Origin of the sequence: Gemmobacter nectariphilus DSM 15620 (assembly GCF_000429765.1) — a bacterium.
Lineage (GTDB): Bacteria > Pseudomonadota > Alphaproteobacteria > Rhodobacterales > Rhodobacteraceae > Wagnerdoeblera > Wagnerdoeblera nectariphila.
Genome location: NZ_AUCM01000008.1, coordinates 56,505 through 165,788, shown reverse-complemented (window position 1 = coordinate 165,788; position 109,284 = coordinate 56,505). Strand labels below are relative to the sequence as shown.

Below are 109,284 nucleotides of genomic sequence, written 5' to 3'. Positions count from 1 at the left end.
CGCCAGCAGGCCGTGAACAGCGCAACGCCCTCGTCAAGCTCGGCCCACATGTCGGCTGCCGTGCGCCCTGGCGGCGGCGTGTGCAGCCACCGGACGCCGCTGTTGCACAGGCGGGTGCAGGGCGGATGCGCCACGACCAGCAAATCCCAGCCGCCCGCCAGATGGTCGCGCACGTCGCCACGAATGTGGCGGTTGCTGCCGTCCTCTGCGGGCAGCAGGTCGCAGGACCATGCGTCGTGTCCGCGCGCGGCAAACGCCCGGCGCATCACGCCGCTGGTCTCGCAGCCGATCAGGACGCGCAGCGCCCGCGCCTCTGGGGCGGTGGGCCAGTGGGCGTCAAGCATTGGCAGTCCCCGCCGGAAGGTGACAGTAACGGACGCCAACCAAGGTATGTCCGCATTCGCCGCAAAACTTGTAGCGCCCTTGAGAAATCACTGTGTGGTATCCGCCATGGTTGGCTGGACACCCGCCGCCAAGCTGTCTGCGAAGTTCTGCGATCTCGTCCGCCGCAGCTTTCGGGACAGGCTGCCAGCAGCCATCATCTCCTATGGCTTCCATGCTGCCGCTTGGCGTCATGCGAATGTCAGCCATCGCGCACCCCCGGCATCTGGTCCCAGGTGCGACCGTCCAGCAGGCGGCCGGCGGCGCGCTTGCCGATGCGCTTCATCATGTTGAGCTTGTCGCCATGAAAGCCTTGACCTCCAGCAAGGTTCAGCCATCGCTTTCGATACCGGTCGCCAGCTTTCGGCACGTTCCGCCAATCTGGATCGTCTCGGTCGCGGTCATAGACCGATTCCCACTCCCCCCACTGCTTGAAGAAGAACGGCACCCCAGCCGCGACGCATTGATCGCGCAGGGACCGCGCCCAGTCCGGGTGCATGGGGCGCGCGCCGGGGCCGCTTTCGCCGCCGACGATCACCCAGTCGAGGCTGGGGCTTTCGCGCCCGCATTCGTTGTCACCGCTCACGCCGCAGCCACCCTTGCACCATGCGCCACAGGCAATCCCCGGGTCGACGGCGCGCAGATCGACCGGCCCAAGCAGCGGCTCGGCCGACAGAAAACGCACCGCCGCCGGGGTGGCGAGCAGATGCGGGATGCGCAGATCGGCGCTGGCCTGGTCGCTGATGCTGGTGCCGATCCAGATATTGCGAGGCGGCAGGATTTCGCTGTTGAACGGGTGGTAGCCAAGAAGGCCGCCGCCGATTGGCGGTTGCAGTGACTTTCCGGCGCGGCGCGTGGTCAGGTAGGACGCCATGCGCTCCGGCCGCTTGGTCAGCACCTGGAATGTGTGCTGCGGACAATCCGCCATGATGGCGAACACCTGGTCAATCCATTCATCCGGCACCGCCTCGTGGAACAGATCGCCGTGCGCGCAGACGAAAATCATGCGCGGGCGCGTCCAGCGCAGCGGCTGGTCGAGCCACTGTTCGTTGAAGCGCACCTCCCCCGTCCATTTCGGGCGGCCGCCTGACACGCGGGTCAGCCCGGCCCGGCTGGGATGGTTGCGCAGCCGAGTGCCGGCCAGCTGCATGGCATAGCAGTTGGTGCAGCCGGCATCCACGATGCTGCACCCGGTGATCGGGTTCCAGGTGGCGTCGGTCCATTCGATATGCGTGGTGTCAGCCATGGCGGCGCGCCTTCATTGATGGGGGATCGGTCGGCATTCGGAAGCCCGACAGGCGCGTCTCGATTCTATGCCTGAGTTCGGCAGCTCCCTCGGTGATCGGATCGCTGGGGCTGGTGGTATAGGCCCGCCAGAAGCTCCAGCGGCTCTCGTGGTCGCGTCCGATACCGGCCGCTGACTCCAGATCACCAATTGTCACGCAGGCGCAGCGCTCTATCGTCATCACCGCCCCTCCGTGCAGTGACACGCCGCCAGCCGCAGGCCGGTCACCGGCAGGGTGGCATCATCGCGGATGATCCGCCGGGGCTGGCCGCAGTGGGGGCAGGTCCGCGCCGGCCGGACAAGGGCCAGCGCGGTCAGGTGGATGGCCCAAGGGGCGGGGATCTGGGTGGTCATGGGGGGAAACTCCTAAGCTGGCGCTTGGGATGCTGGCCCGGCGCGGGGCGGGGCCAGTCACCGAAGGGTCAGAACGGGATTTCTTCATCGTCCATGTCGAGCGTCGCCTCGATCAAGCTGACACGCTCAACCTCAATCTTGCGGTGACAGGCGATGGCTTGAAGGACGTAGAAGTTGACGCCAGGGTTTTGTTTGGCCAGCCGGTCGGCCTCGCGCTCAGCGTCCATGCGGGTGGCGTGGATCGCGTTCGTGGGGCCGGCGCCCTTGACCATCCAGAAGGGGCGGGGGGCGGCCATGTCAGGCCATCCCCAGCGCGGCTCTGTACATGTCGAGGATCGCGTCTTCCTCGGCCACGTCCTCGGGCTTGCGCTTGCGCAGGGCGATGACCTTGCGCATGACCTTGGTGTCGTAGCCGCGCCCCTTGGCCTCGGCGAACAGATCCTTTTCCTGCTCGGCAATGTCCTTCTTCTCGGCCGCCAGCTGTTCGGCGCGTTCGATGAACTGGCGCAGCTCGTCCGCGGTCACCGCGTAGGCGTCAGCATTCTGCTTGGCGAAGTCGGGATCGTGCTTCATCGGCGGGGTTCCCCTGACTTGGTCGAGGGCTTTTTTGAAATCCTCCATCGGAACCGGAACGGTCATCGTGCCGTCACCGAGACCGATGGAGATCAGCGGCGCGGCGCTCACGGCTGCGGCCCGAGCTCGGCGTAGAGCCGCAGGCCCTCGGCGATCAGGATGGCCCAGCCCATGGCGCCGCCGATCAGCCACAGGCCGGTGGCGAGCTCGTGCAGCACGTCGTCGCGCAGGCGGCGGCGGTTGAGGCGTTCGAAGATGGTCATGCGGCACCGCCGGGCTGGCGGGTGGGCTGCACGGCGCCCGTGGCAAGCATGTGGCGCACGGCCATGGCGGTGCGGCCGCGGGCCTGGGCGATAATGACCAGGGTTTCGCCGGGGGCGGGGATCGGGCCTGCAGGGCGCAGGGGGCGCAGGCGCACCACCTGGGCGGGGCCGCGCTGTTGGTCTGGGTGGTGCATGGGGGCCTCCATCGGGTTGCGATGGAGGCAATTGTTATCCTGTGGCTAATTTTCCGTCAAACGAAATAATTATCCAACAGCGAATTTTCTTGCGGATGCCGATTCCCTAACGCCGCTCAAGGGGCCATTGAAGATCGAGCTGAACGCCGATGGTGGGGGCATCTGCAGTGCCGCCGACCAGCTTGGCCGGCACCTTGGCGCCGTCGGAGCCGATGCCGATATAGTCGGCGTCGGCCCAGAATTCCTCGGCGTCCGCGCGTGGAAGGTAGCCGACGTGGCGGTCGTCAATATCGACAGCAACGGCGTTCGGGTCGTGGTGGTTGTAGGGTTCGCGCCGCAGCACCGCATAAAGGCGGGCCCGGTTCTGGCTGGCGATGTTTTCCAGGACGTCCTGTCGCCGCGAAGTTCCGGCGACCATCTGGTCGAATGTGCCGGTTCCGCGCAGTGGCACCGCGCCAGACATGGTTGGTGTCGATGGTGCTGTCGGGCGGATTCCCGTGCCTGCTGATTGCCTGGGCCTTAGGTATGGGTCCTCGGGCTTGATGGCCGGCAGGACCAGCACGGCGATCAGGGCGAATACCGAAAACAGCAGGCCAAGGACGAACCAGCCCCCGAAACTGCGCCCCTTTGATGAGGCGGCGATGCCGGTCACGGCCGCAAATGCCAACAGGATAAGGATAAATTCCATGCTTCCCTCGCGCTCAAATCCGGCGCGGGGATTATCCGATGTGGCTGGTCATTGCGGTTCCACGCAGCACGCCCAGCACGACACCGAGGATCGAGGCGTCCAGCCCGTCCGTCCCGCGCACGGTGGCATCGTGGCCAATGATCCATGGCGCTGCAAGTCTGCCGATGGTTGTGCGGGCGGTTCCTGCGTCGGAAAGAATCTGCGCGATCACAAGGCCATTTGCAGGGATGGCCCCATGATCGAATTTCTGTTCATAGATGATCAGGTCGCGGTCCAGCACGCCAAAGGTCGGCTGGTGACCGCGCGCGATCAGCACCGTCGGGTTTTTGGCGTCGGGGAACAGCGCACGCACTGCTGTGCGCAAGTGCGCCGTTTGGCCAGTTGGCGGGTGGAATGCGGTCAACTGGGGCTCGGAAAAGCCCTGCGGTTCCGGCTCGTCGGTTTCCGCGCCGCCGATCAGCTCGGATGCAGGTATCCCGGTGTATTCCGATATGCGGCGCCAGACGTCCACCGACCCCGGCTTGGAGCCATTCACAAGGTTTGACACATAGGGGCGCGACAGCCCCAGTTCGTCGGCCATGCGCGCGGCGCGTCCGCGTTCGGCGCTGACCCAGTCTCGCAATGCCTGGCTCATGGCGCGAGTGGTGCCACGCCGCAACGCGGCAGTCGATTGCCTGACGGCAAACTGTTAGCTCTCCGATAATTATCTCTTGACCGAAAATAGTTAGCCATGCGATTAACAACGCCATGGATCTCAGGCAACACATCGACCAAAGCGGCGAGCGGCAGGCAGTCTGGGCTGACCGGATCGGGATCAGCCGTGCCTATCTGTCCGATCTGCTGGCCAGAAAGAAGCTGCCCAGCCTGCGGCTGGCGGCGCGGATCGAGCGGCTGACCGGCAACGCCGTCGGCGCATCCAGCTGGGTGCCGGATGATGGCGCGCCTGTCACAGATGAGACGGAGAGTGCGGTGTGATGCGGTGTCCTGTGTCATGCGTCAGGTCTCGCACATGCGAGGTGCGCGCCCAAGGAAACAAGGTTTCCGGTCGCAACCGTGGGGTGCGTCATGGCTGATGCGATCATCATTCGCGCTTTCATGGCCGGGCTGATCGAGCGGGCGGGCGGCGTCGATGCTGCTGCCGCCGTGATCGGCGCGCGGCTTGGGGCCGACGTGTCCAAGGGCAGCGTCTCAAAGCGCCAGTCCGGGCAGCTGGACTGGCCGCTGGTCGAGATCATGGCGCTGGAGGATGCGGTCGGAGATCCCTGTGTGCGGCGCTGGCTGGCCCGGTCGCTGCCCGAGGTCGCGCAATCGCAGACCCTGATGCAGGCCGTTGCCGATGTCGCGCGCGAGCATGGCGAGGCGGTCGCGGCCGTGATGGATTTCGCCAGCGGCAAGGGCAGTCAGGACCGCGCGCGCAAGGAAGTTGCCGATGCGCAGGCAGCCATCACGACGCTCGCCGCCCGGATGGAGGCGCCGCAATGAGCGCCCACCCTGACCGTTCCGAACACTGGCAGGCGCTATGGGCGCAGGCGCTGGAGTTCGAGCCCGATGCGGGCCAGGCCGTCATGTTGCTGGCCGAGGTCGCGGCCCTGGGCTGCGCCGTCAATGATTTCCACCCGGGCAACGTGCAACAGCATCTGGGCGAGATGTTCGACCAGCTGCACAATGCGATCTACGCCCCGCATCTGGCGGTGTCGCAATGATGCCCGCACCCCACGCCTCGGCCTGCGCTGTCACTGCTCGCGCGGGCCTCGCCTCCCCCCGGCCCATCGTGGCCGGGGGGCTTTTCCCGAACACCACGGCCGCCGATTTTGCCACCACTCAAGGGGCGGCCGACATGGCGGGGGGCGCGCCTGCCCCCCGCAGATCTTCGGCGCTTGCGGAGGCGTCGAAGGCCGGGGTTGCTGCTGTGGATGACCTCCCTCGTTGGCAGCGGCGCCCCGGCACCTCCCTGTTGGACCTCCCCCGGGGCGCATGCCTCGGGGGCTTTTTCAGCGATTTTCAGTTCACACCCCCGCTTGAGCTGCCGGTCGTCGGCGGCGATACAAAGGGTGATGCCGTTACCGAATGGCGGTCAATGGAAGCGGCTACAAAGCGGGATGCGTCAGTAACGCGGTTTGAGGATCACCAGAAGCCCGTCAACCCTCTGACAGCCGGGAAAGACCGGCACCCGAATTCCCCCATCCCCTGCGGGGGCCAGGGGCGCCATTGCCCCGCCGCACCGGGCGTTCCCGGCAAAAGTGAAAGGCCTGTTGTTCTCGCCCGCCGGATCGGCAGCCCCCGTCGGGTAAGCCGCCGCGCCACCCCCGGCGCGGCGGCCTTTGCCGGAGGCGTCCATGGCTGAGGTGGTCAAGCTGCATGTCGATGCGGCCGAGGCGGCGCGGTTGCGCGCCCTGTGGGCCAATGTTGTCAGGGCCGAGGGGGCACCGTCGCTGCCGCCAGATGCAGGCACGGTTCCCGAAATCGAGGCTGATCTGCAGGCGCTGAAGCTTGTGCTGATGCCTGAGACGGCCATGGAGCCGATCCTTGCCAAGGTGTCCGAGAGCTTTGGCGTGCCCGTCCGCGTGATGCTGGGCGCCAGGCGCCAGCGCGAGGTTGTCAACGCCCGCTGGGCGGCAATCTGGCTGGGCCGCAAGGCTGGCCTGACGCTGGAACAGATCGGCCGCGCGATGCGGATGGACCATACCAGCGTCATCCACGCCCTGAAAAAGGTGCAAAACCTGATGGAGGCCGCCAATGCCTGACAAGCGCATCCCGGCCGCCCGCATCCGCGCCGTCTGGCTGGATGAGACGATCACCACCGCCGAGGCCGCGCGCCTGCTGGGCATGACGCGGCATAACCTGTGGCGGCGCGTCCGTCTGCTGGGTCTGCCGCCGCGCCCGCCGGGCCGCAAGTTGCAGCCGATCGACGATGCGCAGCTGGCGCGGCTTTGGGCGGCAAACGTGCGCGCCGACGATCTGGCGCGGCTGTTCGGCATGGGCTGGCTGCACATCGGTCGGCGTGCCGCCCGCCTTGGCCTGCCGCGCCGCAGGCCGGGCCAGCCGGTCATCCAGCTGTCAGAATATCTGGTGCGCGAGGGGCTGACCCGCGCCGCCGCCGAAACCCGCGCCGCGATGCGCTCGGCCGAGATGGTCGATCGCGTGATGCCGCGCCCCCAACAGGTGCCCGCATGAGCGATATCGTCACCCCAACCTGCTGGTATGCCGGGTTCACTCGTCGGTGGCATGCGGGCGACAGTGCCCCGTGGCTTGCGCGCAGCGGGGACCGGGTGGATGGCCACGGCGCGCGCATGGCGGTGCTGGCGCTGCATTTCTGGGGCGATGGCGCCAGCCGCGAGCTGCTGGCGGCCTGCATCACCCATGACCTGGGCGAGATCGTGACCGGCGACATGCCGCTGGGCGCCAAGGCCAACCCGGTGCTGCGCGGGGCGCTGGCGGCCGCCGAGGGCGCCGCGCTGGATGGTATGGGGATGCGCGTCGAGGTTTCCGGCGCCGACTGGCGCCGCCTGAAGTTCCTCGACCGCCTCGATGCCTGGCTCTGGGCGCAGCACCACGCGCCACAGCTGATGGAGCGTGAGGATTGGGCACTGGCCCGCCTTGACCTGCTGACGCAGGCCGATGCGCTGGGGGTGGTGCTATGACCCGCGCCGCCGCATCCGCGCGCGGGCTGTTCCGCGCCACCGGCAAGGCCGCGCATCCGGTGCTGACCGGCATCGCCGATGGGGTTGGCGTCTATGACGATGCGCCCGCGCGCGAGACGGATGATTTCTACCCGACCCCGCCCGAGCCCACCCGCGCCTTGCTGGCGGCCGAGCGGGCGCGGCTGCGCGATTTCGGCACGGTCTGGGAACCGGCGGCCGGCGATGGCGCCATGGTGCGCGAGATGCAGGCGGTGGGGCTGACCGTCGCCGCCTCGGATCTGGTCGATCGGGGCTGCGGGGCGGTGATCCGCTCGTTCTATCACTACGGCCGGGCCGAGGCGCCCGCCCGCGCGCTGGTGACCAATCCACCGTTCAAGGAGTGCAACACCGGCGACTGGATTCGGCACGCCATGGGGGTTCTGGCGCTGGACTATATGGCGCTGCTGCTGCCGATGGGCTGGCCCGCCGCTGCCAGCCGCGCGGGGCTGTGGGCCGAATTCACCCCGGCGCGCATGTATCTGATGCGCTGGCGGGTCGATTTCACGGGCAAGGGCGCGCCGCCGATGGTCAATGCCTGGTTCGTCTGGGACCGGGCGCATGAGGGGCCGTGTCATATGCTGATGATGGACAAGGCCGATGCCCGGCAAGGGCAGCTGTTTGGGGGTGGGGCATGCGAACGATAACGTGTTCATTCTGCGGCAAAAGTCAGCATGAGGTTCGAGTGATGCTCGCCGGGCCTGTCAATGTAGCGATTTGCTCGGACTGTGTGATCGCGGCATGTGATCAGACCGTCGACTATGCGCGAAGGTCGAAGCCGGTCGGTCGGGATGTGGTTTTCTCCGAAAAGATCGACGTGCGCGGATTGCCAGATCATTTGCTCGCCGTGATCGGTCGGGCGTCGATCGCTCTGACTTTGGCGCAGGAACGTTTCCCAGCGCCGAACTACTCGCTGCTCAAAGTGGCAGAGGAAGCGGGGGAGTTCATCAAAGCGGCGGTGCACTACGGCGAAAATCGTGGGTCGTGGGAGGATGTGGAAGCTGAGGCCGTGCAAGCCATAGCGATGATCCTGCGCGTGCTGGATGAAGGTGACGGCGTCAATCGAATTGCGCCGCCACGGGATCGGAGATCGGACGCATGACCGCGGCCCGCTTGAAACCCGTTCCAAACGATCTGCCGGTCTATCCGGTGGCGCGCGGCGTGCGCCTTGACGGGCACAGTTTCGTCAAGTGGCAGCACCTACGCTGGCTGTCGTCGCGGTCCTTCCGACTGTGCAGCTGGGAAGTGCAGGGCATGGCGCGGGCGCTGTTCGACCTGTGCCAGCTGGAAAGCCCGGTCGGCACGCTGCCCGATGACGATGCCGAACTGGCGCAGATGCTGCGGGTCGATGTGCGCCGCATGGCCGAGCTGCGCCGCATGGAGTTCGGGCCGCTGCGCAACTGGCGGCCCTGCCTGGCCGATGGCGAGGTGCGCCTGATGCACGATGTGGTGCTGGCGCAGGTGCAGGACGCGCTGGAACGGCGCGAGATCCACGAACTTTCGAAAGAGGACAAGGCCACCTATCAGCGCCTCAAGCGGCTGCGCGAGGCCCTGCGCGGGATGGGCCTGTCCGATGACGTGCTGTCGGATGATCGCCTGATCGGCCGGATGGACGATTGGCTCAAGCAGGCCTGCAAGGGCAACCGCAAGGCAAACCACTATGAGGCCGCGCTGATGCATGCCGTCGCGCAAGGCTGGTGCGAGGGTCCGATGCGCAGGCGGTGAACCTGTCGAAATCTGTTCCGGAACAGTTCCATTCTGTTCCGGAACAGTCGCGAACAGTTCGGAACTGTTCTGCGTAGAAGAGAGAAGAAAAGAGAAGAGAAGAAAAGACTTACGGAATGAAACGGAAGTGCTGCGCGAAGTGGCGAACCGGGTCAGGCTGAGAAAAGGGGCTGGGGACGATGGATAAGGCAGGAACCGATACGACCGATGCAGCAGGGCGCGATGCGGTGCGAGAGCTGTTCGTGCAGCGCCTCGCGACCAGCGGCCTGCAGCGCGGAAAGGGCGCCAACGGCAAGCAGATGACCGAGGCCGAACATGACGCGCTGATGCAGCGGCTGGTCGCGCACCTTGCGTATCTCACGCGTCCCTCGCTCATGCAGCTGGCCGAGGATGTCTTGCAGGCGGCTGGCGGACCCAAGCGCAACATCTGGCCGTCCGAAGTGATGATCCGTCAGATGGCTGCCGGCAAAGAGGCAAGGCCGCCGGCAATCCCGGATATTGCCCGGAGCTGGCTTGCATCGGTCGCCGGGCCTCGGGCCCAGGCTTCGGGCTATCTGGTCCAGCTGTATCGCCATCTCATCAAGCACCCGCGCCCGGTCCTCGCCTACGATCTGACGCTTTGCCAGCAGCAAGCCGCCGAGGATCGTCGGACCCGCGAGCGGGTATTGGAGCGGATCGAGCTTGGCACCGCCTCTGACGCTGACCGGACCTGGCTGCGGCGACTGGTCGATGATGAGGCGGCTGCCCGGGAAATCGTGGCCCGAGGTGAACAGGCCCGCGCCGCCCGCGCTGAAGCCGCCGCGCAAGGGGATGCCGCATGATGCCCGCCCATCGCTCGTTCCTCGCCCTCTCGATCGGGGATACCGTCACACTGGGCAGCGCCAAGGGCGCCATCGTCACGCCCGGACCGTCGCGCTGGTATGCCCTGCGCGTGACGCCCCAGCGCGAGGATCAGGCCGAGGCGTGGCTGCGCCTGCGCGGGGTCTATGCGTTCCACCCGGTCCAGATGCGGCGCGTCACCCGCCACGGCAAGGCGCGCGACTATGCCCGCCGCTATCTGCCTGGCTATGTCTTCGCCCGGTTCCGCGGCGATCCCGTGCGCCATGCCGTGCTGACCTGTCCATTCATCACCGGCGCCCTGTGTCGGTCGGACGGTCAGTGGGGCGTGCTGGATCCTGACCGCCTGCGGCAAATCCATGCCATGCGTCAGCTTGATGCAAAGGGCGAGGCGGCCCGCAAGGTCAAGGCCGCGCAGCGCCGGGCGGCCGCGCTGGCCCGGCCGGGAGAGGCTGCCCTGTTCACTGGCGGCGCCTTTGCCGGTGCGCGCTGCGAGGTGGTCGAGCTGAATGCCGATGGCGGGGCGACCGTGCGGATGAGCCTCTTTGGCGGCGAGGTTCTGGTGAGTGCGCAGGCCGCTGATCTGGTGGGGCTGCGCAAACAGGCTTGACAGCCGCGAATCACCCCGCCTATGGTCTGAACCCATCAGACCTATGCCGGCAAGCCCGCCCTGTATCAGGGCCTTGCGCCCCGGTTGGTGGTCGGCGGGGATGGGTTACACGCCTGTCCGACACGCCTTCAATGTGCCCTGAGCGATCCGCTCGGGGCTTTTGCTTTTCCAGAGGGTCAGGTGCGCATCAGGCGACTGAAGGACGGTGGCCATCGGCCCGCGCCCATGGCGAAGTATCTGGGCGGCGAGGCCGAGAACGATCGGCGCCGCGCAGCACTGAACCCGATCCGCGCGCTCTATCACACACAGCGCTGGCGCGAGCTGCGCTGGCAGGTTCTGCTGGAGGCGCACTTCCGGTGCGCGCGCTGCGGGCGCGGGCATCCGACCTTGACGCCGGCCTGTGATGCCTTGGCGCCTCTGGGTCGGCTGTCGAGCGTGAAGGGAAAGGCGCCCGATCACGTCGCCGACCACATCACGCCGCATCGGGGCAGCGAGGCGCTGTTCTGGGATCGGTCGAACCTGCAGTGCCTGTGCGCGGCCTGCCACAATGGCGCGAAGCAGCGCGCAGAGCAGCGGGACCGGCCGGTGCCGGGCGACCCGGGCCGCTGACCGCCGCGCCGGCGCCGGGTGTGGCGCCGCCGCCACAGGGCGGCCGAGGGGGGGAGGGGGGGTCGATCCTCCAGCCGCCCCCGGCCCAGGAACCGGCGCTCTCCCTCATCTGGAGATTTTTTTCTTGGACGACGTGATTTTCGACCTGTTCGGGAACCCGGTTCGCGCTGGCAAGGGCAAGCGTGGGCGACCGGCGTTTGAGGTGACAGAGAGAAATCGCAATAAAGTCAAGCTGTTGCTGGCGCAGGGGAAGTCAAATCAGATCATCGCTGACGCCATTGGGTGTTCGCTCGCAACGCTGAAGCGCCATTTTAGAGCCGTGCTTGAGGAACGGGAAAAAGCCCGGGCTCAGATGGATGCCGAGCAGATGATGATGGTGTGGGAACAAGCCGCCAAGGGCAACGTCGGCGCCATGCGTCTGTTCGTGCAGCTGATGGATCGCAGCGACCGGATGGAGGTCGAACGCCAGCTAGCCCAGCAGGTCAGGGGCGAGAAGGTCGGCAAGAAGGAAGAGCGGGCCCTGGCGGCGAAGGATGCCGAGGCCGAACTGATGGCGGAACTGCAACTGGAGGCGCGTGGCGATGTCCGCCATTGACAAGTTTCCGCGGTTCGCCTGCCCGGACTGGTGGGGCAAGCTGCAACGCGGGGAAACCCCGATTGCCGACATCCCGCTGAACGAGGACAAGGCACGGCGGGCGCTGGCGTTCTTCAACCGGCTGCGCTTGCCGGACGTGCCGGGAAATCCGGCGATGGCCACAGCCTGCGGCGAATGGTTTCGCGATATCCTGGTCGCGTTCTTTGCCAGCGAGGATCCCGAGACATGGCAGCCCATCGTCTGGGAACTGCTGTGTATGGTGCCGAAGAAGAACAGCAAGTCGACCTATGCAGCGGGGCTGGGGCTGACCGCGCTGTTCATGGAAGAGGCGCCGAACCGGCAGATGCTGCTGGTCGGCCCCAGCCAAAACATCAGCCAGCGCTGCTTTGACCAGGCGCAGGGCATGGTGCGTCTGGACCCGATGCTGCGCGATGCCTTTCAGGTGCAGGACCATCTGAAATCCATCACCCGCCGCAAGACGGGCACGGCGCTGGACGTGAAGACCTTCGACACCAGCATCGTGACCGGGGAAATCCCGGTTCTGACGATCATCGACGAGGTGCATGAGCTGGGCAAGAAGGCCAAGGCGCAGGCCGTCATGCAGCAGATCAGGGGCGGCGGGATCACCAAGCAGCGCGGCAAGCTGCTGATGATCACCACCCAAAGCGACGAACCCCCGGCCGGGGTCTGGCGCACCGAGCTGGACAAGGCGCGCAAGATCCGCGACGGGCGCGGCGGGCCAGCCCCGATCATGCTGCCGGTGCTGTATGAATTCCCGGCCGAGCAACAGCGCAATCAGGATTACTGGCGCGACCGGCGCAACTGGCGGCTGGTGCTGCCGAACCTGGGCCTGTCGATCGACGAACAGGCGCTGGTCGATGACTATGAAAACAATGGCCGTGTCAACCGGCACGCCGAGCAAATCTGGGCCAGCCAGCATCTGAACATCGAGATCGGCGTCGGCCTGTCGGCGGGCTGGATCGGGGCGCAGTATTGGGATGCTGCGGCCGAGGCCGGCCTGACGCTGGATGCCCTGATCGCGCGCAGTGAGGTCGCCGTGATGGGGATCGACGGCGGCGGTCTTGACGATCTGTTCGGCGTCTCGGTGATCGGTCGCTGTGCCGAGACCGGCCACTGGCTGCATTGGGCGCGCGCCTGGGCGCACCCTGACGTTCTGGAAGAACGCAAGGAAATCGCCCCGCGTCTGCAGGGTTTCGAGCAGGATGGCGATCTGGTGCTGCTGGATGATCAGGACGTCAGCGGCGATGTGAACGGGGTGGCCGAGATTGCCGCCCGGCTGATCGCGGCCGAGCTGCTGCCCGAGGAAAACGCCATCGGCGTGGACACCACCAACCTGGCCGCGATCCAGCACGCCCTTTTCGGGGTGGGCGTGACCTATGAGCAGCTGGTGACCATCGGGCAGGATTGGCGCCTGTCGCCCGCCTGGTGGGGCATGGAGCGGATGCTGAAGCAGAAGACCTTCCGGCATTGCGGGCAACCGATGATGGCCTGGACCGTGGGCAATGCCAAACCCGAGGTGAAGGGGTCCGCCATGCGGATCACCAAGGAAGTGGCCGGCAAGGCCAAGATCGACCCGCTGGTCGCAACCGCCAACAGCGTGATGCTGATGATGCGCGACCCGGTGGCGGCCAAACCCGCCAAGTTCGTTTACACGGGGATGTAGCCCATGGGCCTGATGGATTTCCTGCGCCCTGCCATTCGGCAGGATCAGACGGCTGCGCGGGCCGAGCCGCCGGTGACGGCTGCCGCCGCATCGGTCCAGAGCGAAGGTCAGTGGAAGGGGCTGGTCGGCGTCGGCAGCGTGTCCAAGGCGGGCGTGCGGGTGACCGAAGGCGCGGCACTGTCGATCCCGGCCACCTTGCAGGCGCTGCGGGTGCTGGCCGGGGTCTTTGCGATGACGCCGCTGCACCTGTATCTGCGCACGCCGTCCGGGCGCCAGCTGGCCTCGGGCGATCCGGTCGAGGAGCTGTTGGCACGGCGCCCGAATGCGCATCAGACGCCGTTCGATTTCTTCGAGCTGCTGATGACCGACCTGCTGCTGACAGGGAATTTCTATGCCTATGTCAGCCGCGACCGGGCCGCGCGGCCGGTGGCGCTGACCCGGCTGAAATCCGGTTCTGTGCTGGTGTCGGAGTATTTCGACCGGGCCGAGGGGCAGGTGCTGTTCTATGACGCCACGCTGCCCGATGGCACGCGCGAGCGGTTCGCGGCCCGCGACATCTGGCATGTGCGCGGCATGAGCCGGGATGGCCTGCTGGGGCTGAACCCGGTGGCCTATGCCCGCGATGCGCTGGGGGGTGCCATTGCCACCGCCGATCATGCGGCGCGGTTCTGGAACAAGGGCGGGCGGCCCAGCACGGTGCTGACCAGCAAGCACACGATCGGCCCTGACGACAAGCGCCGCATGCGGCAGGACTGGAACGCCCAGCACGCTGGCGCCGATGCCGATCTTGTCGCGGTGCTGGATCAGGAATTGTCGGTGCAGTTCCTGAACCACGACATGCGGCAGTCGCAGTTCGTGGAAACCCGGCAGTTTCAGGTGGTGGACCTGGCCCGCATCTGGGGCGTGCCACCGCATCTGATCTTCGATCTGTCGCGGTCGACCAACAACAACATCGAACACCAGTCGCTGGAGTTCGTGATCTATCACCTTGGCCCGCACTATGCCCGGGTGGCACAGGCGGCGACCCGGCAGTTCGCGGGCGACGGCCAGTATTTCGAACACCTGACCGATGCGCTGGTGCGCGGCGATCTGAAGAGCCGGATGGAGGCCTATTGGCTGCAACGCCAGATGGGAATCGTCAACGCCAACGAGCTGCGCCGGCGCGAGAACGAACAGGACATTCCGGGCGCGGCAGGCACCGAATACTGGCGCCCCGGCAACATGGGTCTGGCTGGTGCGCCGGCCCCCGCGCCTGACACCCAATCCCAGACCCAGCCGGAGACCACCAATGCGAAATGACCTGTCCGCGCTGGTCGCGGCAATCCGCGCGCACCCCTGGGCAATCGTGCCCGAGTATCTGCAGGCGATCGAGGCCATCGCGGCGCGCGCGCTGGATGCCGATGTGCTGGCCCGGATCGCAAGCGATGCCCACCACCAGACCATCGGCGCCAGCTGGTCGGCGCTGGCCGCTGTCGGCGCACCGCTGGATGGTGCAGCCAATGCCACCCAGCGCGATGGCGCCGCCATCATCCCCATGCTGGGGCCGATCTTCCCGCGGTCCAGCATGATCAGCGCCAGCAGCGACGGCACGTCGCTGGCCACCATGATGCGCGATCTGCGGGTGGCCAATGCCAGCGAACAGGTCGATCGCATCGTGCTGCTGGTCGACAGCCCCGGCGGGATCGTGTCGGGCCTTGGCGAGGCTGCCGATGAAATCGCCGCCTCGGCCAAGCCGGTGACGGCCTTTGTCACGGGATCCTGCGCAAGTGCCGCCTATTGGCTGTCCAGTCAGGCGCGCGAGATCGTCATGGACCGATCCGCCTATGCCGGGTCGCTGGGCGTCGTTGCGACCGTCACCCGGCAAGAGGCGGTCGGGCAGGACGGCCGGCGGGCCTATGAGATCGTCAGCAGCGGCGCACCTTTGAAGCGCGCGGACCCCGGCACCGAAGAGGGGCGCGCGGCGCTGCAGGCCGATGTCGACGCGGCCGAGGCGGTGTTCTTCGCCGATGTGGCGCGCGGGCGCCGGGTCAGCCTGGAGACGATCCGCAGCGATTTCGGACAGGGCGGCATGCTGTCGGCAGACCGCGCCGTCAAGGTCGGCATGGCCGACCGCATCGGCACGCTGGAGAGCGTGCTGGCCACAGGTTCCCGGCGCACCGGGGCAAGACCGGGGGGCCGCCGTGCGCTGGCGGCTGCCGAAGTTGAAACGCGGCGTCGGGCCGCAAACTGGAGCTGACGATGGATCGCATCGCACAACTGAAGGCCCGCCGCGCGGGCATCATCGACAAGATGGAGGCCATGGTGGCCGCCGTGCCCGAGGGCGACGACATGACCGCCGAGCAGCTGGCGAGCTTCGAGGCGCTGAAGGCAGAGGACGACAAGGTCGCGGCCGAGCTTGCCCGCGCCGAAGATCTGGAACGCCGCAAGGCCGCCGCCGCACGTCCTGCCGCGCCGCTGCCCGGTGCGACCCCGCGCGGGGCCGGCGCCCCCGCGCAGCCCGCCGAAAAGGGCCTGACCTTTGCCCGTGCGGTGCGCACGTTGGCGGCGGCCGGTGGCAATGTGTATCTGGCCTCGCAGATCGCCGAGGCCAATGGCGACAGCGGCCTGTTCGCCAGCCAGAACATGGGGTCTGGCCCGGCGGGCGGGTATCTGGTGCCCGAGGATGTCTCGGCCGAGATCATCGAGCTGCTGCGCCCGGCATCGGTCATCATGTCGCTGAACCCGGTGACCGTTCCGATGCCCAATGCGAACCTGACCATGAACCGTCAGGCGACGGGGTCGTCGGCCAGCTATATCGGGGAGCAGCAGGATGTGCCGGCCACCGATATGCAATTCGGCCAGGTGAAGCTGTCGGCCAAGAAGCTGGCCTCGCTGATCCCGATTTCGAACGATCTGCTGCGCGCCTCGGGCGTGGCGGTCGACCGGCTGGTGCGCGACGACATCGTCGCCTCGATCGGAATCCGCACCGATCTGGCCTTCCTGCGCGGGGCCGGGTCGGACTATTCGCCGAAGGGGTTGCGCTACCAGCTGCTGGGCACCGTCTATGAAACCAGCCACATCCTGACCATGACGGCCACCCCGGACCTCGCCAAGGTGACCAACGATCTGGCGCGGATGGAACTGGCGATCCTGAATGCCGATGTGCCGATGATCCGCCCCGGCTGGGTCATGGCGCCGCGCACCGCGCTGTTTCTGCAGAACCTGCGCGACGGCAACGGCAACTTCGCCTTTCCGGAAATGGCGAATGGGATGCTGCGCAACAAGCCGTTCCGCATCACGACGCAGGTCCCGATCAATCTGGGCGGCGGCACCGAATCGGAGCTGTATCTGGCCGATTTCGCGCAGGTGGTCGTCGGCGAGCACATGGGCATCGAGATCGCGATGTCGACCGAGGCCGCCTACAAGGACGCCGCCGGAAACATGCAGGCCGCGTTCAGCCGCGATGAAACCGTGATGCGCGCCATCGTGCAGCACGACATCGGCATGCGGCATCTGGCCGCGCTGGCGGTTCTGACCGGCGTCACCTGGGCGCCTGGCGCCTGAGCCTGACGGGCCGGGGTCAGCCCGGCCCGCACCATCCCACTTCGCTTGGCCCGTGCGGCCTTTGGAGATCCAGACATGACCACGCAAATCCGCGCCATCGGCGATCTGATCGCCGCTCGCCGCGCCAGTGCCAATGCCGCCGCGACGGCCGGCAGCACGGGCGACAATACCGAAGTCGTCGGCGTCATCCTTGACCGCGCTGCCATGGGCTGGCCGCAGTCCTGTCAGGTGGTGATCCCGTTCACCGCCACGCTGGCCGCCTCGGCCACGCTGACCATCGCCTGGGATATCGACACGGGCGACGCGTCGAACCTTTCCGGGTCCGAAGTGCTGGAAGCGGCAACGGCGGTCACCGTGGCCACCGGCCCGAGCGGCGGCGGCACCGTGACCGGGGAGCTGACGGCCAATGTCAGCCTGGCCGGGGCGGGGCGCTATCTGCGCCTGAACTTCACGCCGAACCTGTCGGCGGCCAACACCGATACCGCCGCGCTGTCGTCGGTGATCGTCTTTGGCGGCATGGACCGCCTGCCGCAATGAGGCTGGTTCGTTTCGTTCGCCCGCATCGCCTGTGGAATCGCGGCGAGGTGGCGGGGTTTTCCGACCAGGAGGTTGACCGGCTTGTCGCCGCGCGGCTGGCCGTTCCGCTGGACGCCGAAGCCGGCGACGGCACGGGCGCCCCGGCGATCGAGCTGACGGAGCCGACGGCGCCGACGGAGCCGACGGAGCCCACCGAACCGACGGCGCCCACCGAACCGACGGAGGCCTCGGAGCCGACGGAGATCGCGCCCAAGGCGAAAGGGGCAAAGTCCTGACATGTCCGTCCCGGTGCTTGTCACCCCGGCCACCGCAGAGGTGGTCGGGGTTTCTGACCTGAAGGCCTTTCTGCGCGTCGACCATGGAGATGAGGATGGGCTGATCGGCGCGCTTGCCGATGCGGCGACTGCCTGGCTGGATGGCTGGGGCGGTGTGCTGGGCCGGGCGATCATGCCCCAGACATGGCGGCAGGATTTCGAAGGGCCGGGCCCGCATGTGCTGGCCATGCCGGATGTCGTGACGGTCGCCGCGACGGTCGACGATGTCGCGGTCGATGTGATCATCGAGGCAATAGGCGCCGGAGCGGCCGTCACGGCCGAGGGCGTCACTGGCACCTTGCGGGTCACCTATACCTGCCAGATGCCGCCAGAGCGGCTGCCTGCCGCGCAGGCTGCGGTCAAGATGCTGGTCGCGCACTGGTATATGAACCGCGAGACGGTCGTCACAGGAACGATTGCCACGGATGTGCCGATGACCGTCGGTGCGCTGGTCGCGGCATTGCGCTGGAGGTTCGTATGATCGGGGCGGGCAGCCTGCGCGATCGCATCACCGTCCAGCGCGCTGTCGAGGGCGACGATGGCTATGGCAACAAGGTTGTCGGCTGGGCAGATCATCTGACCCTGTGGGCGAATGTTCGTGAGACGACGGGCAAGGAGCGGGTCGATGCGGGCCGCGTCGAGGCGAGCCGCACCGCGACAATCCGCATTCGCGCATCGTCTGCCAGCCGCGAGATCAGCGAAAAACACCGGCTCATCGCGCGCGGCAAGATCTGGAACATTCGCAGCATCGCCGAGGTCGGCAACGATCGCGCGATGCTGGATATCCTGTGCGAAACCGGGGTGGCGGCATGAGCGTTGAGGGTGCTGACCGCGTCATGCGCAAGCTGTCGCAGCTGCCTGACCGGATCAAGAAGAACGTCGATGCCTCGATCCGCCAAAGCGGCAATGAGCTGGTGCGCACCTCGAAGGTGCTGATCCCGGTCGGCGGCGATGTTCATGGCGACGGGCATGAGCGCGACAAGATCACCGCGACGCAGAATCCCGATGGGTCGGTTCTGGTGGACTTCGGCCCGAAATCGAAGGTGATCGAGGGCGAGCGGGGGCCGCGCCCGTTCGTCAATCCAGCGCTGTCTGTCTTGCGAAAGAAACACAAGGCGCGTGCGAGGCGGGCAGTCAACAAGGCAGTGAAGGAACTGTTCAATGGCTGAGATGGCAACGATCAAGATCGTCATGCCGCGCTGGCGGCGCGCTGTCGCGTGGGTGTGGATCAGAGGGCTGGTCATGGCCGAGATGATCGTCCCGGGGTCGGTTGATGAAGACCGCGCAACGTCTCGGATCGCTCGTTTCCTGTGCGTGGTGCGCTTCGATGCCTGACGACCCGTCGCTTGCGCTGCAGAAGTCCGTCATCGCCACCTTGCGGGCCGATGCTGGCGTGTCGGCAGTGGTCGGCGTCAGGGTTTACGATGAGCCACCGCAGAATGTGGAATTTCCCTATGTGCGCCTGGGCCAGATTGATCTGGCGCCTCTGCGCATGTCCGGCACCTGTGTGGATGCCGATATCCTGTTTTCCGTCGAAGCGCATTCCCGCCCGGCCTCTGGCCGTGTCGAGGCCACGCGGATCGCTGATGCGGTTCGCGCCGCGCTGGACGACGCGGCCCTGACCGTAGCGGGGCATGTATGCGAGTGGTGCCAGTATACCGCCCAGTCCGTCACCCGCGCAGCTGACGGGCGCAGCTATGTCGCCGTGATCGCGTTTCAGGCAGCGCTGTCGGCAGCCTGACCAACTTTCCCCACCCTGGGATAGCCCGAGCATCGGCCCGTGGGCGGGGCCATTTCCAATGGAGTTTCCACCATGGCAAAGAAGAAAGGTCGGCTGCTGCTGATCAAGATTGGCGATGGCGCGACCCCGACCGAGGCGTTCACCACGCTGTGCGGTCTGCGGTCGAAGACGCTGACGATCAACAACTCGGAGATCGACGTGACGACGGCCGATTGCGCCGACCCCGGCGGCGCCTTGTGGACCGAGGTTCTGGGCGGCACCAAGCGGGTTTCCGTTTCGGGCAACGGCTACTTCAAGGATGAGGCGTCCGAGGCCCGGATGAACACCGTCGCCATGAGTGCCGACCCGATTGCCAACTTTCAGGTGATCGTGCCGGATTTTGGCACGTTCGCCGGGGCGTTCCTTCTGAGTTCGGCGGAATACGGCGGCGAGCAAGAAGACGGCGTGACCTATTCGCTGTCGCTTGCATCCTCGGGCACCGTGACCTTCACGGCGGCCTGACATGGCGATCTCCGGGACGGGTGCCTATGAGGAAATCGTCGGCGGGCAGCGGCGGCGGCTGTTGCTGACCAATCACGAAATCCAGCGGTTTGAACTGCAATATGCCCCTTTTGGCATCTTCGAGCTGTATGACCAGTTGTTCGGCCGCGCCTCGCCGCCCCAGGTGCGGCACGTCCGCGATCTGATCGCGCTTGGTCTGGTCGGCGGCGGCATGTCCGATCGAGCTGCAGATGATCTGATTTCAAGCCTGCCGCCGTCTGACAATGTGGCGCTGCGGGGAATTGCGCAGCGCCTGATGGGCGTGACGTTCTTCCCGGATGTGCTGGCTGCGCCGCCAAAAAAAGGCGGGGCTGGATCGCGCGTGGCAAGCCGCGCGGTTCAGCCCCGACCCACTACGGAGCCCGAGATCGCGTTGCCAACATCTGCGGCGTGATGGGTCTTTTGCCGTCACAGGTCTGGTCGATGACGCCGGCAGATATCGACGTGCTGACCCGTGGCTGGAACGCGGCCCATGCTGCCAGCGGTGGCCCGGGGGCCGATGCCCCGAGCGATGCGGAATATGAGGCGCTGGTCGCCCGCTTTGGCTGAGGAACAGGATGGCCGACGAAAATCTTGAGCGCATCACGATCCTGCTGCAGGCGAAGGATCGTGATTTCGCGCGCGCAATGGACCGCAACAACAAGCTGATCGCCAGGCTGACGCGCGATGCGGAAAAGGGCACCACCACCATGGCGCGCCGGGTGCAGGCGAACTTTTCCGACATGACGGTCTCGGTCAGGAATTTCGCGATTGGCTTTGCGGGCGGCATTGCCGGTGGGCTGGTGACCGGCGCGATATCGAATCTGACCAGTGGTCTGACCCGCACCGTCAAATCCATCGCCACCATTGGCGATGAGGCGAAACGGGCAGGCATGGGGTTGGAGGCGTTTCAGGAATGGTCGGCCGTGGCCGACCGCACCCGCGTCGGCATGGATGCGCTGGTGGACGGGTTCAAGGAACTGAGCCTGCGCGCCGACGAATTCATCGTGACGGGCATGGGATCGGCCGCCGAGTCCTTCAAGCGGCTGGGCTATTCCGCAGCCGACCTGAAGGTCAAGTTGCAGGACCCCAGCGCGCTGATGCTGGAACTGATCGACCGTCTGCAGCAGCTCGACACGGCGGCGCGCATCCGCGTTGCTGACGAGCTGTTCGGCGGGACCGGGGGTGAGCAGTTCGTTCAGCTGATCGACCGCGGCGCGGAAGGCATTCAGAAGATCATCAACGAGGCGCACGCAACTGGCGCGGTGCTGGACGAGCAGCTGATCCGCAAGGCGCAGGACATTGACGAGCGGTTCACCGCCATGACCCAGAAGTTCACCGCCTGGGGCAAGGCGGTGGCGGTGGCGTTGGCCGATCTGCCCTTTGATATGGTCGAAACCCGCCTGCGGGAAATCTTCCCGGATGAGGCGTTTGGCCGCGCGGTGCTTGGAGATGAGATCTTCGATCGGCTGATCGACCTGCGCAAGCTGACCGATGATCAGGCGGAATCGGCCGAGCGCCTGGCGCAGATGCACCGTCAGATGGGCGAAGAAGGCCGCGCTGCTGCCAGTGCGATTCTGATGTCCATGAACGAGCTGCCGAGCCAGGAGTTTGCGGCGATCCGGGGCGAGCTGGCCGGCATTGCCGAAGAGATGCGCCAGCTTGCGGCAGAGCTGGATACCGGCGCCATCAAGGGTGATGAATTCCAAAAGCGCATGGGGCAGGCCGAGGCACGGGCCAGTGCGCTGTTCGCAGCCCTGAGGGACGACAGCGGCATCACGCTGTCCAATGCCATCTCGGCCGTCGGGCGGCTGGGCACGGCCATCGCCAATGCCCTCGGGCTGGCGCGCAGCCTCAAGGCGACCTTGCCGGGCGGTGTGGCCAAGGATGTGCCTGGCTATCTCGACAGCCTCGACCAGTCGCCCAGCCCATTTGTCCCGAACCCGAACGCCCCGAAAACACGTCCGCGCGCAGCCCCGAATGAGCTGGGGTTCGACATCGTTGATACAGGGCGCGGTGGCAGCGGCGAAAAGAAGGCAAGCGCCAAGGATATCCTTGAACTTGCCGAAGCGGAAATCGCGATCCTCGAGCGCAAGATCGAGGTGATGGGGCGCGAGGATGCGGTGACCGCCGAGCTGGAGGCCAAGTATCGTCTGCTGGATGCGGCAAAACAGCGTGGAATCGACCTTGACCAGCGGTCGGCCGAGACGGGAAAGACGCTGCGCGAGGAAATCGACGAACAGGCGGCGGCTATCGGCAGGCTGACGGTCGAGGCTGATCGCTACGCCGAGCGTGCGCGCTTCATGGACGATATCACCGGGGACCTGAGGGATGGATTGCTTGATGCGATCGTTGCCGGTGAAGATTTCAAGGGGGTTCTGGCCGGGGTAGCCAAGGCGCTGGCCAAGGCAGCGCTGGAGGCTGCGTTGTTCAATACTGGGCCATTTTCGTCGGGTGGCGGTGGTGGCGGGCTGTTGGGTGGCCTCTTCGGCGGTCTCCTTGGAAAGCGCGCTGCCGGTGGACCCGTCGTTTCTGGCCAGCCCTATCAGATCAACGAAAATACGCCGAATTCAGAGATCTTCGTGCCGTCCCGTTCGGGCGGCGTCCTGAATGTCGCGCAGGCGCGAGACGCCTTGCGTGGTGGTGCGCAACCCGTCGCGATCACCGTCTACTCCGACCCGTCGGTCGTGGTGCGTGCGGCCGAAGGCGCAGCCGTGCGGGTGGTGCAGCGCGCCGCCCCAGAGATCATGTCCGGCGCGGTGGACGCCACCTATGCCCGCGCCCGCGAGGTGCCCCTGCCATGAGGATCGTCGCCTGGCCCCCGGTGGGGATCGTGTCTGCAGCGCCGTGGGTCGAGCGGCCCGTGGTGCGGTCCGAGGGGCTGTTGTCTGGTGCGCGTGCTGTCGCCTCTGCCGGTCCGGCGCGACGGGTGGCGCAGCTGTCGGTGTCGTCGCTCGCGCTGGGGCGCAGCGGCGCGGGCTACATGGCCCAGCTGTGGCGCGAGCTGGATGGCGGGATCAACCTCGTGCGCCTCGACGTCGTGTCGACCAACTGGGTGCTGGACCGGCATGCAGGCTATGCGGCCCACGGCACCGCTCCGATGGGCTGGACAACGGACGGCACGACACCGATGGACTGGACGACGGACGGCACGACGCCCATGGCCTGGTTCACCGGACCGGTGCGGTCGGGCGGTTCCGGGACCGATGCGCAGGGCTATCCGACCATCAGCCTGACCGGCCTGCCGCCCAACACCCTGATTGTGCGGCCCGACGATGTGCTGCGCAGCTTTGTCCTCGATGGCGGCGATTTCGTCTCGGCGGGCACGGCGCGGGCGGTGACTGTGGCGACAAGCGATGCCACAGGGGCAGTGACGATCCGGCTGGATGCCGCGCTGCCTGCGGGCGTGATCAGCCTGCACGATGCCGAAAGCGTCGTCTTCGAGGTGACGGGCATCACGCCCGGGGCGCAGGGCGTGGGCGCTGACTGGCAGTATCAGGTGAACCTGCGCGAGGTGCTGGCGCATGAGCGCGTGGGCGCGACGGAGTGGAATCCGTGGTGATGGCGCGCGGGGTCGACCCCGCCATGACTGCCGCGCTGGCGGCCGGCGGGTATCACGCGGCGGTGCTGGTGTTTGTGGATTGGCCTGGCGATCCGGTGCGCGTGCATTCGGGGATCGGCACGCTGGCCTGGGGTGGCCACGACTGGATCGGGATCGGCGTGCATGGAATGGGCGGCAGATTGACCCTGCCGGGTGAGCGCAGCGGGATCGCCGCCACCGAAGGGCAGGCCGTGCTGGGCGGGCTGCCCGACGATATCGACGCGATCCTTGCGACTGACGCGCGCGAGGCTGCAGTGCAGGCCTGGGCCGGGATCACGACGGAGCGGGCGGGCAACGTGCTGGTCTGCCCGCCGGTCCACGTCTGGGCGGGCTATATCGACGGGCTGTCGGACAGTGAGGACGGCACCGACGCCAAGGGAAATATCCTGCGCCGGATCATCGCGCCGCTGGTGTCGCGGCAATCGCAACGGCTGTCGCCGTCCGCCTATCACACGGACGAGGATCAGCAGGCCGAATTTCCCGGCGACACGGCCGGCCGCTGGCTGCGCGCGGCGCGCACGCGGATGCAGGCGGAAGTCGTGAAGTTCTGATGATCGAGGACATCGTGGCCGAGGTCATGGCCCGCCCCTTTGAATGGGGCGAGGCCGATTGCTGCACGGCCGCCTGCGACGTGCATCTGCGCCTAACCGGCATCGACCCGATGGCAAGCTATCGCGGCGCCTATCACGGCCCGCGCGGTGCGCTGCGGCTGATCCGGGCCGAGGGCGGCTTGCCGGCCATGGCGGCGCGGATGGCCGAGGCGCACGGGATGCGCCCGTGCGGCTGGCACCCCGGCGCGCTGGGGTTGGCGCAGGTTCGGCGACAGATGGCGCTGGTGATCGGGCTGGATCAGCCCGGCTGGTGGGCGGGCAAAACGGCTGGCGGTTATGCGCCGGTGAGAGAGGTGGTGGCGGCATGGCGACTCTTGTAGCGACGACGGTTGCCGGATGGCTTGGCGGCGCCGGGATCGGCGCCGGGTTCGCCTTCGGGGCCGTCACTTGGGCCACGGTCTACGCCCAGATCGGCACCTCGATCCTGTTTGCCGCCATCTCGCGCCAGCTGGCCAAGCGCGGCGGGGCGGCTGGCGAGTCGCAAATCGAACTGGACCAGCCTGCCAGCGTGATCGTCAAGCGGCACGCCTATGGCCGGTCGCGGATCGAGGGCACGCCGGCCGCCGTGATCGTGCGCGACGGGGTGGCCTATTGCGTCTGGATCCTCAATAGCCGCCCCAGCGACAGTATCGAGACGGTGGAATTCGACAATCGCGCGCTGACGCTGACCGGCGATCTCTACGATTTTGCGACTGGGGCAACGGCGACGGACACCACGTTCGCCGGTCACGTCACCCTGTGGGCAGGGCTGGGCGACCAGACCACCATCCCCGATCTGATCCTGTCCGAGGTCGGCGACCCGCTGGCCACCGATGACGCGGATTTCTGGGACACCGACGCGTGGCGGGGCCGCACGGTCCTGTGGGCCCGGATTGTCAAGGGCAAAGCGTCGAGCGCCGGCCAGCGGTGGCAGCGGATGCCCCCAGCGCTGCGCGTCACCGGCAAATGGACGCCGGTCTGGGATCCGCGCGATCCGGCACAGGATGCGGATGATCCGTCCACCTGGGCGTGGTCGGACAATCAAGCCCTGTGCCTGATTGACGCGCTGCGCCACAACCCGGTGGCGCAACTGCCGGTGCATCTGCTGCACCTGCCAAGCCTTTTGCGGCAGGCCGACGTTGCGGATCAGGCCGTGCCCCTGAAGGCAGGCGGGACCGAGCCGCGCTATCGCGTCGGCGGGCGGATCGTCTATTCGCCCAGCGTCGAGCTGTATCAGGCGCTGAGCCCGCTGGACGTCGCCGGGGGTGGCGGTCTGGTGCAGATCGGCGGAATGATCGGCTACCAGCCGGGCGAATACCTCGCCCCCAGCGCGACGATTGACGACGTGCTGCGCGAGGCGCCGCTGAGCTTCACGGCCCTGCAGCGCGGCCGCGATCTGCCGCGCGCGATCCGGGCGATCTATCCCAACCCGGGCGCCGCCTGGGAGGATGCGAGCCTGATCCCGATCGAGGTGCCGGGCGGCGGCGGCTGGACCGGGGGCGACGACCGGGTCGAGGATTTCGCGCTGGAGCTGGTGCCCTATCCGCGTCAGGCCAACCGGCTGGCGCAGATCAGGGCGCGCCAGCTGGGCTGCCAGCGGCGCATCGGCGGCGTGCTGTTCCCGGAGCACCTCGATCTGGTGGCCGGGGCCAATGTCACGCTGACCCGCCCGCGCGAGACGGACCCGCGCGCCGGAGTCTACCAGATCACGGCCATCGCGCCTGGGCACTGGCTGTCTGCGTCTGACGGCGTGCCCTTCCGCCTGCCGTTCGAGGCGCGCGAGATTGCCGCCAGCGTCTACGCCTGGAACCCAGAGACCGACGAGCAGGACGTGCCCGAGGAAACCGTGACGCAACCCGATCTGGCCTTGGCGCCGCCCAGCGATCTGATGGCGATGCCGACGGTCGCCGATCTGCTTCCGGCCATCGAATTCGATTTCCTGCCCAGCCAGACCTCATCGGTCACCGGCTACACCTGGGAGTGGCGTCTGACCGGCGCCGACTGGCTGGCCGGCGGGGTGATCGCGGCTGACGTGCCGCTGGTCGCGGGCCGGGTGCGCGGCCGCCTGATCGGCGCAAAAGGCGGCGACAGTCACGATCTGCGCGTCAAGGCCAGCGGCTCCGCCCGCGAAAGCGAGTGGGTCACGGTCAGCGGCATCTGGGCGACCGCCTCATCGACCGTGGACGCCGGGGTATACTGATGACCTGGAACCTGCGTTTCCGGCTGCGCCGGCGCGTCACCGGCACCGATGAGCCGCCGGCCGATCACCTGCACGGCGAGCTGGCCGCGTCCGAGCCCGGGCACGCGTTTTATTACGGCCACGGCGCCGGTGTTGGGGATCTGGCCAGCGCCAGCCACCTGCTGTTTCGCAGCGATGGCGCCCGGCTGTGGCATGGCCATATCGGCGCGGACGATGGGTCGACCGTGTTCAAGGGGGATGGATCAGCACTGACGGGCGTTGCCGCCGCATCGGTCGCCTGGGCCAATGTCACCGGCAAGCCGACGACGCTCGCAGGCTATGGCATCACTGATGGGGTGACGACCGGCGACAGTCGCCTGAGCGATGCGCGCGAGTGGACGGCCGCCACGATCACGCAGGCCGAGGCCGAGGCGGGCAGCGCTACGACGCGCCGGGCCTGGACGGCGCAGCGCGTCCGGCAGGCGATTGTCGCATGGTGGGCCGGATCGGCTGACAAGACAAAGCTGGACGGAATTGCCGCAGGCGCCACGGTCGGCGCGACCTGGGGCAGCAATCTGGCCAGCATCCCTGCCAGCATCGACGCCATCGACGGGCTGACCCCTGCGGCCGATCGGCTGGCCTATTACACGGGCGCCAGCACCGCCGCGCTTGCCACGCTGACGCCTGCCGCCCGCGCCCTGCTGGACGATACCGACGCGGCTGCCATGCGCGCGACGCTTGGTCTGGGCAGCGCCGCGACCACGGCCGCCAGCGCCTATGCCACGGCGGCGCAGGGCGCCAAGGCGGACAGCGCCCTGCAGCCGGTCACACTGGCCACGCCGACGGGCGTCACGCTGGTCGCTGCCGACGACGGCTGGATCGGGTCGATCGACGTCACGGTCAGTTTCACGGCTGACCCGAATATCTGGGCGCTGGCTGTCGAATACCGCGTCGACGGCGGGGCATGGGTCGCGCTGGGTCTGGTGACGCCTGCCAGCCCGGTGGCTCGCATTGCCCCGGTGACTGCCGGGCGCAGCTATCAGGCGCGGGCGCGCGCTCAATCTGGCCCATCCGTCAGCGGGTGGGCGACCTCATCGGCGCTGACTGCGCCAGCAATCACACGCACAATCCACGGAGGCAGCGCATGACCGCCCCAACATTTGCCAGAACCCCGACATTGGTCGCCGGGAAGCCGACGGCCAACAACACCGCAGACGTCGCCGCGATCAATGCGCTGTCGCAGGCGCTGACCGATCTGATCGTCGCTGGCGATGCGGCGGAAGCTTCCGCACGGGCTGAGAATGTGGCGGCATTAACCGCGCAGATCGTCGCCGAGGCTGCAGCGCGCGGCGTTGATGTGGCCGCGCTGACGGGACAGATCGCGGATGAGGCCGCCGCGCGCGGTGCAGGCGATGCGTCGTTGCTGGCTGTCGTCACGGCGCTTGAGGCGGCGATCAACGCCTCGTTGTCCGCCATCGCCGGGCAGATCTCGGCCGAACAGGCGGCCCGCATCGCTGGTGACGCGTCGGCCGGGGCCCAGCTTGCTGCAGAGACTGACGCGCGCAATGCCGCACTATCGGCCGAGGCCGCCGCGCGCATCGCAGGGGACGCCGCAACCGCCGCACTGGTGGCCGACGAAGCCGAGGCCCGGATCGCTGGGCTGGCCGCCGAGGCACACGCCCGCGCGCTTGGGCTGACCGAGGAGGCCCGCGCCCGCGAAATCGCCCTGTCCGCAGAGGCACAGGTCAGGGAGCGGTCGTTGCGCGCAGTCGCGCGCACGCGCCCCGAGTGGCTGGATGGATTCGGCGGCGCATCGACGGGCCAAGGGCTCGACATGCCGCCGGCGCCTGGCGTGGTGGTGGTGGATGCAGATATCGGCGCATGCGTCGAGATCACCGGCGCCGGCACGCTAGCCCCGCGCGATGCGGTGGCCATCGAACCGGGCCGCCTTTACCGCGTGTCTTTCACCCTGCGCCGCACCGTCGATTCTGGCGACCCGCTGGGTGATGCCGTGGTCGTGGCCGTGCGCTGGCTAGATGCGTCCCGCAATGGCCTGGCATCGGTCAGTGCGCGCAGCATTGTCGATACCATCGACCTGACCGCCGCCCTTGGCGTCGTGCGCCGGGAAAATACCGTCTCGCAGACGTTTGACGCCGACATCGTGCCGCCGTCCGGGGCGCTCTATGCCAGGCCAGAGGTCATCATCTATGGCGCCGACGCCGTGACCCGCGTGGCGGTGGTCGAGATGGTCGAGCTGCCGCCCACCACGATTGTCAACACCACCATCAGCGATCCCGGCGCATGGGCGCCCATCATTTCCGGAGGCTCGGCATGAGCGTGATCGAAGCAACCATCAGGCTCAAGCAGCGCCTGGCCGGCGGCGGCGCCGTTGGCGGCGCCCCTGCTGCGCTGGCCACCAGCGAGCTGTTTTACAATCACGTCGACCATTCGGTCTGGGTCGGGCGTGGCGACAATGGCTCTGGCGTCGCGACCAGCATTGAGCCGCTGGTGCGCGCGGCAGAGCCAACGGTGTTCCGGTTGGTCGACTATCTGCACCCGGCCGACCTGGCTCTGGCCTATGCTGGCGTCACGGCTACGCAAGATCAGACCCGCGTGACGCAGGCGGTGCAGACGTTCCACGATGCGGCCATGGCGTATTTCACCGGGGCCCCTGGGCGCCGCGTCCAGACCGTCTATCCTGCCGCCGCGCTGGCCCTGAACGGCGAAATGTTCAGCGAGGCGTTCGCGACCGCGCTCTGGAATCTCGGGCCCGGCTACAACGATTCGCTCTGGATTTTCGACTGGAACGGGGTGCGGTGGTGCGCCAAGTCCTGGATTGCGCGGTCCAGCGTGCGCAGCAGCGGGCTGTATGCCGCGCGCGGGATTGCCTACGCGGTGCCGCAGTGCATGTTCCGATGGGAACAAAACGCGCTGCGCACCCTTGGTCCCATCATGCACGGCCGGGTGTTTTTCGAGGGCGAGGGCAACCCCGCCACTGACCCGATCGGGATGAAGATCCGGGCTGCCAATACCTTCCTCATCGACGCGCCCTTCATTCGCGACCTGCGGAACTATGGCCTGATCATGGAGGCGTCGCAGAACGGCACGGTCGTTGCCCCGGATGTGGTCAACTGCGGCTACCAGCCGACCGAATTTGGCGGTGCAGGGTTCTTGCCGTCCGATGTGACATTCACGAACGTCGGCAACGTCGTGACGGCCAGTCAGCCGGTGTTCGAGAGCGGCCACGCCGGGCTCGGCTTCTTCCTCGGCAATGCCGGGCCGCGCAGCACGCAGCTCTACACCGCGCACTATAGCGCGATTGCCAGCGTGGACGGCCCGAGCCAGATCACCCTGGCAACCACGCCGTTCAGGAACGTCACGGATACGACGGGCAGCTTCGAGGCAGTCGCCGCCAGCACCACGGCTGGCAGCACGACCGTTATCTTGTCGCGGTCGGTCAGCACCAGCCTGGTCGGGCGATACGCCTATCTGGCTGGCTGTGGCCAAACCGAGATTGCCGACGACAATGTTGGCGCCCTGTTCGCGGTGGTGACGGCGCACAGCGGCAACCAGATCACGCTGGCCCACGCGCCACGGCTGACGCGGTCGAATATCCCGATCACCTTTGGCGTGCCCCTCGCGATGGTGCGCGCCGCCGAAAACTACTCGGTCGGAGCGCGGAACAACGACATCACCATCGTCAACGCGCGCCTCGCGCACAACACCACGCCGTCTGACGGTATCTCGCCGGTCGCGATCATCCAGCACACGAGCGAAGTTTCCTTTCTGGGTGGGTCGAAATTCCACGGCGCCAGCAGCCGCAGGAAAAACAACTTCGGCTCGGGCTTCGCGAACATCCTGATGGATGGCGCGACCCTGGTCAGGGGTCTGGAAATCTCGATGACCCATGGCGGGTTTTCCTCGAGATTTGGCAACATCATCCAGACCGGCGGTTTCATCGAGTCGCATCTTGGCGGCGCGCAGGTCATCTTCCCCGAATCCAACGTGACGGCCACGTTTTACGACGACACGATTGCCAACCCCCGCGCGGCCCGGACGAAATCCGGGTTCGTTCGAACGGATGGCCGGGTGCCGGGTGCCGTTGCGGTGCGGCTGGGGCCGAATGCGGCCCCCGGGCGGATCGTGGCCGCCAACAGCATCGACATCGCGCTGCGCGGGGTTGGTGACGGGGCCGAGGATGACGACACCCCGCCCGACCTGTTGACCGGAGCCCTGTCCCAGAAGGGCGATTTTTCGACCGATCTGGACGATGTGCTGGTGCGCGGCGATCTGTTTGCTGGGGCATATGGCAGCACGCTGGCGCAGGCAGCGGCGGCCGCGACGGCGGGCTGGGTGCCGCGCAACAATGCGGTGTATGTGATCGAGGGCCTGCCCTATCGCGGCAGCACCGGCGCCACCGACTTTCCGTCCACGCCCGGCCTTGTCTGGCGCGGCTACAAGACCAACGCAATCACGCTGGCCGCACCTGCCATCACGCTGGGCAGCGGGCAGCGGATCAGCTGGCAGACCTCTGGCGATGTCGAGCAGGCCTATCTGCTGGCAAATGCCACGCAGATCGACGCGGTCGTCGGCGGCGCCAACGCACTGCGCGTGACCTCTGGTGGTGTGCAGGTAACAGGTCTGATGACCGGAACCGCCGTCACGCAATCGACGGTGGACACCACCGCCAACCGCCTGCTGCGGGTCGGCGCCTCGCCGCTGCAGCTGTCGGCCAGCCCGGCGCTGCGCGTCACGGTCGGCGGCACGGCGAATGCGCGCACGCTGACCAGCGGGGCGGGGCTGACCAGTATCCCGGTTGGTCTGCAGCTGCGGTTCCGGGCGCCGGCGGTCAACACCGGGGCCGCAACGATCAATCTGGACGGTCTGGGCGCGCAGCCCTGCGTCACGGTCACCGGCGCGGCGCTGCCGGCGGGCTATATCCGCACCGACAGGGACACTGTGGCTCTGTGGGACGGCACCAACTGGGTTCTCGGCCGCGAGATCGAGACGGGCAGCAACGCCAATGGCGCGTACACCCGCTTTGCCAACGGGCTGCAAATCTGTCGGCAGACAATCTCTGCCGGGTCTGGAATCGCGGTCGGGTACGGGACGCTCGCCGACCCCTACGCGACAGTGGCATTCAACTGGACGTTCCCGGCAGCATTTGCCGCCGCGCCCGAGTTTACAGGAAGCGCCGGGTTTGACGGCGCCACGCTCAACAACCGCATGTTCTCGCTGACGCACCGGGCGACGTCTACTACCAGTGCGACCGGAATCAACGCTGTCAGGCTGAGCAGCTCATCTGTGGACGTCTCTGTCACCGCGCGCGTCACTGCCGTGGGCAACTGGTATTGAGGACCGACATGCATATCACCCTGTCCCCCATCCGCTCTGATGCGGCGCTGAGCCTGCACCGCGCGGGCGACGTGCTGACGATCAACGGCGCGGTGCTGGATCTGTCCGCCATCCCCGAGGGCGCCACCCTGCCAGCCGGGGCCGTGGCCTGCGACTGGATCGCCGGGCCGATCAGCCGCTCGGGCGGCGCGCTGCATCTGACGCTGTTGTTGCCGCACGGGGCCATCCCCGATCCGGCCCCGCCCGAGGCGCGGGCCGTGACGCATCCGGCGCCGCTGGCCCTTACCGGAGACGGACCCGTCACGCTGCCCTGCTGGGCGCCCGAGGAACCGGCTATTCAGGAGGCCGCCGAATGAGCATCGCCATCGACCTGTCGCAACTGATCACCGCCGAGGCCAAGGCCGCCGAGGCCGCCGCCGCACGGCGCGCGGCCGTCAAGGCGCGCCGCGACGTGGCCATCGCATCGGGCATCACCGTCGGCGGCGTCACCGTGGCGACCGACGATCAAAGCCAGTCCCGCGTGATGGGCGCGGCTGTCGCGGCGATGCTGGACCCCGGCTATTCGGTCCAGTGGAAAACGGCGAGCGGGTTCGTCACCCTGAGCGCGCCGCAGGTGATCGGGCTGGCCACGGCGATCCGCGCCCATGTCCAGGCGTGTTTCGACCGCGAGGCGGCGTTGCTGGCCGCCCTCGATGCGGGCGAGGCCGTCGATATCGAGACCGGCTGGCCGTGACCTGACGCACACGGACCATCTGACGACCACGACCCCGCTGCGGCGGGCTTTTTACTGCGCTGGAGACGACATGGATTCGATGCGACCGCCCCCGCCGGGGGTAATGGAGACCCTCCTGCTGTATGCCGGCATCGCGGCGGCATGGATCGGCGGCGAAAGCGGGCGGGTGCTGATCGCCTCTGGCGCCGGTGGGCTGGCCCGGTGGATCGGATCGGAGCGCAAGCGCATCCGTGACGGCGTGGTTGCGGTGATCGGCGGGGCCATCTCTGGCACCTACCTGTGGCCCATCGTGCTGTGGGCGCTCCGCATGGAACACACGCCCGACAGCATCGCCATGGCGGCATTCGTCGCGGGAACCATCGGTATGAGCCTTACCAAGGTCGCGGGCGCTCTGGTCGAAACCAAGATCCGGGGGGCCGAGAAATGAGCGATCGGCACTGCGCCCTGCGCCGGGTGCTGAAGGAAGAGCTGAAAACCTGGGCGTTCGTCGCCTTGGTCATCGCTGCATATGGCGGCCTGCGCTACTGCGCCGCCCCCGTCTAACAGCCGTCTAACATAGGAGCCGCGCCATGACCGCAGTGGCATTGATCGTGGGCCACAACGCCCGCGCGCAGGGGGCTGTCCGCGTGACGGACGGCCGATCCGAATACGACTGGTGCGGCGATCTGGCCGCCGCGATCCGCGACCACGCGCCGGGGATGTATACCGTCATCCGGCGCCAGTCGCACCCAAGCGGCTACGCGAGCGAGATCCGCAACGCCTACCAGCACGCCGACGCCCTCGGGGTCTCGGCCACGGTCGAGCTGCACTTCAACGGGGGCCCGGCGACGGCGACCGGGACCGAGACGCTGACCAGCGGCACCAAGGGCTCGCTGCGGCTGGCCGGGCTGATCCAGCCCGCGATGGTCGGGGCGCTGGGGCTGCGCGACCGGGGTATCGTCACGCGCGGGCGGGCAGATCGAGGCGGCGCAAGCCTTTGGTCTGGCCGCGCCCCTGCCGTGCTGATCGAGCCGTATTTCGGCAGCCGCGAAGCCGACTGCCAAGCCGCCGACCGCCACTATGCCGCGCTGACCGGCGCGATACACCGGGCCTGTCTGGCCTTCATCAACGGAGCTTGACCATGCTCGGACCCATTTCCCGCATCCTCGCCCGCTGGGTCGCCTCGGCGCTTGTGACCTACGGGCTACTGGTCGCGCCAGATGCTGCAGCGATTGAGCCTGACCTGATCGTCCTGATCGGCGGCGCGCTGGGGGCTATCACCGAGGCGGGCTATGCCCTCGCCAAGCGCAATGGCTGGGCGACCTGATGGGCCTGCTTGAAGCCATCGGCGCCGCGCTGCTGGCGATCATTGCGGCGTTTTTCGTCGGCCGCCGCAAGGGCGCGCAGGCCGTGCAGCAACAGGCCAAGGAGGCCGACCATGACCGTGCAACCCAGATCGAGGATGCGGCCGACCGTGCCCGCGCTGCTGGCGGCGGCGATGCTGTTGACCGGCTGTCTCGCGCCGGGCGGCTCCGCCGAGACTGAACGGACGATCTGCCGCGAGCTGCGCGCCGACCTGCCGACATATTCGCGGCGCGACACGCCCGAGACGCTGGCGGCCGGGGCGCGGTTCGTCGAGGTATTCGCGGCGGTCTGTGGCGGGTGAGGGATTCACAGCCGATTCGCCGGGTGCTATGATCTAGCCTCGGCGAGGTTTGGGCGGCCATACAGCCCAAGGCGGCCACAGGGATACTGTGGCAGCTGGATCGGCAGCTAAACGGCGAGGGCCGCGCATCGCGCGGAGGTGGGCCGACCGATCAACCGCTTTCTGGCGGTGCATCGAAAGTCCAGCCCTGAAACATGGGTGCGGGTGCAACTCCCGCAGATGCACCACCTGAGCGCGGCGCCTTCTCAAGAGGCTTGATGTGGATGACAAACGCCCACACCGCTCTCAACATGTCCGACCGGGCCAGCGCGGGTTGATCGCCGCGCCTCTGCCGGGCCTGCGGGTCCGGCCCACATACAAAGTGTTCCTCAGTTCATTGAACCGGACGAAAAGCGAACATGTTTCGCAGGTGGCGTCCACGGTTCAACACAAAGCGTCCATATGGCGCAGAATCCGCTAGTTGTGATGGTGGCTCTTTCTTCACATCGAAGATGTCAGCGGTTCAAATCCGTTATCGCCCACCATTATCGCATTGAAAAGCCTCGGAGCAATCCGGGGCTTTTCTGCTTTTGCAAAGTGTCCCAGCGTTTGTTGAACCCGCTGGCCCGCCCGAACCTTGGCGAGATCCAGCAGTTCTGTCCGATGATCCGGGGCGAATCTGCCAGGTGATCGGCGTGTTGCCGGGGGGTCGGATCCCGGGCAGCCCGGGGCATCGGGAACCATCGCACCGGCAGACTGATGCCCTGCACGGCGACGTCGCGCGGGCCGCAGCTGCATCGAATTCACGCTGCTCGGAGGCTGAAGGCGGGTCCTGGGATGAACACGGCCCTGACACGCGCTGGCCAAGGCGCTGGCTGCGCCTTGGCTATCGTCAGGCTGATGGCGCCGCTCTGCGGGCGAGGTCGATGACCAGACGGGCGGTGGCTTCGGCGCCCCCCATGTCCAGCGCCAGCGGTTGCGGCTGCGGGCGGTCCAGCGCGCGGGCGATGGTCGCGGCCAGCCCTTCGGGGGTCAGCGCGGATTCCGGGATCACATCGGCGCGGCCAAGGGCGGCCAGCCGTTCGGCGCGCTGGGTCTGTTCGGTCTCGCCCCCGCTGGCAAAGGGCACCAGCACCGCATGGCAGCCGCCGCGCAAGATGTCGCACACGGTATTATAGCCTGCCTGCGAGACCGACACCCGCGCCCCGCCCAAGAGGCTGGCGAAATCGGGGCGGAATCGCTCCAGCACGATACCCGGACGCTGCAGGGCGGCCAGGGCGTCGAAATCGGCCTGCGGCAGGTTCGGCCCGGCAATCAGGCACCAGCGCAGCGCCGGATCCATCCGATGCGCGGCCCCCATCGCGGCGCGGGTCAGATCGGCCCCCACCGCACCGCCACCCGCCGAGGCGATCACGTCGAACCGCTCGGCCGCGGGTCCCGGCGCGGGCGGTGCGACCAGCCCGGTATAGGTGATGCGGTCCGCGATGGCGGCGGCCAGGGGAAAGGTCTCGTCCAGCCGGGCAAAGCGCGGATCGCCGTGCACCAGCACCCGGTCGAACCAGCGCTGCACCAGATCGACGGTTTCCTCGTTCCGGCCGGGCTTGCTGCTTTCCTGCAAGATGTCGCGCAGCGAAGACAGCACCACGGGGCGCGGCTGGCGGGCATGGGCGGCCGTCAGCAGCGGCAAGAGTTCAAAGCGAACCTGACGGCGGCCAAAGGGATAGGCCTCGATCAGCAGCGCATCGGGGGCAAGGCGGTCGAATGTGTCCAGCAGCAGGTCGCGGCGGCGGTCGCGGAAGGCATCATCCACCGGATTGCCATCGGCATCGACCAGCGCGGCGAACCCCTCGGCGCCGACTGCCATCGGGGGCAGGGCGACATGGCCGACACCGGGGGGCGGAAAGCCCGCAACGGGCATGCCGCCAGTGACCAGCGTCACCTTGGCCCCCGCGCTGGCAAGGGCCTGGGCAATGCGGCTGGCGCGGGCCAGATGGCCGATGCCCAGAAGGTGCTGGACATAGAACATCACGCGCACCGGCCGGGTCATGTGCGGCCCCACGAGGCGCGGAACAGCCGGTCCAGATCGCGGATGCTGTTGGAAAAGCTGAAATCACGGCGTACCTTGGTTTCGACGGCGGCGCCCAGCCGTGCGCGCAGCGCCGGATCGCGCATCGCCCGGTCCAGCGCCGCCGCCAGCGCAGGCACATCGTCGGGCGGCACCAGCAGGCCGGTTTCATCGTCGGTGAACAGCTCGGGGATGCCCGAGACCGTGGTGGACACGCAAGCCAGCCTCTGGCTTGCGGCCTCGACGAGCACATTGGGCAGGCCGTCGCGATCGCCATCGTCGGTGATCCGGCAGGCAAGGGCGAACAGGTCCGAGTCGCGATAGGCGGCCAGAACGTCCTTTTGATCGCGCGCGCCCAGCCAGTCGATGCGCCCGGCAATGCCCAGATCATCGGCCAGCGCCCGCAGCGGGGCCAGTTCTGCCCCGCCGCCGATATGGGTAAAGCGCCAGTGCAGATCGGCCGGCAGCGAGGCGAGCGCGCGCAACAGCACGTCATAGCCCTTTTTCGGCACCGCGCGGCCCACGCTGATCAGCCGCACGGGATCGGCCGGATCATGCCCGTCACGCGGGGGGCGGGTGCCGGTGAAGGGGCCAAAGCGCGTCAGGTCCAGCCCGTGATAGCTAAGATGCACCTTGGCCGGATCGGGGGACAGGCCTTGCAGGTAGTCAAACCCGGTGCGGGTGCAGGTCACCGCCCAATCCACCGCCGCCAGCTTGCCGGCCAGCTCGCCCGGGGACGAGGTCCAGATATCCTTGGCATGGGCCGAGACGGTCCAGGGAATGCCGGTGATCTGGCTGGCATAGGCTGCGACCGAGGCCGGGGTATGCAGGAAATGCGCATGCAGCCAGATGCCGCCCTTGGGCCATTCTGCGGCCAGCACCAGGGCCTGGCCAAAGCGGCGGGCCCGGTTGGCGGTGAAATCGCGGCGAAGATCGCCGAGGAACGTGCGCAGCGCGCGCCAAAAGCCGGGCCGCACCAGCCCCCGCGCCAGGGCGCGCAGCACCCGGGCCGGTTCATCCCCAAGGTATTCGGGCAGATACAGCACAGGGGCGCGGATTTCGTCATGCACGGGATGGCGTCGCGTGTCGGTCGGATGGCGCATCGAGACGATGACGACGCGATAGCCGGCCCGTTCCAGCCCCAGGATTTCCTGCGCGATGAAGGTTTCCGACAGGCGCGGATAGCCCTTGAGCAAGATGACAAGCGTAGGATCGGTCATGGGGCGGCGTCACCCGGCCCGTGCGGCGGTGACGCTGCGCCCGGTATCGAGCCAGCCGCCGACGATGCGCGAGATATTGTCCAGCCCGTCCAGCGCCGGGTTGCACCCGCTTGCGGACGGGGGCGGGGCGTCGACAAGGCGGCGCAGCGCCAGGGCCATGCGCTGCGGATCGGCAGCCTCATCGGGCATGAGCATCGCCGCAAGGCCCAGCTCGCTGGCGCGGCGGGCGCGGATCAGCTGCTCCTCGCGCGGGGTGGTGCGGGGCACCATCAGCGCGGGCTTGTCGAAGGACAGAATCTCGCACCAGGTGTTGTAGCCGCCCATGCAGACCACCGCCTCGGCCCCGGCGACCAGAGATTCCATATGGTTGTTGAACTCGATCATGCTGACCTGCGGCAGATGGCGCGCGCTTTCGGCCAGGCGCTGGCGCTGATCGGCCGGCATGTAGGGGCCAAGCACGATGAAGGCCGGCAGCGCGATGCCCGGATCGGCGCGATAGGCGGCGATCACCGCTTCGACCAGCGCGGCACCGTCGCCGCCGCCGCCCGGCGTGACCAGCAGGTATTTCGGCGGGGTGGCCGGCAGCGGCCCTTCGCTGCGGCTGGTCTGGCGCGGCAGGAAGCCGACATATTCCATCTTGTCGCGCAGACTTTGCGGCACGACAAAGCCGGTCAGCGGGTCGTGAAAATCGCGCGGGCCATAGACCCAGATATTGTCGAAATGGCGGTTGATCTTGTCGATCATGCCGACCTTGGCCCATTCCGCGGCCAGCAGGGCGGGCGAATCCATCACCTCGCGCAGGCCCAGCACCAGCCGTGTGCCCTGCGTGCGCAGCCAGGTCAGGGTATCTTCGACCTCGCCATGCAGGCCCATGGGCTCCTTGTCGACGATGAAGATGTCGGGGCGGAAACTTTCGGCCGTATGGCGGATGATCGAGCGGCGCATCTTCAGCGTATCCTGAAGATCGACATGTTCGGCCATCGAGGTATATTCGCCGTTGCGCAGCTTGATCACGCTGGGAATCTTCACGAAATCCACCCGCGCGCGATAATCGAAGGCCCCCGCGATGGTGGCCCCCGAGATGATCAGCACGTTCAGCCCGCGATAATCCTCGACCAGCGAATGGGCGATCGCCCTGCATCGCCTGAGATGTCCCAGCCCGAAAGTGTCGTGGCTGTACATCAGAATGCGCGCATCCCTCAGTCGTTTGGTCATCGCTCGGCCTTTGCAGTCTTGGTATGCGCGGTTGGCGTGGCTATCTCATCGGATCGGCGGCATCGCGCAACCCGTCGCCCAAAAAGTTGAACGCAAGGATCACCAGAACTACCGGCACCACTGGTGCCAGAAGCCAGGGGTAAAGCGCAATCACATTCACGCTGCGCGCCTCGGTCAGCAAGATGCCCCAGCTGGTGATCGGCGGACGCAGGCCAAGCCCCAGGAAGCTGAGCGCGGTTTCCCCCAGGATCATGCCCGGAATGGTCAGCGTGGCCGAGGCGATCAGATGCGACATGAAGCCGGGGATCAGGTGGCGCCCGATCACGCGCGGGCTGGAGGCCCCCAGGATTTGCGCGGCCAGAACGTAATCTTCCTCGCGCAGCGACAACAGCTTGGACCGCACGGCCCGCGCAAGGCCCGTCCAGTCCAGCAGCCCCAGAATGACCGTGATCCCGGCATAGACGACCAGCGGGCTCCAGGTCACGGGCATGATCGCGGCCAGCGCCAGCCACAGCGGGATCGAGGGGATGGATTGCAGCACCTCGATCATGCGCTGGACGACCAGATCGACCCAGCCGCCATAATACCCGGCCAGCCCGCCGATCACGATGCCCAGCACAAAGCTGGTCGCAACGCCCAGGATCCCGATGGTCAGCGAGATGCGCGCGCCATAAAGGATGCGCGAGAGCACATCGCGCCCCAGACGGTCGGTGCCCAGCAGGTTGAAATTGCCGTTTTCCGGCGGGCAGACCAGATGCAGGCTGCCTTCGACCATGCCCCAGAACCGATAGCTGTCGCCATGGCAGAAGAAGCGCAGCGGCTGCACCAGATCGGTCCGGTCGGTATAGACGCGGCGCAGGTTCTCCATGTCCAGCTCCATCGTGCGGCCATAGACGAAGGGGCCGACGAAACTGCCATCATGGAACAGATGCACGGCCTGCGGCGGGGCATAGATGTTTTCCACGTTCCGCGTCTGCAACCCATAGGGCGCCAGGAATTCGGCGAACACGATGGCCACATAGCAGATTGCCAGGAACACGCCCGAGATCAGCGCCAGCCGGTGGCGCTTGAACTTCCACCACATCAGCTTCTTTTGCGAGGCCTGCGCCAGATCGGTGCGGCCGATCACGCGATTTTCGATCACATTCGGATCGAAGGGCGCGTCTGACACATAATGCGGCAGCGGGGCGCCAGGATCGGGAAGCGGGCCGGTCATTTCGTGCGCCCTCCGGCCAGTCGGATGCGCGGGTCCAGCATGGCCAGCGCAATGTCAGAGATCAGAACGCCGATCACCGTCAGGAACGCCAGGAACATCAGGAAAGATCCTGCCAGATACATGTCCTGGCTTTGCAGCGCCCGGATCAGCAGCGGCCCGGTGGTTTCCAGCGACAGCACGATGGCGGTGATTTCCGCCCCCGAGATGATTGCCGGCAGGATCGAGCCGATGTCCGAGATGAAGAAGTTCAGCGCCAGCCGCAGCGGGTATTTGCGCAGCAGCTTGCCCGGCGCCAGCCCCTTGGCGCGGGCGGTGACGACATATTGCTTTTCCATCTCGTCCATCAGATTGGCGCGCAGGCGGCGCACCATGCCGGCGGTGCCGGCCGTGCCGATGATCAGCACCGGGATCCACAGATGTTCCAGGATAGACTTGACCTTGTCCCAGCTCATCGGCTGGCCCAGGTATTCGCGCCCCATCAGATGCCCGATCGAGGTGCCGAACCAGATGTTCGCGAAATACATCAGCACCAGCGCCAGCATGAAGTTCGGGATCGCCAGCCCGATCAGCCCCACGAAGGTCAGCCCGTAATCGCCCCAGCTGTAGGGATGGGTCGCGGAATAGATGCCGATGGGAAAGGCGATGATCCAGGTCACGATGATGGTGACGAACGACACCATCATCGTCAGCCACAGCCGGTCGCCCACCACATCGGTCACCGGCAGCTGATATTCGAAGGAATAGCCGAAATCGCCCACCAGCATGCCGCCGACCCAGTGGAAATAGCGTTCCACCAAGGGCTTGTCGAAGCCATAGCGGGCGCGCAGCGCCTCGATTTCCGCCATGTCGGCATTTTCGCCCATCGCGCGCATTTCCGCGATCTGGCTTTCGAAAAAGTCGCCAGGCGGCAGTTCCATGATGGTGAACACCAGCGCCGAGATCAGCAGAAGCGTCGGGATCATCACCAGAACACGCCACAGGATATAGCGGATCATGACGCGGCCTCCGGATCATACCAGAAGGTATCGGGCCGATAGACGCCCAGATAGGATTGCGGTTCATAGCCGAACAGGCCGGCCTGCGGCACGTTCTGCAAGGCGCGGGCGCTGACCACGGGTTGCAGCGCGCCATTGACGATGCCGATGGAAAACACCTGATCGGCGTGAATCTCCAGCATTCGTTGCCAGATGTCGCGCCGCTGCGCCGTCGAGGTGCTTTGCCGCCAGGCGGTGTAAAGCGCGACCAGCTCTTGCACCTCGGGCAGGTCCGGCGCCTCGCCCTTGGCGCCCTTGTCCAGATAGTAAAGCCCCCAGAGCGGCCATTGCATCTGATCGTCCGAGGTAGGCGCCAGCGCGGCAGGCGACATGTCGGGGGTGGGCACGCCATTGTCCATGCCCTGCCAGACCGCGACCATCACATCGCCCGACATGCCGCGTGCGCGGAACAGATCGCGCTGCGTCGCCCGGGTCAGCAGCGAGATGCCGATCTGCCGCCAGTGATCGGCCACCAGTTCCAGAACGTCGGTTTCCAGCGTGCTTTCGCCCGCGGTTTCCACCACGATCTGCGCCATGCGGCCATCGGGCAGCAGGCGGAAGCCGTCAGCATCGCGCGCCTCCAGCCCGGCCTCGTCCAGCAGGCGGTTGGCGCGCGCCACGTTCCAGGCGGCCCAGGCCGTGGCATATTCGGGCTTGTAGAGCGGGCTTTCGGGCAGCACCGTATCGGCGCTTTCGGCGGCAAGGCCGTAGAACACCGCCATGTTGATCTCGCGCCGGTTGATCGCCACCGACAATGCCCGGCGCACCCGTGCATCGCGGAACAGCCCGCGCCAGACCGGATCGTTGCAGTTGAGGTTCGGCAGCAGCGACATGCGCGAGCCCTGGATCCGCTTCCACAGCGAGACCCGGATCGGAAAGCGTTTCTCGGCCCCCTTGATGAAGGTGTAGTCCGAGAAATCGAGCCCGAGGAATTGCAGATCGCTTTCCCCCGCGCCGGTCTTGGCGGGGATGATGTCGGCCGAGCTGACGTTCAGCACGATGCGGTCCAGATAGGGCAGCTGAACGCCGTTCTCGTCGATCCGGTGGAAATAGGGGTTGCGCTCGAAGACGAACTGTTCGGCCGGGGGCGCGGTGCGGGGCATCCAGGCCTCGAGCGTCGGCAGATCGGGGTTTTCGGGGCGCGTCTGGCGCGACAGGCGCTGATGCAGGGACACCCAGTCCTTGACGCGGTTCTTGCGGATCAGCTCGTCCAGTTTGGCCGGGTCCTGATAGCGGGCATGGAACTGGCGCATGTAGGCGGCAGGCAGCAGCATGCGCACCGGCGATGCTGCGGCAAGGGCGGGCAGGAAATCGGGCTTCGGCCCGCCCCAGGCAAAGCGCACCGTCAGCCGGTCCAGCACCTCGAACCGGGGCAGGTTGCCATCGTGCAGCAGCTCGACGACCGGGCCCGAGGGGTGCAGTTCCTTGTTCAGCCAGACATCTTCCCAGCAATAGCGGAAATCTTCGGATGTCAGCTCCGATCCGTCGGACCAGCGGTGCCCTTCGCGCAGGCGCAGGGTGAAGATGCGCTCTTCCTCGACCGTGCAGCTTTCCAGGATGTCGGGGGCAAGGGTCAGTTGGTCGTCATAGCCGACCAGGCGGGCATAGGAAATGATCGGGATCAGCCGCACATCGCGGGCCGATCCGATCAGCATGCGCACCGTGCCGCCAGGCTTGCCGGGGCGGTGCCCCAGCGCGGCCAGATCGGTGCGGTGCGGCACCAGCGGCAGCCCGGCCTGGGCGCGGACCGGCCCCAGCGCGAGCCCCAGCGCCGCCGTGCCCAGCATGAGATTCCGGCGGGTGATGGTGACAGACCGCATCATGCCCGCAACTCCGAAATGTCGGCATTGCGGTTCGCCAGAACCTGATGCCCGTTGCCAAGGTCGATGGCCGTCAGCCCCGCGTCGCCGGTAAAGGCCGGCCCCCAGGTGGTGGTGCCGCTTTGCCCGATGCAGGCGAAATCCAGCGGGCGGTCCAGGTCGGGGTAGGGCACGGCGGCCAGCAGCGCGCGCGTATAGGGGTGGACGGGGGCACGCATCAGCACCTCGCGCGGGGCGATTTCCACGATCCGGCCGCCCTGCATCACCGCCACGCGGTCGCACATGTAGTTCACCACCGCCAGATTGTGCGAGATGAACAGGTAGGTCAGGCCAAGATCCTTCTGCAAGTCCTTCAAAAGGTTCAGAACCTGCGCCTGCACCGACACATCCAGCGCCGAGGTTGCCTCGTCGCAGACCAGAAGTTCGGGGCCAAGCGCCAAGGCCCGGGCAATGCCGATGCGCTGGCGCTGGCCGCCGGAAAAGCTGTGCGGATAGCGGTTGAGGTCATCCTCGCTCAGGCCGATCGCGCGGATCAGCCGCCCGGCCATGGCCTGCCGGTCGGCCGCCGATCCGCGAAGATGGATCTCCAGCGGTTCGGTCAGGATGTTGCGCACCGTCATGTGGGGCGACAGCGACGAGACCGGATCCTGGAACACCATCTGCACCTTCTGGCGCAGCATGGTCAGATCGGCCCCGCGCGCGGCCAGAACGTCCAGCGGGCCTTCGGGGCGCTGCATGACGATCTGGCCCTTGTCCGGGGTGACGGCGCGCACGACGATCTTGCCGACGGTGGTCTTGCCCGACCCGCTTTCGCCCACCAGCCCCAGGCTTTCGCCCCGGCGAATGTCAAAGCTGACGTCATCAACCGCGCGATGGGCCGCGCGCGCCCCGCCAAAGAAGCCGGCCGATTTGCGGATCACGAAGCTTTTCGACAGCCCGCGCACCCGCAACAGCACATTGTCGCCCGCAGGCGCGGCGGCAGGCGCCGAGCGCCCCAGCAGGCCCGCGCTGTCGGTGGCAATCTCGCGCAGGGGCTTCAGCCGCTCGCCCGGTGCCATGTCGAAATGCGGCACGGCCCCCATCAGGCCGCGCAGATAGGGGTGTTCGGGGCGGCGGAAGATGTCATCGGTGCTGCCCGATTCCAGCACCTGCCCCTGATACAGCACGACCACCTCGTCGGCGGTATTGGCAACGACGCCCAGATCATGGGTCACCAGCAGCACCGCCATGCCCAGGCGTTCCTGCAGATCGCGCAGCAATTGCAGGATCTGCGCCTGCACCGTCACATCAAGCGCGGTCGTCGGTTCATCCGCGATCAGCAGCGAGGGTTCGCACACCAACGCCATGGCAATCATGGCGCGCTGGCGCATCCCGCCCGACAGCTCGAACGGATACATGTCGAACACCTTGCGTGGGTCGGCAAAGCCGGACATGGCCAGCATCGCCTCGGACCGCTCGCGCCGTTCGGCCGGGGACATGACCTTGTGGATGCGCAGCGCCTCGTCGATCTGGTTGCCGATCGTGTGGACCGGCGAGAACGAGGTCATCGGTTCTTGAAAGATCATCCCGATGCGGTTGCCGCGAATGCTGCGGATCTGCCGCCCGTCGCGCGGCAGGGCCAGCAGATCGCAGGGCGGCTGGTCTGCGCGGTCGGCAAACAGGATCTGCCCCGAGACAGTGGCGGCGGGCGACTGGATCCCCAGGATCGTGCGCCCGATCACCGACTTGCCCGAGCCGCTTTCGCCGACCAGCGCCGTGACCTTGCCCGGCAGGATGCGCAGGTCGGCATTGCGCACCGCATTCACCCGCCCGCCCAGCAGCGGAAAGCTGACCGAAAGATCGCGGATGCGCAGAAGTTCGTGTTCGGCCGTCATGCGTGCCACCGCTTTTGGGACCGGAGGAGCCGGCCTGCCTTTTCCTCACGCTAGCGTGAGCAGGCAGCTTTTGTCCATGCCCCGCGACCTGCTGCCGCAGGGTCAGGCCGTGGCGGGCATCATCTGATCGAAGGTCGGCCAGCGGCAGGCGGGGTGCGCGGCGGCCAGAGCCAGCACCCGATCCAGAAAGTCCCAGGCCGCCGCATCATGAACCAGATGATGCCCCAGAAGGCCGACGCTGCCCGAGCTTGCTGCAACGACGGCGTCGATGCGGCGGTTCAGGTCGGCGAACAGATCCTCTGCCGGCCGCCCGCCGCGGCTGCCGCGCCAGTCGATCAGATCGACATAGGTGTTGATCTGGGGCAGGGGGCCGGGCTTTTCCGGGCCAAAGACCGACAGGGCGCGAAAGCCGATGCCGGGCAGGGCCGTCGCCACCTGCGGCGCGATGCGATTCCAGGGCGGCACCAGCACCGGCACGAGGCGCGGGCCGAACAGGGCGGACAGGTGGCGGACCCCTTCGGACAATTGGTCCGCCACGGTGTCGGTCGGTCGGTGGGGGCCAAGTTCCTGTTTCTTCTCGCCGGGCGGGGCGTGGTTCTGGTGCGCCCAGCCATGCACGGCCATGCGCACCAGGGGTTCCTGTGCCAGCCGCTGTGCCAGCGGCGCGCCGGTGCCAGCGGGGATCGCGGCCAGCAGGACCGGCACATGGTGGCGGTTGCACAGGCCGATCAGCCGGTCCAGCGCCGGGGTGGGTTCGGTCACATCGTCATCGCGCAGCCAGAAATCCAGACGCTGCCCGTGATCGGCCAGACGGTCCAGCCGGTCGATGAATGACGCCTCGCTCATGCCAGCCCCCCCAGAACATCTGCCAGCCGCGCGGCAGCGGCGGTCAGCGAGCGGTCTTCCAGAACAAAGCGCCGCGCCGATTGCGCCATCTGTGCCCTGAGCGCGCCATCGGTCAACAGCTGCGCCATCGCCGCCGCATAGGCCGCCGTGTCACCCGGCGGGGTCAGAAGGCCGGTGACGCCATGGCGCACCACTTCGGGCACGCCGGCCACGGCTTCGGCCACCACCGGCAGGCCCATGGCCTGGGCTTCCAGATAGGCCAGCCCATAGGCCTCGGCATGGCCGGGCCAGGCATAGATGGCGCCGCACGACAGCACGCGGGCCACGCCCGCAGCATCCAGCCGCCCGTGCCAGTGAATCCGCTCGGCAGGCAGGGGGGCAAAGGCTGCGCGCACCTCGGCTTCGGCCGCGCCATCGCCGATGATGGACAGCCGCCAGTCCGGGCCGTCCAGCCGCGCGAGGGCCGCGGCCAGCGCCCGATAGCTCGACAGCTTGTCGCCCGGCCGCATCATGGCGACGGTGACCAGATGCCCCGGTTCGGGCCGCGGGGTCAGCGCGGCAAAGGCCGCCGTGTCGATGAAGGGCGGCAGGTCGGCCAGCCGGGCATCCGGCACCGCATAGGCCAGCCCCGCGCGGTCGCGGGCGGTCAGGCACAGGTTCACCGCCGCCAGCCGCGCCCCTTCGGCCACCAGGTCCTGCGCCTGGGCCCAGTCGCCCGTGTTGCGGCGCACCGACCACGAGGATTCCGCTGTCACATAGGGCAGGCCAAAGCGGCGGCACAGCGGCGGGCCCAGCAGATCCGGCGCCTTGCAATAGGGGTGGTAGCTGAACCACAGATCCGGCGCGCCCTCGCGCTGCCAGATCGCGCCGATGCGGGCGATCTCGGCCTGGGCGTCCCGCTGATACCCCGCCAGAGCCCCGGCCGCCGGATCGCGCAGATAGGGGCGCAGGTCTGACACCACCTCGGCCCGGTGTCCGCCCAGCCGCAGGGCCCCCAGCAGCAGCCGCCCCATCAGCCGATCCCCCGAGGGCACCGGATGATCGGGCGATTTGAGCGGGGCATGAAAGGCGATGCGCATCGCAGGTTCTGCTTTGTCCAAGGCTGCAAGGGGCGCAAGATAGCCGCCCGGACGCCATGTGCAACCCGGCCTGGCCCGAACGATAACACCCCTGTGCGCGAGCGACGCCTTGACAGGGCGGGGTTTCGCCGTCAACTCGGCAGACCGAACCATTCAGACCGGACCCATTCCCGTGACAGTTTCCAATCCCCAGGCGATGGATTTGCACAGCCGGATCGCGGCGCGCACGGCGCGGGTCGGTGTCATCGGGCTGGGCTATGTCGGCCTGCCGCTGGCGATGGCCGCCATTCGCGGCGGCTTTGCCGTGACCGGCTTTGACATCGACCCCGGCAAGATCACCGCCATCGAGGCGCGTCGCAGCTATATCGAGGCGGTCCCGCAAGAGGCGCTGGCCGAGGCTGTGGACGCAGGCCGCCTGCGCGCGAGCTGCGATTTCGACGGGCTGGCAGAGTGCGACATCATCGCGATCTGTGTGCCGACCCCGCTGACGGCCCATCGCACGCCCGATCTGTCCTATGTGGAAAACACCGGCCGCGACATTGCCGCGCGCTTGCGTCCTGGCCAGCTGGTGATCCTGGAATCCACCACCTGGCCCGGCACCACCCGCGAGGTGCTGGCCCCGATCCTGGAGGCCACCGGCCTGACGGCCGGGCAGGATTTCTTTGTCGGCTTCTCGCCCGAGCGCGAGGATCCGGGCAACCGGCAGTTCCGCACCTCGACCATTCCCAAGGTTGTTGCAGGCGAGGGCGAGGAGGCCTCGGTGCTGATGGCGGCCTTCTATGGGGCGGTGGTGGAAACCGTGGTCCCGGTGTCCAGCACGGCGACGGCCGAGGCGGTCAAGCTGACCGAGAACATCTTTCGCGCCGTCAACATCGCCCTCGTGAACGAGCTGAAGCTGGTCTACGACGCCATGGGCATCGACGTGTGGGAGGTGATCGACGCCGCCCGCACCAAGCCCTTTGGCTTCATGCCGTTCTATCCAGGGCCGGGGCTGGGCGGGCATTGCATCCCGATCGACCCGTTCTACCTGACCTGGAAATCGCGCGAGTTCGACCAGCCCACCCGCTTCATCGAACTGGCAGGCGAGATCAACACCGCCATGCCCCATCATGTGACCGACCGTCTGGCGCTGGCGCTGGACCAGAAGTCGGGCAAGGCGCTCAGCCGGTCCAGGGTGCTGATCCTGGGGCTGGCCTACAAGAAGAACGTGCCCGACATTCGCGAAAGCCCCTCGCTTAAGCTGATGGAGCTGATCGAGGCGCGTGGGGCCGAGACGGCCTATTACGACCCGTTCGTCCCCGAAATCCCGCCGACGCGCGAATACAGCGCCTTGCGCGGGCGCCGCTCGGTCGTGTGGGATGCGCAGGTGATTGGTGGCTTTGATGCGGTGCTGGTTGCCACAGACCATGACGATGTCGATTATGCGGCACTGACGGAATGGGTGCCTTTGATCGTAGATACCCGGAACGTGTTTGCACGGCGGGGCCTTCAGGGCGCGACGATCGTCAAGGCCTGAGCTTTCCCCCGTGCCTTCCAAGGAGCGACGCCGATGAGCCGTCTGGATGATTTCATTGACCGCATGGTCTCGCAGCGGGCAATCCTGAACCATATTCGTGACCATCTGGACCTGCCGGGCGATGGCCCGATCCTGGAGGTGGGGCTGGGCAACGGGCGCACCTACAGCCATCTGCGCCAGTGTTTCCCGGATCGGCGCATCGTGGTGTTCGACCGCGAGGTCGCGGCCCACAAGTCCTGTCTGCCCGACCCCGAGGATACCATCCTTGGCGAAATCCGCGAGACGAGCCGCCCGTTCATGACCGGGCAAAGCCCGCTGGTGCACAGCGACATCGGCACGGGCTATGCGGAAAAGGACGCGGCCAAGGCGGCCTGGATCGCCGACATGGTGGCCGGGATGCTGATGCCGGGCGGCTATGCGGTCAGCGATCTGCCGCTGGAACATCCGGGACTTGTCGCGCTGCCGCTGCCCGATGGCGCATCGCCCCGGCGGGGCTATTTCTATCGCCGCACCTGACCCGACACCGTCCGGCCCTGACCTGCCGGACCCGCAAGACGGCCCCACCATGGAATCCGACCTTACGCGCTATATCTGGAACCATACCAGACGCCAGCAGATCTGGATTCTGTGCATCGTCCTGCTGTCGATGATCCCCTATTACATGTCGTTCGATCTGCCCAAGCAGATCGTCAACGGCCCGATCCAGGGCGAGGGGTTCGCAACGCCCGATGCGGTGCAGCGGTTCATGCCGCTCTCGCTGGATCTGCCGTTCATCGGTCAGATCTCGTTGACCGACGGGGTCGATCTGAACCGGATGCAGACGCTGATGGGCCTCAGCCTGCTGTTCCTGATGCTGGTCATCGTGAACGGCATCTTCAAGTTCTACATCAACACCTACAAGGGCCGTCTGGGCGAGCGTCTGCTGCGCCGTATCCGTTTCGAGCTGGTCGACCGCGTGCTGCGCTTTCCGCCAGCCCGGTTCCGCGGCGTCAAGGGCGCCGAAGTGTCCAGCATGATCAAGGACGAGATCGAGCCCCTGGGCGGCTTTACCGGCGATGCCTTCGTGCAGCCGGTTCTGCTGGGCGGGCAGGCGCTGGCGGCGCTGTCGTTCATCTTTGTCCAGAACCTGTGGCTGGGGTTGATCGCGGGCGCCATGGCGGCGATCCAGGTCGGTCTGATCCCGCAGATGCGCCGGCGCCTGATCGAGCTTGGCCGCCAGCGCCAGCTGACCGCGCGCCGTCTGGCCGGCCGGGTGGGCGAGATCGTCGAGGGGATCGACACGATCCACGCGCTGGACACGTCGAACTATGAACGCGCCGACATGGCCGACCGGCTGGGGACGATCTTCAAGATCCGCTATGACTTCTACCAGTGGAAGTATCTGGTGAAGTTCATCAACAACTTCCTGTCGCAGCTGACGCCTTTCCTGTTCTATGCCATTGGCGGCTATTTCACGATCCGGGGCACGCTGGACGTGGGCCAGCTGGTGGCGGTGATCAACGCCTACAAGGATCTGCCCGGCCCGCTGAAGGAGCTGATCGACTGGGATCAGGCCCGCCAGGACGTTCAGGTCAAATACGAACAGGTGGTCGACCAGTTCCGGGCCGACGATCTGCTGCCGGCCGAACGCCAGGCATTGTCGGCCGAAACCGGGCCGCTGCCGATGCCGCTGAACATCTCGGGGCTGACGATCACCAGCGATACGGGCGTGCGGCTGCTGGCGCAGGTCTCGTTGCAGGTCCATCCGGGCGAAACCATCGCGATGATCGACGATCTGGGGTCGGGGGCGGAAACGCTGGCCGCCGCGTTGGGCCGCAAGGTCGCGCCGGCCGGCGGGCGCATCGCCTTTGGCCAGACCGATCTGTGGGAGCTGCCCGAATCGATCAGCGGGCGGCGCATCACCTATGTCGGGGCCGACAGTTTCATCTTTCATGGCAGCCTGCGCGACAATCTGCTTTACGGCCTGAAACACGCCCCCGTCGTGCCTGCCGAAGATACCCCCGCCCACCGCGACTGGACCCGGCGCGAGGCACGGGCCTCGGCCAACCCGGATTTCGATGTCCGGGCGGACTGGATCAACCATGACATGCTGCCATTCCGCGACCACGAGGGGGGGCTGACCCGCTCGATGATCAGCGTGTTCGACGCGGTGCGGCTGGACGAGGACCTGGTCCTGCTGGTCATGCGCTCGACGCTGGATCCCGACAAGCGGCCGCATCTGGCGCGGGCGCTGGTCGAAATTCGCCACGAATTGCGGGTTGAACTTGACCGGTCGGGCCAAAGCCAGCTTGTGACGCCCTTTGACATCGACGCCTACAATGTCGACGCCTCGATCCTCGAGAACCTGATGTTCAGCGCGCTGGCCGATCCCGGCGCGACCACGGTGGTCATGCAAAGCGGCTATGCCCGCAACATCCTGGTCAAGACCGGGCTGATCGGTGTGCTGTTCGATATCGGGCGCGGTCTGGCCGAGAACATCGTCGAGATCTTTGGCGACCTTGCACCGGATGACGACTTCTTTGACGAGATGCCGTTCCTGACGGCCGAAAGCATCCCGGTCTATCAGCAACTGCTGCAACGCACCCGCGATCGTCAGGCGTTCCAGGTCTCGCGCGCCGATGCGGTGGCGCTGATCGAACTGGCCTCGCACTATGTCGAGCCCCGGTTCCGGATGGGCCTGCTGACGCCCGAGATCATGCAGCAGCTGGTCGCGGCGCGGGGCGCCTTCCTGGCCGGTCTGCCCGAGGATCTGCGCGGCCTGATCGAGCCCTTTGACCCCGAGCGGTTCAACCGTTCAGCCAGCATCGCCGAGAACATCCTGTTTGGCAAAATCCGCATCAACAATGCCGATGCCCAGGCCACGCTGCGCGCGATCACCTCGCGGCTGGTCGAGCAACACGGCATCATGCCCGAGCTGATCGATGTCGGGCTGGATTACGATCTGGGGGCAGGGGGGCGGCGCTTCAGCCAGCTGCAGCGGCAAAAGCTGAACCTTGCGCGCGCGCTGATGCGCCGGTCCGACATGTATGTCTTCAACCGCCCGCTTTCGGGCACCGACCAGCGGATGCAGGAAGCGATTCTGGCTGATTCGCTGGCGCTGATCCGCACGGTGAACCCCGATGCGACCATCATCTGGACGCTGTCGAACCCGGCATTGGCGTCTAAATTCGACAGAATCGTCGTCTTTGACCAGGGCCGCATCCTTTCTGACGGGAATTTCGAGACAGTCGCGAAAGAGAGTTCTATACTGATCGCGTAACTTGGCGACACGGATGATCCGGCATGTTCGGCAGTGGCATATTCCTGAACGACGAAGTGCAGATGCTGCGCAAGCTGCCGCTGTTTTCCCGCGCCGACCCGTGCAAGCTGAAGCGCCTGGCCTTTGTGTCCAAGCGGCTGCACTACGGGCCGGGCGAGACACTGTTCTGCTGCGGCGACGAGGGCGACAGCGTCTATGTGATATTGCAAGGCACTGCCGCGGTGCTGGTCCCCTCGGCTGGCGGAGAGCCGGTGCAGGTGGCCGAACTTGGCAGCAATGACGTGGTCGGGGAAATCGCGGTTCTGTGCGACGGGATGCGCACGGCAACGGTCCGGGCTGCAACGCCGCTTGATGTGCTGCGCATCGGCAAGGATGTTCTGCTGCGGATGCTGAACGACAACCCTGGCATGGCGCTGGAAGTCATGCGCGCCCTGGCCGAGCGGCTGAGCAACACGACCTCGGAGCTGATCGCCGCACGGTCGGACGGGGCGCCGGTGCCGACGGCCTGACCCCGGGCCGCAGGGTGTGGAAAGCCCGCAAGTCTGACCTGCGCCCGCGCACAGATTGCGCCATTGCCAATCAGGCGGGTTTGCGGATAGGCACGCCTCTCGGCAATGATCACGGAACGCAGGCGCGATGAATCCTTTTGGTGAAACCTCGGCCTGGATCGTGCGGGCGCGGCTGATCTCGGGGTTGGTCGTCTTTCTGTTCGTGCTGACCCATGTGCTCAATCATGCGGCCTTGCTGGAGTCGGTCGAGGCGGCGGATTCGCTGCGCCGTGTGCTGGGGCGCCCGTGGCGCACGCCGCCCGGAACCATCCTGCTGTATGGTGCGCTGGTGATTCACATCGCCATGACGCTGGTGACGCTGTTCCAGCGCCATACGCTGATCTTGCCGGCGCGCCAGATGGTGCAGATCCTGCTAGGGCTGCTGATCCCCTATATGCTGATCGAGCATGTGGTCTCGACCCGCGTGGCGGCCAGCATGTTCGGCTATCCGCCCGGCTATGCCGGCGTGGTCTATGCGCTGCGCATCAGCAACCCGGCGCTGGGGGTGCAGCAGGCTATCGCGTTGATGATCGTCTGGATCCATGGCTGTCTGGGGGTGCATTTCTGGCTGCGCTATCGCCCGTGGTATTCGGCCGTCTCGCCCTATCTGCTGGGGCTGGCGGTGGTCTTGCTGATGCTGGCGCTGATCGCCTTTGCCAATGTCGGTCCCGTTCTGGCGATCGAGCGGCGATCGCCGTATCTGGCGGAAAGCACCATCGACGTTCCGCTTGCCGTGCAGGCGCAGCTGGGCATGATCATCACCTCGATGCGCGGCGGCTATGTGATGCTGATCGTGCTGACGCTGCTGGCGCGCCAGATCCGCATCGCGCGCCAAAGCCTGAGCGCGATCACCATCCGCTATGAACATGGCGCGGTGGCGCGGGTGGCGCCGGGCACCAGCATTCTGGAAGCCAGCCGGATGAGCGGCATTCCGCATTATTCGATCTGCGGGGGCAACGGGCGCTGTTCGACCTGCCGGGTGCGCATCTTGCAATCGGCCAAGCCGGTGGCGCCCCCCAGCGCGGCCGAGCGCGCGACGCTGGCGCGCAGCAAGTCGGCCCCCGATGTGCGTCTGGCCTGTCAGGTGCGCCCGACCGCCAATATCCGCGTGGCGCAGGTGCTGACCCCGCCTGACCGGCTGTCCGGCGATTCGCGGGTCGTTCAGGTCGATGCCGCGCGCGAGCGGCAGGTGGCGATCATGTTCTGCGATCTGCGCCAGTTCACCTCGATCAGCGAACAGCGGCTGCCCTATGACGTCGTGTTCCTGCTCAACCGCTATTTCGCGCTGGTCGGGCAGGCCATCGAGGCGCATGGCGGCCATGTCGACAAGTTCATCGGCGATGGCGTCATGGCCATCTTCGGGCTGGATGATCGCCCCGCGCAAGAGGCCTGCCGCAATGCGCTGGCGGCGGCGGCGCAGATTCTGGCGGATATCGAGTCGCTGAACATCGACGAGGCGAACGATCTGAAAACCCGGTTCCGCGTGGCCATCGGCCTGCATTTCGGCATCGCGGTGGTCGGGGTGATGGGCTTTGGCAATGCAACGGGGCTGACGGCGGTGGGGGATACGGTCAACATCGCCAGCCGGCTGGAAAGTTCGGCCAAGGAACATGATGCCGCGCTGATGGTGTCCGAGGCGCTGGTGTCCGAGGCCGCGCTTGGCGCCTCTCCGGGTATTCTGGAGAATATCGCGATCCGGGGGCGCAAGGACCCGCTGCGCTGCCATGTCTGTCAGGCGGACGGGCTGGCCAGGGCGCTGCGGGCCCCCATGGAGCCTGTGCGCGCCTGATCGGGGCTGCATCGGTGGCCCGCGACCAGACCGATGCCTTTAGGGAATGCAGCCACAAGTGCAGCCTGTCCCGTTTCATCGCCCTGCAGCGGCAGCGTGTCCGATGCTTCCCGCAATCGCGGTGCCGGTGGTGACCAACGGCCCCCGCGATCTGCCTGGCGGCTTCGCTGCCTGCGGTCAGGCGCAGCTTCTGGCGACGTAATCCCAGTAGACTTGGGCGATCTGGCGCGTCAGCGGGCCAGGGGTGCCATCGCCGATCGTGTGCCCGTCGATCCGCGTCACCGGTGTCACGCCGCCCAGGGTGCCGGTCACGAATGCCTCGTCCGCCGAATAGGCCTGCGCCAGCGTGAAATCCTTGAGCAGCGACGGGCCGATCTGTTCGCCATAGAGCCGCGAGACGTGACCTCGCGTGATCCCGTTGAAGCTGTAAAGCCCCGGAGAGGTCCACAGCTCGCCCTTGCGGATGATGAAGAAGTTGGTTGAATTGCAGCTGGCCACAAAGCCGTTCGGATCCAGCATCAGCGCCTCGTCCGCGCCGGCGGAAATCGCCTGGATCAGCGCCTGGATCAGGTTCAGCCGGCTGTGCGAGTTGAGCCGCAGGTCGAACACATCCGGCGCCGAGCAGCGATAGGTCGAGGTGAACAGCTTGAGCCCGGTATCCGCCAGCGTCTGGCGCGGGCGCTTGAGCTCTGCCACGATCACCACCGTCGCGCCCGAGGCCATGAAGCGCGGGTCCTGGTTCGGCGTCGTCTTGCGGCCGCGGGTGATCATCAGCCGGATATGGGTGTCATGGGTAAAGCCGTTTTCGGCGCAGGTCGCCATGATGGCCTCCACCACCTGCTGGCGCGTCATGCCGATATCAAGGCTGATCGATTTTGCCCCTTCGAACAGCCGGTCCATATGCAGATCCAGCGACAGCAGCTTGCCGTTGACCAGCCGCAGCCCTTCCCAGATCCCGTCGCCCAGGACGAAACCGGCGTCGAACACTGAAACGCTGGCCTGGTCGCGGTGGACGAATGCGCCGTTCACATAGACGCGCACATCATCGTTGCGCTTGTCGCCGTCATAGCTTTGCGCGCTGGAAAAGGTGGCCATTGTCGGGTGTCCTTGCAGGAAAGCGAGAAGGGGGCTTTGGCGGGTCACAGGCCGGGTGGGCTGTGGGTGGGTCCGTCTTTGGTATCGCCAGAGCCCCAGGCTCGCAAGGTCGCCTGCTGTGTGCGGGGGCCATTGCTGGCCATGCGACCCGGTTCGGGGGTGCTGATGGCCTGATGACAGGCAAGATGCCGAAAAGACGAAAGCCGCGTGATCTGTCAAGATCACGCGGCTTTCCGCCGAAGAATTGGTGCCCAGAAGAGGACTCGAACCTCCACGCCTTGCGGCACACGGACCTGAACCGTGCGCGTCTACCAATTCCGCCATCTGGGCCCGGCTTGGTGAGGCAGGGTTTATCCGCCCCCGCAGGGCGTGTCAACAGCCCGTGTGACAGCATTTCGCGATGAAGGGCGGAAAAATCAAAAGGCGCGCAACCCTTTGAGGATGCGCGCCTTTTGTGGCAAGTGGTGCCCAGAAGAGGACTCGAACCTCCACGCCTTGCGGCACACGGACCTGAACCGTGCGCGTCTACCAATTCCGCCATCTGGGCCCGGGTTGGTGAGGCTGGATGTATCCATCCCGGTGGGGGGTGTCAACAGGGCCCGAGCAGGATTGTGCGTGCCGAATTCGCGATTGATCGGGTCTGGCGCGCGGCGCATCGGGGCGCGCGCGCGTTGGGCCGATCAGGCCTGGTCCCGGGTGCCGGGGCCAAAGCGATCCACGATGCGCGCGCGAATCTGGTCGCGGGCCTGACGATAGGCCGCCAGCTTCGATTCGCGCGATTCGCCGATCGCGGTCGGGTCGGTGATGGGCCAGTAGACCACCTCGACATGGGATTGCCGCGTCAGTTCCAGCGCCAGACGCTGGCTGGCCGGCGAGAGCGCGACGATCAGATCGAACTGCCCCAGATCGTCGCCCCAGTCCTGCATTTCCTGAAAGCTGCGCGAGCGGTGGCGCGAGAGCTCGATTCCCAGCTCGCGGCAGACGGCGACGGAAAAGCCGTCGATTTCCATGTCGTTGCGCACGCCCGCCGACTGGACATAGGCCCGCTGGCCATGAAGGTGCTTCATCAGCCCTTCGGCCATGGGCGAGCGCACCGCGTTGTGATCGCAGCAGAAAAGGATCGCCTGCGGAAACCCTTCGGCCAAGATCACCCCCAGTGCAGCACGCAGATCAGGGTGAACAGACGGCGGGCGGTGTCGATATCGACCTCGGCCTTGCCCTCCAGCCGTTCCTGCAAGGTCGCGGCGCCTTCGTTGTGGATGCCGCGGCGGGCCATGTCGATGGCCTCGATCTGGCTGGGGGGCAGGCGCTTGACCGCGTCGAAATAGCTTTCGCAGATCTGGAAGTAGTCCTTGACCACTTGCCGGAACGGGCCAAGCGAGAGGTGGAATTCGCCCACCTTTTCGCCCGCTTCGGTGGCGATGTCGAACACCAGCCGCCCTTCGCGGATCGCCAGCGCCAGCCGGTAGGGGCCGGGTGGCACCTCGCGCCCGTCGCGGGCGGGCAGGGCAAAGCTGTTGTCTTCCAGCAGGTCGAAGATGGCGACGCGCCGTTCCTGTTCGATGGCAGGGGTCGGCGGGGCAAGGCCGCGGTCGTCGATCTCGATATGACAGATACGGGTCATGGGCATGTTCCGGTTTGCTTCGGGTTTGATGCCCGACCGGGCGAGAGGGTGCAAGCATCATCGGCGCACACCAGCGTGCGCAGGGGTAAACTGCCCTTAACCATCACCATGCTAGGCCTGCCGGGGTCAGGGCAGCCGTCCGGCGTTTCCTTTCGAGAGAGGAATGCGGTGCGCGGCCTTGCCCGGGTCTTTGCGCCGGCCGGCCGGTCTGCAGGTAGCAGGGTGGATGCAGGATGCGAGGATTGACGCGATGAACAAGGCGATCACTGACGGGCTGGTGCTGATGCCCGCTCCCTTTTCCGCCGGGCTGGGGGTCTGGTCTTCGGGCGATGGCACGGCGGGATCGACCAGCTATGACGGGGCGCCGAATGCGGCCATCGTGGCGGCCGATCAGGATTTCGGCGGCTGTCTGGAACTGGTCAAGACATCGACCACCCAGCGGCTGCGCCATATGGTGCAGACGCCCTATCAGGTGGGGATGTATCTGCAGCTGACCGTGCGGCTGAAGGTGCTGTCGGGCGGTCTGCCGGGGGCGCGCATCTCGTGCCTGCCGGTGACGGCGGGGGGCAGCGCGATTTCCGGCCTGCCAACGACGGCGGACGCCGTTTCCCTGACCAGCTATGGCGAGGTGGTGACGCTGCGCGCGATCATCGGCTCGGGCGCGCGGCAAGGGGTCGATCTGGTCTGGGGCACGGCGCCTGTGGCGGCGCATGTGGGGATCGAGCTGACCGGGGCGAATGGCGGCGTGGTGCGCATCGACGATTTCATTGTCGAGGATGTGACCGACGTGTTCCACCGCAAGATGATGAACTGGGTCGACGTGCGCGACCATGGCGCGATGGGCGATGGCACGACCAATGACCTGACCGCCTTTGCTGCCGCCGATGCCGAGGCGGTCGCCTCGGGCCGCGAGGTGCTGGTATCGGCCGGAACCTATTGGCTGGACGGCAATTTCACCTTTTCCGCCCCCGTCCGCTTCGAAGGCACCATCGCCATGCCGGCAGCGAACCGGCTGGCGCTGACCCGCAACTTCGATCTGGAAGGCTATGCCGCCGCCTTTGGCAGCGAGGCCGAGGGGCTGCGGCGCGGGCTTCAGGCGCTGTTCCATTTCACCGATCATGTCTCGTTCAACCTGAACGGCCGGTCGGTCGATGTGGCCGAGCCGATCTTTGTGGCGGAAAATGCCGGGGTCGCCGGGTCGTCCTTTGTCCAGCGCCGGGTGATCGAGAATGGCCAGCTGGTGCCTGGCGGCGGCGCGGCCTGGACGCCGGGCAGCGTGACCTCGCAGGCGACCTATAACACCAGCAGCCCCTATCAGCTGAGCGGGGTCGCCAATGTCGCCAATATCGAGGTCGGATCGCTGGTGACCGGCGCCGGCGTCGCGCGCGAGACCTATGTGCGGTCCAAGAACGTCGCCGCCGGCACCGTCGAGCTGAGCCTGCCGCCCGGATCGCAGGGCGGCACGCGCACCTATACGTTCACGCGGTTCCGCTACATCCTGGACTTTTCCGGCTTCGGGCGGCTGGACCGTTTCGAGGTGATGAACGTCGAGTTCTATTGCGATGGCCGGGCCAGCGCGATCATGCTGCCGCCCTCGGGCATCACCACCCGCATCCACGGCTGCGTGTTCAACAGGCCAAGCCACCGGGCGATCACCTCGATCGGCACGGGATGCCAGGGCATGATGATCGACGAATGCCAGTTCCTGTCGAACGAAATGCCGGTCCGGGTGCAGGATCGCGTGACGGTGGGCTTCAACGTCAACGCCAATGACGTGAAGATCCGCGACAACCGCGCCGTGCGGTTCCGCCATTTCGGGGTGATGCACGGGTCGGGCCACATGTTCGTGGGCAACCACTGGTTCCAGGGCGATGCCGAAAGCCCCGGCGTGCGCACGGCCGGCCTTGTGATGACGGGCATCAACATCAAGACGTTGTTCACCGGCAACTACGTCGACAACTCGTTCATCGAGATGACCAACGAGCGCGAGCCCGACCCGAACTGGAACAACCAGTACAGCTTTGGCGGGCTGTCGATCACCGGCAACATCTTCACCTCGATCGATGTGGTCAGCTCTTTTGCGTGGATCGTGATCACGCCGCGCGGATCGGGGCATTACCTGCAGGGTATGTCGATCAGCGGCAACACGTTCCGCGCGATGAACGGCACCGTCGAGCGGGCCGAGAAGGTGGATACCACCTGGGCCGATCTGGATTATGGGCGGTTCCGCAACCTGTCGGTGCATGGCAACAACTTCAACGGTGTGACGTCGGGGTGCTACAACCCGCTGACGGTTCGGCACGATCAGAACAGCGCGGCCAGCACCTGGGTGGCGGATGGCGGCAGCAACCTGGCCTTTGGCGGCTATGCACGGGTGGTGACGGGGGTCGTCGCGGGGGGGCCGGTGCTGCAAGGATCGACCCAGCGCTATGACATGCCCTGGGTGCAGACCGAACAGGGCAGCGCGCGCCAGAGCGTGAACCTGCGCTGGCCGGCTGCGGTCACCGGGACGGTCTGGGTGACGATGCGGGCCGACAATCCGGTCTGAGGCGGAGAGCGGGGAGGGGGGCCTTCTGCCCCCCTCTTGCCCGTGCCGGGCAATTCACCCCCCGAGGATATTTGCGGACAGATGAAAGGGCCTGTCGCGGGCCTGTCATGCGGATGTGCGAAGCGCCAGTCGTCAAGGGGGCTTGCCGCACCCGGGCCGCCCGGTGCATCGTGGGCGATCATTTCCGAAAGACAGAACAGTGACCGATCTTCTGACGCCGCCCGCCCATCCTGCCGAGAATTTCACCGATGCCCGTGCGGCCGTTGCCCGGCTGCGCGCGCTGTATTCCGAGGCGACGGACTTTTTGCTGGACCAGTTCGCGGCCTGTCAGATCGCGCGGCCGGCCGCGCGCGTGCGGGCCTATTACCCCGAGATCCGGTTCACGGTGACCAGTTTCGACCGGATCGACAGCCGGCTTTCCTTTGGCCATGTGTCCGAGCCGGGGGTCTATGCCACCACGATCACCCGCCCCGATCTGTTCGGCAACTACCTGACCCAGCAGCTGGAACTGCTGATGCGCCATCACGGCGTGCCCATGCAGATCGGCCCGTCTCAGACGCCGATCCCGCTGCATTTCGCGGTGGCGCAGGCGCCTTCGGTGACGATCCCGCAAGAGGGCGTGCTGGATTTTCCGTTGCGCGATGTGTTCGATGTGCCGGACCTGTCGACGACCAATGACGATATCGTCAATGGCGACCGGCTGCTCAATGCCGATGGCTCGCGCCCGCTGGCGCCCTTTACCGCGCAGCGGGTGGATTATTCGCTGGCGCGGCTGTCGCATTATACCGCGACCGACCCGGTGCATTTCCAGAACCATGTGCTGTTCACCAACTACCAGTTCTATGTCGACGAATTCGAGACCCGCGCCCGCGCCGCCCTGGCCGATCCGCAGAGCGGCTACACGGCCTTTGTCGGGCCGGGCAATCAGGTGATCACCACCCCGGATGGCGAGATGCCGGGATTGGCCAAGTTGCCGCAAATGCCGACCTATCACCTCAAGCGGGCGGACGGGCAGGGGATCACGCTGGTCAACATTGGTGTCGGCCCGTCGAATGCGAAGACGGCGACCGACCACATCGCCGTGCTGCGTCCCCATGCCTGGCTGATGGTGGGGCACTGCGCGGGGCTGCGCAACACGCAGGCGCTGGGGGATTTCGTGCTGGCCCATGCCTATCTGCGCGAGGATCACGTTCTGGATGCCGATCTGCCGGTCTGGGTGCCGATCCCGGCCCTGGCCGAGATCCAGATCGCGCTGCAAGAGGCGGTGGCCGAGGTCACGCGGCTGGAGGGCTATGAGCTCAAGCGCATCATGCGCACGGGGACCGTGGCCACGATCGACAATCGCAACTGGGAGCTGCGCGAGCAGTCCGGCCCCGTCGCGCGCCTGTCACAATCGCGCGCCATCGCGCTGGACATGGAAAGCGCGACGATTGCGGCCAATGGCTATCGGTTCCGGGTGCCCTATGGCACGCTGCTGTGCGTGTCCGACAAGCCGCTGCATGGCGAGCTGAAGCTGCCCGGCATGGCGACCGAATTCTACCGCACGCAGGTCGGCCGCCATCTGGAAATCGGAATGCGGGCGATGGAGCGGCTGCGCGACATGCCGCTGGAGCGCATCCACAGCCGCAAGCTGCGCAGTTTCGACGAGACGGCCTTTTTGTGAACGCAAGGAAATCGGCGCGAAACTGCCCATGAACCGCCTTTCGGGCTTGAACTGGACGGCGAAAACCTGTGTAGCGCATCGGTGGCCCGGAAGACGGGGCAAACACGAAATCCCGGACCAACCGGGACCGAACGAAGGAAGCAATCATGTCGAAACCGATGACCAAGACCCAGCTCGTCGCGGCGCTTGCCGAAGCCATGGGCGCCGATCGCAAGACCGCGACCGCCGCGCTGGATGCCGTGGCCGATGTCGTGGCGCGTGAAGTCGCCGCCGGCGGCACCGTGACCCTGCCGGGGATCGGCAAGATCGCCTGCAAGGCCCGCCCCGAGCGTCAGGTCCGCAATCCTGCCACCGGCGAGATGGTGACCAAGGCTGCCGACAAGCAGGTCAAGATCGCCGTTGCCAAGGCGCTGAAAGACAGCGTGAACGCCTGAGCCGTTCCGCGGCCGCCCCGTTGCCGGGGCGGCCGTGTTTTCGGGCCGCCGTGCTGCGGCCACGCGGGCCCCGCGTGACAGGGCCGATCCTTTCCCGACATTTCTGGTCTGCATGGTGCCCAAGGGCGGATTGCGCTGCGATACTCGTGGTGCGAATCGACACAGGAGATCTGCCCATGCACCGGGTGATTGCGCTTGTCCTGACGGCCCTTGCCGGTCCTGCCCTTGCCGAAGAGGTCGGGCGCGTGGGCGTTGACTGGACCGGCAACGATGTGGTGATCGAGGCGATTGCCGATCCCAAGGTCAGCGGGGTGACCTGCCATATCGCCTATTTCGAGCGCTCTGTTCTGGACCGGCTGAAACAGGGCAACTGGTTCGAGGACCCGTCCAACGCCGCGATTGCCTGCCAGCAGACCGGGCCGATCGAATTGGGCACCATCGCCCGCGGCCCCAAGGGGGAACGGGTGTTTTCCGAAGGCCGCTCGCTGGTCTTCAAGAGCCTGCGCGTGACACGCATCTACGACGAGGCGAACCGAACGCTGATCTATCTGAGCCACGCGAATGAACTGATCGAAGGGTCGGCGAAGATGTCGATCTCGACTGTGCCGGTGCGCTGACATCTGGCCAGGGTGACAGAGGATTGGAGCGGGTAGCGGGAATCGAACCCGCCCCATCAGCTTGGAAGGCTGAGGCGCTACCACTACACCATACCCGCGAGCGCCTCTGCCTGATACAGGGCCGCACCGGGCAGATCAAGGGGGCCTGCGCCGCAACTTGGTCCGCGGATGCAAAAGGCCGCCCCCGAAAGGGCGGCCCGAATGCGCGATCGCAGGACCGGTCAGTTGCCGGCCGGCTTGGCCTTGGCCGCGGCATCGGCGGCGGCCTTGTCGGCAGCCTCGTTCGCCTTGACGACAGCCTCATAACCTGCGGTGAAGCCCTTGAGCGACATGGTGATCGGGACCTCTTCATCCGGCAGCATCGCCGGCACGATCACGAAGGTTGCCTTGTTGCCCTTGCGGAAGCTGTTCAGCTCGGCATCGGTAAAGCCGACCCGCGCGATGCAGCCCATCGAGGCGCAGAGCGTGAACGGATAGCGCTTGGCCTGGCCACCATCGACTTGCAGCGTCACCTGCGCCGTCAGCAGCGTCTCCAGCGGCGTGACGATCGAGGCGCCCGCGGCCGCCTTGCCGCCGGCCGGCAGGTTGAACAGGTTGATTTCAGCAACCGAATTGCCCTGATCGTCCTGCATCAGCTGATAGAGCTGGCACGGATCGACCCCGGTTTCGGTGCGCACGCAGGTCACCTGCCAGTCGTCGAAGGTTTCCTTGACATAGGTCGTCCCGATGCCATCGACCGTCTCGCCCAGCGAGATGCCGGCCTTGTCGATGGCCTCGTCGGTGGCGCCTGCAGCGGGCTTGGTCTCCGTGCCCGGCGCGGTCGTGGTCTGGGCCAGCACGGGCGCGGCCAGCAAGGCCGACAGCGCCAGGGCGAACAGCGTTTGGGTGGATGTCATGACAATCCCGTCTTGGTTGGTCTGGCGCCGGGTTATCATGCAAGGCCACCCAAGTCAGGCCCCAAAACGGGGGACAGGGCGCATTCCCGCCATCGGGGCGCGAAGTTGTGAACGGGCGGGCGCCGAAGACCGGAATAGAAAAAGGGCCGCGAGGCCCTTTTTCATCATTCTTTGCTCCCTGTCGGACCGGCCGACTTATGCCCCGAACGCTAGGGCCTGATTCTGCGTCCGTCAACAGGAATTCTGGCAGTTATGTAACGAAAAGGGCCGCGCCCCACGGGCGCGGCCAGTCCGACAGGGAGGAAGCCGCCCACCTTGGGCTGCGCGCCCTTGGTGGACAGGTTCCACACTGGCACAGGACGATTAACAATGTATGGTGACACCGCGCGGGCGCGCGAGGGGCGCCCCGAAACGGCGACGGGGGCAGTGTGGCAATGGTGACAGACCGGATTTTCGTAGGCGGCGGCGGCGACGGTTATGGGGCGCCGCAAAACCTGCTGCTGGGGTTCGGCAACCGCCACGGGCTGATCGCAGGCGCCACCGGAACCGGAAAAACCGTCACGTTGCAAATCCTTGCCGAAGGTTTTTCAGCCGCTGGCGTTCCGGTGTTCCTCTCGGACGTCAAGGGCGATCTGTCGGGCCTTGCGCTGCCGGGCAATCCGCAAGGCAAGCTGCACGATGCCTTCCTGAAGCGCGCGGCGACCATCGGGCTTGATCTGCACTATGACAGCTTTCCGGTGACCTTCTGGGACATCTGGGGCCAGCAGGGTCACCCGGTGCGCACCACGGTGGCCGAGATGGGCCCCCTGCTGCTCAGCCAGATGCTCGACCTGTCCGAGGCGCAGGAGGGCGTGATGAACATTGCCTTCCGTCTGGCGGATGAACAGGGGCTGCCGCTGCTGGATTTCAAGGATCTGACGGCAATGCTGGCCTTTGTCGCGGAAAACGCCAAGGCGCTGTCGGGCAGCTATGGCCTTGTCTCTCCGGCCTCGGTGGGGGCAATCCAGCGCCGCCTGCTCGTGCTGGAAAACCAGGGGGGGGCGGCGCTCTTTGGCGAGCCCGCGCTCGATCTGGCCGATTTCCTGCTGACCGATGACCGGGGGCGCGGCCGCATCAACATTCTGGCCGCCGACCGGCTGATGAATTCCCCGCGCCTTTATGCGACCTTCCTGCTCTGGCTGCTGTCGGAATTGTTCGAGGAACTGCCCGAGGTCGGCAACCCCGACAAGCCGAAACTGGTCTTCTTCTTCGACGAGGCGCATCTCTTGTTCGACGGGGCCCCCAAGGCCCTGATCGACAAGGTGGAACAGGTCGCAAGGCTGATCCGCTCGAAAGGGGTGGGGGTATATTTCATCACGCAAAACCCCGCCGACGTGCCCGATGCGGTGCTCGGCCAGCTTGGCAACCGCGTCCAGCACGCCCTGCGCGCCTTCACTGCCAAGGACCAGAAGGATCTGCGCCTGGCCGCCCAGAACTACCGGCCCAACCCGCGCTTTTCCACCGAAGACGCCATCCGCGAGGTCGGCACCGGCGAGGCGGTGACCTCCTTCCTCGAAGCCAAGGGCATTCCGGGCATGGTGGAACGCACGCTGATCCGCCCGCCCGCGTCCATGCTGGGTCCGATCGACCCCGGCACCCGCGCCGCCCTGATCGCGGCTTCGCCCCTTGCCGGCAAATACGACAAGGTGATCGACCGCGACTCGGCGCAGGAAATGCTTGCCCGCCGGGCTCAGACCGCCGCGGCCGAAGCCGCCCGGCACAAGGCCGATGCCGACGAGGCGCGCGACTATAACCGCGCCCGCCGCTATGACCCGACCGCGCGCAACGACACGCCCGAACGCAAGACCACAAGACGCAGCCCCTCGCGCCAGTCGGATTCCGTGACCGAGGCCTTTGCCAAATCCTTCGCCCGCCAACTTGGCACCAGATCGGGCCAGGCCATCGTGCGCGGCATCCTGGGCACCCTGTTCAGATCGCGCTGATCGGCTTTGCCTTTTTCCAAATACCCCGGGGGCAGGCGCGCCCTGTCCACAGGCGCACCAGCGACCGGGGGCAGCGCCCCCGCAGCGCCAGGCTGCCACAGGGGGGCGCTCTACCTCTGCTGCCCCAGCCAGGCCAGCGCCCCGGCCACCGCCAGCCCCAGCACCACGGCAAAGGCGATCTTCCAGACCGACCAGGGCCGCTCGCCCTTGACCTTGCCGGTCTGGCCGTTGACCACGAACCGATAGCTCTTGCCGCCGTATTTGTAGGCCGCCGTCCAGACCGGCAGCAGGATATGCTTGAAGGTCTCCTCGGACCAGTCGGTGTCGATCCGCTCGATCCGCTGCTCGTCGCCGCCGATGTCGCGGCGCACGTCGCTGGCAATCACCGCCTCCATCTCGCCGCGCGCCAGCGCATGCCCCTGTTCCAGCGGCACCGAATAGGCCTCGGCCTGAAACCCCGACAGATAGTCCGGCGCATGGGGCCGCAAGCCTGACAGATCCCACGGCGCCAGCGCCTCGGTATGCCCGCGCGGCAGGCTGTCCGAGCCGATCACCAGCACATCGTCGAACCGGCGCGACACCCAGCCGCGCACCGGCGACCAACGGATCTTGCGCACCTGTTCCTGCCGCCGCTCCTGCTTTCCGTTGACCTCGACCGTGACCCAGCGCGTCTCGTAATAGGCATCGCCCCGCTGCCCGGCATAGCGGCTGCGCGTTGCGGCATCAAAGGTCCAGAACGGCACATAGATGCCGGTCAGAAGCCGCCCCTTGCGCGCATAGTCCTGCAAGCCATTGGGGGCAAACCACAACCGGCCCAGCCAGGCCACCATCGCCGCCCGCGCCTCGCGTTCGGGCACCGCAAAGGGCAACAGCGCCTGCGGCCGGATCGCCCGCAGCGGGGCCTCTTGCGGCACGACCGGGGTGGCACAGAACGGGCAGGCGGTCGCCGCGACCCCCTCGCCCAGCTCCAGCTCGGCCCCGCAGCCCGGACAGCGCGAGACGCGGATCTCCTCCATGGCGGCCGGGGGCAGGGCGCCGCGCAGCGCCGTGTTCAGATCATTCTCGACCAGGGCCCGCGCCTTGTCGCGTTGCGGCACATCGGGCATGGCCTGAACATGGCCGCAATGCCCGCAGACCAGCTGCCCCGAGCCCGGATCAAAGGTCAGTGCAGCGCCGCAGCTTTCGCAGGGCCAGCTTGTCGCGGTCTGCATCCCAAGACGCCCCGGTCAGCCCGCCGGCGGGGGCGGCGGCACCCGGGCCATCAGCGAGGCCAGCGCCGGAACCTCGCCTGCAGGCTTCCAGCCCTCCATCCCTTCGGACCAGACCAGCGTCGCCCGCGTCAGCCGCCCTTGTGCCACAAGCCCGGGCAGCGCCTCGGTGGCAAAGGGGCCCTGCGTCTGCCCGCCTTCGGCCAGGTGCCATTCCACCGCCTGAACGGGCGGCAAGGGGGGCGGCGCGGCGGCTGGCCGCCCGCCCCAGGGCCCCGCCGCGCCCATCGCAGCCCCCATCGCGGCGCCAAGGCCTGCCCCCATGGCCGACCCCGGCGCCTCGGCGGCCTTGCCCAGTGCCTCGGCGGCGGCAAACTGGCCATAGCGGTTCAGATCCCCGACAACCCCCATCGAGGTGCGCTGGTCCAGCACCTTCTCGACCGCCTCGGGCAACGAGACATTCTCGATCACGAAGTCCGGCAGCTCCAGCCCGTATTGCGCGACCGAGGGCCCCATCGCCTCGCGCACCATCTTGCCCAGCTGGTCAAGGTTCGCGGCCATGTCCAGCGCCGGGATCCCCGCCCCCGCGACGGTGCGGGAAAATTCCTGCACGATCACATCGCGGATATGCACGGTGATCTCGTCGGTGGTGAATTCGCCATCGGTGCCGACGATTTCGGTCATGAACCGGCCCGGATCGGTCACCCGCATCGAATAGGCACCAAAGGCGCGCAGCCGCAGCGGCCCGAATTCCGGATCGCGCAGCATCACCGGGTTGCGCGTGCCCCATTTCTGCCCTGTGAACCGGGTGGTGTTGACGAAATAGATCTCGGACTTGAAGGGCGAATTGAACCCGTGGTCCCAGTGCTGCAATGCCGTCAGCACCGGCATGTTGTTCGTCTCCAGCATGTAAAGCCCCGGCCCGAACACATCGGCCAGCTGCCCTTCATGGATGAAGACGGCGGCCTGCCCCTCGCGCACGGTCAGCTTGGCGCCATACATGATCGCATGGCCCTGCCGGTCGAACCGCCAGACCATCGTATCACGGGTGTCGTCCACCCAGTGGATCACGTCGATGAACTGACCCTTCAGAAAGCCGAACACCATCGCCGAACTCCTTCCTGTCCGCGGCCGCAACGACCGCCCACCGCTTCATCTGTCCCCAAATACCCTCGGGGGATTTTCAAGGGGGCAGACAGCCCCCTTGAAGCGGGGTGCGGGGCGGCAGCCCCGCTTCCCCCCTCAACTTCCGCCGCCAACCAGCCCGGCAACGATCGGCCCCAGCATCGGGCGCACCTCGGCCTCGCGCATCCCCGGCTTCAGCCGCCGATCATACAGCAGCTTCAGCAAGATCTCGTCCATGCTGGTCAGCGTGGCGAATTCCTCATCGTCATTGAAGATCGACGGGCGCGCCCGCGGATAATCGTTGGCCAGCCCCAGCCCCTGCGCCAGTTCTTCATGGAAACAGCTCAGCCGCAGCAGATCGGGCAGTTCCGACCGGATCACCGCCAGCGCGCCGGAATAGACCGGGCTGTTGCCATCGGAAATCGCCAGCACCATGCAAAAGGTCGACAGGCCCATCCCGGTGGCCGAATCCAGCTCGCGCGGGTCAAGGCCGGGGAACAGCGCCGCCCATTGATCGCCCATCGCCGGCCGCTCGTCCTCGGAGACGACATAGACCCAATAGTTCGGCGACTGGTCGTTCACCTGGATCGACAGGCCGGACTGGCGGGCCAGCCGCGCCGCATAGGCGGCGACCGTCGCGCGGTCCTGCTCTTGCCGCTCGGGCGGCACCGAGGGGCCAAAGCGCAGCCCGATCCGCACCGGCTTTTCCCAGCGCCGCAGACGCGAGGGCACCTCGCGCGCGGTCAGCCGCCCGCCTTCGCTGACATATTCGTCATAGAGGGCGATGCGGATGAAATTGTCCGCGATCTCGCGCGGGCCATAGGGGGTATCGACCCCGCCGCCATCGTTGCGCAGCAGACCGCGCGCCAGCAGGTCTGCCTGAACCTTGGTGAAATGCGCCTCGACCGCGCGGCTCGCGATCGAGGGTTCGGCCGGCGCCGGCACGGGGGCCGGGGCCATCGCCCGCGGCGCCGGGCGCAGCCCCGGTCCGCCGCCGATCAGGGTGCAGGCAGAAAGGGCGGTGGCCAAGGCCAGGCCCGCCGCCCCCCGAATGATTCCGCCAAACCCGCAGTGATGCGTCATTTCAGCCCTTTGATGCCCGCGCGCTGGCCGAGGCCAGCGTCTCGCGCAATTCCGCTTCCATCTTGACCAGTTCCTCCTCGGCCGCCGCGCGGCGCTTCTTGCCTTCATCCGCGATGGCAAGGCTTTCCTGAATGGTGGAAATCAGCGTGGCATTGGCCTTCTTCACCGCCTCGATGTCGAAGACGCCGCGCTCCATCTGCTGGCGCACCACGCGGTTCGCCTGTTGCAGGTTCTCGGCATTGGCGGTCAGCAGATCGTTGGTCAGATCGTTGGCCGCCTTGATCGATTCCGCCGCCTCGCGTGATCGCTGGATGGTCACCGCCTGGGCCAGCTGGGTTTCCCACAGCGGCACGGTGTTCACCAGCGTCGAGTTGATCTTGGTCACCAGCGACTTGTCGTTTTCCTGCACCAGCCGGATCGAGGGCAGCGACTGCATCGTCACCTGCCGCGTCAGTTTCAGGTCATGGACCCGGCGCTCCAGATCGTCGCGCGCGGACCGCAGATCGCGCAGCGCCTGCGCCTTGAGCATCTTCTGATCCTCGGGCGCGGCTTCCATCTCGGCCACGGCAGCGGGGATCACGGTTGCATCCACTTCGGCCAGCTTCGCCTCGCCCGCCGCGATGTAAAGCGCCAGCTCGTGATAGAAATCCAGCGTCTTTTCATAGAGCTTATCAAGCGCCTTGATGTCTTTCAGCAGCTTGTGTTCGTGGCCCAGCAGCGTTTCGGTGATCTTGTCGATCTGCCCCTGAACGGATTCGAACCGCGCGACGAACTTGGCAAAGGGCGCGGCGCGGCCGATCAGGCGCTCCCACCAGCTTTGCTTGCGCCGCACGTCCAGCTCGCTGACCGAAAAGCCCCGGATCGTCGTGACGATCGAGGCCAGCGCATCGCCTGCCGGCCCGACATCCTTGTTCCGCACATCGGTCAGCATTTCCTGGCTGATGACCTGAAGCTCGGCCTGGGCGCGCGATCCAAAGCCGATGATCGACTGGGCATCGGCCAGGTTCACCTCGGCCATGCGGGTGCGGATTTCCTCGGCCACCGGGGCAGGGGCGTCGGCCAGTGGCACCACCTCTCCTCCCGGTTCGGGCAGGATCACCGCGGTGACCTTTTCGACTTCGGCAAGCGTGGCAGCGGCGGCGCTGCGAATGGTCTCGGTCATGGGGGCCTCTTGCTGGATACTGTGGCGGGGGTCAGGCACGCGGGGCATCCTGCGCCAGTCTCTCGCGCAGGACTTCGATTTCAACATCCATCCGATCGCGGTCGTTCGACAGCAAGGCTTCGGATTTCTGGGCAAAGCGGGTGTCCAGATCGTCCAGCAGCGCCACATAGCTGGTGCGGGCTGCGGCATCGCGGGTGGTGCCGTAGATCTGGGCGAATTGCTCGGTGGCCGTGCGGGCGCCGCCCAGGTAGACCGACAGATATTTGCGGGCCGAGGTCAGATCGCGCGGATCGTTTTCCAGCGTGCGGAACATCGCGCGGGCGGTGGCGGCGAAACGGTCGATCCGGTCCATCACCTCGCGGTCAGCGACGGGGCGGGCGGCCTCGCGCATGGCGGTCAGGTGCTTTTCAGCCTCGGCGACGGCGGTGGCGACCCGTTCGGTCTGAAAGCTGTCGATCCCCTCCATCCCCTTGTCCGACATCGGATCGGGGCCAAAGGCGATCAGGTGCAGAACGCCCCCCAGCGCCCCCAGCAGCAGCGGCGCGGTCAGTCCCGCACCCGGCGCCCAGGCCGCAAGGCCGACACCCAGCGCCGTCAGGACCGATCCGAAGATCTTGCGCGGAATTGCCGGGCGGCGGGCGATTGCGCGGGCCTCCCAGGCCTCGTGGGCCTTCTCGCCTTCACGCGTCAGCCAGGCGGCCAGCATCAGCAGGCCAAAGGCAACCAGATCGGCCGTCAGCCCGACCGGCCCTTGCCGAAAGGCGGTCAGGGGTAGCACAAAGGGCAGCAAGAACAACAGGTTCACCCGCGCACCCGCGCGGGCCGGGCGGGCGCTGTGCAGCGGGGGCTGGGTGGTGGCGCCAGACTGGGGCCGCGCGCCGGGGCTGTATTTGCCACCATATCGCTGGTTCATGGGCCAACCCCCGCGAAGGCCGCATAAACGATCAGCATCGCCAGCAGCGCAAAGGCCGTCCGCCTGATACCCGTCTGGCCCATCCGCGCCCCCGAAAGCTGATCCGGTCCGGCCAAGGTCTGGTCCGTCCCGGACCAAAGCATGATCCATGCAAGACTATAGGGGATCGAGGGGCCGCGTTCCATCCCGCGCCAGGGGGAAAATGCAAGCGGCGGCAGCAGATTGCCATTTGCCCCCCGCCTGGCGGGTCAGCCTTTTGGCCGCCCCTTGGGCGTGTGCGGGCCGCGCGGGGCCGGTTTTCCCCGCCCCCCGGGTGCCCCGCCGGCTGGCCTGCGGGACGGGGCGGCAGAGGTGGTCGCCTCGCCCCGGCTGGCACCGCCGCGCGCCAAGGGTGCTTTTCCGCCAGTTCTGACAGGTTTCTCGGTGTCGGCGGCTGCCCCGGACCGCCGGTCCGCCCAGCGGTTCGCCGACCCTGCCATCCCCTTGGCCCCGGCCGAGGCGGAGCCCTGCCGGGGCTTGTCCCCGGCGGCTGTCGCCGCGCGGCCGGCCGGTTTGCCGGCCGGCCCAAGGCGGCCGCCTTCCTTGGCCGGACCGCGCGGTTTCGGCTCGGTGCGCGGCATCGGGGTTTCTGCCAGCCCCAGCTGGTCCTTGAGCATCCGGGGCCGCACTTCGGCCACCTCGCCCGCCTTCAGATCGCCCAGCTGGAACGGGCCATAGCTGACCCGGATCAGCCGGTTCACCGCAAGGCCCACGGCCTCCATCGCGCGGCGGATCTCGCGGTTGCGCCCCTCGCGCAGACCCACGGTCAGCCAGGCATTGGCGCCCTGCTGGCGGTCCAGCGTCACGGTCATCGGCTGGAATTCCTCGCCCTCGATGACGATGCCCTTGCGCAGCGGCTCGAACTGGCTGTCCTCGGGCCGCCCGTTCACCCGCACCCGGTATTTGCGCAACCAGCCGGTCGAGGGCAGCTCGAGCCGCCGTTTCAGCTCGCCATCATTGGTCAGCAGCAGCAGCCCTTCGGAATTGAGATCGAGCCGCCCGATGGTCATCACCCGCGGCATGTCCTCGGGCAGGTCATCGAATACCGTGCGGCGGCCCTGTTCGTCGCGGGCGGTGGTCACCAGCCCCTCGGGCTTGTGATAAAGCCACACCCGCGGCGGCTCGGGCGGGGCGAGCGGCTTGCCATCGACGGTGATGCGGTCCTTCGGCGTGACATCAAGGGCGGGGCTGTCCAGCACCTTGCCGTTCACGCTGACCCGGCCTTCGGCGATCATCCGCTCCGCATCGCGGCGCGAGGCGACGCCGGCGCGCGACAGCACCTTGGCGATCCGCTCGCCGCCGGTCTTGGCGGGGGCGGGTTCGGCGCGCGGTGCAGGCTTGGCGGTGTGGCTCGGGGCGCCGGGTTTTTTCGGCGTATCGGTCGGGCGTCGGGACATGGAAAGCTCGCATGAGGGCCCGGCGTGGCGCGGGACGGATGGCCCCGGGGGCCGTCTGCCCCCGGACCCCCGAGGATATTTGGATCAAGGCGAAGGGGCAAGGCGGCTTGTCCTGTCGGCCGGGCCGGGGCATGAGGGGGGCATGAACCCCTTTCGCAGCTATATGGATCAGGCGCTGGACGAGGCGCGCGCGGCCGCCCAGCGAGGCGAGGTGCCGGTGGGGGCGGTCGTGGTCGCGCCGGGCGGGCAGGTGGTGGCGCGGGCCGGGAACCGCACGCGCGAGCTGAACGATCCGACCGCCCATGCCGAGATGCTGGCCATTCGTGCCGCCTGTCTGGCCCAGGGCCGCGAGCGGCTGATCGGCCATGATCTTTATGTCACGCTCGAGCCATGCCCGATGTGCGCTGCCGCCATCTCTGCCGCGCGGATCGCGCGGCTCTATTATGGGGCGGCGGATCCGAAATCCGGTGGGGTGGCGCAGGGGCCGCGCATTTTCACCCATCCACAGTGCCACCATGTGCCCGAGGTCTATGACGGGATCGGGGCGGTCGAGGCGGGCGCGTTGCTGACCGGCTTCTTTGCGGGGCGGCGCTGAGCGAATCGTTGCCTTGCGCGGCAACTCCGGTCCACCTTGACGTATTCATATATACGAAAGGGAGGTTCGTATGATCCGCAGGGCATTTCTGGGTGCGGCGCTGGCCGTCATGGCGACAACCGGCATGGGGCTTGCGGCTGGCGAGGGGCCGAAGGTCGCCATTCATGTCGATCAGGACGATCCGGCGACGATGAACATGGCGCTGAACAATGCCGTGAACATCATCAAGCATTATCAGTCGCTTGGCCAGACCGCGACGGTCGAGATCGTGACCTATGGTCTTGGCCTGACGATGCTGCGCAAGGATCTCTCGCCCGTCGCCTCGCGCATCGCCGATCTGTCGTTGCAGCACGAGACGATCCGGTTTTCCGCCTGCCTGAACACGGTGGAATCGATCCGCCAGCGCACGCAAAAGGATGTCCCGCTGCTGGACGAGGCTGAAACCGTGCCATCGGGCGCGGTGCGGCTGATGGAGCTGCAATACGAGGGCTATGCCTATCTGCGGCCCTGACGGCAAAGGGGGGCGCCGGGCGCCCCCCCGGCCGGATCAGACCGTGATCGGCTCGAGCACCTGAGGTTCAAGCACGCGCACGCCGGGCGCCACCCCGGCCTTCAGCGCCTCGGCCGACTGCTCGAGCAGCGGGAAGGTGCGGTAGTGGCACGGAATGATGGTCTTGAAGTTGAAGAATTTGCGCGCCGCATAGGCTGCGCGCTTCATGTCCATGGTGAAATGGCCGCCCGCGCACAGGATGCCGATCTCGGGGGCGTGCAGGTCGTTGAAGACGGCCATATCCGCCATCACATCGGTATCGCCCGAGAAATAGATCGTGCGCCCGCCATGTTCGATCATGTAGCCGCATTCGCTGCCCAGATAGACCGGCCCGTGTTCCCCCTTGAACGAGGAGGAATGCGAGGCCGCCACCATGGTCACGGCCACATCGCCCAGCCGCACCGTGCCGCCATTGTTGAACCCGACGGTCTTGCAACCATCGCGCTCGGCCATCCAGGTGGTCAGATCGTATTTGCCCAGCACCGGAATATCCAGGTCCTTCGCGATTCCCGGTGCATCGGCCATGTGATCGCCATGGCCATGGCTGACCAGAACGGCGCTGGCGCCGGCAATCGCCTCGGCGCGCCGGTCAGCGGGGAACATCGGGTTGCCCGTCAGCCAGGGGTCGACCAGCAGGCACTGATCGCCGATCTCGATCCGAAAGCCGGAATGGCCAAGCCAGGTGATCTTCATCGTCTCTCCTTCCAGAAAAGCGGCATTTCATCAGTCCTCAAATATCCCGGGGGTCCGGGGGCAGGGCCCCCGGCGCCAAGGCTTGAGACCGCCGCGCAACCGGGCCACTTTAGCGCGAGAAACCGGAGTTTCCATGACAAACGCTGCCGGATGGCTGGCCACCGTTGATGGCTATTGCGAACGCACCGGGCCAGAGTACTGGTCCGAGCCGGTGAATGCCCTGACCAACCTGGCCTTTGTGATCGCGGCGGCGCTGGTCTGGCCGCGGGTGCGGGGGCTGCCCATGGGGCAGGCGATGGCTGTGGCTCTGGCGGTGATCGGGGTCGGCTCATGGCTGTTTCACACCCATGCCAACCGGCTGACCGGGGGGCTGGATGTGGCGCCGATCATCGGGTTCATCTTGCTCTATGTCTTTGCCGCGACGCGCGATTTCCTGGGGGCGCGGCCCTGGGTGGCCGGTGGGGCGGTGCTGGCCTTTGTGCCTTATGCCGCGCTGAGCGTGCCGGTGTTTGCCCTGATCCCCGGTCTTGGGTCATCGGCGGCCTATGCGCCGGTGCCGCTGCTGATTGCGCTTTATGCCACAGCGCTGCGCCATCGCGCCCCGGCGACGGCGCGGGGGCTGGCCATCGGGGCGGGGCTGCTGGTGGTTTCCCTGACGTTCCGCACGCTGGACATGGCGGTCTGCGCCGCCTGGCCGCTGGGCACGCATTTCCTGTGGCATGTGCTGAACGCCATCCTGCTGGGCTGGATGATCGAAGTCTGGCGCCGCCATGCAGCCTCGTGCCTTGCACCCATGGCGCCGCGCCGCTAAACGGTTTGCGACAGACGGAGGCCCCCATGTCCACCATCGACATTTCCACCGCCCGCAAGGTGGCCCATCTTGCCCGCATCCGCGTGGCCGAGGATCAGTTGCCGCAGCTGGCCGAACAGCTGTCGGGCATCCTGACCTTCATGGAACAGCTGAACGAAGTGGACGTGGACGGGGTGGAACCCATGACCTCGGTCACGCCGATGCGGCTCAAGCGCCGTGTCGACGAGGTGACCGACGGCGGCTATCCCGAGAAAATCCTCAAGAACGCGCCCGACGCCCGCGAGGGCTTCTTTGCCGTGCCGAAGGTGGTGGAATGACCCTGAATACCCTGACCATTGCCGAGGCCCGCGACGCGCTGCGCAAGGGCGAGACCACGGCCGAGGATCTGACCATGGCCTGCCTGACCGCGATGGACGCGGGGGATGCGCTGGGGGCCTATGTCCACAAGACGCCCGATATCGCGCTGGACCAGGCGCGGGCGGCGGATGCGCGGATCAAGGCGGGCGATGCGCCGGACATGTGCGGCATTCCGCTGGGCATCAAGGATCTGTTCTGCACCAAGGGCGTGCCCTCGCAGGCGGCCTCGAACATCCTGCGCGGCTTCAGGCCGGAATACGAATCCACTGTCACGGCCAAGCTGTTCGAGGCTGGCGCGGTGATGCTGGGCAAGCTGAACATGGACGAATTCGCCATGGGCAGTTCCAATGAAAGCTCGTGCTATGGCAATGCCGTCAACCCGTGGAAGGTCGATGACCGTCTGCTGACGCCGGGCGGATCGTCGGGCGGGTCGGCCAGCGCGGTGGCCGCCGATCTGTGCCTTGCGGCGACCGGCACCGATACGGGCGGCTCGATCCGCCAGCCGGCGGCCTTTACCGGCATCGTCGGCATCAAGCCGACTTATGGCCGCGTCAGCCGCTGGGGCATCATTGCCTATGCCTCGTCGCTCGATCAGGCCGGGCCGATGACCAAGACCGTGCGCGATGCGGCGATCATGCTGGGCGCGATGGCCGGCCACGACATGAAGGATTCGACCTGCGCCGACATTCCGGTGCCGGATTTCGAGGCGGCGCTGACCGGCGACATCCGCGGCAAGAAGATCGGGATTCCGCGCGAATACCGCATGGACGGGATGCCCGCGGAAATCGAGAAGCTGTGGAACGACGGCACCGCCATGCTCAAGGATGCCGGGGCCGAGATCGTCGACATCAGCCTGCCGCATACCAAATACGCGCTGCCCGCCTATTACGTCATCGCGCCGGCCGAGGCCTCGTCGAACCTCGCGCGCTATGATGGTGTGCGCTATGGCCACCGGGCCAGGCTGGCGCAGGGCGATGGCATCGTCGACATGTATGAAAAGACCCGCGCCGAAGGTTTCGGCCCCGAGGTGCAGCGCCGCGTGATGGTCGGCACCTATGTGCTGTCGGCGGGCTTTTACGATGCCTATTACAACCGCGCCCGCAAGGTGCGCGCGCTGATCAAGCGCGACTTCGAAGAGGCCTTTGCCGCCGGGGTCGATGCGATCCTGACGCCGGCCACCCCGTCTTCGGCCTTTGGTCTGGGCGAGATGGCCAGCGCCGACCCGGTCGAGATGTATCTGAACGACGTCTTCACCGTGACGGTCAACCTGGCGGGCCTGCCGGGCATTTCGGTGCCGGTCGGCCTCGACAGCAAGGGCCTGCCGCTGGGGCTGCAACTGATTGGCCGCCCGTGGGACGAGGCAGGTTTGCTAAATCACGCCCATGTGCTGGAACGCGCGGCGGGCTTTGTGGCCAAGCCGGAAAAATGGTGGTAAGGGCGGCGGTTGAACGCTTTGCCGAGGCCCCGATGCACCGCCTTGTTCTGACTGCCCTTGCCGTAAGCACGCTGGCCGCCTGCCAGCCGCAAGTTCCCGATTCCGCCCAAGGGGTCGGGTTCGAAAGCTATTCCGACTATATGCGCCGCCGCGATGGCCAGCTGGGGGGGACGCCGCAGCCGGTCATCGGTGGTCCTGCCATCAGCACCGAAACGGTGACGGCCGCCCCGATCGGCGCGCCCTTGCCGACGACGGCAACGGCCGCGCCCTCGACCGCGCCCGTGATGCCCAACGGCGAGCGCCCGCGCGGCGATGCGCCGGCCGGGATCAAGACCCAATCCGGCGAAGTCGCCCATAGCGGGATTTCCGACGAGCAGAGCTTTGCCGCCGTTGCCGCCCGCGAGACCATCGCCTCGGATGCCGAACGGCTGCGCCGCCAGCGCGAGCAATATGTGGTCGTCCAGCCGACCGCCCTGCCGCAGCGGACCGGGGATACCGGGCCGAACATCGCGCAATATGCGATGTCGACCACCAATCCGCCGGGAACCCGGGTCTATGCGCGCTCCAGCCTGCGGCTGCGCAGCTATGAGGCCTCCTGCGCGCCGTTTTCCTCGGCCGATCTGGCGCAGATCGAATTCCTCAAGCGCGGCGGACCCGAGCGTGATCCGATGGGGGTTGACCCCGATGGTGACGGCTTTGCCTGCGGCTGGGATCCGCGCCCGTTCCGGGCCGGCCTGAACTAGGTGCATTTTCCGTCGCCGAACCATGGCGAGCGGCGGGGCGGGCTGCGCCCCTCGCTGATCGTGATCCATTATACGGCGATGGACAGCTGCGCTGCCGCGCGGGACCGCCTGTGCGACCCCGAGGCCGAGGTGTCGGCGCATTGGCTGATTTCCGAGACCGGCGCGGCCGAGGCCCTGGTACCCGAAGAGCGGCGCGCCTGGCATGCGGGGGCGGGCGAATGGCGCGGGATGGGCGATATCAATTCGCGCTCGATCGGGATTGAACTGGCCAACCGCGGCGATCACCCATACCCCGAACCCCAGATGCAGGCGCTGGAGCGGGTGCTGACGGGTATCATGGCGCGCTGGTCCATCGGCCCCGACGGGGTGATCGGGCATTCCGACATGGCGCCCGGGCGCAAGGCCGATCCGGGGCCGCGCTTTGACTGGCGGCGGCTGGCGCGGTCGGGGCTGGCGGTCTGGCCAGCGCCGCAGGCCCCGGCCGACCCCGCAGGGTTCGACGCGGCGGCGCTGGCCTTTGGCTATCCGGCCGGGGTAAGCGCGGACTTGCGGCTCGAGGCGTTCCGGCTGCGGTTTCGCCCATGGGCCAGTGGCCCCGCAGATGGCACGGATGCCGCGCTGGCGCTGGAACTGGCCCGGCACTTTGCGGCCTAGCGCGGGGCGCCCAGCATCAGAACCCAGGTGCGTTGCCCGGCGCGGCTGACCGTCAGGCCAAGCGCGGCATCGGTCGCATTGGCGGCCAGCACGTTCTTGCGGTGGCCGGGCGATCGCATCCAGTAGAACATCGCCTGGGGTGCGCTCTGGAACCCCAGACCAAGGTTTTCCGCCACCATCTGATAGTCATACCCGGCCCGCAGCGCCCGCACGCCAGGGCGCGATCCGTCCGATCCGATATGGTCCAGCGCGCCGCGTTGCGCATTGTCGCAGGCCTGACCGTGGGCGGCAGCGGCAAGGCGCGGATCGGGCCGCACCGGGCGCAGGCCGGCCGCGCGGCGTTCGGCGTTGACCTCGGCCAGCAGGGCGGCCTGTTCCGAGGCCAGCCCCGGATCGGACGCACAAGAGAACGCCGCCGCAATCGGCTGGACAGCGGGGCGGGGCGCCGAGGTGCTGGTCACCGTGACGCAGCCGGACAGCAGGGCGAGGGACAGGGCAAGACTGGGTCGGATCAACCGGGCCTCCTTTGGCAGGCATCGCGTTGTGATAGCCGTCCAATCGGGCCGAAATCCGGCACCTTCGCGGCGATTCGCGGGTGCGGCCCCGGCCCTTGGCAGGCCGGGGCTGGGGGCGTCAGGCCAGCATGGCCATGGGCGATTTCAGCAGCTCGACCACGGCCTTGAGGAACTCGGCCCCAAGCGCGCCGTCGATCACCCGGTGATCCACCGACAGCGTCATCGACATGACGGTTGCGACGCCGATGCTGCCATCGGCCTGCACGACGGGTTTCTTCAGCCCGGCGCCAACGGCCAGGATCGAGCCATGCGGCGGGTTGATGACCGCATCGAAATTCTCGATCCCGAACATGCCAAGGTTCGAGATGGCCATCGAGCCGCCGACATATTCATGCGGCGCCAGCTTTTTCGACCGCGCGCGGACCGCCAGATCCTTCATCTCGGCCGACAGGGCGGACAGCGATTTCAGATGCGCGTCCTTGATGACCGGGGTGAACAGCCCGCCATCCACCGCAACGGCCACGGCCACATCCGAGGGCTTCAGCCGATAGATGCGGTCGCCCGCCCAGACAGCATTGGCATCGGGCACCTGCTGCAAGGCCATGGCGCAGGCCTTGATGATGAAGTCATTGACCGACAGCTTCACCCCGCGGCTGGCGACCGTGGCGTTCAGCTGTTCGCGGAAGGCCATCAGCGCATCCAGCCGCACCTCGCGGCGCAGGTAGAAATGCGGGATGGTCTGCTTGGCCTCGGACAGGCGCGCGGCAATTGTGCGGCGCATCCCGTCCAGCGTGACTTCCTCGTAGGCGCGGCCGTCGAGCATCTTGGCCACTTGCGCGGCAGTCGGCCCGGTCGGCATGGCTGTCGCGGTCGGTGCCGGTGCCTGGGCGGCCGCCGCAGCGGGCGCTGGCGTCGCGGTGGGGGCGGTCGCCGGGGCAGCGACCGGGGCCGCCGTGCTCAGCCCCTCGACATCGGCACGCACGATCCGGCCATTGGGACCAGACCCCTTGACCGTCGCAAGGTCGATGCCCTTTTCCGCCGCGATCCGGCGGGCGAGGGGCGAGGCAAAGACCCGCTTGCCGCCCGGTGCCGCAGGGGCCGGGGCGGGGGCTGGGGCGGCGGGGGCCGCAGCTGCCGGGGCGGCAGCCGCGGTGGCCGCAGGCGCGGGGGCAGCGGCTGGCGCCGCTGCGGGGGCGGGGGCGTCGGCGGTGTCGCCGTCAGCGATCAGGGTCGCGATGGGGGTGTTGACCTTGACCCCTTGCGTGCCCTCGGCCACCAGCAGCTTGCCGATGGTGCCTTCATCGACGGCCTCGAATTCCATCGTGGCCTTGTCGGTCTCGATCTCGGCCAGGATGTCGCCGGATTTGACGGTATCGCCCTCGGACACCAGCCATTTGGCCAGCGTGCCTTCCTCCATCGTCGGAGACAGCGCGGGCATCAGGATTTCGGTTGCCATGGTCCCCCCTCCTTAACGGTAGCAGACGGATTTGACGGCCTCGACCACCTCGGCGGTGGTGACCAGCGCGAGCTTTTCGAGGTTGGCGGCATAGGGCATCGGCACATCCTTGCCGGTGCAGTTGATCACCGGGGCATCGAGATAGTCGAAGGCCTTTTGCATGATCGTCGCCGACAGATGGTTGCCGATGCTGCCGACCGGCCAACCCTCTTCGACGGTGACGCAGCGATTGGTCTTCTGGACCGAAGCCAGCACCGTGTCATAGTCGATCGGGCGCAGGGTGCGCAGGTCGATCACCTCGGCGCTGATGCCATCCTTGGCCAGCTGGTCTGCCGCCTCGAGCGCATAGGTCATGCCGATGCCGAAGGAGACGATGGTGACATCCGTGCCTTCGCGCCAGATACGGGCCTTGCCGAAGGGAATGGTGAAATCGTCCAGAACCGGAACCTCGAAGGACTTGCCATAGAGGATCTCGTTTTCCAGGAAGATCACCGGGTTCGGATCGCGGATCGCCGATTTCAGCAGGCCTTTGGCATCGGCGGCCGAATAGGGCATCACCACCTTGAGGCCGGGGATCTGCGCATACCAGGCGGCATAATCCTGGCTGTGCTGCGCGCCCACCCGCGCGGCGGCGCCGTTCGGGCCGCGGAACACGATGGGGCTGCCCATCTGGCCGCCGGACATGTAAAGCGTCTTCGCAGCCGAGTTGATGATGTGGTCAATCGCCTGCATGGCAAAGTTGAAGGTCATGAACTCGACGATGGGGCGCAGGCCCCCCCACGAGGCGCCGACGCCGATACCGGCAAAGCCGTGTTCGGTGATCGGGGTGTCGATGACGCGGCGGGCGCCGAATTCGTCCAGCAGACCCTGGCTGATCTTGTAGGCGCCCTGGTATTCGCCCACCTCCTCGCCCATCAGGAAGACGGTGGGATCTGCGCGCATTTCCTCGGCCATGGCTTCGCGCAGGGCCTCGCGCACGGTCATGGTCTTGGTGGGGGTGCCGGCGGGATAGTCGGGGGCGACAGCCTTGACGGCAACCGGGGCGGCGGGTTTGGCGGGGGCCGCAGCTGCCGGAGCGGCAGCCGCGGCGGCCGCAGGCGCGGGGGCAGCGGCTGGCGCCGCTGCGGGCGCGGGGGCGTCGGCGGTTTCGCCCTCGGCCACCAGGACGGCGATGGGGGTGTTGACCTTGACGCCTTGGGTGCCCTCGGCGATCAGCAGCTTGCCGATGGTGCCTTCATCGACGGCCTCGAATTCCATCGTGGCCTTGTCGGTCTCGATTTCCGCGATGATCTGGCCGGATTTGACGGTATCGCCCTCGGCCACCAGCCATTTTGCCAGCGTGCCTTCCTCCATCGTGGGGGACAGTGCGGGCATCAGGATTTCAATTGCCATGGTTCTCCCCCCTCAGGCGTAGATATCGGTCCAGAGCTCGCTCAGCGCAGGCTCGGGGCTGTCCTTGGAGAATTCGGCCGAATCGTTGACGATCGCCTTGATCTCCTTGTCGATCGCCTTGAGATCGTCGTCGCTGGCATGACCGCCCTGGATCAGCAGATCGCGCACATGCTCGATGGCGTCGCGTTCGTCGCGCATCTTCTGCACTTCCTCGCGGGTGCGGTATTTCGCCGGGTCCGACATGGAATGGCCGCGATAGCGGTAGGTCATCATTTCCAGGATATAGGGGCCCTTGCCGGCGCGGCAGTGCGCCACGGCCTTTTCGCCAGCGGCCTTCACCGCCAGCACATCCATGCCGTCGACCTGCTCGCCCGGAATGCCATAGGCAACGCCGCGTTCATAAAGCGTGGTCGATTTGGTCGCCCGCTTGACCGAGGTGCCCATCGCATACTGGTTGTTCTCGATCACGAAGATGACCGGCAGATCCCAAAGCTCGGCCATGTTGTAGGTCTCATAGACCTGGCCCTGGTTCGCGGCGCCGTCGCCGAAATAGGTGAAGGTGACGTTGTCGTTGTCCAGATACTTGTCGGCAAAGGCCAGCCCCGCGCCCAGCGGCACCTGCGCCCCCACGATCCCGTGGCCGCCATAGAAATGACGCTCCTTCGAGAACATGTGCATCGAGCCGCCCTTGCCCTTGGAATAGCCGCCCTCACGCCCGGTTAGTTCGGCCATCACGCCGCGGGCCTCCATGCCGCAGGCCAGCATGTGGCCGTGGTCGCGATACGAGGTGACGCGCTTGTCGCCCTCTTTCGTGCAGGCCTCGAGCCCCACGACGACGGCTTCCTGCCCGATATACAGGTGGCAGAACCCGCCGATCAGGCCCATGCCGTAAAGCTGGCCGGCCTTTTCCTCGAACCGCCGGATCAGCAGCATGTCGCGGTAATATTTCAGCAGATCGTCTTTGGACACGTTCGGCTTGTCAGCCGGCTTCTTCGCTGCCACGGCAAGGCCCTCCCCTCGATGGCTTGAAATAGTTTAGCGTTAAACTATCCGCGCATCCTCGGCCCGGCAAGTAAAATCCTGTCCGGGCGCTGCGGTCGGCGCTGTGCTGCCACCCCGGCGGCGGTCCTGGCGGGGCCTGCGGATGCCTCCGGCGGGGATATTTGTATCAAGGCGAAAGGGGGGGGCGCGGCGCTTGCCCCTTCACCTTTCCACAAATACCCATGCACGCGCGAAACAGGCGCGATCCCCAAAGGAAGGCGCCTGCGGTATCATCTTGCCCGAAATATCCCCGCCGGAGGCAAGGTTTGCCACCCCGCGCGCGGGCGGGTCAGTGCGCGATCTGTTCTTGCCGCACGAACATGTTGGCCCAGGCGCGGTCGATCAGCTCGGGGGTCATCTGATAGGGGATGCCTTCGAATTCGCAGACCGCAATCATCTGGTCGATCAGGTAGACCGGCTGGTAGTTGGCGAAGTTGTTGTTGATCGTCGGGTATTTGACCTTGAGCAGGTGAATCAGCGCCGCCTCGTTCAGCGGCATGCCCTTCTTCTTGGCCACCAGCGCGAAGATTTTCAGGAACATTTCCTGGTTCGGCCCGTCGATCTTGATCTTGAAGAAGATCCGGCGCAGTGCGGCGCCGTCGAAAATCTCGTTCGGGTGGAAGTTGGTCGAAAAGATCACCAGCGTGTCAAAGGGCACGGTGAATTTCTCGCCCGATTGCAGGGCCAGGATGTCGCGGCTTTCCTCGAGCGGCACGATCCAGCGGTTGACGATCTTTTGCGGTGGCTCGGCCTGGCGGCCAAGGTCGTCGATGATGAAGATGCCGCCCGTCGCCTTGAGTTGCAGCGAGGCCTGATAGGTGCGTGCGGTGGCATTGTAGGTCAGGTCCAGCATGTCGAGGCTGAGTTCGCCCCCCGTGATCACCGTCGGGCGTTCGCAATAGACATAGCGCGTGTCGTAGCGGTTCGAGGTGCGGCGCAGGCTGTTCGGATCGTCCACCGCGGCCTCGGCCGAGGAATGCACGATCGGGTCATAGACGGTGATGATCTGGCCGGAATATTCGATGGCGCGGGGCACATAGATCTTGTCCCCCAGCGCGTCGCGGATGCCGTTGGAAATGCTGGATTTCCCGTTGCCAGGCGGGCCATACATCAGGATGGAACGCCCCGAGGTCACGGCCGGGCCCAGATTGTCGATCAGATCGGGCGGCAGGATCAGGTGCCCCATGCCGCGCAGCAATTCGGTGCGGGTCAGTTTCAGCTTGCGCACCGACTGGCGCTTGACCTGGTCCTTGTAGGCCTCCAGCGGCACGGGCATGGCGCCGTAATATTCCGACTGCGCCAGCGCATCCAGCGCCCGCGCCTTGCCGCCGTCGGTCAGCTGATAGCCCATTTCGTTGCCGCTGGTCGCGTGCAGCGTGCCGGTCGCTTCCAGCAGGCGCTGGCCGCGCGCGATGTCGACCAGTTCCTGCACCAGCGGCACCGGCAGGCAGACGATGCGCGCCAGATCGGTGACCTGCGTGAGGTTCATGCGGAACATGGTTTTCAGCAGGATGTCCCGCATCATCACCATGCCCAGCCCCACATCGTCCAGCTTGCGCAGCGCCGGGGGCGGCGTCACGTTGGGGGCGTCGTTGACATGCATGTTCATCGCAGGGGCCTCGTGCAGGACTGACTCGCGCGAGGGTGACACCGGATTTCGGCATTTTCGCGGCGCGGCCAGATCCCTGCCTGGGCCGGTGCGGCAATCGGGGCGCAGCGTGGCGGCGCCTCGGGCGCGGCAGGGCTGTCGATCAGCCCCGCCGCAGCCCTTGTCAGACGGTTTCCAGCATGCCGCGCTGGCGCGCCAGTTCGGTCATGCGGGCCTGAAGCTTTTCAAAGGCGCGCACTTCGATCTGGCGGATGCGTTCGCGGCTGACCTTGTACTGGGCCGACAGATCCTCAAGCGTCACGGGCTCGTCCACCAGACGGCGCTGGGTCAGCACGTCGCGTTCGCGATCGTTCAGCACATCCATGGCCTGCGTCAGCAGGGACAGGCGCGCCTCCATCTCGTCGCGCGCCTCATAGGCGCCGGCCTGATCGGCGTCTTCGTCCTCCAGCCAGTCCTGCCATTGCGCCGTGCCCTCGCCTTCGGAGCCGACGGTCGCGTTCAGGCTGGCGTCGGACCCCGAGAGGCGGCGGTTCATGTCCACCACCTCGGATTCGCTGACGTTCAGGTCATGCGCGATGCGGGCGACATTCTCGGGGCGCAGATCGCCATCTTCCAGCGCGCCGATGCGCGATTTCGCCTTGCGCAGGTTGAAGAACAGCTTCTTCTGCGCCGAGGTGGTGCCCAGCTTCACCAGCGACCAGGACCGCAGGATATATTCCTGGATCGAGGCGCGGATCCACCACATGGCATAGGTGGCAAGGCGAAAGCCCTTTTCGGGGTCAAAGCGTTTGACCGCCTGCATCAGGCCCACATTGGCCTCGGAAATGACCTCGGCCTGCGGCAGGCCATAGCCGCGATAGCCCATGGCGATCTTGGCGGCCAGACGCAGGTGGCTGGTGACCAGCTGATGCGCGGCTTCGGCATCCTGATGGTCGGCCCAGCGTTTGGCCAGCATGTATTCCTGTTCCGGTTCCAGCATCGGAAACTTGCGGATTTCCTGCAGGTAACGGTTCAGCCCCTGTTCGGGACTGGGGGCGGGAAGGTTGGCATAGGTGCTCATGTTCATTCTATCCCTGTTCGGTCCGCAGCAGCCCCATGTGCGGGCGCCTCGCCGGTGTTGACGCTAACGTAAGCATCGCGCGGCGCCGGCTCAAGATCGCAGGCTTTGCGGAACTCCTGATCCTTATACGCAGCAATGGCGCATTCGGGCCATGCGGTCCGCCGCATTTCACCGATTTCACGCGCTTGTCACCGGATGTGAGCCGCAAGGCTCAGGTGCGGGGGGCCTCAAGCGCGGCGATCAGCCCGGCCATGTCGGCCGGAAGCGGGCTTTCGAAATTCAGCGTCTCGCCGGTGACAGGATGCACGAAGCCCAGCGTTGCCGCATGCAGCGCCTGACGGGGAAAGGCATCGACTGCCGCCGCCGCGCTTGCCCCCAGGGCGCGGGCAGGCGCCTTGCGCCGGCCGCCATAGGTCTGATCGCCCACCAGCCCATGGCCACCATAGGCCAGATGCACCCGGATCTGATGGGTGCGCCCGGTTTCCAGCCAGCAATCCACCAGCGCGATCGCGGGCGGGGCGCCATAGGTCTCGACCACCCGCGCCCGCGTCACCGCATGGCGCCCGCCATGGGTGACGACCGCCTGTTTCTGCCGGTCGCTGCGGTGCCGGTCCAGTTGCGTCGCAATGCGGATCACTCCGCCCGCCTCGACCGACACCCCCGCCAGCCCGCGCAGCCGCGGATCGCCCACCGAGGGCACGCCATGCACCAGCGCCAGATAATGCCGGTGCACGTCATGGGCCTCGAACTGTGCGGCCAGCCCATGATGGGCGCGGTCGGATTTCGCCGCAACCAGCAGGCCCGAGGTGTCCTTGTCGATCCGGTGCACGATGCCGGGCCGCCGCTCGCCGCCGATCCCCGAAAGGCTGTCGCCGCAATGATGCAGCAAGGCATTGACCAATGTGCCACGCGGATTGCCGGCGGCCGGGTGAACGACCAGGCCAGCGGGCTTGTCGATGACGATCAGGTCGGCATCCTCCCAGACCACCACCAGCGGAATATCCTCGGCCGCCGTTTCCACCGGCTCGGGCGCGCCCAGGCGGATTTCGATGATCTCGCCCTCGGCCACCTTGTCCTTGGCGCCCAGTGCCGCGCCATCCCGCGTCACCGCCCCGTCGGCGATCAGCCGCGCCAGGCGCGAGCGTGACAGCGCCGCCTCCTCTGGCACATCCCGGGCAAGCGCCTTATCAAGGCGCGCAGGCGGATCGTCCCCCAGAACAACCCGCAAAACCCCGCTGGAAGGATCGGACACCATGGCTCATACCCCGGACGACGGCACGGGCACCGCGCTGCCTGCCTCGGTGCGTCTGCTGCAATGGCTGGTGATCGGCCTGACCGCCAGCATGATTTTGGGCGTCATAACGCTGGTCGGCGTGGTTGTCACCCGTTTCCCCGGCCGCCAGACCGCGCCCGTGCCGGAAACCCTGACCTTGCCCCAGGGCGCAACCGCCCTGTCCATCGCGCAGGGCACCGACTGGATCGGCATCACCACCACCGACGACCGCATCCTGATCTATGACCGCGCCAGCGGAAAGCTGCGCCAGACGATCACCCTGACCCGCCCCTGATCTTGCCTTTTCCGAAATACCCTCGGGGATTCCAAAGGGGCAGACAGCCCCTTTGGCGGGGAGCGCGAGGGGCTGGCCCCTCGCCCTTGCCTCAGAAGGCCGCTTCCTTCACCGCCTCCATCGCCACATGGGTCGAGGTCGAGGCCACATGCGGCAGCGCCGAAATCCGCTCGCCCAGCACGCGGCGATAATCCTGGATGTCGGCGGTCCGGACCTTCAGCAGGTAATCGAAGCGGCTGGCGATCATGTGACATTCCTCGACCTCGGGCACCGCCAGCACCGCGCGGTTGAACGCCTGCAAGGCCGCCTCGCGCGTGTCGGACAATTTCACCTCGACATAGGCCACATGGGCGCGCCCCAGCCGGATCGGGTCAAGGATGGCGCGATAGCCTGTGATCACGCCCTCCTCCTCCAGCCGTTTCACCCGCGCCTGGGTCGGGCTTTTCGACAGGCCGATCCGGCGGGCCAGCTCGGTCACCGGAATGCGCCCCTCGGTCGCCAGAACGCGCAGAATCGCCTGGTCGAAACGGTCCAGGTCGCCAGAGGCTGTTTGCATCGTCAATTCTCCCATCTTCAGGCAATCAGACTGCTGTTGGCGCAAGATCGGGACAATCGGCCGCCGAACCTGCGGTATCATGGCACAAACCGGAGCGCCCTGCCATGACCAAGCTTCCCCCGTCGATCACCCACGATTCCTTGCGCGACGAAACCGCGCTGCTGCACGATCTGATCGCCGCGACCGGCCTTGCCCCCGAGGATCGGGCCCGGATCAGCGCAGCCGGCGCCGATCTGGTGCGCCGCATCCGCGCCTCGGCGAAACCGGGGCTGATGGAGGTATTCCTGGCCGAATACGGCCTGTCCACCGACGAAGGCATCGCCTTGATGTGTCTGGCCGAAGCGCTGCTGCGCGTGCCCGACGCCGAGACGATGGATGCGCTGATCGAGGACAAGATCGCGCCTTCGGACTGGGGCAAGCATCTGGGCAAGTCGGCCTCGAGCCTGGTCAATGCCTCGACCTGGGCCCTGATGTTGACCGGCAAGGTGCTGGACGAGCGCGAGCCGGGCATTGCCGGGCATCTGCGCGGTGCCATCAAGCGGTTGGGCGAGCCGGTGATCCGCCGCGCCGTCGGGCAGGCAATGAAGGAGATGGGCCGCCAGTTCGTGCTGGGCGAAACCATCGAGGCCGCGATGAAGCGCGCCGCCGAGCTGGAGGCCAGGGGCTATACCTACAGCTACGACATGCTGGGCGAGGCGGCCCGGACCGAGGCCGATGCCCGCCGCTATCACCTGTCCTATTCCAAGGCGATCACCGCGATTGCCGCCGCCGCGAAATCGCCCGACATCCGCACCAATCCCGGCATCTCGGTCAAGCTCTCGGCCCTGCATCCGCGCTATGAGGTCGCGAAACGCGCGCGCGTGATGGAGGAACTGGTGCCCCGGGTGCGCGCGCTGGCCGGGCTGGCGAGGGCTGCGAACCTTGGCTTCAACATCGACGCCGAAGAGGCGGACCGGCTGGCCCTGTCGCTCGAGGTGATCGAGGAGGTGCTGAAGGATCCGGCCCTGCGCGGTTGGGACGGCTTTGGCGTGGTGGTGCAGGCCTATGGCCGGCGCTGCGGGGCGGTGCTGGACTGGCTGCATGCGCTGGCCACCCGGCTGGACCGGCGCATCATGGTGCGTCTGGTCAAGGGCGCCTATTGGGACGCCGAGGTCAAGCGCGCCCAGGTTCTGGGGCTGGACAGCTTTCCGGTCTTCACCCGCAAGCAGGCGACCGATGCCAGCTATCTGGCCAACGCGCGCAAACTGCTGCGCATGACCGACCGGATCTATCCCCAGTTCGCCGGCCACAATGCCCATACCGTCGCGGCCGTTCTGGACATGGCGCGGGCCGAAGGGGTGGACAAGGCGGCGTTCGAATTCCAGCGCCTGCACGGCATGGGCGAGCGGCTGCACGAGATCGTGCATGCCGATCGCGGCACCGGCTGCCGGATCTATGCCCCCGTGGGCGCGCATCGCGACCTTCTGGCCTATCTGGTGCGGCGCCTGCTGGAGAACGGGGCCAATTCGAGCTTCGTCAACCGGATCGTCGACGAGGAGATCGCCCCCGAGGAGGTCGCCGCCTGCCCGTTGACGGCGCTGGAGGCCATGAGGATCGGCCCGAACCCGGCGCTGGCCACCGGACCCCGGATCTTTGCCCCGCGGCGCAATTCGGGCGGTTTTGATCTGACCGATGCGGGCGATCTGGCCCGGATCGAGGCCGCGCGCGCGCCCTGGATGGATCATTGCTTTGCGGCCGCGCCGGTGCTGGCCAGTGAGGCAGCCCCGGTGGCGGCGGTGCGCGTGCCCGATCCGGCGGAGGCGCTGGTGGGGGGTGCGGGAGCCTCCGGCGGGGGTATTTGGCAAAAGGCAAAGGGGGCAGGGCAGGTGCAGTGGGCCAGCCCGGCGGATGTGGGCGCGGCCTTTGGCGCGGCGCGTGTCTGGGACGCGGCGCCGGCCGAGCGGGCGGCGGTGCTGCGCCGGGCGGCTGACCTTTATGAGGCCGAGTTCGGGCCGATCTTTGCGATGCTGGCGCGCGAGGCGGGCAAGACGCTGCCCGATGCGGTGGCCGAGCTGCGCGAGGCGGTGGATTTCCTGCGCTATTATGCCGATGGGGCCGAAGGGCTGGGGCGGCCGGCGCGCGGGGTGTTCGTGTGCATCTCGCCCTGGAACTTCCCGCTGGCGATCTTTACCGGGCAGGTCGCGGCGGCGCTGGCGGCCGGGAATGCCGTGCTGGCCAAGCCGGCCGAGCAGACCCCGCTGATCGCGGCGCTTGGGGTGGCGTTGCTTCACCGGGCCGGGGTGCCGCGCGCGGTCTTGCAGCTGCTGCCAGGCGATGGATCGGTAGGGGCCGCGCTGACCGGCGATGCGCGGGTGGCGGGTGTGGCCTTTACCGGCTCGACCGAAACTGCGCAGGCGATCCGCCGGGCGCTGGCCGCCAAGGCGCCCGAGGCGGTGCTGATCGCCGAAACCGGCGGGCTGAATGCGATGGTGCTGGACAGCACCGCGCTGCCCGAACAGGCGGTGCGCGATGTGATCGCCTCGGCCTTCCAGTCGGCAGGGCAGCGCTGTTCGGCGCTGCGGTGCCTCTATGTCCAGGAGGACATCGCGCCGGCGGTGCAAGAGATGTTGCTGGGCGCGATGGACGAGCTGGCCCTGGGCGACCCCTGGGATCTGGCCACCGACATCGGCCCGGTGATCGACGCCGAGGCGGCGGCGGGGATCGCTGCGCATGTCGAGGCCGCGCGGGCAGACGGGCGGCTGATCAGGCAGCTGGCCGCGCCCAAGACGGGGCATTTCGTCGGCCCGGCAGTGATCCGGGTGAGGGGCATCGCGGATCTGCAGCGCGAGATCTTTGGCCCGGTCCTGCATCTGGCCACCTTCCGCGCCCATGATCTGGATGCGGTGATCGACGCGGTGAATGCCACCGGCTATGGCCTGACCTTTGGGCTGCACAGCCGGATCGACGATCGCGTGCAGCGCATTGTCGAGCGCATTCACGCCGGCAACACCTATGTGAACCGCAACCAGATCGGCGCCGTGGTCGGCAGCCAGCCCTTTGGCGGCGAGGGCTTGTCTGGCACGGGCCCCAAGGCGGGCGGGCCGGGCTATCTTGGCCGCTTCACGCGAGGTGAGGCCGGGGTTGGCGGCCCGTCCGGCCGCGCCGCCGATCCAGCGCAGGTGCAACTGGCGCTGAACCGGCTGCATGTGCCGCAAGCTGCCCTGTCGAACGAGGATCTGCCAGGGCCGACGGGGGAATCGAACCGGCTGACCAGCCATGCGCGCGGCCCGATCCTGTGCCTTGGGCCAGGGGCCGAGGCAGCCGCGGCGCAGGCGGCGGCGGTCCGGGCGGCCGGGGGCGCCGCGCTCGAGGTATCCGGCGCGCTGGAGCCTGCGGCGCTGACCACGCTGCAAGGCTTTGCCGCCGCCGTCTGGTGGGGCGATCCGACCAGCACCCAGGCGCTGCAACTGGCGCTGGCGGCCCGCCCCGGCCCGATCCTGCCGCTGATCCGCGAGATGCCCGATAGCTCCTGGGTGCGCGTCGAACGTCACGTCTGCATCGACACCACGGCCTCGGGCGGCAATGCGCAACTGTTGGCCGCCTCGGGCTGACGGCGCCTGCTTCATCTTTCTTCAAATACCCACGGCGCGCCCGCTGCCACGAGGCGCGCCGCCTGGGGGCAGGCAAGCTGGTCACGGCTTGCGCGCCGAAGGCCGCACACGACCCGCCTTGGCATCATCTTGCCTCAAATACCCATCTACATCGCCGTCCCGGTGCTGTGGCCAGGGATCGCCAGACGCTTGACGCCGCCCCCGCCGCAAGGCAGCGTGGCCCCATGTTCCCGATCCGCGATCATAACCCGTCCGGCCGCACCCCATGGATCACCTGGGCGCTGATGGCGATCAACATTGCCGTCTTTCTGGGCACCTGGTTGCAGCTTCCGAACGAAGACGCGGCCTTTGTGCTGTTCGATGCCTGGGGCATGGTGCCAGAGCGGATCGTGATGGGGCAGGACTGGCAAACGGTTCTGACCTCGATGTTCCTGCATGCCGGCTGGGCGCATATTGCGGGGAACATGCTGTTCCTGTGGATCTTCGGCGACAACATGGAAGATGCCTTCGGGCATCTTGGCTTCCTGCTGTTCTACCTGGCCTCGGGGCTTGCGGCGGCGGCGATCCAGATTGCAGCCGATCCGTTCTCGCCGGTGCCGATGGTCGGGGCCTCGGGCGCGATTGCCGGGGTTCTGGGCGGCTATCTGCTGCTGTTCCCGCGGGCGCGGGTCGACATTCTGGTGATCATCATCATCTTCTTCCGCATCTTCCCGGTTCCGGCCTGGGTGATGCTGGGCCTGTGGTTCGGCTTTCAGATCGTCGGCGGATTTTCCGTGACCGGAGACGAGGGCGGCGTTGCCTATTGGGCCCATGCCGGGGGGTTTGTCGCCGGGATGCTGCTGACCTTCCCGCTCTGGCTGCGCAAGGGCGGGCCGGCCTTCTGGCGCGTCAACCATGGCCTGCCACCGCATCCCGGTCTGGAATACGAGCTGACGAAATCCCGTATTCCGGTGGTCCGCCGTCGGCGCTAGGCGCGATCAGGATATCGACCTGATCCAGGCTCTGTCTGGCCCATGGCGCAAGGGGGCCGTCTGCCCCCTCTGCGCGCAAGCGCGCATTCACCCCCGAGGATATTTGTCTCAAGGCGAATCCCTGCCTTGGCCGAAGCCTTGCGGCTGGGGGGCGAACGGGCGTCAGGGGCCGGGGCTCAGGCGACCTTGCCAAGCCCGGCTTCGGGCGCGACGCCAAGCGCAAGGCAGACATCGCGCGACAGATAGGGCCGGTTCAGCGTGTAGAAATGCAGATCCTCGACCCCCTCGGCGATCAGCCGCTCGCACAGCTTGACGCACAGCTCGATCGACAGCGCCTCTTCGCGGCCCTCGGCCTTGGCGGCGGCAAAGACCTCGTCCAGCCCGGCCGGCACCGCGGTGCCGCAGCGCGCGGCAAAGCGCTTGGTGCCCTCCCAGCTGACGATCGGCAGGATGCCGGGAATGATCGGCCCGGTGATCCCTTCGGCCACGCAGGCATCGCGAAAGCGCAGGAAGGTTTCCGCCTCGAAGAAGAACTGGGTGATCGCGCTGGTGGCGCCGGCCTGGAACTTGCGTTTCAGCCAGCGGACATCGGCCATGGCATCGGCCGCATCGGGGTGCGGCTCGGGATAGGCGCCGACGCGCAGGGTGAACTTGCCGGTTGCCGCCAGCGCCTCGATCAGCTCGACCGAGGATGCAAAGCCCTCGGGGTGGGGGGTGAACCGCTCGGCCCCCTTGGGGGCATCGCCGCGCAGGGCAACGATTTCGCGCACGCCGGCCTCGGCATATTGCGCGGCGATCTCCAGCGTTTCCGCACGCGTTGCATCGACGCAGGTCAGGTGGGCGGCAACGTTCAGGCCGAAGTTCTTGCCGATGGCTGCCACCGCCTCATGCGTCAGCTTGCGGGTGGTGCCGCCCGCCCCATAGGTCACCGACACGAAGCCCGGCTTCAGCGGCGCCAGCATCTGCACCGTTTCCCACAGCTTGAACGAGGCTTCCAGCGACTGCGGCGGGAAGAATTCGAACGAGATACGCGGGGGCACGGACATGATGGTTCTCCTTGTGGCGGTCCCTTGTGCCAGAGTTTGGAACCTGCGACAAATTCATAATGTGCAAGATCAACATGAGGCAAGCTCAAGGTGCATATCGAATTGCGACACCTGCGCACCATCCGTGAAATCCACCGCCAGGGCGGTCTGGCGCGGGCGGCCGACGTGCTGAACATAACGCAATCCGCGCTGAGCCACCAGATCAAGGGGATCGAGGAACAGGCCGGCGTCGATCTGTTCGTGCGCCGTGCCAAGCCGATGCGGCTGTCGGCGGCGGGTCTGCGCATGTTGCGGCTGGCTGAACGCGTGTTGCCCGAGGTCGAGGCGCTGGAGGACGAATTCCGCGCCCTGCGCGAGGGCAAGTCGGGCCGGCTGCATATTGCCATCGAATGTCATGCCTGTTTCGACTGGCTGCTGCCCACGCTGTCGGCCTTTCGCCGGGCCTGGCACGATGTGGATGTCGACATCCGCCCCGGCCTTGCCTTTCACGCCCTGCCAGCCCTGGCGCGCGAAGAGGTGGACGCGGTGATTTCCTCGGACCCCGAGGCGATGGCGGGCATCACCTTTCACCCGCTGTTCGACTATGAGCCCCGGCTGGTGGTCGCGGCCACCAATCCGCTGGCGCAGAAATCCGAAATCGTGCCCGAGGATCTGCGCGAACAGACGCTGATCACCTATCCGATGGACCGCACGCGGCTGGATGTGTTCACCGAACTTCTGGCCCCCGCCCGGGTCGAGCCGCGCGCGGTGCGGCAGGTCGAACTGACGGCGGTCATCCTGATGCTGGTCGCCTCGGACCGCGGGGTTTCGGTGCTGCCCGACTGGGTGCTGCGCCAGGTCGAGGGCAATCCCGATTACGCCATCCTGCCGCTGGCCGGGCGCCCCTCGCGCCGGCTTTATGCTGCGGTGCGCGACGAGGACGCGGGCCTGCCGTTCATGGCCGATTTCCTGCGGCTGGGCCGAAGCGAGCCGGCAAGGCTTGGCCTTGTGGCAGGAGCGGCAGCGGGCACATGAAGGGCTGGCCGGCGGTGACCCTGGCATCCCCGCTCAGCCGGCAATCGCCGCGCGCGTTGGAATGCACCCGGTTGCCCATCAGGCCCACGCGCATCGGGCCGATCTGGCCCTGTTCTTCCGTGTTCGGCTGGCGCTTCGATCCTGTCCAGTCATAGGCGCGCAGCCCGTGCTTGCCATTGGCGGTGACGGTGTTGCCGTCCAGCAAGATCTGGGACGAGGCGCGCAGCCGGATGCCGTCGGCCCTGTTGTTGTGAAAGCGGTTGCCGATCACCGCGACGCGCTGCACCTCGTGCAGGGCCAGCCCCTCGGTGCCGTTGAGGAAGCTGTCATTGCCGGTGATCAGCACGTCGTGGCAGGACTTGTCCAGAAAGAACCCTGCCTTCTTGTTCCCGGCGCTGACATTGTAGCTGACGATCGTGTTGTGGATGCGCCGCGACAGGATGATCCCGTGGCTGCGCCGCGCGCCGATGACGTAATTGCCATGGATGAACATGTTGCGCGTGTCGTCATGCGGGTCGATGCCATAGACGTGGCTTTCGGCGATATGATTGTCCATGATGGTGACGCCATCGGCATCAAAGCTGAAAAAGCCGAAATACACATCCAGCAGCCGGTTGCCGATCATGTCGACCGAAGGATGCGCCCTGACGGTGCCGCTGCGCCCTTCGGTGCCAAAGGACAGCCCATAGGACATGGCGCCCTGATGGCCCAGGTGGCGCAGGTCCGAGCGGCGGATCAGCGTGTGGCTGGCAGCGAAAGCCGCGACATGGGGGCGAAATGCCCGGCCCTTGTCGTCGGTTTCGGCCGGGGCATCCTTGGCCAGGTTCCAGGCCCGCAAGGTGGCATCGCTGATGGTCAACCGGCCCCAGGACAGGATCGCCGCGCCATGGTCCTGGCTGAGGATCAGGTCGATCCCGTCGATGCTCAGGGCCGTATCGCCGGCCACGATCAGCGGGGCCGACAAGGTGCAGGCCCGCGCGGCGCAGTCCAGCCAGCCGGGTTCGGGCAGCGCGGCGGCGATGGCGGGCAGATCAAAGCTGCCGCCTTCCAGCACGATGGCGCGGCCACGCCAGAGCGGCGGCACGGGTTTCAGCCGGTCATACATTGCCCCGACGGTGCGCATGCCCTTGACGGGGGCCAGCAAGACCTTGCCAGGAGCGATGGCCGGCAACGGGGCCTCATGCAGCCGGGTGCGCAAGGCGTCGATCTGGGCGGGCGCGGGCATGACGGGCATGGTGCCGGGGGTGGCTGGCGCCTTGCCTGCAAGGGCAAGCCCGGTCAGCAGGGTGAACATGACCTGCCGAATCATCTGACCTCCCCCCCTGTTACCAGCCCTCATACCAACCCGAGAATAGCCGGGCATTGGGGCGCTGGCAGGGCCGGGGCAGGGCGGAACGGGGGGCACATGCCATGTGGCGCCGCGCGAGCCGGTCCGTTGAATGGGTATTTGTAGCAAGGTGAAAGACAAGGCGCGCCCCCCCCTTTCGCCTTGAAGAAAATATCCCCGCCGGAGGCATCCGACCCAAGCCAGAGAGCGCCCGGCCCCGGGCGGGTGCGCGGCGGGCACCACGGGATGACCGCCCCAAGATGCGAAAGGGGCCGCGCGGTGGCGGCCCCTGACAGGTCTGGCGTCGCGCTTACTTGCGGGTGATCCGCCCGTCCAGCGCCGGGGTATAGGGGCCGGTCTTGGCCATGTATTCGGCGACCACATCGGCCAGATCCGGGCCGAAGTCATAGGCGTTCATGCCTTCGGATCCGAACATGCGGAAGCCGTCGCCGCCCTGGCGGACATAGTTGTTGGTCACGACACCATAGACGGTCTCGGCCTCGATCGGGGCCCAGCCATCGCCCTTGCGGACCATCACGTCGGACACCCGGCTGCCTTTGGGCGCGGCCGGGTCGAAGGAGTATTTCAGACCCGCGACCTGGGCAAAGCGGCCTGCGCCATCCTCAAGCTGGCTGACGCCGTTTTCCAGCGCCTTCAGGATGGTCGAGCCCTTGGCCTGAAAGGTCGACAGCGTGTTCTGGAACGGCAGCACCGCCAGAACGCCGCCCATGCTGACCTGACCGGCCTGGATCGAGGCGCGCAGCCCGCCGCCATTCTGGATGGCGATGGTCACGCCCTGATCCTTGGCCCGGTCCAGCATGGCATCGGCCACCAGATTGCCCATGGTGCATTCCTGCTGGCGGCAGGTGTCGCGCCCGCCGTCGATGTCGGCCTTGGCCTCGGCGACGATCTTGGTCTTGAGCGCCTCGATCGGGCCGCCGAGCTCCTTGACCCGCGCCTCGATCTCGGCATTCGGGGTGACCGCGGCATCGAGCAGCATCACATCGCCTTCGGCGAATTTCAGCGCGCCGTCATCGCCGAAGGTCAGCACCAGATGGCCAAGGTATTTGCCATAGGCATAGGCCGTGACCACGGGAACCGAGCTGTTGCCCGCCGCGACCCAGGTCGGATAGGCGCCCTGGCGCTTGGGATCGCTGGCCGACAGGTAGGTATGCGAATGCCCGCCGATCACCGCATCGACGCCGGCAACGGTGCCGGCGATTTCCTGATCCTTGACATAACCGACATGGGTCAGCGCCAGGATCTTGGTGACCCCCTGGCCTTCCAGATCCGCGACCTGCGCCTTGAGGCTTTCGATCTCGTCCTGGAAGATCACATCGGCGCCAGGCGAGGCGGTTTCCACCGTATCGGTCGCCAGCGCCGAGACAAAGCCGATCTTCTGCCCGCCGACGTCCAGCACCGCCGTGCGCCCGACCTTGCCCTTGAGCAGCGCCGATTGCGACAGATCGAGGTTGCCCGAGATCACCGGGAACTTGACGCCGTTGACCAGCTTGGCCAGCCCCTCGTTGCCGTCGTCGAATTCATGGTTGCCGACCGCCATCAGGTCAAAGCCGATGCGGTTCATCATCTCGATTTCCGCATCGCCCTTGTAGGTCGTGTAGAACAGGCTGCCCTGATACTGGTCGCCCGAATCAAGCACGATCACATTTTCGCCCGCAGCCTTCAGGCTGTCGCGCAGCTCGTTGATCTTGGTGAACAGGCGCGCCGACCCGCCAAGGCACTTGTTTTCCTCGACATCCTTGCCGGTGCAGGTGGAATCGTACTTGTTGATCGCCTCGATCCGGCTGTGGAAATCGTTGATATGCAGCACATGCAGCTTGTAGTCCGCCAGGGCCGTGCCTACGGAAAGCGCAAGCACCGCAGCCGAGGCGAGGAATCGGAACGTCATGGGAAACCTCCTGTTGTCATCTGGCCGTTACTTTGCTGTCACCGGGACCGGCTGTCAAAGGGCGCCATCCTCCATCGCCTAGCCCGGCGCCATGACAACACGATGACGGCTGCAAAGCAGGCAGAGTGCATTGCACGGGTCCGGCCAAGCGGCTAAAGCCCGGATGTGCATTGATATGACGGAGCCTCTCATGACTGCCCCCCTGCGCCTTGGCATTGCCGGTCTCGGAACTGTCGGAACGGGGGTGATCCGCCTGATCCAGACCGAGGGCGATCTGATCGCGGCCCGCGCCGGGCGCCGGGTCGAGGTGGTCGCCGTCTCGGCGCGCAGCCGCAGCAAGGACCGGGGGGTGGATCTTTCGGCCTATGGCTGGGAAGACGATCCCGTCGCCCTGGCCCGGCGCGCCGATATCGACGTGTTCGTCGAACTGATGGGCGGTGACAGCGGACCGGCCAAGGCCGCGACCGAGGCCGCCATCGCCGCCGGCAAGGATGTGGTGACGGCGAACAAGGCGCTGCTGGCTCATCATGGCCAGGCGCTGGCCGAGGCGGCCGAGGCTGCCGGACGCTCGATCCGGTTCGAGGCCGCGGTCGCCGGGGGGATCCCGGTGATCAAGGCGCTGACCGAAGGGCTGGCCGCCAATCGCATCAAGCGGGTGATGGGCGTGATGAACGGCACCTGCAACTATATCCTGACGCGGATGGAAACCGCGGGTCTGCCCTATGAGACCGTGTTCGAGGAAGCCCGCGCGCTGGGCTACCTGGAGGCTGACCCCAGTCTGGATGTCGACGGGATCGATGCGGGCCACAAGCTGTCGCTGCTGGCGGCGATCGCCTTTGGCACGCGCGTCAGCTTTGGCGCGGTCGAGCTGGAAGGGATCGGGCGGATCGACATTGCCGATATCCGCCACGCGGCCGACATGGGCTATCGCATCAAGCTGCTGGGCGTGGCGCAGATGACCGGGCGGGGGCTGGAACAGCGCATGTCGCCATGCCTCGTCCCGGCGCAAAGCCCGCTGGGCCAGTTGCAGGGCGGCACCAACATGGTGGTGATCGAAGGCGCGGCCGTCGGCCAGATCGTGCTGCGCGGGGCAGGGGCCGGCGAAGGGCCGACCGCCAGCGCCGTCATGGGCGATGTGATGGATCTGGCGCGCGGGCTGAAAATCCCGGTCTTCGGCCAGCCGGCAGTGACGCTGGCCGATCCGGTTGCGGCGGCGGTTGCGGCGCCCGCGCCGTTCTATCTGCGCATGACCTTGCAGGACAAGCCGGGCGCGCTGGCCAAGGTGGCGACCGTGCTGGGCGAGGCGGGCGTGTCGATCGACCGGATGCGCCAGCGCGGCCACGAAGAGGAGACCGCCCCGGTGCTGATCGTCACCCACCGCTGCACCCGCGATGCGCTGGATCTGGCACTGTCGCGCCTGCCGGCGACCGGCGTCGTGGTGGGCGAACCTGTCGCCCTGCGCATCGAGGCGGTCTGAGCGCCTGGCAAAGGGGGGGGCAGCCTCGGGGGGCATCGAGCCCCCGCTCGGCTGCGCTGCCGCGGAAGGCGGTGCGCGGGTCACTCTCTGGGTTGCGCTCGCGCAGCGGATAGCGCGGAAGCCTCCGGCGGGGATATTTTCTTCAAGGCGAAATATCCCCTCGCAGGGGTCTGGCTTTTCGCCTTGATCCAAATATCCCCGCCGGAGGCCGCCGCGCGGAACGCGCGGCGCCTGGCCCAAAGGGAGCAGCCGGGCCTTGGCCCGGCGCACGACCTGCGGGAGCGCCCCGGCCCATGCCTCAGCGCAGCCACCAGCCTTCGCGCTTGATCGTGTTGCGGATCACCTGCTCGCGCACCGGCAGATCGGCGCGGTCGAACAGCGGGCGCACCTTCTGGCGGCCTTTGCCCTGATAGATCAGCTTCTTCGCGGGCTCCCACTCGCGCAGCAGGCGTTTCAGCGCCTTGTCTGCGGTCACCTCTTCCAGCACATCGACAACCCGGTCGGATTCCCGCGCATAGAGCAGCGGCAGCGCGCGATAATGGCAGGTGATATCGCCGTCCAGCCCGTCCAGTTCCGGCCCTGGCCGCCCTCCGCCGAACGAGGCGATCACCAGCGGCAGTGCCACCTGATCCAGCCAGGGGTCAAGTGACTGCGCTGCCAGGATGTCGCCCGGCGCATTGCGGATCGCAACGGCATAGTCCGCGAACCTCTTGCCAAAGGCCACCGGGCAGGCGCCAAAGAACCAGCCGGCGTTGAAATACATGTAGCGCTTCCAGAAGTCCTCGGGCTGCGACAGATCGAGCGTCGGCGTGATATCCAGCCCGAACCGATCATACAGCGCGCGCCATATGCTGTCATAGCCGGCAATATAGGGCTGCGGCTCGGGCCAGGTCGGTTCCACCTGCACCGAGGCCGAGGGGCGCGCGAAATCGAAGGCCACCCGGTCCAGCGGCCCGGTCACCAGCGTATCGGTGTCGAAGAACACGAAGGGCTCGCCTTCGGGCAGCGCGGCCAGTGCCTCGATCTTGTTGCCATAGGGGTAGGAGGCGCCGAAATACCGGCTTTCGAACCCGATGAAGCGGGCACCCATCCCTTGCAGCGCCTCGCGGATCGCCGGATTGCCGATGCGCGGATCGCCGGGCCAGCGCGGCCCTGGCAGAGGCTCGGCCAGGAACAGGCGGGCGGATAGCGCGGGGGCATGGGCTGCCAGCGAGGCGGCAAAGACCAGCGCCTCGTATTGCAGGCGTCCGGCTTGCGCCACGATGACGATGTTGAACGCTTGCGCCTGTGCGGCCTTGCCTGTCATGCTGTCCCCGTTCACCGCTTCAGCCGGTTGCCGGCACTATAGGCACATGCGCCGAAGCACGAAAGTGATCGGAGATGATCATGCGCCGCCTGTCTCGTGCCGTTGCCCTGGCCGCGCCGCTGGTTGCCGCGCAGCCGGCGCTGGCCCAGCACTTCACCAGCGCCGCGCAAATCCGCCCGATCCTCGAGGCGACCCGCGCCAGCTGGCTGGCCCTGCGCCCCTGGGAGGGCAAGGAGCTGCTGTATTTCACCCATCTGGAAAGCTGGCGCTGCGGCATGGCCGAGGTGCGGTTTTCCGTGAATTCGACCGAAGCGGCGCGGGTGTGGGAAATGCCGCCCTGCCTGACCGGAACCGCGCAGCCCAATGCCATTCCGGCGGACCGGCTGCCCTATGCCGACCTGCCGGCCGATGCCTTGCAGACCGTGACCGTGATCGTGGTGCTGAAAGACGGCACCGAGTTGCGGCAGGATTATGCGCGGGCACAGATCCTGATGCCCTGAGGGTGTTTCAGCGGCCCGTAAACTGGCCATAGCGGCCCTGGCTGAACACCAGCGGCGCGCCCTCGGTCATCGCGGCGCGCAGGACGCGGCCGACGATGATCAGGTGATCGCCCCCGTCATGGGCCGCATGACGTTCGCAGTCAAAGCGGGCGAGGGCGCTGGCGATGACCGGCACGCCTTCGGGGTTCACCTCGTGGGGCAGCCCCTCGAACCCGGCACCATCGCGGGCAAACCGCGGCATCCAGTCGTCATGCGACTCGGCCAGGATGTGGATCACATAGTGCTGCGCATTTTCGAAATGCCCAAAGCGGCTCGAGGTGCGCGCCGGCGACCACAGCACCAGCGGCGGATCCATCGAGACGCTGGCAAAGCTGTTCACCAGAAAGCCGACGGGCCCCTGAGGGCCGGCCACCGTCACCAGCGCGACGCCGGTCGCAAAACGCCCGAGGGCATTGCGAAAGGCACGGGGGTCGGCATCCGGGACGAAGGTCTGGCTCATGTCGAAGGCTCCGCGTTCAGAACTTGCCTTGCTGTAAACGCGATGCCGCAGATCAGGTCAAGAGCGGCGAGGCGCGCGCCGGGCGCATGACGGCTTCGCATTGGCGCACATTGAACTTGCCGGTCCAGGGGGTATTTCACATCAAGCCCGGGCCGGCACGGCCCCGGTCCGTCCCAAACCGACTTGCCCGAAGGAATACGCCTTGTCCCGTCTTGACGATACGGCCCTCGACCAGATTTTTCGCATCTCGCGCAGCCACCCCGAGTTCGAGGACCGTCCGGTCGCGCAGGATGTGCTGGAGGAGCTGACGGCGCTTGCGCTGCTTGGCCCGACGGCCTTCAACCAGCAGCCGTTGCGGCTGGTCTTCATCCAGACCCCCGAAGGCAAGGCCAGGCTTGAGCCCGCGCTGTCATCGGGCAACCGGGCCAAGACCATGGCGGCGCCGGTCAGCGTGCTGGTCTGTGCCGATACCGACTTCACCCGCCACCTGCCCGAGGTGTTCCCGCTGTCGGATGTGCGCGGATATTACACCGATCCGGCCGTGCGCGAAGGTTCGGCCCGCACCAATGCGCTGCTTCAGGCAGGCATGTTGATCGCGGCGGCGCGGTCGCTGGGGCTTGGTGTTGGCCCGATGGCCGGCTTTGACCGGGCCAAGGCCAAGGCGGCGCTGGTGGACGATCCGGCGTGGGAGCCGCTGTTCCTGATGAACCTTGGCTGGTTCAAGGCAAACCCCGACAATGCCCGCCTGCCGCGCCTGAGCTTCGATCAGGCGGCCCGGATCGTCTGACCGGGCGCTCCCGCACCCCCGCGCCGCCCCCTGCCGGGGGCGCCCCGGGGCTTTGGGCCGGGCGCCGCGCAAGCGCGGCGTGCGCCCTGAATGCGCCGTTGCGCCGGTTGGCTGGTGGCAGATGCCTCCGGCGGGGGTATTTTCAGAAAGGTGATGGGACCAGGCGCCGCGCTTTGCCCCTTTGCCTTTTTCCAAATACCCATGCGACGGCCGCGATCATGCCCTCCGACGGGCGGGGGCGATCAGGGCAGCACGCTGAGCCAGAACCACGCCGTGATCATTGTGGTGCCGGTTGCGACCAGCACGGACGAGGCTGCGACCCGGCGGGCGACGCCATAGAGATTGGCAAAGAGATAGGCGTTGATCCCCGGTGCCATGGCCGCCGTGATGACCGCCGAGCGAAATGCGGCCGTATCAAGATGCAGCAGCGATCCCAGGGTCCAGGTGATCGCGGGATGCAGCCCCAGCGAGATCGCCACCACCATCAGGATGGTGCGCAGATCGCCTTCGGGCCGATAGCGATAGAGCGTGCCGCCAAGCCCGAACAGCGCGGCGGGCAGTGCCGCGCGGGCCATCATGTCCAGCGCATCGCCCAGCATCGCCGGCACCGCCAGCCCCGAGAGGTTGACGGCAAAACCGGCAAAGATCGCCAGCACCATCGCATTGCGGAACATCGCCCTGAGGATGCGCGGGGCCGCCTCGCGCAGCGAGCGACCGGCGTTGAGCGAGATTTCCATCGCCGTGATGCCGACCAGATAGCAAAAGGGCGAGTGCAGCGCGACGATGGCGAAGTTGCGCGCCAGCGCCTCGGGGCCCCAGGCGCGTTCGGTGATCGGGATCCCGAGCAGCACCGAGTTGGAAAACAGGCACACGAAGCCGATCGCCACCGCATCGGGCCAGGGCCGGGCGAACAGGTGGCGCGCGCCCATCAGCCCGACGAAAAAGCAGATCAGCGCACCGGCGTAAAAGCTGACCAGCATGCCCGGGTGCAGCTCTGCCGCCAGATCCAGCCGCGAGATCGAGCGAAACAGCAGGCAGGGAATCGCAAAGTTCTGCGCAAAGCGCATCAGCCCGTCGATCCAGCCTTCCTGGAACCAGCCGCGCCAGACGGCGACATAGCCGAACCCCAGCACAAGGAAGACCGGCAGGATGACGTCGAACAGGGCTTGCATGGGCGGGGATCCGGGGCCGCCCGACGGGGGCAGCGTATCAGGCGGCGGGCAGTTCCAGCACCATCCCGTCATAGGCGGCGCTGACATGGGCGGGGGTTTCGGCCTCGACCATGGTGTGATCAAGGTCGATATGCATGTTGGTCAGGATCGCCCGGGCAGGCTTTGCCCTTGCGATCCATTCCAGCGTCAGGGCCAGATGCGCATGGGTCGGGTGCGGGGTGCGGCGCAGCGCATCGACGACCCATAGGTCGAGCCCCTCCAGCACCGGCCAGCTTTCCTCGGGGATCGCGACGGCATCGGGCAGATAGGCCAGCCCGCCGATGCGAAAGCCCAGCGTGTCCATCGACCCGTGATCGGCCCGGAACGGCAGGAACGGGATCGGCCCGCCGGCGCCGTCAATCTCGAATGCGCCCCGGATGGTGTGCAGGTTCAGGATGGGCGGATAGGGGCTGCCTTCGGGCTGCACGAAGGCATAGCCAAAGCGCGAGAGCAGCGCATCTTGCGTTGCCCCATCGGCCCAGACCGGCAGGCGCCGGCGCATGTTGAAGACGATCATGCGCAGATCGTCGATGCCGTGGACATGATCGGCGTGCGAATGGGTATAGACCACCGCATCCAGCGTGCCGATGTCGGCGCCCAGCAACTGTTCGCGCATGTCGGGCGTCGTGTCGATCAGCACGCGCGTGATGCCACGATCCGACACCCGCTCGACCAGCATGGAACAGCGGCGGCGGCGGTTCTTGGGGTTTTCGGGGTCGCATTCGCCCCAGTGCCCGCCAAGGCGCGGCACCCCGCCCGAAGAGCCACAGCCAAGAATGGTATAGCGAAACCTGTCGGTCATGCTGCATCCGCCTTGCGTGCGGCCCGTGTGAACAGCCGGTCGAAATTGGCCGAGGTGGCGGCCGCGAAGTCCTGATAGCTGAGGCCGAAGACCTCGGCCCCGACCTTGGCCGTGTGGACGACATAGGCCGGCTCGTTCCGCTTGCCGCGATAGGGGGGCGGGGCCAGATAGGGGCTGTCGGTCTCGACAAGGATCCGGTCGAGCGGTGCGCGGGCAAAGATCGCGCGCAGATCGTGGCTTTTGGGAAAGGCCGCGATGCCCGACATCGACAGGTAAAAGCCCAGATCCAGCGCCGCCTGCGCCAGCGCCTCGCCCGAGGAAAAGCAGTGCATCACGCAGGTATAGGGTCTGGCGCGATAGCCTTCGGTCAGGATGCGCGCCATGTCGTCATCGGCATCGCGGGCGTGGATCACCAGCGGCAGGCCGGTGATCTGCGCCGCCTCGATATGCAGGCGCAGGCTGGTCTGCTGGGCGTCTTTCGATTCGGGCGTATAGTGGTAGTCGAGGCCGGTCTCGCCAATGGCGACCATCCTGGGGTGTTGTGCAGCGTCGATCAGTTGCTCCAGCGACAGCGCGGGTTCTTTGCCGACGCTCATCGGATGGAGCCCGAAGGAGAAGTAGACGCCCTCATGTGCCTCGGCCAGCGCGCGAGCGCGCGGCAGATTGGCGATGCGGGTGCAGATATGCACCATCCGGGTCACGCCTGCGGCGCGGGCGCGATCGATCAAGGCGTCGATCTCGCCGTCGAAATCGGGAAAGTCGAGGTGGCAGTGGCTGTCCACAAGCTCGATTGTCATGGCCGTGCCCCCCGCGCTGCCGCGTCGATCCTGAGCAGCATATCCAACACCAGCGCGGCAGGGTCAAGGTTGACCGCCCGGCCGCGCCGCGCGCGCAGGCCCAGCGTCTGGGCAAGGTCGGCCCAGAGCCGGGCAGCCTGCGGATCGGGCGACAGGCGCGCGATCAGGGCGGATTCGCCGGGCGCTGCCTCGGGCGGCACTTGGCCGGTGGCGCCGGCGCGGGCAGCGCGGGCCAGGAACAGGTCGGTCAGTTCAAGCAGCAGATCAAAGCGCCCCTCGGCCCCCTTGCCTGCCGTGGTTTCGGCCAATTGGGCCGCGCGCGGCCGGTCCAGCCGGGGCAGGGTGGCGAACAGCTCGACCAGGCGGGCGTAAAGGGCAAGGCCGTCGAGCCCCTCGATCCGCATGGCAGCGCCGACCGATCCGCCGGACAGTTGCGCCATGGCCTGCGGGTCATGCACCTCGGCCCCGGCGGCACTGAGCGCGCTGGCCATGTCGGCGGGCGTCAGCGGATGCAGCGCCAGCACCCGGCAGCGCGAGCGGATGGTGGGCAGAAGCCGCGCCGGCTGGTGCGAGACCAGCAGCATGGTCACGCCTTCGGGCGGCTCTTCGAGCAGTTTGAGCAAGGCGTTGGCGGCAGCCGTGTTCAATTCGTCTGCAGCATCGATGATGGCGACGCGCCGGCCACCATCGGCGGCAGACAGCGCGAAGAAGGATTTCATCTTGCGCACCTCGCCCACGGTAATCTCGCGGGTCAGGGCATCGCCCTTGTCGTTCGCGCCGCGGCGCAGAAGGAACAGGCGCGGCTCTGACAGGGCGCGGATACGGCGGGCGACGGGATCGTCCTCGGGGATGTCGAGGCTGCGCGGCGGCGCGGGCGCGAAGAAGCCGCCCTGATCGTCGGGCGTGGCCAGCAGGAAGCGGGCGATGCGCCAGGCAAGGGTGGCCTTGCCCACGCCCTTTGGGCCGGTCAGCAGCCAGCCATGGTGGAGCCGCCCCGAGGCATAAGCGTCAAGGAAGGCGGCCTCGGCCCGGTCCTGGCCAAGCAGCAGGCGGGTGTCGCGCGGGTGGGGGGCACCTTCGGCGCGGTCGGGTTCGGGGAGGTGATCGGAGTCGGGGGATTTCGCCATTGGCGCCACTATGCCGGTTTGGCCGGGAAGGGCAACGGGGGAGGGGCCGGCCGCGGGGGCATCGAGCCCCCGCGGCCGGCGCTGGCGCGGCTGCCTGCCGGGCGGTGCGCGGGGCGGTGGATGAGGATGGGTATTTGGAGCAAGGTGAAAGGGAAAGCGGGCCGGGCCGGGGGGACGTTGGCATGAGGTTCGCTGAATGGGGCTGGTGCGGCTGGGGGAGTATGGGCGGGCGTGCAGATCGGCGGGGGCGATGAGCGGCGGCCGTCGCGCCAGATTGCGGGTGCGCGGTGCAGGGTCGTGCGCTGGGCCCTGGCCCGAGGGATTCGGGGCCATATGACGGGTGCAAGCCCTTGCGCCTTGGCCGGTGATCTGCCAGAACCGGACCCGCAAGCCGATGGAGAGTTTCATGCGCGCCCGCATCTATCAGCCCGCCCGCAATGCCATGCAGTCCGGCATGGCCAAGACCCATGACTGGGTGCTGGAATTCGCCCCGGCCTCGGCGCGCGAGATCGACCCGCTGATGGGCTGGACCTCGTCAGGCGATACGCAGCGCCAGGTGAAGCTGCGCTTTGCCAGCCGCGAGGCGGCCGAGGATTATGCCAAGTCCAAGGGGCTGGCCTATGATGTGCTGGGCACCCACAAGCGGGCGCCGAACATCCGTCCTGCCGGCTATGGCGAGAATTTCGCCACCAACCGCAAGGGTGCCTGGACGCACTGAACCGCAGTCGCGGATCATGTGGCGGTGTGACGGCACCGGATCGGGTGCTTTATCGGCCGGGTTCAGAGCATATTCATTGGCATTCCGTGCCGCGCCGGTGGGGCCTGGTAGAGCCCTTGGCATCTTTGGCGCTTGCATGAGCCGTGGGGCATGAGACCGGGAACGGTTTGCGCTGCCATGGTCATACGGCGCGCACGTCAATACCCTTGTTCACCTTGTGACGGTTGCACGATCCCGGGGGCAGGGCGGGGTGGACTCTTTGGCGACCATCCTGCCTGAAAGGCGCCATCGGGTGCGGCATTGGCAGGGCTGGCATGTGGTCAGCCGCAGACGGCCGATTCCATCGCAGGTCAATGGCGCCGCCGTCGGATGTGCTGGTGCGGGTTGGCTGATCGGTGGGCGGCATCGCTCTGGTCGTCCCAAGGGCAGTTTGCCGAAAAACCTTGTATCAGGACAAATCCCGACCTTGGGCCACAGGACGGCCAGGGCCAGCGTCATGCCATGACGGGGTCAGCCTTGGCCAAGGCGCTGCTTTTGCAGGCATCCAGGGCAGAACACATGTCGGAGGAAGGTGGAGCGGGTGAAGGGAATCGAACCCTCGTCTGGAGCTTGGGAAGCTCTCGCTCTGCCATTGAGCTACACCCGCAACTGGAGCCTAGATAGCCGCAGAACCGGATGAGCGCAAGATGTCCGACGCCAAACAGCGGCTCGATTCTTTTGGAAAATGAAGCCTGTGATGGTGGTCGCAAACGCGGGCCGGGAGGTCATCTGCGCGGCGTGGCAAGGTCGACCCATGGGCGCGGATTGCGCGCGGGCCGACGCGCTGCGCGCCGTGCTGGCAAGGCGGCGCATGCAGTCGCGGTGCGACAGGGCGTCAATCGGGCAGCGCCTGGCGGGGTGGCCTGTGCTGCCCCGCCAGGGCGCCGATCAGACGGGGAAGTCAGCTTGCGGGCGGTGCGCCCCAGCGGGCCTCGTTCGCCTCGATCGCCGCGATGCGCTCGGCGGTTTTCGGATGGCTGAGCAGCCAGGCAGGGGCATGGGCCATGCTGTGGCCCGTCAAGGCCTCGAGCTTGCGGAACAGCGACTTTTGCGGCGCGGTGCCCAGCCCTGCCTTGATCAGCAGCGCCGAGGCCCAGGCATCCGCCTCGTATTCGTCGCGGCGCGACAGGCGCGCGGCCAGGATGCTGGTGATGAAATTCGCCAGCCAGACCGCGATCAGCGGCCCGATCACCGGGATCGCCCGCAAAAGCAGCGCCACCAGCGAGACGAACACCGCGTTCTGGCCGGAAAAGTCGATCATCCGGCGCCGGGTATGGCCAAGCGCGACATGGCCCAGCTCATGCGCGATGACGCTGGACAGCTCTGCCGCCGTGACTTCGCCGCTGCGGTACTTCTGATAGAACCCGCGCGTGAGGAAAATGCGGCCATCGGGAGCCGCCAGGCCGTTCACCGGCTCGATCTCGTAGATCGCCACCGGGATTTTCGGCACGTCCAGCGCGCGGGCCATCCGGGCGGTCAGCTGTTCGAGTTCGGCATCGCGCAGCGGGGTCGAGGCCTGATCCAGCACGCGCTTGGTGCGCCATGCCGAAAACAGATACAGCGCGACAGCATAGGCAACAGCCAGCAGGATGGGGGCGAACTTGATCATGGCCGGAAGATGGGGGCAGGGCGGGCGCAAGTCAAACCCCGCTTGCATCCGGCTGCCGGTCACGCTTGATGGGGGCAAAGGAGTAACCCATGGCCGATCTGTCTTTCCCGTCGCCCGCTTCGGTCGAGGCGCTGTTCACCCGGCCTCAGGGCTATGTCTTTGCCCGCTGGGGCCGCCCCATCGTGCCGGTGGTCTTTGGGGTTGACGATGCGACGCTGGCAATCGTCAAGGGCGGGATCGAGGCGGTGGTCGCGCTGGCCGGGCACAGGATGGCCGAACACGACCCCGAGCTTGGCGCCAACTTGATGGTCTTCTTCTGCCGCGACTGGGACGAGCTGACCGGGGTGCCCAACCTCGACCGGCTGATCGAGGGGCTGGGCCCGCTGGTTGCCCGGCTTCAGGCGCAGGGGGCGAACCAGTATCGCATGTTCCGCTTTGACGAAAGCGGCGCGATCCGGGCGGCTTTTGTCTTTTTGCGAATGGACGCGGCCCTGTCCGAGGTGCCGGCCGAGGTTCTGGCACTGGATCAGGCGGTGCGCATGATCTGCCTGTGGGCCGACGGCGCCTTGCCGCAAGGCGTGCTGGTGCAGGCGGGATCGGGGCAGGCGGTGCTGCATCCGGCGGTGGCGGCGGTGATCCGGGCGGCCTATGATCCCGTTCTGCCGGCATCGGCCCGCGATGGCGCCCATGCGCTGCGCCTGTTCGCGCGGCTTGCGGCGGGGGATGCGTGATGCATCGGTTCGCGGTTCGGGTCTATTACGAGGATACTGATCTTGCCGGGATCGTCTATTACGCAAACTATCTGAAATTCATCGAGCGGGCCCGCACCGAATGGGTGCGCGGTCTGGGGGTGGATCAGGGGCGGCTCAAGGCCGAGAGCGGGATCGTCTTTGCCGTGCGCCGGGTCGAGGCGGATTATCTGTCGCCCGCGCGGTTCGACGATTTGCTGGAGGTGCGCACGGAACTGGCGGCGCTGAGCGGCGCGCGGATCGAGCTGGTACAAGAGGTCTGGCGCGGCGATCAGCGGCTGTTCGCGGCCCGCGTGGGGCTGGTGGCGCTGCGCGAGGACGGGCGGCCCGCGCGGATGCCCGAGGCGCTGAGGGCGGCGCTGGCAGGGTAGGGCATTGCTAAGGGGGCTAGCTTTCTGGGGCGCGATTGACGTTCGCTGGCGAAGGACCCGGCCCCGGAGGGGTTTCACACCCCTCCGGACCTCCCCGTGGGATATTTGGGGACAGATGAAGGGGCAGGGCAAAGATGCGGGCTGCCTTGCCGCCAGGCTGTCGGCTTTCCGGATTTGCCGGGCCTTTGAGCGACGTGTGGATCGCTTTCGCTGGGCTGGGGCGGTGATTTTGGGTCCTGATCGGGTGTGGCCAGGGGGGATGTGGTATCCGATCAGGCGCGGGCAGGGGCGGTGTTCGTGTTGCCATCCGGGCGCCCCGGACGGGCAGTTCGCAAGGGGTGCCACGGCAAGGACAACCGGGCCAGCAGGGGGCCGGTGTCGCGGGCGTTGTCTGAAGGTCGATCCGGGCTAAAGCAGCAGCGCCCCTTCCAGCCGTAGCAGGCCGGCCTTGGTCTCGACCCCGCCGGGGGCGGAGAAGCCGCCAAAGCCGTTGGTGCCCACCACCCGATGACAGGGGATCAGGATCGGCAGCGGATTGGCGCCGCAGGCCTGCCCGACGGCTTGCGCGGGGGCACCAACCTGGCGGGCGATCTGGCCATATGTGCGCGTCTCGCCATGTGGAATGGCCGCCATGGCGCGGCGAACGCGGGCGTTCAGGCCCTCGCCCCAATCGAAGGGGAGATCGAAGCCGCCGCGATCCCCGGCGAAATAGGCGGCGATCTGGTGGGCGGCCCTTTCCAGCAGGGGCGAGGGGTCCGGTTCGGCGGCGCACCAGTCCACCCGACGCAAGAGGCCGCCGGTTTCGATGATGGTCAGGGGGCCGAAAGGCGAGGGCACGGTGATCTGCGGCATGGGGCAGTGAACCACGGCGGGCAGGGCGCTGGCAAGCGGCGGCACAAGGGGCCGCCGCGCGGTGGTCGGT

At 67.0% G+C, this 109,284-nt stretch carries 118 protein-coding genes and 4 tRNA genes (1 of these 122 cut by a window edge); 69 read left to right on the top strand and 53 right to left on the bottom strand.

Annotation, left to right across the window (positions count from 1 at the left end):
- The 10 genes from G481_RS0110065 to G481_RS0110020 form a co-directional block, all read right to left on the bottom strand.
- Positions 1-344, bottom strand: the start of a protein-coding gene (locus G481_RS0110065; RefSeq protein WP_051294449.1) for a hypothetical protein. The gene continues 352 nt to the left of window position 1, outside the view; 344 of the gene's 696 nt are visible here — the first part of the coding sequence; its start codon is at positions 342-344; the stop codon falls past the left edge of the window.
- A gap of 239 nt (positions 345-583) precedes the next feature.
- Positions 584-1,627, bottom strand: a complete 1,044-nt coding sequence (locus G481_RS0110060; RefSeq protein ID WP_028029916.1) for a phage Gp37/Gp68 family protein — start codon at positions 1,625-1,627, stop codon at positions 584-586.
- A complete protein-coding gene (locus tag G481_RS0110055; protein ID WP_028029915.1) occupies positions 1,620-1,847 on the bottom strand; it encodes a hypothetical protein in 228 nt (75 codons plus the stop codon). The genes G481_RS0110060 and G481_RS0110055 overlap by 8 nt, the downstream gene beginning before the upstream one ends.
- A complete protein-coding gene (locus tag G481_RS25875) occupies positions 1,847-2,020 on the bottom strand; it encodes a hypothetical protein (protein ID WP_154664580.1) in 174 nt (57 codons plus the stop codon). Before G481_RS25875 ends, G481_RS0110055 begins: the two co-directional genes overlap by 1 nt.
- Positions 2,021-2,088: 68 nt before the next feature.
- Positions 2,089-2,316, bottom strand: coding sequence for a hypothetical protein (locus G481_RS0110045; RefSeq protein WP_028029914.1), 228 nt, complete (start codon positions 2,314-2,316; stop codon positions 2,089-2,091).
- Position 2,317: 1 nt separating this feature from the next.
- Entirely contained in the window at positions 2,318-2,593 is a 276-nt protein-coding gene (locus G481_RS0110040) for a DUF2312 domain-containing protein (protein WP_051294448.1), read from the bottom strand.
- Positions 2,594-2,700: 107 nt separating this feature from the next.
- A complete protein-coding gene (locus G481_RS25870; protein WP_154664579.1) occupies positions 2,701-2,856 on the bottom strand; it encodes a hypothetical protein in 156 nt (51 codons plus the stop codon).
- Positions 2,853-3,050, bottom strand: a complete 198-nt coding sequence (locus G481_RS0110030) for a hypothetical protein (RefSeq protein ID WP_154664578.1) — start codon at positions 3,048-3,050, stop codon at positions 2,853-2,855. Before G481_RS0110030 ends, G481_RS25870 begins: the two co-directional genes overlap by 4 nt.
- A 106-nt stretch (positions 3,051-3,156) precedes the next feature.
- Positions 3,157-3,738, bottom strand: a complete 582-nt coding sequence (locus tag G481_RS25125; protein WP_051294447.1) for an HIRAN domain-containing protein — start codon at positions 3,736-3,738, stop codon at positions 3,157-3,159.
- A 31-nt stretch (positions 3,739-3,769) separates the two neighbouring features.
- Entirely contained in the window at positions 3,770-4,372 is a 603-nt protein-coding gene (locus G481_RS0110020; RefSeq protein ID WP_154664577.1) for a helix-turn-helix domain-containing protein, read from the bottom strand.
- 113 nt (positions 4,373-4,485) lie between these two features.
- Here G481_RS0110020 and G481_RS0110015 point away from each other — a divergent pair, with 113 nt between their 5' ends.
- From G481_RS0110015 to G481_RS25855, 42 genes are all read left to right on the top strand, one after another.
- Positions 4,486-4,713, top strand: a complete 228-nt coding sequence (locus tag G481_RS0110015) for a helix-turn-helix domain-containing protein (protein WP_028029910.1) — start codon at positions 4,486-4,488, stop codon at positions 4,711-4,713.
- 90 nt (positions 4,714-4,803) lie between these two features.
- Positions 4,804-5,220 (top strand): phage regulatory CII family protein, encoded by a 417-nt coding sequence (locus G481_RS0110010; protein WP_028029909.1) that lies wholly within the window; start codon positions 4,804-4,806, stop codon positions 5,218-5,220.
- Positions 5,217-5,441: a hypothetical protein gene (locus G481_RS0110005; protein WP_028029908.1), complete on the top strand. Its 225-nt coding sequence runs from the start codon at positions 5,217-5,219 to the stop codon at positions 5,439-5,441. Before G481_RS0110010 ends, G481_RS0110005 begins: the two co-directional genes overlap by 4 nt.
- 633 nt (positions 5,442-6,074) lie before the next feature.
- The gene (locus G481_RS0110000; protein ID WP_028029907.1) at positions 6,075-6,482 is read left to right on the top strand and encodes a helix-turn-helix domain-containing protein; all 408 of its coding nucleotides are present in this window, start codon (positions 6,075-6,077) and stop codon (positions 6,480-6,482) included.
- Complete coding sequence (locus tag G481_RS25120; protein ID WP_051294446.1) at positions 6,475-6,912, top strand: hypothetical protein; 438 nt, start codon at positions 6,475-6,477, stop codon at positions 6,910-6,912. Before G481_RS0110000 ends, G481_RS25120 begins: the two co-directional genes overlap by 8 nt.
- Positions 6,909-7,379 carry a hypothetical protein gene (locus G481_RS0109990; protein ID WP_028029906.1) on the top strand — a complete coding sequence of 157 codons (471 nt, stop codon included), beginning with the start codon at positions 6,909-6,911 and terminating at the stop codon, positions 7,377-7,379. The genes G481_RS25120 and G481_RS0109990 overlap by 4 nt, the downstream gene beginning before the upstream one ends.
- Positions 7,376-8,062 carry a hypothetical protein gene (locus tag G481_RS0109985; RefSeq protein ID WP_028029905.1) on the top strand — a complete coding sequence of 229 codons (687 nt, stop codon included), beginning with the start codon at positions 7,376-7,378 and terminating at the stop codon, positions 8,060-8,062. The genes G481_RS0109990 and G481_RS0109985 overlap by 4 nt, the downstream gene beginning before the upstream one ends.
- A 41-nt stretch (positions 8,063-8,103) precedes the next feature.
- On the top strand, positions 8,104-8,517 hold the full coding sequence (locus G481_RS26880; protein WP_028029904.1) for a nucleoside triphosphate pyrophosphohydrolase family protein: 414 nt from the start codon (positions 8,104-8,106) through the stop codon (positions 8,515-8,517).
- Entirely contained in the window at positions 8,514-9,140 is a 627-nt protein-coding gene (locus tag G481_RS23445) for a hypothetical protein (RefSeq protein WP_051294445.1), read from the top strand. Before G481_RS26880 ends, G481_RS23445 begins: the two co-directional genes overlap by 4 nt.
- A 179-nt stretch (positions 9,141-9,319) precedes the next feature.
- Positions 9,320-9,961: a hypothetical protein gene (locus G481_RS0109970; protein ID WP_051294444.1), complete on the top strand. Its 642-nt coding sequence runs from the start codon at positions 9,320-9,322 to the stop codon at positions 9,959-9,961.
- Complete coding sequence (gene nusG, locus G481_RS0109965; protein ID WP_028029902.1) at positions 9,958-10,587, top strand: transcription termination/antitermination protein NusG; 630 nt, start codon at positions 9,958-9,960, stop codon at positions 10,585-10,587. The genes G481_RS0109970 and nusG overlap by 4 nt, the downstream gene beginning before the upstream one ends.
- A gap of 225 nt (positions 10,588-10,812) precedes the next feature.
- A complete protein-coding gene (locus G481_RS23440) occupies positions 10,813-11,196 on the top strand; it encodes an HNH endonuclease (RefSeq protein WP_051294443.1) in 384 nt (127 codons plus the stop codon).
- 133 nt (positions 11,197-11,329) lie between these two features.
- Positions 11,330-11,791, top strand: coding sequence for a helix-turn-helix domain-containing protein (locus tag G481_RS0109955; protein ID WP_245594953.1), 462 nt, complete (start codon positions 11,330-11,332; stop codon positions 11,789-11,791).
- Positions 11,778-13,475 (top strand): terminase large subunit domain-containing protein, encoded by a 1,698-nt coding sequence (locus tag G481_RS0109950; protein ID WP_028029900.1) that lies wholly within the window; start codon positions 11,778-11,780, stop codon positions 13,473-13,475. Before G481_RS0109955 ends, G481_RS0109950 begins: the two co-directional genes overlap by 14 nt.
- Positions 13,476-13,478: 3 nt before the next feature.
- Entirely contained in the window at positions 13,479-14,774 is a 1,296-nt protein-coding gene (locus tag G481_RS0109945; RefSeq protein ID WP_028029899.1) for a phage portal protein, read from the top strand.
- The gene (locus G481_RS0109940; RefSeq protein WP_028029898.1) at positions 14,764-15,711 is read left to right on the top strand and encodes a S49 family peptidase; all 948 of its coding nucleotides are present in this window, start codon (positions 14,764-14,766) and stop codon (positions 15,709-15,711) included. The genes G481_RS0109945 and G481_RS0109940 overlap by 11 nt, the downstream gene beginning before the upstream one ends.
- A gap of 2 nt (positions 15,712-15,713) precedes the next feature.
- A complete protein-coding gene (locus tag G481_RS0109935; protein WP_028029897.1) occupies positions 15,714-17,018 on the top strand; it encodes a phage major capsid protein in 1,305 nt (434 codons plus the stop codon).
- A gap of 75 nt (positions 17,019-17,093) precedes the next feature.
- Positions 17,094-17,555, top strand: coding sequence for a hypothetical protein (locus tag G481_RS0109930; RefSeq protein WP_028029896.1), 462 nt, complete (start codon positions 17,094-17,096; stop codon positions 17,553-17,555).
- The gene (locus tag G481_RS26475; protein ID WP_035025724.1) at positions 17,552-17,830 is read left to right on the top strand and encodes a hypothetical protein; all 279 of its coding nucleotides are present in this window, start codon (positions 17,552-17,554) and stop codon (positions 17,828-17,830) included. The genes G481_RS0109930 and G481_RS26475 overlap by 4 nt, the downstream gene beginning before the upstream one ends.
- A 1-nt stretch (position 17,831) precedes the next feature.
- A complete protein-coding gene (locus tag G481_RS0109920) occupies positions 17,832-18,350 on the top strand; it encodes a head-tail connector protein (RefSeq protein ID WP_028029895.1) in 519 nt (172 codons plus the stop codon).
- A complete protein-coding gene (locus tag G481_RS0109915) occupies positions 18,347-18,682 on the top strand; it encodes a phage head closure protein (protein WP_245594952.1) in 336 nt (111 codons plus the stop codon). The genes G481_RS0109920 and G481_RS0109915 overlap by 4 nt, the downstream gene beginning before the upstream one ends.
- Positions 18,679-19,038: a hypothetical protein gene (locus G481_RS0109910; RefSeq protein WP_028029893.1), complete on the top strand. Its 360-nt coding sequence runs from the start codon at positions 18,679-18,681 to the stop codon at positions 19,036-19,038. The genes G481_RS0109915 and G481_RS0109910 overlap by 4 nt, the downstream gene beginning before the upstream one ends.
- The gene (locus G481_RS25860) at positions 19,031-19,204 is read left to right on the top strand and encodes a hypothetical protein (protein WP_154664576.1); all 174 of its coding nucleotides are present in this window, start codon (positions 19,031-19,033) and stop codon (positions 19,202-19,204) included. Before G481_RS0109910 ends, G481_RS25860 begins: the two co-directional genes overlap by 8 nt.
- On the top strand, positions 19,197-19,610 hold the full coding sequence (locus tag G481_RS0109900; protein ID WP_028029892.1) for a DUF3168 domain-containing protein: 414 nt from the start codon (positions 19,197-19,199) through the stop codon (positions 19,608-19,610). Before G481_RS25860 ends, G481_RS0109900 begins: the two co-directional genes overlap by 8 nt.
- A 72-nt stretch (positions 19,611-19,682) precedes the next feature.
- The gene (locus G481_RS0109895) at positions 19,683-20,111 is read left to right on the top strand and encodes a phage major tail protein, TP901-1 family (protein ID WP_028029891.1); all 429 of its coding nucleotides are present in this window, start codon (positions 19,683-19,685) and stop codon (positions 20,109-20,111) included.
- A 1-nt stretch (position 20,112) separates the two neighbouring features.
- Positions 20,113-20,544, top strand: coding sequence for a GTA-gp10 family protein (locus tag G481_RS0109890; RefSeq protein WP_028029890.1), 432 nt, complete (start codon positions 20,113-20,115; stop codon positions 20,542-20,544).
- A 29-nt stretch (positions 20,545-20,573) separates the two neighbouring features.
- Complete coding sequence (locus G481_RS26875) at positions 20,574-20,699, top strand: hypothetical protein (protein WP_281171644.1); 126 nt, start codon at positions 20,574-20,576, stop codon at positions 20,697-20,699.
- 8 nt (positions 20,700-20,707) lie between these two features.
- Complete coding sequence (locus G481_RS25115; RefSeq protein WP_051294442.1) at positions 20,708-22,933, top strand: phage tail tape measure protein; 2,226 nt, start codon at positions 20,708-20,710, stop codon at positions 22,931-22,933.
- Entirely contained in the window at positions 22,930-23,691 is a 762-nt protein-coding gene (locus G481_RS0109875) for a hypothetical protein (protein WP_154664575.1), read from the top strand. The genes G481_RS25115 and G481_RS0109875 overlap by 4 nt, the downstream gene beginning before the upstream one ends.
- Complete coding sequence (locus G481_RS0109870) at positions 23,685-24,281, top strand: hypothetical protein (RefSeq protein WP_028029888.1); 597 nt, start codon at positions 23,685-23,687, stop codon at positions 24,279-24,281. The genes G481_RS0109875 and G481_RS0109870 overlap by 7 nt, the downstream gene beginning before the upstream one ends.
- Entirely contained in the window at positions 24,281-24,661 is a 381-nt protein-coding gene (locus tag G481_RS25110; RefSeq protein WP_051294441.1) for a DUF6950 family protein, read from the top strand. The genes G481_RS0109870 and G481_RS25110 overlap by 1 nt, the downstream gene beginning before the upstream one ends.
- Positions 24,646-26,520, top strand: coding sequence for a hypothetical protein (locus tag G481_RS0109860; RefSeq protein ID WP_028029887.1), 1,875 nt, complete (start codon positions 24,646-24,648; stop codon positions 26,518-26,520). Before G481_RS25110 ends, G481_RS0109860 begins: the two co-directional genes overlap by 16 nt.
- Positions 26,520-27,647 carry a hypothetical protein gene (locus G481_RS26350; RefSeq protein ID WP_028029886.1) on the top strand — a complete coding sequence of 376 codons (1,128 nt, stop codon included), beginning with the start codon at positions 26,520-26,522 and terminating at the stop codon, positions 27,645-27,647. The genes G481_RS0109860 and G481_RS26350 overlap by 1 nt, the downstream gene beginning before the upstream one ends.
- Positions 27,644-28,834, top strand: coding sequence for a hypothetical protein (locus G481_RS0109850; protein WP_154664573.1), 1,191 nt, complete (start codon positions 27,644-27,646; stop codon positions 28,832-28,834). The genes G481_RS26350 and G481_RS0109850 overlap by 4 nt, the downstream gene beginning before the upstream one ends.
- The gene (locus G481_RS0109845; protein ID WP_161630520.1) at positions 28,801-31,854 is read left to right on the top strand and encodes a hypothetical protein; all 3,054 of its coding nucleotides are present in this window, start codon (positions 28,801-28,803) and stop codon (positions 31,852-31,854) included. The genes G481_RS0109850 and G481_RS0109845 overlap by 34 nt, the downstream gene beginning before the upstream one ends.
- Before the next feature lie 8 nt (positions 31,855-31,862).
- The gene (locus G481_RS0109840; RefSeq protein WP_028029883.1) at positions 31,863-32,210 is read left to right on the top strand and encodes a hypothetical protein; all 348 of its coding nucleotides are present in this window, start codon (positions 31,863-31,865) and stop codon (positions 32,208-32,210) included.
- Positions 32,207-32,587, top strand: coding sequence for a DUF4376 domain-containing protein (locus G481_RS23420; RefSeq protein WP_051294440.1), 381 nt, complete (start codon positions 32,207-32,209; stop codon positions 32,585-32,587). Before G481_RS0109840 ends, G481_RS23420 begins: the two co-directional genes overlap by 4 nt.
- A gap of 70 nt (positions 32,588-32,657) precedes the next feature.
- Positions 32,658-33,014: a hypothetical protein gene (locus G481_RS0109830; RefSeq protein ID WP_154664572.1), complete on the top strand. Its 357-nt coding sequence runs from the start codon at positions 32,658-32,660 to the stop codon at positions 33,012-33,014.
- Positions 33,015-33,156: 142 nt separating this feature from the next.
- A complete protein-coding gene (locus tag G481_RS0109820) occupies positions 33,157-33,705 on the top strand; it encodes an N-acetylmuramoyl-L-alanine amidase (protein ID WP_028029881.1) in 549 nt (182 codons plus the stop codon).
- Positions 33,706-33,707: 2 nt separating this feature from the next.
- Positions 33,708-33,893, top strand: coding sequence for a hypothetical protein (locus G481_RS0109815; protein ID WP_028029880.1), 186 nt, complete (start codon positions 33,708-33,710; stop codon positions 33,891-33,893).
- Positions 33,893-34,111: a hypothetical protein gene (locus tag G481_RS0109810; RefSeq protein WP_028029879.1), complete on the top strand. Its 219-nt coding sequence runs from the start codon at positions 33,893-33,895 to the stop codon at positions 34,109-34,111. The genes G481_RS0109815 and G481_RS0109810 overlap by 1 nt, the downstream gene beginning before the upstream one ends.
- On the top strand, positions 34,005-34,232 hold the full coding sequence (locus G481_RS25855) for a hypothetical protein (protein ID WP_161630519.1): 228 nt from the start codon (positions 34,005-34,007) through the stop codon (positions 34,230-34,232). Before G481_RS0109810 ends, G481_RS25855 begins: the two co-directional genes overlap by 107 nt.
- Before the next feature lie 871 nt (positions 34,233-35,103).
- On the opposite strand, the gene G481_RS0109800 is transcribed toward G481_RS25855, so the two are convergent.
- The 9 genes from G481_RS0109800 to G481_RS0109760 all read right to left on the bottom strand — a co-directional run bounded on the left by G481_RS0109800 (position 35,104) and on the right by G481_RS0109760 (position 46,580).
- The gene (locus tag G481_RS0109800; RefSeq protein WP_028029878.1) at positions 35,104-36,258 is read right to left on the bottom strand and encodes a glycosyltransferase family protein; all 1,155 of its coding nucleotides are present in this window, start codon (positions 36,256-36,258) and stop codon (positions 35,104-35,106) included.
- Positions 36,255-37,496 (bottom strand): glycosyltransferase family 4 protein, encoded by a 1,242-nt coding sequence (locus G481_RS0109795; RefSeq protein ID WP_028029877.1) that lies wholly within the window; start codon positions 37,494-37,496, stop codon positions 36,255-36,257. The genes G481_RS0109800 and G481_RS0109795 overlap by 4 nt, the downstream gene beginning before the upstream one ends.
- 9 nt (positions 37,497-37,505) lie before the next feature.
- Positions 37,506-38,711, bottom strand: coding sequence for a glycosyltransferase family protein (locus G481_RS0109790; RefSeq protein WP_028029876.1), 1,206 nt, complete (start codon positions 38,709-38,711; stop codon positions 37,506-37,508).
- A gap of 40 nt (positions 38,712-38,751) precedes the next feature.
- Positions 38,752-39,927: an ABC transporter permease gene (locus G481_RS0109785; protein WP_028029875.1), complete on the bottom strand. Its 1,176-nt coding sequence runs from the start codon at positions 39,925-39,927 to the stop codon at positions 38,752-38,754.
- Complete coding sequence (locus tag G481_RS0109780; protein WP_028029874.1) at positions 39,924-40,922, bottom strand: ABC transporter permease; 999 nt, start codon at positions 40,920-40,922, stop codon at positions 39,924-39,926. The genes G481_RS0109785 and G481_RS0109780 overlap by 4 nt, the downstream gene beginning before the upstream one ends.
- Positions 40,919-42,784, bottom strand: coding sequence for an ABC transporter substrate-binding protein (locus G481_RS0109775; RefSeq protein ID WP_028029873.1), 1,866 nt, complete (start codon positions 42,782-42,784; stop codon positions 40,919-40,921). The genes G481_RS0109780 and G481_RS0109775 overlap by 4 nt, the downstream gene beginning before the upstream one ends.
- Positions 42,781-44,655, bottom strand: coding sequence for an ABC transporter ATP-binding protein (locus G481_RS0109770; RefSeq protein ID WP_028029872.1), 1,875 nt, complete (start codon positions 44,653-44,655; stop codon positions 42,781-42,783). Before G481_RS0109770 ends, G481_RS0109775 begins: the two co-directional genes overlap by 4 nt.
- A gap of 102 nt (positions 44,656-44,757) precedes the next feature.
- Positions 44,758-45,501 carry a polysaccharide deacetylase family protein gene (locus G481_RS0109765; protein ID WP_028029871.1) on the bottom strand — a complete coding sequence of 248 codons (744 nt, stop codon included), beginning with the start codon at positions 45,499-45,501 and terminating at the stop codon, positions 44,758-44,760.
- Positions 45,498-46,580: a glycosyltransferase family 4 protein gene (locus tag G481_RS0109760; protein WP_028029870.1), complete on the bottom strand. Its 1,083-nt coding sequence runs from the start codon at positions 46,578-46,580 to the stop codon at positions 45,498-45,500. Before G481_RS0109760 ends, G481_RS0109765 begins: the two co-directional genes overlap by 4 nt.
- Positions 46,581-46,752: 172 nt before the next feature.
- Here G481_RS0109760 and G481_RS0109755 point away from each other — a divergent pair, with 172 nt between their 5' ends.
- The 5 genes from G481_RS0109755 to G481_RS23415 all read left to right on the top strand — a co-directional run bounded on the left by G481_RS0109755 (position 46,753) and on the right by G481_RS23415 (position 53,692).
- On the top strand, positions 46,753-48,096 hold the full coding sequence (locus tag G481_RS0109755; protein ID WP_028029869.1) for a nucleotide sugar dehydrogenase: 1,344 nt from the start codon (positions 46,753-46,755) through the stop codon (positions 48,094-48,096).
- A gap of 33 nt (positions 48,097-48,129) precedes the next feature.
- Positions 48,130-48,612, top strand: a complete 483-nt coding sequence (locus tag G481_RS0109750; protein ID WP_028029868.1) for a class I SAM-dependent methyltransferase — start codon at positions 48,130-48,132, stop codon at positions 48,610-48,612.
- Positions 48,613-48,661: 49 nt separating this feature from the next.
- A complete protein-coding gene (locus G481_RS0109745; protein ID WP_028029867.1) occupies positions 48,662-51,355 on the top strand; it encodes an ABC transporter ATP-binding protein in 2,694 nt (897 codons plus the stop codon).
- Positions 51,356-51,378: 23 nt separating this feature from the next.
- The gene (locus G481_RS0109740) at positions 51,379-51,864 is read left to right on the top strand and encodes a cyclic nucleotide-binding domain-containing protein (protein ID WP_245594951.1); all 486 of its coding nucleotides are present in this window, start codon (positions 51,379-51,381) and stop codon (positions 51,862-51,864) included.
- A gap of 127 nt (positions 51,865-51,991) precedes the next feature.
- Complete coding sequence (locus G481_RS23415; protein ID WP_051294439.1) at positions 51,992-53,692, top strand: adenylate/guanylate cyclase domain-containing protein; 1,701 nt, start codon at positions 51,992-51,994, stop codon at positions 53,690-53,692.
- A 177-nt stretch (positions 53,693-53,869) separates the two neighbouring features.
- On the opposite strand, the gene G481_RS0109725 is transcribed toward G481_RS23415, so the two are convergent.
- From G481_RS0109725 to G481_RS0109705, 5 genes are all read right to left on the bottom strand, one after another.
- The gene (locus G481_RS0109725; protein WP_028029865.1) at positions 53,870-54,787 is read right to left on the bottom strand and encodes an aminotransferase class IV; all 918 of its coding nucleotides are present in this window, start codon (positions 54,785-54,787) and stop codon (positions 53,870-53,872) included.
- Positions 54,788-55,032: 245 nt separating this feature from the next.
- Positions 55,033-55,117, bottom strand: a tRNA-Leu gene (locus G481_RS0109720).
- Between the two features lie 132 nt (positions 55,118-55,249).
- A tRNA-Leu gene (locus G481_RS0109715) sits at positions 55,250-55,334 on the bottom strand.
- A gap of 133 nt (positions 55,335-55,467) precedes the next feature.
- On the bottom strand, positions 55,468-55,869 hold the full coding sequence (locus tag G481_RS0109710; RefSeq protein WP_425402458.1) for an arsenate-mycothiol transferase ArsC: 402 nt from the start codon (positions 55,867-55,869) through the stop codon (positions 55,468-55,470).
- A gap of 65 nt (positions 55,870-55,934) precedes the next feature.
- Positions 55,935-56,411 carry a UPF0262 family protein gene (locus G481_RS0109705; RefSeq protein ID WP_028029863.1) on the bottom strand — a complete coding sequence of 159 codons (477 nt, stop codon included), beginning with the start codon at positions 56,409-56,411 and terminating at the stop codon, positions 55,935-55,937.
- Positions 56,412-56,661: 250 nt separating this feature from the next.
- Here G481_RS0109705 and G481_RS0109700 point away from each other — a divergent pair, with 250 nt between their 5' ends.
- The 4 genes from G481_RS0109700 to G481_RS0109685 all read left to right on the top strand — a co-directional run bounded on the left by G481_RS0109700 (position 56,662) and on the right by G481_RS0109685 (position 61,673).
- The gene (locus G481_RS0109700) at positions 56,662-58,959 is read left to right on the top strand and encodes a hypothetical protein (protein ID WP_028029862.1); all 2,298 of its coding nucleotides are present in this window, start codon (positions 56,662-56,664) and stop codon (positions 58,957-58,959) included.
- A 199-nt stretch (positions 58,960-59,158) separates the two neighbouring features.
- Positions 59,159-60,622 (top strand): AMP nucleosidase, encoded by a 1,464-nt coding sequence (locus G481_RS0109695; RefSeq protein ID WP_035025716.1) that lies wholly within the window; start codon positions 59,159-59,161, stop codon positions 60,620-60,622.
- A gap of 146 nt (positions 60,623-60,768) precedes the next feature.
- Positions 60,769-61,056 carry an HU family DNA-binding protein gene (locus G481_RS0109690; RefSeq protein ID WP_028029860.1) on the top strand — a complete coding sequence of 96 codons (288 nt, stop codon included), beginning with the start codon at positions 60,769-60,771 and terminating at the stop codon, positions 61,054-61,056.
- Between the two features lie 176 nt (positions 61,057-61,232).
- Positions 61,233-61,673 carry a CreA family protein gene (locus G481_RS0109685; RefSeq protein WP_028029859.1) on the top strand — a complete coding sequence of 147 codons (441 nt, stop codon included), beginning with the start codon at positions 61,233-61,235 and terminating at the stop codon, positions 61,671-61,673.
- A gap of 24 nt (positions 61,674-61,697) precedes the next feature.
- Here the strand turns inward: G481_RS0109685 and G481_RS0109680 are convergent.
- Together G481_RS0109680 and G481_RS0109675 are read right to left on the bottom strand one after the other, a co-directional pair.
- Positions 61,698-61,771 (bottom strand) — tRNA-Gly (locus G481_RS0109680).
- A 123-nt stretch (positions 61,772-61,894) separates the two neighbouring features.
- Positions 61,895-62,569, bottom strand: a complete 675-nt coding sequence (locus G481_RS0109675) for an invasion associated locus B family protein (protein WP_028029858.1) — start codon at positions 62,567-62,569, stop codon at positions 61,895-61,897.
- Positions 62,570-63,003: 434 nt separating this feature from the next.
- Here G481_RS0109675 and G481_RS0109670 point away from each other — a divergent pair, with 434 nt between their 5' ends.
- Positions 63,004-64,551, top strand: a complete 1,548-nt coding sequence (locus tag G481_RS0109670) for a helicase HerA-like domain-containing protein (protein ID WP_211235197.1) — start codon at positions 63,004-63,006, stop codon at positions 64,549-64,551.
- Between the two features lie 110 nt (positions 64,552-64,661).
- Here the strand turns inward: G481_RS0109670 and G481_RS0109665 are convergent, their stop codons facing one another.
- From G481_RS0109665 to G481_RS0109635, 6 genes are all read right to left on the bottom strand, one after another.
- On the bottom strand, positions 64,662-65,762 hold the full coding sequence (locus tag G481_RS0109665; RefSeq protein ID WP_028029856.1) for a hypothetical protein: 1,101 nt from the start codon (positions 65,760-65,762) through the stop codon (positions 64,662-64,664).
- Between the two features lie 15 nt (positions 65,763-65,777).
- Positions 65,778-66,866, bottom strand: a complete 1,089-nt coding sequence (locus G481_RS0109660) for an SPFH domain-containing protein (protein WP_028029855.1) — start codon at positions 66,864-66,866, stop codon at positions 65,778-65,780.
- Between the two features lie 135 nt (positions 66,867-67,001).
- Positions 67,002-67,913, bottom strand: a complete 912-nt coding sequence (locus G481_RS0109655; RefSeq protein WP_245594950.1) for a DUF2927 domain-containing protein — start codon at positions 67,911-67,913, stop codon at positions 67,002-67,004.
- 55 nt (positions 67,914-67,968) lie between these two features.
- Positions 67,969-69,129 carry a toxic anion resistance protein gene (locus G481_RS0109650; protein ID WP_028029853.1) on the bottom strand — a complete coding sequence of 387 codons (1,161 nt, stop codon included), beginning with the start codon at positions 69,127-69,129 and terminating at the stop codon, positions 67,969-67,971.
- A gap of 31 nt (positions 69,130-69,160) precedes the next feature.
- Positions 69,161-70,042: a 5-bromo-4-chloroindolyl phosphate hydrolysis family protein gene (locus G481_RS0109645; protein ID WP_028029852.1), complete on the bottom strand. Its 882-nt coding sequence runs from the start codon at positions 70,040-70,042 to the stop codon at positions 69,161-69,163.
- A gap of 248 nt (positions 70,043-70,290) precedes the next feature.
- Positions 70,291-71,478, bottom strand: coding sequence for a pseudouridine synthase (locus G481_RS0109635; RefSeq protein WP_028029850.1), 1,188 nt, complete (start codon positions 71,476-71,478; stop codon positions 70,291-70,293).
- Positions 71,479-71,620: 142 nt separating this feature from the next.
- On the opposite strand from G481_RS0109635, the gene G481_RS0109630 reads away from it, so the two are divergent.
- Together G481_RS0109630 and G481_RS0109625 are read left to right on the top strand one after the other, a co-directional pair.
- Positions 71,621-72,073 (top strand): nucleoside deaminase, encoded by a 453-nt coding sequence (locus tag G481_RS0109630; protein ID WP_028029849.1) that lies wholly within the window; start codon positions 71,621-71,623, stop codon positions 72,071-72,073.
- Between the two features lie 70 nt (positions 72,074-72,143).
- Complete coding sequence (locus G481_RS0109625) at positions 72,144-72,584, top strand: DsrE family protein (protein WP_035025714.1); 441 nt, start codon at positions 72,144-72,146, stop codon at positions 72,582-72,584.
- A 36-nt stretch (positions 72,585-72,620) separates the two neighbouring features.
- On the opposite strand, the gene G481_RS0109620 is transcribed toward G481_RS0109625, so the two are convergent.
- Entirely contained in the window at positions 72,621-73,316 is a 696-nt protein-coding gene (locus G481_RS0109620; RefSeq protein WP_028029847.1) for a metal-dependent hydrolase, read from the bottom strand.
- Positions 73,317-73,449: 133 nt separating this feature from the next.
- Here G481_RS0109620 and G481_RS0109615 point away from each other — a divergent pair, with 133 nt between their 5' ends.
- Genes G481_RS0109615 through G481_RS0109595 form a run of 5 tightly spaced genes read left to right on the top strand, consistent with a single transcriptional unit; the run spans position 73,450 to position 77,316 of the window.
- Positions 73,450-74,127, top strand: a complete 678-nt coding sequence (locus G481_RS0109615; protein ID WP_028029846.1) for a ceramidase domain-containing protein — start codon at positions 73,450-73,452, stop codon at positions 74,125-74,127.
- Between the two features lie 26 nt (positions 74,128-74,153).
- Positions 74,154-74,444: an Asp-tRNA(Asn)/Glu-tRNA(Gln) amidotransferase subunit GatC gene (gene gatC / locus G481_RS0109610; protein WP_035025713.1), complete on the top strand. Its 291-nt coding sequence runs from the start codon at positions 74,154-74,156 to the stop codon at positions 74,442-74,444.
- Complete coding sequence (gatA, locus tag G481_RS0109605) at positions 74,441-75,919, top strand: Asp-tRNA(Asn)/Glu-tRNA(Gln) amidotransferase subunit GatA (RefSeq protein WP_028029844.1); 1,479 nt, start codon at positions 74,441-74,443, stop codon at positions 75,917-75,919. Before gatC ends, gatA begins: the two co-directional genes overlap by 4 nt.
- Before the next feature lie 32 nt (positions 75,920-75,951).
- The gene (locus tag G481_RS0109600) at positions 75,952-76,662 is read left to right on the top strand and encodes a hypothetical protein (protein ID WP_035025748.1); all 711 of its coding nucleotides are present in this window, start codon (positions 75,952-75,954) and stop codon (positions 76,660-76,662) included.
- Positions 76,663-77,316 carry an N-acetylmuramoyl-L-alanine amidase gene (locus tag G481_RS0109595; RefSeq protein ID WP_028029842.1) on the top strand — a complete coding sequence of 218 codons (654 nt, stop codon included), beginning with the start codon at positions 76,663-76,665 and terminating at the stop codon, positions 77,314-77,316. It abuts the gene before it with no gap.
- Here the strand turns inward: G481_RS0109595 and G481_RS23410 are convergent.
- The 7 genes from G481_RS23410 to G481_RS0109560 all read right to left on the bottom strand — a co-directional run bounded on the left by G481_RS23410 (position 77,313) and on the right by G481_RS0109560 (position 85,644).
- The gene (locus G481_RS23410) at positions 77,313-77,831 is read right to left on the bottom strand and encodes a CAP domain-containing protein (protein ID WP_051294437.1); all 519 of its coding nucleotides are present in this window, start codon (positions 77,829-77,831) and stop codon (positions 77,313-77,315) included. The genes G481_RS0109595 and G481_RS23410 overlap by 4 nt on opposite strands.
- A 118-nt stretch (positions 77,832-77,949) precedes the next feature.
- On the bottom strand, positions 77,950-79,287 hold the full coding sequence (locus tag G481_RS0109585) for a pyruvate dehydrogenase complex dihydrolipoamide acetyltransferase (RefSeq protein WP_028029841.1): 1,338 nt from the start codon (positions 79,285-79,287) through the stop codon (positions 77,950-77,952).
- Positions 79,288-79,299: 12 nt separating this feature from the next.
- On the bottom strand, positions 79,300-80,679 hold the full coding sequence (locus G481_RS0109580) for a pyruvate dehydrogenase complex E1 component subunit beta (RefSeq protein WP_028029840.1): 1,380 nt from the start codon (positions 80,677-80,679) through the stop codon (positions 79,300-79,302).
- Between the two features lie 12 nt (positions 80,680-80,691).
- Positions 80,692-81,681 carry a pyruvate dehydrogenase (acetyl-transferring) E1 component subunit alpha gene (gene pdhA / locus G481_RS0109575; protein WP_028029839.1) on the bottom strand — a complete coding sequence of 330 codons (990 nt, stop codon included), beginning with the start codon at positions 81,679-81,681 and terminating at the stop codon, positions 80,692-80,694.
- A 328-nt stretch (positions 81,682-82,009) separates the two neighbouring features.
- Positions 82,010-83,329 (bottom strand): ATPase, encoded by a 1,320-nt coding sequence (locus G481_RS0109570; RefSeq protein WP_425402456.1) that lies wholly within the window; start codon positions 83,327-83,329, stop codon positions 82,010-82,012.
- A 163-nt stretch (positions 83,330-83,492) separates the two neighbouring features.
- Positions 83,493-84,389 (bottom strand): RNA polymerase sigma factor RpoH, encoded by an 897-nt coding sequence (rpoH, locus tag G481_RS0109565; protein ID WP_028029837.1) that lies wholly within the window; start codon positions 84,387-84,389, stop codon positions 83,493-83,495.
- 211 nt (positions 84,390-84,600) lie between these two features.
- Positions 84,601-85,644 carry an RluA family pseudouridine synthase gene (locus G481_RS0109560; protein ID WP_035025712.1) on the bottom strand — a complete coding sequence of 348 codons (1,044 nt, stop codon included), beginning with the start codon at positions 85,642-85,644 and terminating at the stop codon, positions 84,601-84,603.
- On the opposite strand from G481_RS0109560, the gene G481_RS0109555 reads away from it, so the two are divergent.
- A complete protein-coding gene (locus G481_RS0109555; RefSeq protein WP_028029835.1) occupies positions 85,643-85,957 on the top strand; it encodes a DUF6476 family protein in 315 nt (104 codons plus the stop codon). The genes G481_RS0109560 and G481_RS0109555 overlap by 2 nt on opposite strands.
- Before the next feature lie 91 nt (positions 85,958-86,048).
- On the opposite strand, the gene G481_RS0109550 is transcribed toward G481_RS0109555, so the two are convergent.
- Positions 86,049-86,513 carry an Lrp/AsnC family transcriptional regulator gene (locus tag G481_RS0109550; RefSeq protein WP_084450817.1) on the bottom strand — a complete coding sequence of 155 codons (465 nt, stop codon included), beginning with the start codon at positions 86,511-86,513 and terminating at the stop codon, positions 86,049-86,051.
- Positions 86,514-86,617: 104 nt separating this feature from the next.
- On the opposite strand from G481_RS0109550, the gene putA reads away from it, so the two are divergent.
- Both putA and G481_RS0109540 read left to right on the top strand, forming a co-directional pair.
- Positions 86,618-90,103 carry a bifunctional proline dehydrogenase/L-glutamate gamma-semialdehyde dehydrogenase PutA gene (gene putA / locus G481_RS0109545; RefSeq protein ID WP_051294436.1) on the top strand — a complete coding sequence of 1,162 codons (3,486 nt, stop codon included), beginning with the start codon at positions 86,618-86,620 and terminating at the stop codon, positions 90,101-90,103.
- Between the two features lie 224 nt (positions 90,104-90,327).
- Complete coding sequence (locus G481_RS0109540) at positions 90,328-91,074, top strand: rhomboid family intramembrane serine protease (protein WP_028029832.1); 747 nt, start codon at positions 90,328-90,330, stop codon at positions 91,072-91,074.
- Between the two features lie 176 nt (positions 91,075-91,250).
- Here G481_RS0109540 and metF read toward each other — a convergent pair whose 3' ends face one another.
- A complete protein-coding gene (metF, locus tag G481_RS0109535) occupies positions 91,251-92,120 on the bottom strand; it encodes a methylenetetrahydrofolate reductase [NAD(P)H] (RefSeq protein ID WP_028029831.1) in 870 nt (289 codons plus the stop codon).
- 90 nt (positions 92,121-92,210) lie between these two features.
- On the opposite strand from metF, the gene G481_RS0109530 reads away from it, so the two are divergent.
- Positions 92,211-93,134, top strand: coding sequence for a LysR family transcriptional regulator (locus tag G481_RS0109530; RefSeq protein WP_028029830.1), 924 nt, complete (start codon positions 92,211-92,213; stop codon positions 93,132-93,134).
- Here G481_RS0109530 and G481_RS0109525 read toward each other — a convergent pair.
- Positions 93,055-94,443 carry a right-handed parallel beta-helix repeat-containing protein gene (locus tag G481_RS0109525; protein WP_028029829.1) on the bottom strand — a complete coding sequence of 463 codons (1,389 nt, stop codon included), beginning with the start codon at positions 94,441-94,443 and terminating at the stop codon, positions 93,055-93,057. The two genes, G481_RS0109530 and G481_RS0109525, sit on opposite strands and share 80 nt — an antisense overlap.
- A 328-nt stretch (positions 94,444-94,771) precedes the next feature.
- Entirely contained in the window at positions 94,772-96,370 is a 1,599-nt protein-coding gene (locus G481_RS0109520; RefSeq protein ID WP_028029828.1) for a bifunctional metallophosphatase/5'-nucleotidase, read from the bottom strand.
- 190 nt (positions 96,371-96,560) lie between these two features.
- Here G481_RS0109520 and G481_RS0109515 point away from each other — a divergent pair, with 190 nt between their 5' ends.
- Positions 96,561-97,847, top strand: coding sequence for a homoserine dehydrogenase (locus G481_RS0109515; protein ID WP_028029827.1), 1,287 nt, complete (start codon positions 96,561-96,563; stop codon positions 97,845-97,847).
- Between the two features lie 298 nt (positions 97,848-98,145).
- On the opposite strand, the gene G481_RS0109510 is transcribed toward G481_RS0109515, so the two are convergent.
- Entirely contained in the window at positions 98,146-99,153 is a 1,008-nt protein-coding gene (locus tag G481_RS0109510; RefSeq protein WP_028029826.1) for a hypothetical protein, read from the bottom strand.
- 80 nt (positions 99,154-99,233) lie between these two features.
- On the opposite strand from G481_RS0109510, the gene G481_RS0109505 reads away from it, so the two are divergent.
- Positions 99,234-99,653: a hypothetical protein gene (locus G481_RS0109505; RefSeq protein WP_028029825.1), complete on the top strand. Its 420-nt coding sequence runs from the start codon at positions 99,234-99,236 to the stop codon at positions 99,651-99,653.
- A 7-nt stretch (positions 99,654-99,660) separates the two neighbouring features.
- Here G481_RS0109505 and G481_RS0109500 read toward each other — a convergent pair whose 3' ends face one another.
- Positions 99,661-100,152, bottom strand: a complete 492-nt coding sequence (locus tag G481_RS0109500) for a flavin reductase family protein (protein WP_028029824.1) — start codon at positions 100,150-100,152, stop codon at positions 99,661-99,663.
- Positions 100,153-100,354: 202 nt separating this feature from the next.
- Between G481_RS0109500 and G481_RS0109495 the strand changes: the two genes are divergently transcribed.
- Positions 100,355-100,939 (top strand): malonic semialdehyde reductase, encoded by a 585-nt coding sequence (locus tag G481_RS0109495; RefSeq protein WP_028029823.1) that lies wholly within the window; start codon positions 100,355-100,357, stop codon positions 100,937-100,939.
- Between the two features lie 242 nt (positions 100,940-101,181).
- On the opposite strand, the gene G481_RS0109490 is transcribed toward G481_RS0109495, so the two are convergent.
- Genes G481_RS0109490 through G481_RS0109475 form a run of 4 tightly spaced genes read right to left on the bottom strand, consistent with a single transcriptional unit; the run spans position 101,182 to position 104,876 of the window.
- Positions 101,182-102,111, bottom strand: a complete 930-nt coding sequence (locus G481_RS0109490; protein ID WP_028029822.1) for an AEC family transporter — start codon at positions 102,109-102,111, stop codon at positions 101,182-101,184.
- Positions 102,112-102,148: 37 nt separating this feature from the next.
- Positions 102,149-102,952, bottom strand: a complete 804-nt coding sequence (locus G481_RS0109485; RefSeq protein WP_028029821.1) for an MBL fold metallo-hydrolase — start codon at positions 102,950-102,952, stop codon at positions 102,149-102,151.
- Entirely contained in the window at positions 102,949-103,749 is an 801-nt protein-coding gene (locus tag G481_RS0109480) for a TatD family hydrolase (RefSeq protein ID WP_028029820.1), read from the bottom strand. Before G481_RS0109480 ends, G481_RS0109485 begins: the two co-directional genes overlap by 4 nt.
- Positions 103,746-104,876 carry a DNA polymerase III subunit delta' gene (locus G481_RS0109475; RefSeq protein WP_028029819.1) on the bottom strand — a complete coding sequence of 377 codons (1,131 nt, stop codon included), beginning with the start codon at positions 104,874-104,876 and terminating at the stop codon, positions 103,746-103,748. Before G481_RS0109475 ends, G481_RS0109480 begins: the two co-directional genes overlap by 4 nt.
- 406 nt (positions 104,877-105,282) lie before the next feature.
- Here G481_RS0109475 and G481_RS0109470 point away from each other — a divergent pair, with 406 nt between their 5' ends.
- Positions 105,283-105,594: an ETC complex I subunit gene (locus G481_RS0109470; RefSeq protein WP_028029818.1), complete on the top strand. Its 312-nt coding sequence runs from the start codon at positions 105,283-105,285 to the stop codon at positions 105,592-105,594.
- A 572-nt stretch (positions 105,595-106,166) separates the two neighbouring features.
- Here the strand turns inward: G481_RS0109470 and G481_RS0109465 are convergent.
- Both G481_RS0109465 and G481_RS0109460 read right to left on the bottom strand, forming a co-directional pair.
- A tRNA-Gly gene (locus G481_RS0109465) sits at positions 106,167-106,240 on the bottom strand.
- Between the two features lie 294 nt (positions 106,241-106,534).
- Positions 106,535-107,242, bottom strand: coding sequence for a M48 family metallopeptidase (locus G481_RS0109460; protein WP_028029817.1), 708 nt, complete (start codon positions 107,240-107,242; stop codon positions 106,535-106,537).
- Between the two features lie 89 nt (positions 107,243-107,331).
- Between G481_RS0109460 and G481_RS0109455 the strand changes: the two genes are divergently transcribed.
- The gene (locus G481_RS0109455) at positions 107,332-107,973 is read left to right on the top strand and encodes a hypothetical protein (RefSeq protein WP_028029816.1); all 642 of its coding nucleotides are present in this window, start codon (positions 107,332-107,334) and stop codon (positions 107,971-107,973) included.
- A complete protein-coding gene (gene ybgC / locus G481_RS0109450; protein WP_028029815.1) occupies positions 107,970-108,362 on the top strand; it encodes a tol-pal system-associated acyl-CoA thioesterase in 393 nt (130 codons plus the stop codon). Before G481_RS0109455 ends, ybgC begins: the two co-directional genes overlap by 4 nt.
- 408 nt (positions 108,363-108,770) lie before the next feature.
- Here the strand turns inward: ybgC and G481_RS0109445 are convergent, their stop codons facing one another.
- The gene (locus tag G481_RS0109445) at positions 108,771-109,214 is read right to left on the bottom strand and encodes a methylated-DNA--[protein]-cysteine S-methyltransferase (protein WP_028029814.1); all 444 of its coding nucleotides are present in this window, start codon (positions 109,212-109,214) and stop codon (positions 108,771-108,773) included.
- Positions 109,215-109,284 lie beyond the last annotated feature (70 nt).

Excerpts from the sequence above, each read along its gene's own strand:
- G481_RS0109670 (WP_211235197.1), top strand. The coding sequence starts at position 63,004 with ATGGTGACAGACCGGATTTTCGTAGGCGGCGGCGGCGACGGTTATGGG.
- G481_RS0109460 (WP_028029817.1), bottom strand. The coding sequence starts at position 107,242 with ATGATCAAGTTCGCCCCCATCCTGCTGGCTGTTGCCTATGCTGTCGCG.
- G481_RS0109890 (WP_028029890.1), top strand. The coding sequence starts at position 20,113 with ATGGCGATCTCCGGGACGGGTGCCTATGAGGAAATCGTCGGCGGGCAG.
- G481_RS0109675 (WP_028029858.1), bottom strand. The coding sequence starts at position 62,569 with ATGACATCCACCCAAACGCTGTTCGCCCTGGCGCTGTCGGCCTTGCTG.
- G481_RS0109485 (WP_028029821.1), bottom strand. The coding sequence starts at position 102,952 with ATGACCGACAGGTTTCGCTATACCATTCTTGGCTGTGGCTCTTCGGGC.
- G481_RS0109600 (WP_035025748.1), top strand. The coding sequence starts at position 75,952 with ATGCACCGCCTTGTTCTGACTGCCCTTGCCGTAAGCACGCTGGCCGCC.
- G481_RS0109525 (WP_028029829.1), bottom strand. The coding sequence starts at position 94,443 with ATGATTCGGCAGGTCATGTTCACCCTGCTGACCGGGCTTGCCCTTGCA.
- G481_RS0109690 (WP_028029860.1), top strand. The coding sequence starts at position 60,769 with ATGTCGAAACCGATGACCAAGACCCAGCTCGTCGCGGCGCTTGCCGAA.
- G481_RS0110040 (WP_051294448.1), bottom strand. The coding sequence starts at position 2,593 with ATGAAGCACGATCCCGACTTCGCCAAGCAGAATGCTGACGCCTACGCG.
- G481_RS0109950 (WP_028029900.1), top strand. The coding sequence starts at position 11,778 with ATGTCCGCCATTGACAAGTTTCCGCGGTTCGCCTGCCCGGACTGGTGG.
- G481_RS25120 (WP_051294446.1), top strand. The coding sequence starts at position 6,475 with ATGCCTGACAAGCGCATCCCGGCCGCCCGCATCCGCGCCGTCTGGCTG.
- G481_RS25870 (WP_154664579.1), bottom strand. The coding sequence starts at position 2,856 with ATGACCATCTTCGAACGCCTCAACCGCCGCCGCCTGCGCGACGACGTG.
- G481_RS0109480 (WP_028029820.1), bottom strand. The coding sequence starts at position 103,749 with ATGACAATCGAGCTTGTGGACAGCCACTGCCACCTCGACTTTCCCGAT.
- G481_RS0109970 (WP_051294444.1), top strand. The coding sequence starts at position 9,320 with ATGGATAAGGCAGGAACCGATACGACCGATGCAGCAGGGCGCGATGCG.
- G481_RS0109650 (WP_028029853.1), bottom strand. The coding sequence starts at position 69,129 with ATGACCGAGACCATTCGCAGCGCCGCCGCTGCCACGCTTGCCGAAGTC.
- G481_RS0109635 (WP_028029850.1), bottom strand. The coding sequence starts at position 71,478 with ATGTCCCGACGCCCGACCGATACGCCGAAAAAACCCGGCGCCCCGAGC.
- G481_RS0109520 (WP_028029828.1), bottom strand. The coding sequence starts at position 96,370 with ATGACGTTCCGATTCCTCGCCTCGGCTGCGGTGCTTGCGCTTTCCGTA.
- G481_RS0110060 (WP_028029916.1), bottom strand. The coding sequence starts at position 1,627 with ATGGCTGACACCACGCATATCGAATGGACCGACGCCACCTGGAACCCG.
- G481_RS0109860 (WP_028029887.1), top strand. The coding sequence starts at position 24,646 with ATGGCGACTCTTGTAGCGACGACGGTTGCCGGATGGCTTGGCGGCGCC.
- G481_RS0109840 (WP_028029883.1), top strand. The coding sequence starts at position 31,863 with ATGCATATCACCCTGTCCCCCATCCGCTCTGATGCGGCGCTGAGCCTG.
- G481_RS0109765 (WP_028029871.1), bottom strand. The coding sequence starts at position 45,501 with ATGAGCGAGGCGTCATTCATCGACCGGCTGGACCGTCTGGCCGATCAC.
- G481_RS0110020 (WP_154664577.1), bottom strand. The coding sequence starts at position 4,372 with ATGAGCCAGGCATTGCGAGACTGGGTCAGCGCCGAACGCGGACGCGCC.
- G481_RS0109985 (WP_028029905.1), top strand. The coding sequence starts at position 7,376 with ATGACCCGCGCCGCCGCATCCGCGCGCGGGCTGTTCCGCGCCACCGGC.
- G481_RS0109550 (WP_084450817.1), bottom strand. The coding sequence starts at position 86,513 with ATGCAAACAGCCTCTGGCGACCTGGACCGTTTCGACCAGGCGATTCTG.
- G481_RS0109810 (WP_028029879.1), top strand. The coding sequence starts at position 33,893 with ATGGGCCTGCTTGAAGCCATCGGCGCCGCGCTGCTGGCGATCATTGCG.
- G481_RS0109705 (WP_028029863.1), bottom strand. The coding sequence starts at position 56,411 with ATGACCCGTATCTGTCATATCGAGATCGACGACCGCGGCCTTGCCCCG.
- G481_RS0109490 (WP_028029822.1), bottom strand. The coding sequence starts at position 102,111 with ATGCAAGCCCTGTTCGACGTCATCCTGCCGGTCTTCCTTGTGCTGGGG.
- G481_RS26350 (WP_028029886.1), top strand. The coding sequence starts at position 26,520 with ATGACCTGGAACCTGCGTTTCCGGCTGCGCCGGCGCGTCACCGGCACC.
- G481_RS0109580 (WP_028029840.1), bottom strand. The coding sequence starts at position 80,679 with ATGGCAATTGAAATCCTGATGCCCGCACTGTCCCCCACGATGGAGGAA.
- G481_RS0109660 (WP_028029855.1), bottom strand. The coding sequence starts at position 66,866 with ATGGTGTTCGGCTTTCTGAAGGGTCAGTTCATCGACGTGATCCACTGG.
- nusG (WP_028029902.1), top strand. The coding sequence starts at position 9,958 with ATGATGCCCGCCCATCGCTCGTTCCTCGCCCTCTCGATCGGGGATACC.
- G481_RS0109850 (WP_154664573.1), top strand. The coding sequence starts at position 27,644 with ATGACCGCCCCAACATTTGCCAGAACCCCGACATTGGTCGCCGGGAAG.
- G481_RS23440 (WP_051294443.1), top strand. The coding sequence starts at position 10,813 with ATGGCGAAGTATCTGGGCGGCGAGGCCGAGAACGATCGGCGCCGCGCA.
- G481_RS0110000 (WP_028029907.1), top strand. The coding sequence starts at position 6,075 with ATGGCTGAGGTGGTCAAGCTGCATGTCGATGCGGCCGAGGCGGCGCGG.
- G481_RS0109990 (WP_028029906.1), top strand. The coding sequence starts at position 6,909 with ATGAGCGATATCGTCACCCCAACCTGCTGGTATGCCGGGTTCACTCGT.
- G481_RS0109585 (WP_028029841.1), bottom strand. The coding sequence starts at position 79,287 with ATGGCAACCGAAATCCTGATGCCCGCGCTGTCTCCGACGATGGAGGAA.
- G481_RS0109445 (WP_028029814.1), bottom strand. The coding sequence starts at position 109,214 with ATGCCGCAGATCACCGTGCCCTCGCCTTTCGGCCCCCTGACCATCATC.
- G481_RS0109830 (WP_154664572.1), top strand. The coding sequence starts at position 32,658 with ATGGATTCGATGCGACCGCCCCCGCCGGGGGTAATGGAGACCCTCCTG.
- G481_RS0109775 (WP_028029873.1), bottom strand. The coding sequence starts at position 42,784 with ATGATGCGGTCTGTCACCATCACCCGCCGGAATCTCATGCTGGGCACG.
- G481_RS0109915 (WP_245594952.1), top strand. The coding sequence starts at position 18,347 with ATGATCGGGGCGGGCAGCCTGCGCGATCGCATCACCGTCCAGCGCGCT.
- G481_RS0109630 (WP_028029849.1), top strand. The coding sequence starts at position 71,621 with ATGAACCCCTTTCGCAGCTATATGGATCAGGCGCTGGACGAGGCGCGC.
- G481_RS0109500 (WP_028029824.1), bottom strand. The coding sequence starts at position 100,152 with ATGAGCCAGACCTTCGTCCCGGATGCCGACCCCCGTGCCTTTCGCAAT.
- G481_RS0109740 (WP_245594951.1), top strand. The coding sequence starts at position 51,379 with ATGTTCGGCAGTGGCATATTCCTGAACGACGAAGTGCAGATGCTGCGC.
- G481_RS0109505 (WP_028029825.1), top strand. The coding sequence starts at position 99,234 with ATGCGCCGCCTGTCTCGTGCCGTTGCCCTGGCCGCGCCGCTGGTTGCC.
- G481_RS0109625 (WP_035025714.1), top strand. The coding sequence starts at position 72,144 with ATGATCCGCAGGGCATTTCTGGGTGCGGCGCTGGCCGTCATGGCGACA.
- G481_RS26875 (WP_281171644.1), top strand. The coding sequence starts at position 20,574 with ATGACGCCGGCAGATATCGACGTGCTGACCCGTGGCTGGAACGCGGCC.
- G481_RS0109895 (WP_028029891.1), top strand. The coding sequence starts at position 19,683 with ATGGCAAAGAAGAAAGGTCGGCTGCTGCTGATCAAGATTGGCGATGGC.
- gatA (WP_028029844.1), top strand. The coding sequence starts at position 74,441 with ATGACCCTGAATACCCTGACCATTGCCGAGGCCCGCGACGCGCTGCGC.
- G481_RS0109920 (WP_028029895.1), top strand. The coding sequence starts at position 17,832 with ATGTCCGTCCCGGTGCTTGTCACCCCGGCCACCGCAGAGGTGGTCGGG.
- G481_RS0109475 (WP_028029819.1), bottom strand. The coding sequence starts at position 104,876 with ATGGCGAAATCCCCCGACTCCGATCACCTCCCCGAACCCGACCGCGCC.
- G481_RS0109845 (WP_161630520.1), top strand. The coding sequence starts at position 28,801 with ATGGGCGCCCATCATTTCCGGAGGCTCGGCATGAGCGTGATCGAAGCA.
- G481_RS0109510 (WP_028029826.1), bottom strand. The coding sequence starts at position 99,153 with ATGACAGGCAAGGCCGCACAGGCGCAAGCGTTCAACATCGTCATCGTG.
- G481_RS0109910 (WP_028029893.1), top strand. The coding sequence starts at position 18,679 with ATGAGCGTTGAGGGTGCTGACCGCGTCATGCGCAAGCTGTCGCAGCTG.
- G481_RS0109710 (WP_425402458.1), bottom strand. The coding sequence starts at position 55,869 with ATGGCCGAAGGGCTGATGAAGCACCTTCATGGCCAGCGGGCCTATGTC.
- metF (WP_028029831.1), bottom strand. The coding sequence starts at position 92,120 with ATGTCCGTGCCCCCGCGTATCTCGTTCGAATTCTTCCCGCCGCAGTCG.
- G481_RS0109770 (WP_028029872.1), bottom strand. The coding sequence starts at position 44,655 with ATGACGGCCGAACACGAACTTCTGCGCATCCGCGATCTTTCGGTCAGC.
- G481_RS0109945 (WP_028029899.1), top strand. The coding sequence starts at position 13,479 with ATGGGCCTGATGGATTTCCTGCGCCCTGCCATTCGGCAGGATCAGACG.
- G481_RS0109930 (WP_028029896.1), top strand. The coding sequence starts at position 17,094 with ATGACCACGCAAATCCGCGCCATCGGCGATCTGATCGCCGCTCGCCGC.
- G481_RS0110045 (WP_028029914.1), bottom strand. The coding sequence starts at position 2,316 with ATGGCCGCCCCCCGCCCCTTCTGGATGGTCAAGGGCGCCGGCCCCACG.
- G481_RS0109795 (WP_028029877.1), bottom strand. The coding sequence starts at position 37,496 with ATGACCGATCCTACGCTTGTCATCTTGCTCAAGGGCTATCCGCGCCTG.
- G481_RS23415 (WP_051294439.1), top strand. The coding sequence starts at position 51,992 with ATGAATCCTTTTGGTGAAACCTCGGCCTGGATCGTGCGGGCGCGGCTG.
- G481_RS0109785 (WP_028029875.1), bottom strand. The coding sequence starts at position 39,927 with ATGACCGGCCCGCTTCCCGATCCTGGCGCCCCGCTGCCGCATTATGTG.
- G481_RS0110005 (WP_028029908.1), top strand. The coding sequence starts at position 5,217 with ATGAGCGCCCACCCTGACCGTTCCGAACACTGGCAGGCGCTATGGGCG.
- G481_RS0109570 (WP_425402456.1), bottom strand. The coding sequence starts at position 83,329 with ATGAACATGCATGTCAACGACGCCCCCAACGTGACGCCGCCCCCGGCG.
- G481_RS0109935 (WP_028029897.1), top strand. The coding sequence starts at position 15,714 with ATGGATCGCATCGCACAACTGAAGGCCCGCCGCGCGGGCATCATCGAC.
- G481_RS23445 (WP_051294445.1), top strand. The coding sequence starts at position 8,514 with ATGACCGCGGCCCGCTTGAAACCCGTTCCAAACGATCTGCCGGTCTAT.
- G481_RS0109685 (WP_028029859.1), top strand. The coding sequence starts at position 61,233 with ATGCACCGGGTGATTGCGCTTGTCCTGACGGCCCTTGCCGGTCCTGCC.
- G481_RS25110 (WP_051294441.1), top strand. The coding sequence starts at position 24,281 with ATGATCGAGGACATCGTGGCCGAGGTCATGGCCCGCCCCTTTGAATGG.
- G481_RS0109555 (WP_028029835.1), top strand. The coding sequence starts at position 85,643 with ATGGCTCATACCCCGGACGACGGCACGGGCACCGCGCTGCCTGCCTCG.
- G481_RS0109620 (WP_028029847.1), bottom strand. The coding sequence starts at position 73,316 with ATGAAGATCACCTGGCTTGGCCATTCCGGCTTTCGGATCGAGATCGGC.
- G481_RS0109665 (WP_028029856.1), bottom strand. The coding sequence starts at position 65,762 with ATGCAGACCGCGACAAGCTGGCCCTGCGAAAGCTGCGGCGCTGCACTG.
- G481_RS0109540 (WP_028029832.1), top strand. The coding sequence starts at position 90,328 with ATGTTCCCGATCCGCGATCATAACCCGTCCGGCCGCACCCCATGGATC.
- G481_RS0109470 (WP_028029818.1), top strand. The coding sequence starts at position 105,283 with ATGCGCGCCCGCATCTATCAGCCCGCCCGCAATGCCATGCAGTCCGGC.
- G481_RS25125 (WP_051294447.1), bottom strand. The coding sequence starts at position 3,738 with ATGGAATTTATCCTTATCCTGTTGGCATTTGCGGCCGTGACCGGCATC.
- G481_RS0110015 (WP_028029910.1), top strand. The coding sequence starts at position 4,486 with ATGGATCTCAGGCAACACATCGACCAAAGCGGCGAGCGGCAGGCAGTC.
- G481_RS0109560 (WP_035025712.1), bottom strand. The coding sequence starts at position 85,644 with ATGGTGTCCGATCCTTCCAGCGGGGTTTTGCGGGTTGTTCTGGGGGAC.
- gatC (WP_035025713.1), top strand. The coding sequence starts at position 74,154 with ATGTCCACCATCGACATTTCCACCGCCCGCAAGGTGGCCCATCTTGCC.
- G481_RS0109875 (WP_154664575.1), top strand. The coding sequence starts at position 22,930 with ATGAGGATCGTCGCCTGGCCCCCGGTGGGGATCGTGTCTGCAGCGCCG.
- G481_RS0109900 (WP_028029892.1), top strand. The coding sequence starts at position 19,197 with ATGCCTGACGACCCGTCGCTTGCGCTGCAGAAGTCCGTCATCGCCACC.
- G481_RS0109515 (WP_028029827.1), top strand. The coding sequence starts at position 96,561 with ATGACTGCCCCCCTGCGCCTTGGCATTGCCGGTCTCGGAACTGTCGGA.
- G481_RS0109745 (WP_028029867.1), top strand. The coding sequence starts at position 48,662 with ATGGAATCCGACCTTACGCGCTATATCTGGAACCATACCAGACGCCAG.
- G481_RS0109815 (WP_028029880.1), top strand. The coding sequence starts at position 33,708 with ATGCTCGGACCCATTTCCCGCATCCTCGCCCGCTGGGTCGCCTCGGCG.
- G481_RS0110030 (WP_154664578.1), bottom strand. The coding sequence starts at position 3,050 with ATGCACCACCCAGACCAACAGCGCGGCCCCGCCCAGGTGGTGCGCCTG.
- rpoH (WP_028029837.1), bottom strand. The coding sequence starts at position 84,389 with ATGAGCACCTATGCCAACCTTCCCGCCCCCAGTCCCGAACAGGGGCTG.
- putA (WP_051294436.1), top strand. The coding sequence starts at position 86,618 with ATGACCAAGCTTCCCCCGTCGATCACCCACGATTCCTTGCGCGACGAA.
- G481_RS0109780 (WP_028029874.1), bottom strand. The coding sequence starts at position 40,922 with ATGATCCGCTATATCCTGTGGCGTGTTCTGGTGATGATCCCGACGCTT.
- G481_RS0109820 (WP_028029881.1), top strand. The coding sequence starts at position 33,157 with ATGACCGCAGTGGCATTGATCGTGGGCCACAACGCCCGCGCGCAGGGG.
- G481_RS25860 (WP_154664576.1), top strand. The coding sequence starts at position 19,031 with ATGGCTGAGATGGCAACGATCAAGATCGTCATGCCGCGCTGGCGGCGC.
- G481_RS0109940 (WP_028029898.1), top strand. The coding sequence starts at position 14,764 with ATGCGAAATGACCTGTCCGCGCTGGTCGCGGCAATCCGCGCGCACCCC.
- G481_RS0110055 (WP_028029915.1), bottom strand. The coding sequence starts at position 1,847 with ATGACGATAGAGCGCTGCGCCTGCGTGACAATTGGTGATCTGGAGTCA.
- G481_RS23420 (WP_051294440.1), top strand. The coding sequence starts at position 32,207 with ATGAGCATCGCCATCGACCTGTCGCAACTGATCACCGCCGAGGCCAAG.
- G481_RS0109455 (WP_028029816.1), top strand. The coding sequence starts at position 107,332 with ATGGCCGATCTGTCTTTCCCGTCGCCCGCTTCGGTCGAGGCGCTGTTC.
- G481_RS0110010 (WP_028029909.1), top strand. The coding sequence starts at position 4,804 with ATGGCTGATGCGATCATCATTCGCGCTTTCATGGCCGGGCTGATCGAG.
- G481_RS0109700 (WP_028029862.1), top strand. The coding sequence starts at position 56,662 with ATGAACAAGGCGATCACTGACGGGCTGGTGCTGATGCCCGCTCCCTTT.
- G481_RS0109800 (WP_028029878.1), bottom strand. The coding sequence starts at position 36,258 with ATGACCCGGCCGGTGCGCGTGATGTTCTATGTCCAGCACCTTCTGGGC.
- G481_RS0109790 (WP_028029876.1), bottom strand. The coding sequence starts at position 38,711 with ATGACCAAACGACTGAGGGATGCGCGCATTCTGATGTACAGCCACGAC.
- G481_RS25875 (WP_154664580.1), bottom strand. The coding sequence starts at position 2,020 with ATGACCACCCAGATCCCCGCCCCTTGGGCCATCCACCTGACCGCGCTG.
- G481_RS26475 (WP_035025724.1), top strand. The coding sequence starts at position 17,552 with ATGAGGCTGGTTCGTTTCGTTCGCCCGCATCGCCTGTGGAATCGCGGC.
- G481_RS25115 (WP_051294442.1), top strand. The coding sequence starts at position 20,708 with ATGGCCGACGAAAATCTTGAGCGCATCACGATCCTGCTGCAGGCGAAG.
- G481_RS0109645 (WP_028029852.1), bottom strand. The coding sequence starts at position 70,042 with ATGAACCAGCGATATGGTGGCAAATACAGCCCCGGCGCGCGGCCCCAG.
- G481_RS26880 (WP_028029904.1), top strand. The coding sequence starts at position 8,104 with ATGCTCGCCGGGCCTGTCAATGTAGCGATTTGCTCGGACTGTGTGATC.
- G481_RS0109615 (WP_028029846.1), top strand. The coding sequence starts at position 73,450 with ATGACAAACGCTGCCGGATGGCTGGCCACCGTTGATGGCTATTGCGAA.
- G481_RS0109725 (WP_028029865.1), bottom strand. The coding sequence starts at position 54,787 with ATGGCCACCTTTTCCAGCGCGCAAAGCTATGACGGCGACAAGCGCAAC.
- G481_RS0109760 (WP_028029870.1), bottom strand. The coding sequence starts at position 46,580 with ATGCGCATCGCCTTTCATGCCCCGCTCAAATCGCCCGATCATCCGGTG.
- G481_RS0109750 (WP_028029868.1), top strand. The coding sequence starts at position 48,130 with ATGAGCCGTCTGGATGATTTCATTGACCGCATGGTCTCGCAGCGGGCA.
- G481_RS25855 (WP_161630519.1), top strand. The coding sequence starts at position 34,005 with ATGACCGTGCAACCCAGATCGAGGATGCGGCCGACCGTGCCCGCGCTG.